Annotated in this window: 93 protein-coding genes and 1 pseudogene (2 of these 94 only partly in view); 34 read left to right on the top strand and 60 right to left on the bottom strand. The window is 41.8% G+C overall.

From position 1 onward, the window contains the following. A protein-coding gene (locus PR766_RS14165) for a fimbrial protein (RefSeq protein WP_006663321.1) crosses the window boundary here: on the bottom strand, positions 1-7 show its 5' portion. 524 nt of this gene lie to the left of the window's left edge; only the first 7 of its 531 coding nucleotides appear in the window; it begins with the start codon at positions 5-7; its stop codon lies off the left edge, out of view. Next, positions 1-392, bottom strand: partial view of a hypothetical protein gene (locus PR766_RS14160; protein ID WP_006658276.1) — the 5' portion only. Its footprint begins 1 nt before the window's first position; 392 of the gene's 393 nt are visible here — the first part of the coding sequence; the start codon lies at positions 390-392; its stop codon straddles the left edge of the window (only 2 of its three bases are visible, at positions 1-2). Before PR766_RS14160 ends, PR766_RS14165 begins: the two co-directional genes overlap by 8 nt. 30 nt (positions 393-422) lie before the next feature. Further along, positions 423-1,151 (bottom strand): annotated as a pseudogene (locus PR766_RS14155) (fimbrial biogenesis chaperone). A gap of 37 nt (positions 1,152-1,188) precedes the next feature. Next, complete coding sequence (locus tag PR766_RS14150; protein ID WP_036974043.1) at positions 1,189-3,693, bottom strand: fimbria/pilus outer membrane usher protein; 2,505 nt, start codon at positions 3,691-3,693, stop codon at positions 1,189-1,191. A gap of 72 nt (positions 3,694-3,765) precedes the next feature. Continuing rightward, positions 3,766-4,347: a fimbrial protein gene (locus PR766_RS14145; protein ID WP_006663324.1), complete on the bottom strand. Its 582-nt coding sequence runs from the start codon at positions 4,345-4,347 to the stop codon at positions 3,766-3,768. Between the two features lie 61 nt (positions 4,348-4,408). After that, complete coding sequence (locus PR766_RS14140) at positions 4,409-4,960, bottom strand: fimbrial protein (RefSeq protein WP_006658272.1); 552 nt, start codon at positions 4,958-4,960, stop codon at positions 4,409-4,411. 95 nt (positions 4,961-5,055) lie between these two features. Then, positions 5,056-5,397 carry a helix-turn-helix domain-containing protein gene (locus tag PR766_RS14135; RefSeq protein ID WP_154601045.1) on the bottom strand — a complete coding sequence of 114 codons (342 nt, stop codon included), beginning with the start codon at positions 5,395-5,397 and terminating at the stop codon, positions 5,056-5,058. 698 nt (positions 5,398-6,095) lie between these two features. Here PR766_RS14135 and PR766_RS14130 point away from each other — a divergent pair. After that, positions 6,096-6,716 carry a flavin reductase family protein gene (locus tag PR766_RS14130; RefSeq protein ID WP_036959812.1) on the top strand — a complete coding sequence of 207 codons (621 nt, stop codon included), beginning with the start codon at positions 6,096-6,098 and terminating at the stop codon, positions 6,714-6,716. 47 nt (positions 6,717-6,763) lie between these two features. On the opposite strand, the gene PR766_RS14125 is transcribed toward PR766_RS14130, so the two are convergent. The 13 genes from PR766_RS14125 to PR766_RS14065 form a co-directional block, all read right to left on the bottom strand. Further along, the gene (locus PR766_RS14125; protein ID WP_006658269.1) at positions 6,764-7,321 is read right to left on the bottom strand and encodes a class I SAM-dependent methyltransferase; all 558 of its coding nucleotides are present in this window, start codon (positions 7,319-7,321) and stop codon (positions 6,764-6,766) included. Positions 7,322-7,357: 36 nt separating this feature from the next. After that, positions 7,358-7,651, bottom strand: coding sequence for a zinc ribbon domain-containing protein (locus PR766_RS14120; protein WP_036959814.1), 294 nt, complete (start codon positions 7,649-7,651; stop codon positions 7,358-7,360). Positions 7,652-7,815: 164 nt separating this feature from the next. Then, on the bottom strand, positions 7,816-8,232 hold the full coding sequence (locus PR766_RS14115) for a YybH family protein (protein WP_036959816.1): 417 nt from the start codon (positions 8,230-8,232) through the stop codon (positions 7,816-7,818). Positions 8,233-8,478: 246 nt separating this feature from the next. After that, positions 8,479-10,125: a Na+/H+ antiporter gene (locus PR766_RS14110; protein ID WP_006663330.1), complete on the bottom strand. Its 1,647-nt coding sequence runs from the start codon at positions 10,123-10,125 to the stop codon at positions 8,479-8,481. Between the two features lie 274 nt (positions 10,126-10,399). After that, positions 10,400-10,852, bottom strand: a complete 453-nt coding sequence (locus PR766_RS14105; RefSeq protein WP_006663331.1) for a MarR family winged helix-turn-helix transcriptional regulator — start codon at positions 10,850-10,852, stop codon at positions 10,400-10,402. An 85-nt stretch (positions 10,853-10,937) separates the two neighbouring features. Further along, entirely contained in the window at positions 10,938-11,693 is a 756-nt protein-coding gene (locus PR766_RS14100) for a maleate cis-trans isomerase family protein (protein WP_036959819.1), read from the bottom strand. After that, positions 11,690-12,721, bottom strand: a complete 1,032-nt coding sequence (locus PR766_RS14095; protein WP_006658263.1) for a carbon-nitrogen hydrolase family protein — start codon at positions 12,719-12,721, stop codon at positions 11,690-11,692. Before PR766_RS14095 ends, PR766_RS14100 begins: the two co-directional genes overlap by 4 nt. Positions 12,722-12,739: 18 nt before the next feature. Further along, positions 12,740-13,651 (bottom strand): fumarylacetoacetate hydrolase family protein, encoded by a 912-nt coding sequence (locus PR766_RS14090; protein ID WP_036959820.1) that lies wholly within the window; start codon positions 13,649-13,651, stop codon positions 12,740-12,742. Between the two features lie 80 nt (positions 13,652-13,731). Then, positions 13,732-14,859 (bottom strand): cupin domain-containing protein, encoded by a 1,128-nt coding sequence (locus tag PR766_RS14085; RefSeq protein WP_006658261.1) that lies wholly within the window; start codon positions 14,857-14,859, stop codon positions 13,732-13,734. A gap of 28 nt (positions 14,860-14,887) precedes the next feature. Next, complete coding sequence (locus PR766_RS14080; protein ID WP_154635932.1) at positions 14,888-17,203, bottom strand: bifunctional salicylyl-CoA 5-hydroxylase/oxidoreductase; 2,316 nt, start codon at positions 17,201-17,203, stop codon at positions 14,888-14,890. A 29-nt stretch (positions 17,204-17,232) separates the two neighbouring features. Then, entirely contained in the window at positions 17,233-17,655 is a 423-nt protein-coding gene (locus tag PR766_RS14075) for an acyl-CoA thioesterase (protein WP_154635931.1), read from the bottom strand. 10 nt (positions 17,656-17,665) lie between these two features. Further along, complete coding sequence (locus tag PR766_RS14070; RefSeq protein ID WP_154635930.1) at positions 17,666-19,174, bottom strand: indolepyruvate oxidoreductase subunit beta family protein; 1,509 nt, start codon at positions 19,172-19,174, stop codon at positions 17,666-17,668. Between the two features lie 8 nt (positions 19,175-19,182). Continuing rightward, complete coding sequence (locus tag PR766_RS14065) at positions 19,183-21,381, bottom strand: thiamine pyrophosphate-dependent enzyme (protein ID WP_006663338.1); 2,199 nt, start codon at positions 21,379-21,381, stop codon at positions 19,183-19,185. Between the two features lie 721 nt (positions 21,382-22,102). Between PR766_RS14065 and PR766_RS14060 the strand changes: the two genes are divergently transcribed. Then, entirely contained in the window at positions 22,103-23,110 is a 1,008-nt protein-coding gene (locus PR766_RS14060) for an AraC family transcriptional regulator (protein WP_006663339.1), read from the top strand. 151 nt (positions 23,111-23,261) lie between these two features. Here PR766_RS14060 and PR766_RS14055 read toward each other — a convergent pair whose 3' ends face one another. From PR766_RS14055 to soxR, 7 genes are all read right to left on the bottom strand, one after another. Beyond that, positions 23,262-24,158, bottom strand: coding sequence for a SphA family protein (locus PR766_RS14055; RefSeq protein WP_006658254.1), 897 nt, complete (start codon positions 24,156-24,158; stop codon positions 23,262-23,264). An 81-nt stretch (positions 24,159-24,239) separates the two neighbouring features. After that, positions 24,240-25,853, bottom strand: a complete 1,614-nt coding sequence (locus PR766_RS14050; RefSeq protein ID WP_154635929.1) for a phytoene desaturase family protein — start codon at positions 25,851-25,853, stop codon at positions 24,240-24,242. A 3-nt stretch (positions 25,854-25,856) separates the two neighbouring features. Next, positions 25,857-26,639, bottom strand: coding sequence for a cyclase family protein (locus PR766_RS14045; RefSeq protein WP_006663342.1), 783 nt, complete (start codon positions 26,637-26,639; stop codon positions 25,857-25,859). A 14-nt stretch (positions 26,640-26,653) separates the two neighbouring features. Next, on the bottom strand, positions 26,654-27,190 hold the full coding sequence (locus PR766_RS14040) for a flavin reductase family protein (RefSeq protein ID WP_006663343.1): 537 nt from the start codon (positions 27,188-27,190) through the stop codon (positions 26,654-26,656). An 11-nt stretch (positions 27,191-27,201) separates the two neighbouring features. After that, on the bottom strand, positions 27,202-28,449 hold the full coding sequence (locus tag PR766_RS14035; protein ID WP_154635928.1) for a styrene monooxygenase/indole monooxygenase family protein: 1,248 nt from the start codon (positions 28,447-28,449) through the stop codon (positions 27,202-27,204). Positions 28,450-28,484: 35 nt separating this feature from the next. Continuing rightward, on the bottom strand, positions 28,485-29,270 hold the full coding sequence (locus PR766_RS14030) for an SDR family oxidoreductase (RefSeq protein ID WP_006658249.1): 786 nt from the start codon (positions 29,268-29,270) through the stop codon (positions 28,485-28,487). Between the two features lie 237 nt (positions 29,271-29,507). Continuing rightward, complete coding sequence (gene soxR, locus PR766_RS14025) at positions 29,508-30,005, bottom strand: redox-sensitive transcriptional activator SoxR (RefSeq protein WP_006658247.1); 498 nt, start codon at positions 30,003-30,005, stop codon at positions 29,508-29,510. A gap of 84 nt (positions 30,006-30,089) precedes the next feature. Here soxR and PR766_RS14020 point away from each other — a divergent pair, with 84 nt between their 5' ends. Genes PR766_RS14020 through PR766_RS14010 form a run of 3 tightly spaced genes read left to right on the top strand, consistent with a single transcriptional unit; the run spans position 30,090 to position 34,487 of the window. Beyond that, the gene (locus PR766_RS14020) at positions 30,090-31,187 is read left to right on the top strand and encodes an efflux RND transporter periplasmic adaptor subunit (RefSeq protein WP_036974059.1); all 1,098 of its coding nucleotides are present in this window, start codon (positions 30,090-30,092) and stop codon (positions 31,185-31,187) included. A 10-nt stretch (positions 31,188-31,197) separates the two neighbouring features. After that, entirely contained in the window at positions 31,198-34,302 is a 3,105-nt protein-coding gene (locus PR766_RS14015) for a MexW/MexI family multidrug efflux RND transporter permease subunit (RefSeq protein WP_154635927.1), read from the top strand. Further along, positions 34,299-34,487, top strand: coding sequence for a hypothetical protein (locus PR766_RS14010; RefSeq protein ID WP_006658244.1), 189 nt, complete (start codon positions 34,299-34,301; stop codon positions 34,485-34,487). The genes PR766_RS14015 and PR766_RS14010 overlap by 4 nt, the downstream gene beginning before the upstream one ends. An 81-nt stretch (positions 34,488-34,568) precedes the next feature. Here the strand turns inward: PR766_RS14010 and arnT are convergent, their stop codons facing one another. The 6 genes from arnT to PR766_RS13980 all read right to left on the bottom strand — a co-directional run bounded on the left by arnT (position 34,569) and on the right by PR766_RS13980 (position 43,303). Continuing rightward, complete coding sequence (gene arnT, locus PR766_RS14005) at positions 34,569-36,215, bottom strand: lipid IV(A) 4-amino-4-deoxy-L-arabinosyltransferase (RefSeq protein ID WP_036959837.1); 1,647 nt, start codon at positions 36,213-36,215, stop codon at positions 34,569-34,571. Positions 36,216-36,643: 428 nt separating this feature from the next. Continuing rightward, positions 36,644-37,918, bottom strand: coding sequence for a bifunctional O-acetylhomoserine aminocarboxypropyltransferase/cysteine synthase (locus PR766_RS14000; protein ID WP_036974066.1), 1,275 nt, complete (start codon positions 37,916-37,918; stop codon positions 36,644-36,646). A 217-nt stretch (positions 37,919-38,135) separates the two neighbouring features. Further along, complete coding sequence (locus PR766_RS13995; protein WP_006658241.1) at positions 38,136-39,395, bottom strand: aromatic amino acid transport family protein; 1,260 nt, start codon at positions 39,393-39,395, stop codon at positions 38,136-38,138. A gap of 311 nt (positions 39,396-39,706) precedes the next feature. Then, positions 39,707-41,065, bottom strand: coding sequence for an anaerobic C4-dicarboxylate transporter DcuC (dcuC, locus tag PR766_RS13990; RefSeq protein WP_006658239.1), 1,359 nt, complete (start codon positions 41,063-41,065; stop codon positions 39,707-39,709). Between the two features lie 279 nt (positions 41,066-41,344). Beyond that, the gene (locus tag PR766_RS13985; RefSeq protein ID WP_154635926.1) at positions 41,345-41,803 is read right to left on the bottom strand and encodes a regulatory protein RecX; all 459 of its coding nucleotides are present in this window, start codon (positions 41,801-41,803) and stop codon (positions 41,345-41,347) included. 51 nt (positions 41,804-41,854) lie between these two features. Further along, positions 41,855-43,303: a DUF4026 domain-containing protein gene (locus PR766_RS13980; RefSeq protein WP_230086744.1), complete on the bottom strand. Its 1,449-nt coding sequence runs from the start codon at positions 43,301-43,303 to the stop codon at positions 41,855-41,857. Between the two features lie 252 nt (positions 43,304-43,555). On the opposite strand from PR766_RS13980, the gene PR766_RS13975 reads away from it, so the two are divergent. The 9 genes from PR766_RS13975 to PR766_RS13935 all read left to right on the top strand — a co-directional run bounded on the left by PR766_RS13975 (position 43,556) and on the right by PR766_RS13935 (position 53,949). Next, positions 43,556-43,738 carry a hypothetical protein gene (locus tag PR766_RS13975; protein WP_006663351.1) on the top strand — a complete coding sequence of 61 codons (183 nt, stop codon included), beginning with the start codon at positions 43,556-43,558 and terminating at the stop codon, positions 43,736-43,738. A gap of 257 nt (positions 43,739-43,995) precedes the next feature. Continuing rightward, positions 43,996-45,018 (top strand): hypothetical protein, encoded by a 1,023-nt coding sequence (locus PR766_RS13970; protein ID WP_006663352.1) that lies wholly within the window; start codon positions 43,996-43,998, stop codon positions 45,016-45,018. Next, complete coding sequence (locus PR766_RS13965; RefSeq protein ID WP_006663353.1) at positions 45,018-46,163, top strand: BamA/TamA family outer membrane protein; 1,146 nt, start codon at positions 45,018-45,020, stop codon at positions 46,161-46,163. Before PR766_RS13970 ends, PR766_RS13965 begins: the two co-directional genes overlap by 1 nt. Next, the gene (locus PR766_RS13960) at positions 46,163-47,314 is read left to right on the top strand and encodes a DUF4056 domain-containing protein (protein ID WP_154635925.1); all 1,152 of its coding nucleotides are present in this window, start codon (positions 46,163-46,165) and stop codon (positions 47,312-47,314) included. Before PR766_RS13965 ends, PR766_RS13960 begins: the two co-directional genes overlap by 1 nt. A gap of 469 nt (positions 47,315-47,783) precedes the next feature. After that, complete coding sequence (locus PR766_RS13955; protein WP_006663355.1) at positions 47,784-48,590, top strand: protein bax; 807 nt, start codon at positions 47,784-47,786, stop codon at positions 48,588-48,590. Positions 48,591-48,949: 359 nt separating this feature from the next. Further along, positions 48,950-50,368, top strand: a complete 1,419-nt coding sequence (locus PR766_RS13950) for an MBOAT family O-acyltransferase (protein WP_006658230.1) — start codon at positions 48,950-48,952, stop codon at positions 50,366-50,368. Beyond that, on the top strand, positions 50,355-51,539 hold the full coding sequence (locus tag PR766_RS13945) for an SGNH/GDSL hydrolase family protein (RefSeq protein ID WP_036973094.1): 1,185 nt from the start codon (positions 50,355-50,357) through the stop codon (positions 51,537-51,539). The genes PR766_RS13950 and PR766_RS13945 overlap by 14 nt, the downstream gene beginning before the upstream one ends. Next, a complete protein-coding gene (locus PR766_RS13940; RefSeq protein WP_036968471.1) occupies positions 51,490-52,716 on the top strand; it encodes an SGNH/GDSL hydrolase family protein in 1,227 nt (408 codons plus the stop codon). Before PR766_RS13945 ends, PR766_RS13940 begins: the two co-directional genes overlap by 50 nt. Positions 52,717-53,100: 384 nt before the next feature. Then, the gene (locus PR766_RS13935; protein WP_036959847.1) at positions 53,101-53,949 is read left to right on the top strand and encodes a helix-turn-helix domain-containing protein; all 849 of its coding nucleotides are present in this window, start codon (positions 53,101-53,103) and stop codon (positions 53,947-53,949) included. A gap of 150 nt (positions 53,950-54,099) precedes the next feature. On the opposite strand, the gene PR766_RS13930 is transcribed toward PR766_RS13935, so the two are convergent. Beyond that, positions 54,100-59,577, bottom strand: a complete 5,478-nt coding sequence (locus tag PR766_RS13930; protein WP_195848310.1) for an Ig-like domain-containing protein — start codon at positions 59,575-59,577, stop codon at positions 54,100-54,102. Between the two features lie 209 nt (positions 59,578-59,786). Between PR766_RS13930 and PR766_RS13925 the strand changes: the two genes are divergently transcribed. The 6 genes from PR766_RS13925 (at position 59,787) to PR766_RS13900 (ending at position 66,009) form a co-directional block, all read left to right on the top strand. Next, positions 59,787-60,242, top strand: a complete 456-nt coding sequence (locus tag PR766_RS13925; protein ID WP_006658551.1) for a hypothetical protein — start codon at positions 59,787-59,789, stop codon at positions 60,240-60,242. 72 nt (positions 60,243-60,314) lie between these two features. Next, positions 60,315-61,100, top strand: coding sequence for a hypothetical protein (locus PR766_RS13920; protein ID WP_224120489.1), 786 nt, complete (start codon positions 60,315-60,317; stop codon positions 61,098-61,100). Positions 61,101-61,104: 4 nt separating this feature from the next. Further along, positions 61,105-62,337: a TolC family protein gene (locus PR766_RS13915; protein WP_154600855.1), complete on the top strand. Its 1,233-nt coding sequence runs from the start codon at positions 61,105-61,107 to the stop codon at positions 62,335-62,337. After that, complete coding sequence (locus PR766_RS13910; protein ID WP_036959855.1) at positions 62,321-63,571, top strand: HlyD family efflux transporter periplasmic adaptor subunit; 1,251 nt, start codon at positions 62,321-62,323, stop codon at positions 63,569-63,571. The genes PR766_RS13915 and PR766_RS13910 overlap by 17 nt, the downstream gene beginning before the upstream one ends. A 4-nt stretch (positions 63,572-63,575) precedes the next feature. Beyond that, on the top strand, positions 63,576-64,016 hold the full coding sequence (locus tag PR766_RS13905) for a hypothetical protein (RefSeq protein ID WP_036959857.1): 441 nt from the start codon (positions 63,576-63,578) through the stop codon (positions 64,014-64,016). Continuing rightward, positions 64,003-66,009 (top strand): ATP-binding cassette domain-containing protein, encoded by a 2,007-nt coding sequence (locus tag PR766_RS13900; protein ID WP_230086742.1) that lies wholly within the window; start codon positions 64,003-64,005, stop codon positions 66,007-66,009. The genes PR766_RS13905 and PR766_RS13900 overlap by 14 nt, the downstream gene beginning before the upstream one ends. A gap of 61 nt (positions 66,010-66,070) precedes the next feature. Here PR766_RS13900 and gntU read toward each other — a convergent pair whose 3' ends face one another. The 3 genes from gntU to gntR form a co-directional block, all read right to left on the bottom strand. Beyond that, the gene (gene gntU, locus PR766_RS13895; RefSeq protein ID WP_006663367.1) at positions 66,071-67,429 is read right to left on the bottom strand and encodes a gluconate transporter; all 1,359 of its coding nucleotides are present in this window, start codon (positions 67,427-67,429) and stop codon (positions 66,071-66,073) included. Continuing rightward, on the bottom strand, positions 67,426-67,968 hold the full coding sequence (gene gntK, locus PR766_RS13890; protein WP_006658558.1) for a gluconokinase: 543 nt from the start codon (positions 67,966-67,968) through the stop codon (positions 67,426-67,428). Before gntK ends, gntU begins: the two co-directional genes overlap by 4 nt. A gap of 214 nt (positions 67,969-68,182) precedes the next feature. Continuing rightward, positions 68,183-69,178 carry a gluconate operon transcriptional repressor GntR gene (gene gntR / locus PR766_RS13885; protein WP_006663368.1) on the bottom strand — a complete coding sequence of 332 codons (996 nt, stop codon included), beginning with the start codon at positions 69,176-69,178 and terminating at the stop codon, positions 68,183-68,185. A 193-nt stretch (positions 69,179-69,371) separates the two neighbouring features. Between gntR and PR766_RS13880 the strand changes: the two genes are divergently transcribed. From PR766_RS13880 to PR766_RS13845, 8 genes are all read left to right on the top strand, one after another. After that, positions 69,372-70,403, top strand: a complete 1,032-nt coding sequence (locus tag PR766_RS13880) for an ABC transporter substrate-binding protein (RefSeq protein ID WP_036959862.1) — start codon at positions 69,372-69,374, stop codon at positions 70,401-70,403. Continuing rightward, complete coding sequence (locus PR766_RS13875; RefSeq protein ID WP_154635923.1) at positions 70,400-71,404, top strand: FecCD family ABC transporter permease; 1,005 nt, start codon at positions 70,400-70,402, stop codon at positions 71,402-71,404. Before PR766_RS13880 ends, PR766_RS13875 begins: the two co-directional genes overlap by 4 nt. Next, a complete protein-coding gene (locus PR766_RS13870) occupies positions 71,401-72,168 on the top strand; it encodes an ABC transporter ATP-binding protein (protein ID WP_006658562.1) in 768 nt (255 codons plus the stop codon). The genes PR766_RS13875 and PR766_RS13870 overlap by 4 nt, the downstream gene beginning before the upstream one ends. A gap of 11 nt (positions 72,169-72,179) precedes the next feature. Further along, positions 72,180-72,998, top strand: a complete 819-nt coding sequence (locus PR766_RS13865) for a class I SAM-dependent methyltransferase (RefSeq protein WP_036968451.1) — start codon at positions 72,180-72,182, stop codon at positions 72,996-72,998. Next, positions 72,995-73,840 (top strand): ModD protein, encoded by an 846-nt coding sequence (gene modD / locus PR766_RS13860; RefSeq protein ID WP_036968448.1) that lies wholly within the window; start codon positions 72,995-72,997, stop codon positions 73,838-73,840. The genes PR766_RS13865 and modD overlap by 4 nt, the downstream gene beginning before the upstream one ends. 138 nt (positions 73,841-73,978) lie before the next feature. Beyond that, positions 73,979-76,015, top strand: a complete 2,037-nt coding sequence (locus PR766_RS13855; protein ID WP_154635922.1) for a TonB-dependent receptor plug domain-containing protein — start codon at positions 73,979-73,981, stop codon at positions 76,013-76,015. A 453-nt stretch (positions 76,016-76,468) separates the two neighbouring features. Then, positions 76,469-77,428, top strand: a complete 960-nt coding sequence (locus PR766_RS13850) for a winged helix-turn-helix domain-containing protein (protein ID WP_036979043.1) — start codon at positions 76,469-76,471, stop codon at positions 77,426-77,428. After that, a complete protein-coding gene (locus tag PR766_RS13845) occupies positions 77,429-77,905 on the top strand; it encodes a FidL-like protein (RefSeq protein ID WP_006663376.1) in 477 nt (158 codons plus the stop codon). A 164-nt stretch (positions 77,906-78,069) separates the two neighbouring features. Here the strand turns inward: PR766_RS13845 and PR766_RS13840 are convergent, their stop codons facing one another. The 7 genes from PR766_RS13840 to PR766_RS13810 all read right to left on the bottom strand — a co-directional run bounded on the left by PR766_RS13840 (position 78,070) and on the right by PR766_RS13810 (position 84,483). Next, the gene (locus tag PR766_RS13840; protein ID WP_036979045.1) at positions 78,070-78,924 is read right to left on the bottom strand and encodes an MrpH family fimbial adhesin; all 855 of its coding nucleotides are present in this window, start codon (positions 78,922-78,924) and stop codon (positions 78,070-78,072) included. Positions 78,925-78,989: 65 nt separating this feature from the next. Beyond that, positions 78,990-79,541: a fimbrial protein gene (locus PR766_RS13835; protein WP_006658570.1), complete on the bottom strand. Its 552-nt coding sequence runs from the start codon at positions 79,539-79,541 to the stop codon at positions 78,990-78,992. Next, a complete protein-coding gene (locus PR766_RS13830; RefSeq protein ID WP_006658571.1) occupies positions 79,541-80,035 on the bottom strand; it encodes a fimbrial protein in 495 nt (164 codons plus the stop codon). The genes PR766_RS13835 and PR766_RS13830 overlap by 1 nt, the downstream gene beginning before the upstream one ends. 11 nt (positions 80,036-80,046) lie before the next feature. Further along, complete coding sequence (locus tag PR766_RS13825; RefSeq protein WP_154635921.1) at positions 80,047-80,538, bottom strand: fimbrial protein; 492 nt, start codon at positions 80,536-80,538, stop codon at positions 80,047-80,049. An 11-nt stretch (positions 80,539-80,549) separates the two neighbouring features. Beyond that, complete coding sequence (locus PR766_RS13820; protein WP_154635920.1) at positions 80,550-81,287, bottom strand: fimbria/pilus periplasmic chaperone; 738 nt, start codon at positions 81,285-81,287, stop codon at positions 80,550-80,552. A 34-nt stretch (positions 81,288-81,321) separates the two neighbouring features. Beyond that, complete coding sequence (locus PR766_RS13815; RefSeq protein ID WP_154635919.1) at positions 81,322-83,811, bottom strand: fimbria/pilus outer membrane usher protein; 2,490 nt, start codon at positions 83,809-83,811, stop codon at positions 81,322-81,324. Positions 83,812-83,904: 93 nt separating this feature from the next. Further along, positions 83,905-84,483: a fimbrial protein gene (locus tag PR766_RS13810; RefSeq protein WP_006658575.1), complete on the bottom strand. Its 579-nt coding sequence runs from the start codon at positions 84,481-84,483 to the stop codon at positions 83,905-83,907. A 956-nt stretch (positions 84,484-85,439) separates the two neighbouring features. Here PR766_RS13810 and zur point away from each other — a divergent pair. Further along, positions 85,440-85,958 (top strand): zinc uptake transcriptional repressor Zur, encoded by a 519-nt coding sequence (zur, locus tag PR766_RS13805; protein WP_006663380.1) that lies wholly within the window; start codon positions 85,440-85,442, stop codon positions 85,956-85,958. Between the two features lie 225 nt (positions 85,959-86,183). On the opposite strand, the gene lexA is transcribed toward zur, so the two are convergent. Next, the gene (gene lexA, locus PR766_RS13800) at positions 86,184-86,801 is read right to left on the bottom strand and encodes a transcriptional repressor LexA (RefSeq protein ID WP_006658577.1); all 618 of its coding nucleotides are present in this window, start codon (positions 86,799-86,801) and stop codon (positions 86,184-86,186) included. 138 nt (positions 86,802-86,939) lie between these two features. Next, positions 86,940-87,314 (bottom strand): diacylglycerol kinase, encoded by a 375-nt coding sequence (locus PR766_RS13795; protein ID WP_006658578.1) that lies wholly within the window; start codon positions 87,312-87,314, stop codon positions 86,940-86,942. A gap of 124 nt (positions 87,315-87,438) precedes the next feature. On the opposite strand from PR766_RS13795, the gene plsB reads away from it, so the two are divergent. Continuing rightward, positions 87,439-89,943 (top strand): glycerol-3-phosphate 1-O-acyltransferase PlsB, encoded by a 2,505-nt coding sequence (plsB, locus tag PR766_RS13790; protein WP_006663382.1) that lies wholly within the window; start codon positions 87,439-87,441, stop codon positions 89,941-89,943. Between the two features lie 76 nt (positions 89,944-90,019). Here plsB and ubiA read toward each other — a convergent pair whose 3' ends face one another. The 3 genes from ubiA to pgi form a co-directional block, all read right to left on the bottom strand. Then, the gene (gene ubiA / locus PR766_RS13785; protein ID WP_036968431.1) at positions 90,020-90,874 is read right to left on the bottom strand and encodes a 4-hydroxybenzoate octaprenyltransferase; all 855 of its coding nucleotides are present in this window, start codon (positions 90,872-90,874) and stop codon (positions 90,020-90,022) included. Between the two features lie 74 nt (positions 90,875-90,948). Continuing rightward, positions 90,949-91,452 carry a chorismate lyase gene (gene ubiC / locus PR766_RS13780; RefSeq protein ID WP_006658581.1) on the bottom strand — a complete coding sequence of 168 codons (504 nt, stop codon included), beginning with the start codon at positions 91,450-91,452 and terminating at the stop codon, positions 90,949-90,951. A gap of 290 nt (positions 91,453-91,742) precedes the next feature. Beyond that, entirely contained in the window at positions 91,743-93,389 is a 1,647-nt protein-coding gene (gene pgi / locus PR766_RS13775) for a glucose-6-phosphate isomerase (RefSeq protein ID WP_006663384.1), read from the bottom strand. Positions 93,390-93,749: 360 nt separating this feature from the next. Here pgi and lysC point away from each other — a divergent pair, with 360 nt between their 5' ends. Then, a complete protein-coding gene (gene lysC / locus PR766_RS13770) occupies positions 93,750-95,117 on the top strand; it encodes a lysine-sensitive aspartokinase 3 (protein WP_036968598.1) in 1,368 nt (455 codons plus the stop codon). 84 nt (positions 95,118-95,201) lie between these two features. Here the strand turns inward: lysC and PR766_RS13765 are convergent, their stop codons facing one another. The 4 genes from PR766_RS13765 to metH form a co-directional block, all read right to left on the bottom strand. Continuing rightward, positions 95,202-95,447 (bottom strand): hypothetical protein, encoded by a 246-nt coding sequence (locus PR766_RS13765; RefSeq protein WP_006658584.1) that lies wholly within the window; start codon positions 95,445-95,447, stop codon positions 95,202-95,204. 354 nt (positions 95,448-95,801) lie between these two features. Continuing rightward, complete coding sequence (locus PR766_RS13760) at positions 95,802-97,361, bottom strand: tetratricopeptide repeat protein (RefSeq protein WP_036962916.1); 1,560 nt, start codon at positions 97,359-97,361, stop codon at positions 95,802-95,804. A 194-nt stretch (positions 97,362-97,555) separates the two neighbouring features. Further along, positions 97,556-98,143, bottom strand: coding sequence for a hypothetical protein (locus PR766_RS13755; protein WP_006663385.1), 588 nt, complete (start codon positions 98,141-98,143; stop codon positions 97,556-97,558). A gap of 54 nt (positions 98,144-98,197) precedes the next feature. Then, positions 98,198-101,881, bottom strand: coding sequence for a methionine synthase (gene metH / locus PR766_RS13750; RefSeq protein WP_036968428.1), 3,684 nt, complete (start codon positions 101,879-101,881; stop codon positions 98,198-98,200). A 256-nt stretch (positions 101,882-102,137) separates the two neighbouring features. On the opposite strand from metH, the gene iclR reads away from it, so the two are divergent. Then, complete coding sequence (iclR, locus tag PR766_RS13745) at positions 102,138-102,968, top strand: glyoxylate bypass operon transcriptional repressor IclR (RefSeq protein WP_006658589.1); 831 nt, start codon at positions 102,138-102,140, stop codon at positions 102,966-102,968. A 36-nt stretch (positions 102,969-103,004) separates the two neighbouring features. Here the strand turns inward: iclR and PR766_RS13740 are convergent, their stop codons facing one another. From PR766_RS13740 to PR766_RS13730, 3 genes are all read right to left on the bottom strand, one after another. Beyond that, complete coding sequence (locus PR766_RS13740; protein ID WP_036968425.1) at positions 103,005-103,892, bottom strand: N-acetylmuramoyl-L-alanine amidase; 888 nt, start codon at positions 103,890-103,892, stop codon at positions 103,005-103,007. Positions 103,893-104,218: 326 nt separating this feature from the next. After that, a complete protein-coding gene (locus PR766_RS13735) occupies positions 104,219-104,497 on the bottom strand; it encodes a helix-turn-helix domain-containing protein (protein ID WP_006658591.1) in 279 nt (92 codons plus the stop codon). Between the two features lie 417 nt (positions 104,498-104,914). After that, positions 104,915-105,571, bottom strand: a complete 657-nt coding sequence (locus PR766_RS13730; RefSeq protein WP_228075622.1) for an N-acetylmuramoyl-L-alanine amidase-like domain-containing protein — start codon at positions 105,569-105,571, stop codon at positions 104,915-104,917. Between the two features lie 372 nt (positions 105,572-105,943). Between PR766_RS13730 and edd the strand changes: the two genes are divergently transcribed. After that, complete coding sequence (edd, locus tag PR766_RS13725) at positions 105,944-107,794, top strand: phosphogluconate dehydratase (protein WP_051420198.1); 1,851 nt, start codon at positions 105,944-105,946, stop codon at positions 107,792-107,794. 25 nt (positions 107,795-107,819) lie between these two features. Then, complete coding sequence (locus PR766_RS13720) at positions 107,820-108,458, top strand: bifunctional 4-hydroxy-2-oxoglutarate aldolase/2-dehydro-3-deoxy-phosphogluconate aldolase (RefSeq protein WP_006663390.1); 639 nt, start codon at positions 107,820-107,822, stop codon at positions 108,456-108,458. A gap of 44 nt (positions 108,459-108,502) precedes the next feature. Here the strand turns inward: PR766_RS13720 and aceK are convergent, their stop codons facing one another. The 4 genes from aceK to metA all read right to left on the bottom strand — a co-directional run bounded on the left by aceK (position 108,503) and on the right by metA (position 114,621). Then, a complete protein-coding gene (aceK, locus tag PR766_RS13715; RefSeq protein ID WP_154635918.1) occupies positions 108,503-110,245 on the bottom strand; it encodes a bifunctional isocitrate dehydrogenase kinase/phosphatase in 1,743 nt (580 codons plus the stop codon). A gap of 105 nt (positions 110,246-110,350) precedes the next feature. Further along, entirely contained in the window at positions 110,351-111,658 is a 1,308-nt protein-coding gene (gene aceA / locus PR766_RS13710) for an isocitrate lyase (RefSeq protein ID WP_006658596.1), read from the bottom strand. Between the two features lie 68 nt (positions 111,659-111,726). Then, complete coding sequence (gene aceB, locus PR766_RS13705; RefSeq protein ID WP_154635917.1) at positions 111,727-113,325, bottom strand: malate synthase A; 1,599 nt, start codon at positions 113,323-113,325, stop codon at positions 111,727-111,729. Positions 113,326-113,691: 366 nt separating this feature from the next. Continuing rightward, on the bottom strand, positions 113,692-114,621 hold the full coding sequence (metA, locus tag PR766_RS13700; protein ID WP_006663394.1) for a homoserine O-acetyltransferase MetA: 930 nt from the start codon (positions 114,619-114,621) through the stop codon (positions 113,692-113,694). Positions 114,622-115,343: the final 722 nt, after the last annotated feature.

Below are 115,343 nucleotides of genomic sequence, written 5' to 3'. Positions count from 1 at the left end.
TATTCATAGCTCACCTCCAATCTCAGTAAATGAGCTGGATCGATGGTATTCGGTAGCTGCACTGTATTATTCCCATTCACCAAGTTAACAGAGGAATGAACCACTCTTTTCCCTGTCGCAGCATCCACCACTAACAACATTGCGGGTGTTTTTGCTCCACTGTCGCTTTCACTGAATGCTGAGCCAGCACCGCATTGAGTCAATACGGGCTTCTCCTTTACTGCTAAGCTGCATGGCGCATTAAATAACGTGGCATTAACCAAAAACCACCCCATGTGGGGGGATTCATAATGTGATTCAGTGGGTGGCACACTGCCTAAAAATTTATCGCCTAGCGCCCCCGTCGTCATTGCCATGGTGATAATTGCGCATCCTAGCCGGATCATTTTCATCCGATTTTCCCCCTCAATGTCTTCGTAAAATTACTGTTCTCCAGAGACGGTGCAGGTGTCTCCTTTGCAACGAAATGCCAATGTTGGCTTACCACTATAGTCATTGATGTAGGTCAGATACGGTGTTGTGAGTGAATGCGTGGTGATATCAAAAGTGGATTTTGGTGCCACCATGACTACTTCGAATGAGCTCTCTTCCGACTGTTTTTTACTATTACCAATGCCAATCACCGTTAAATTAAAGGGGGTGGTGTTATTCAAACGGTAGCCTTTCGCCGTTTTCAGTAAAGTGATGTTATGAGCCCATTTCGTCTGGGACATCTCTAGAATTTTTTCAGGGCGATAGAACAATTTCACCCGTGACTAGAGCGCAATTTGCAGAGTATTTTCTTCGGTAGATTTTGGTGGGACTTCCCGCAGATTAAAATAGAAAACCGATTCTCTATCATCAGGTAGCTGGCTCAATAAAGGTGTTTTACTCAAGCGTACCAAACTGTGGCTATTGGCTTCCACACGTTGTAATGGTGGAGTCGCAAGAATAGCGCCTTGGGTGAGTTTCTTGCCTTGTAAATCTTCAATCCAACTTTGCGCTAAATACGCCTCCTCAGGGTTATCATTGGAAATACGCACATTAATCGATTTTTCATTTCCCGGAAAAACAATGCGCGTTCGATCCAGTGTCACTGCACCGTAGGAAGCCTGTGACATAATCATTAGCAAGCTTATCAATGCAGCATAAATTGATTTAAAATTAAACATAATCAACCTCATAAGATAGGTACGATGAAATATTCCGTTATTTTTCACATGGCAATAACAGCATTGACGACGTGGTGTTTAACGAGTCAGGCAAAGTTAACTGGCACTGTTTTTGGCTGTGCCAATAGACCCATAAAGGCTCTTGTCTTACGACGCCAGCCAGCCACGTCACGCCATCCTCCCCCACAATTCCTAGCTCTTGATTTGCCTCATTACGTACACTGGCACCAAAAGGTGGCTTTTTGCCATTTTGTAACGTAATCACTGAGAACAATTTTTCGCCTTTCATAACAGGGAAGCTGCGATAGCCAATAGCACCTTTCGTCAATGTGATATCGCTGGTTGCATTCAATGCTTCAATGTCATCGGGTAATTTACTGGTGTTGATGGAAGCCGTAGATTTACGGTAACTATTCATATTTGGGAGTACCGCTAAGCCAAAACGGTTCGTTTTCGTCACCCCTTGATTCAGAGGAACACCACTTATGTCCGAGGTTTCGACCATAAGACGTGTATCTCCATGCGCAGAACGGTGTAACGCAATTCCTTTACCCGTTACCGTTATCCCACTCTTAATGGAGGCGCCAACACTACGATATTGATGCGGTACATAGCTGCCATTAACCGAGACGTTGGCATCTGAGAGGTCACGAGAATAAAAACCACTAAAACTCGTTTGGCTATCCATATCTTGACCATGGTTATATCCCATCGTCAGGCTATAGTTATCCCGCTCCCCATAACCGCTATACCCCACATTATGGTTATATTGGTTCTGTTTATTTGAGCGAGAATACAGCTCGGAGAACGTGAGGCTATGCCCACTGTATAGCGGGATGGTCAAATACAGGTTAATCGCATCATCTTCATAGCCATTACTTCGCTCGGTTCGCGTCGCAGAAAGTGCAATATTGCCGTTGTATTGAGAAAGAGATGGAAAACTGAGGCTGGTATTGGCATATAAACCATATTGAGTTTGAGGATCATCCTGCCAATAAGTGCTGTACTGATAATTTAATGACAGATTAAAATCATCAAAATATTTATTTAAATAAACTTGGTAGTTTTCCTTGGTTGCGCGAGGTGTCTGCCCCGTTCGATCCTCATCCATATACTGCATTAACGTGCGATATTCTTTGTCTGCAAAACGATAACCTGCAAAGGTAATATCTGTTCGTAAATCATCGAATGACTTTGCATAATTAAAACGATAAGAGCGCCCCTGTAAGTGCCCCTTGTCATCATCAGAATAATCAGCAAAGGATTGCGTAATATCTACAGCAACAGCCCCGAAAGAAAACAGATCTCGACCAATCCCTAATGCCGCGCTTTGATAATACGCATTAAGCTGAGTACCACCATAAAGCGACCACGCATTTGATACACCGTATGACAATTCACCACTAATGACGGGATCTCCCGTTAAATGTCGATTGTCATAACGTGTTTTCCCCACCGCAGCTTTATAATTTATCCGTCCAGGACGCGTTAAATAAGGTAATGAAGCCGTACTAAGGCTAAATTTATTCTCTTCCCCATTTTCTTCACGCACCGTCACATCTAACACACCACGGATCCCACTATCTAAGGTTTGAATACGAAATGGACCCGGTGGTACTGAAGTTTCTGAAATAATTCGGTCCTGACTACGCACAATAACAATGGCATTCGTTTTTGCGACTCCGATAATTTCAGGCGCATACCCCACCAGTTTTGGCGGCAACATGCGATCATCACTTTCAACAGCAATCCCCGTATACTGCCAAGAATCAAATACATCCGAATAAAAATTGTTCTCCCCTAAGGTGAGCAGTGCCGCGGAGTCCTTCAATGAACGAAATGCATATAACCGACTGAAATCAAAATTATGTTTCTCTTGCGAATAGACTCCACCATGCTGTTCTTGATAAGTCCCGCTAAAGTCTCCACGTAAACGCCAAGCACCAATATTGATCCCAGATGTCCCATTGCCAGATAAATAAATACGCTTATCCCCTTCGGTTTCTTTTGTTGCAGACACATTCGCGCTGTAATCCACAAACGCACCATTGATCCCTTCTTCCCAATATTTAGGCGGGATCCAATAAGGATCTCGATACTCCATCCACATCTGCGGGATCGTCATTTTCAGAGACATTGTGGGTAAATCGACTTTAGTTTGAACGCCCGAAAGTGCAGAAAAATTCAAACATTGGTCATCGCGAAACAGTGTGACTTTTTCCTCTGCTGATTTTTTGAGTCCCATTAATCCCAGCAACTGAGGTGCAAGACACACCTGTTGAGATAACGTTTTCTGTGTATTTTTCTCATCAAAAACAGCGATATCTCGAGGTTCCCCTAAGCGTTGACCATTCACAAAGACGGTCAAGATATAGTCACCTGGTGGAACATATCCAGCGACCGAGAATTGGCTCATATCAATGTTACTAATATCTTCAGCATCTAATACATCTGTATTAAATTCAGCAGCATGCGCATTTCCGATCCCCATACTTAACGCTAATAAAATCGCCAGTCTTAGTTTGCTATGTTTGAACATCATGCCCTATACCACCCCAAATGCGACGAGTGTGCCCCTCTCGAAAGGAATTTCGAGATTATGTTTATTTGCAATTTATTGATAATCGATGAAAAAGCGGATTAATCCTTGATAGTTACCCGCTTGGATCGGTTCTCCTGTCAGCTCCAAACGTAAAAAGTACTGTAAAAAGAGCGTTTTCTCTGATTTATCATGCAGTAACACATTGTCTGACAAAGAATAATATTGACCCGGCACCAATGCATTTAAACGATTATCCAGTACCGAAACCCCAAGACCTCGTGAAGCTCCTTGCAAGACAAACCCATTAATGTGTTCCGCGGTTTGTCCCATAAAGCGAATAGACCACGTTTTAACATCAAGCGAAGAATAAAGACTTCCACAATCTCTTAACTCAAGAATGAAAGGTTGGTTATGCTGTTCACGTTGCAATTTAGTCCCGAGCATCGTGATAGCTAGCGGCGAGAAATCAATCGTTTGGAACCTATTTTGCATCACAACCGAACACGGTGTCGCAATCACAATACCTTTGAGAGTTGCGCTTCCATTAAGCTCAATTTTTTTCTTGCTTTCAGCCCCTGAAATGACTGGGTATACCAGAATACTGACCATTATCAATTGTGCTAATTGGCGAGTGACCCATCGATAAACAATCACAGTTTCCTCCCTCAACTCAGTCGTAATACCGCCAGCGAATGCCAGCGGTAGACTCAGATGTTTACTGGTAAGTAATGCGGAAGTTAGTTACGGCACTAAATTTACCTTCAGCGACATCTTTATTCGTATCAATGGCTTTAGCTAATGCTTTGAACGTTAAAGTGTTATCACCCTTCTTATTGATAATACGGGAAAAAATATCTTTGGCTTTACCAAACTCAAAACCATCAATACCAATCCCCACGTTATTTGCATTGCCAGCAGACGTTGAGAGCAAGGTATTACCCGCATCCGCGTAATTTTGCCCTGTAAAAACCAGCTCCATACTTTTCACTACCGCAGGTGTTCCTGCGGCATCTTTGGTGTAATCTGAAAAATCACATCCCGTTAATTCAATATTAAAATCCACCTCCGCATTGCGACCATTCTCTAAGCCTCGACGAGAAAGCTGTCCAAAATCAATGGTTTGCTTCAAAGAAGACTGAGCAATATTGCAGGGCGAAGTCACAACTGTACCGATAAAATTCACCGTACCGGTATTCTCCGCCATAACACCAAAAGAAGTCGCCGATGCTGCCAGCAGCGTCATGGTTGCTAACTGATTAAGTTTCATAGAATGACTTTCCTTTCGTTTAAAGATGAGAGAAATACAAAACACCATTAAATAATTAATGGAGATAACAACATGTTAAATATCATTATTGGGTATTAAAGCTCATGTAATGCCCTGAACTTCAATTTATCGTAATATGAATATTTTGATTTTTTATCTTGAAATAAAAAATTATCTTGTAGTTTTATTTCTGCTACTTCATCTGAATAATTGGCTATAACTTTAAAAAAAAAGTCAGACCAATCTTTGCCTAATTTATTTAATATGGCATCAAGAGTTTCAATGCTCACACTCGTAATACCACGTTCATATCGGGATATTTGTTGTTGACTAATATGGAGCATCCTACCTAATTCTTCACCAGTCAGTGAACAATTAAGCCTAGCCTCCCTAATAAATGAACCAACCTCTTCACGTAGTCGATATTTGTTTTTCATAATATTAAAACCAAATTTAAATAGCTTTAATTTTATTTACTCAAAGGTAGCCATATCATTGAGTAAATAGTTAAATAAAAAATGGATATATCCAAAGTGCAGGAAATTAATTTATTAAAATATAGATACAAGAAATAAATCTGTAAATACGTTTATATCGATCGAAATTATATTATTTAATAGTTAATATCTATCAAATTAAGTTTATTGATCACCTTTAACCTAGGTAAAATTAAATACACTAATATTTATCAAATAGTTACATAATTACATATGTATTATATAATTATGTAACCATTTAAATACCCAATAATTAAACATACTAAAACCTGTAAAAAAATATCAATTACCTTTAATAAAAAGAAACTATTTTCATTTTTGAAAATGACACTAAAAAAACGCCAAAAAAAGAACTTTCGTTTTAATTAAAAATATCAAAATTAAAAATACAATATTTAATTAAAAATAAAAAACAACCTAAAATTACACATTATATGCGTTACATAAATTCAACCCATAAGATTTAAAATATAATTTAAAAAAGAGCACTAAAAGGAAATCGAAACCTATCAATCAATCAATAATAAAAACCTATTTTATCCATATCATGCTAAAACTATACAAATGATGCATTTTTCATTTTTAAATATTAACTGAAATAAATTAATCCGTTAGGATAATGAAAAAAGGAGCCAATAATGCAAACTCAATTTTACAGCTACCAACCACAACAAGGTCATGGTCTTCCCCACGATCCTATTCCCTCATTGATCGCTCCTCGCCCTATAGGTTGGATTTCCACATGTGATAAGCAAGGTAGAACGAATCTTGCACCTTATAGTTTTTTCAATATCTTTAATTATTCTCCGCCTATTTTGGTCTTTTCCAGTGTTGGAAAAAAAGATTCTGTCACTAATGCAATCGAAACGGGAGAGTTTGTTTATAATCTTGCGACCCTCGAATTAGCTCAGCAGATCAACCTAAGCAGCGCCATGCTACCTCATGGAGAAAGTGAATTTGACCTCACGCAGCTTTCTACTTTGCCATCCACATTGGTGACTCCTCCACGTATTGCCCAAACACCCGTCTCTCTAGAATGTGTTGTCACCGAATATCAGCAATTAAAACGAGCAGATGGTAGCTTACTGGATACATGGATGGTCATGGGGGAAGTGGTCATGGTGCATATTGATAAAGCGACCTTGGAGCAAGGCCTGTATAACAGCGCACGCCAAAAACCGCTGATGCGTGCAGGAGGACCCGCTGATTATTATTGGATTGAAGAACAACAAAAGCTCGAAATGTATCGCCCTAAATAATCAATAGAGGCTAAGACCAGCACATATTACGCTGGTCTTAAAACCCATTATTTGGGTACGCAGGTATACACCCAAGCAGGTGGGAAATTTCGATATACCCGCTCTTTTGTAAATGAAAAATAACGAGAAAATAACCGCTCGCAACCTTGGGTATACTGAAATAGCACCAGCCTACCGTGATTCTTGAGCAAGCTTTGGCGTACCTTTTTCAAGATTCGCATACTAGTTTTTTTATGTAGAGACAAGAAAGGGAGCCCTGAAATAATCAGATCATAATCGCCACGTAAATATTCAGCTGAGCAAGGTTTAACTGTTACTCTAGGATCTTCAATTTGATTTAAAATAGCAATAAAATCACGATTAATTTCATAGAGCTCCAAACTCGATTTCTCAGGAATTTCATTTGCAATGTAACGCGTCATTACACCATTACCCGCACCGATCTCTGCAATTTTTATGCAATTTCTCCAATCTATATTGCTAACTATTGCATAGCATAACCAGCGAGATGATGGCATCACTGTTCCCATCGAGGCGGGTGATGCAATAAAATTTTTAATATAGAGTTGGTAATGATTTTTTTGAGAAAAAAACGATGCAATCATGCTTCCTCCTGAACTCGGAATACCTTTTCTATTTTCCTAAGTTGCCGTTCCACACTCGCTGCAAAATTTCGCATTTAGGCTGACGATACTGCGGCATTGTCGGCAGATTATTCCTTCCGCGTTTTGGCGGTCACCGTATTGATAACCCTCCCCCAGTTTTGCACCATACCCGTGCTTATCTTGGTAATTGTGTTTATCACGGTAATTGTGCTTATCACCGTTATTGTGCTTAGAATCTCTACCATGCCTTGAATTATTTTGATATTGGCCACCGTGTTTAGCGCCGCTGCGATGTTTACTGAGATTAAATAACCAGCTGAAAATTGACATAAAAGATATCCTCTACAGTTATTCTTCACACGAGTATAAACCTTAGAGCTAACTTCAAACACAACAGCAAAACTCAATAATTACAATAAAAAACCATTGATTACGTAAACTGAATTTCGCTGTTCTATACCAACAAAAATAGACTCAGCAGCCATGATTGAGCTTTACGATTTTAGCAATGATGTGCCATAGGAATTATCAATCACGCATAACCACTTGCCTTCAATCAGTTTAAAAACGTAGGTGGCTTCTCGCGCCGTATTAAATTCGGTGCCATCCTGCATTTGTGCACTTAAAAGAGTCTCAGCGAGCACTAAGGCGCAGTCTTCACCAAAAATGACTTTCACCGCACCTTGGGAAACTTGCAGAGTATGATTAAAAAATTCTGCAATAGCAGAAAAGGCTTTCTGGAGGTCCTCTTTTCCATGGACATGTAAGCCATCTTTCACCACTAATGCGCCATTTTCAGAATAGAAATTCATTAAATAACTGAAATTTTCTTCTGTGATTGCACGATCTGCGCTGGCAATTAAGGCTTCAAGATCTTGGGTATGTTTTTGAGTATTATCGAGAAGATTCATTGATAGTTCCTTGTGGAGAGTTAACCAGACAAGGACAAAAAACCCGCCTTATCTGGCGGGTTGAGGATGTCACAGACTCCCACCAGTTAAGTGATGGTCATCATAATCATTAAATGAGCGGCATGCTGCGACATAGTTTTTTCCTCAATAGAATTAGAAAATACATTATCAGTAATAAAATATATTTCAATGATGATGTAAAAACGGCTTAAGTATCTTAAGCCGTTAGGGTCAACATTTCATGAATCAGTGTTTTGAACTTTTATGGTGATTTAATGTTTCTTCTTTTAAATCAAGTTCGTCACGTAAGCGATGATACACTCGTTCGTTGATGTTTTTTCCTTTACGCATTTGGTATAAGGCTTCACGCTTCGCCTTAAGAGCGGAATTAGACATCGAGCGTTCCATTTCGATCATACGGTGTAAGTCAAAGACATCCGATTCAGTTTCATCGGAGTTATCTAAACGACGACCATAGATTTCGAGCAACTGAGCCCCGACTTCGGTACGCATCGCAATCTCATCCACATCTTCGGAAGGGTGATTCATTAACTCACGAATATGTGCCATTGCCGCTTCGTTTAGCGCCAAGCGGGCACGAATTTCGTCGTTATCGTAGGGTAAATCTTGGACTAACCCTTTGGTTAAAATAGGTAAAGCAATACTCGCAATTAACAGGGAACATAAAATGACCCCCATCGCGAGAAAGATTGCCACATCACGGTTAGGGAATAACGAACCATCTGGCATCAACAGTGGTAAGGTCAAAATACCCGCTAATGTAATTGCACCGCGCACACCCGCTGTTGCCATCACCGCCATCATACGAATACGCACTTCATCCGCTTGTTTTCCACGACGTCGATGATGAAACACCGTCAATGTCATTGATATCCATACCCAAGCAAAACGCAATGCACCTAATGCAATGGTAATCACTGCCACATACACAAATAGCATCCACGGGTGGCTAGCACCTGCTGCTTCAGCGACCTGTGGCATATTCGTCCACATTCCCGGTAACTGCTCACCCAGTAGGATAAAGATCATGCCGTTAAGGCCCGTTTGCACTGTATCCCAAACTGCCTTACTTTGCATGCGTGTTGCGGCTTGCATACGCCCAGCAATTTTTTCATAGTGCATCGCAATACCTGCAACGACCGCGGCAAGTATCCCAGAAACATGCAAATGCTCAGCAAGTAAATAGGCTGTAAATGGCATTAATAAGCTAATCATGATTTGGATGGCAGGTTCTTCACCAGTACGCTTAACCAAGAATTGGTTTAACCAACCTATAGCCCATGCCACTAATAAACCAATCGCAATACCGCCAAATGCCACCAGTACAAATTGCCCTGCGGCAGAAGTCAGAGAAAACTCACCTGTCAGTGCCGCGACAACCGCAAAGCTAAAGCATACTAAGCCTGTTGCATCGTTGAGTAAGGACTCCCCTTCTAAAATGTGCGCCATACGCGAAGGTAATGGTGAATTCACTGTCATTGCGGATACAGATACAGGGTCAGTCGGCGAAAGAATCGCCGCCAGCGCAAATGCAACCGCCAGAGAAATCGTTGGAATCAACCAATGAATAAAGAAGCCCATTCCAATCACTGTGACAACAACCAGACCGATCGCCAGAGATATAATTGGTTTAATTTCTTGAAATAACGCCTCTTTTGGAATGCGCCAGCCATCAAGAAACAGTAATGGAGGAATAAATAAAAATAGAAACAGATGAGGTTCAAATTCCACTGTAAACCCATAAAACGATAAGGCAGCACCTAACGCGATTTGGATAATAGGTAATGGAATAATGTCTTTAAGTAATCGTGAAACGAACACGCTCACGACGACTGCAAGTAAAAAAACGAGTACAAGTGTCACTACCGACATTGAGTGCTCCATAATGGTTTATCTTAGTTATCTGATTTGCAGTAAATAGATAAATCAAATCAATGTAAAGTGACAATTTATGCTCTAGAAAAAAAATAAAATAAATCAAAAACTACGATAGCAATCATTGTGTTACAGAATATTACTTAATTTCCAACACATTACATTTATGATGAATATGTTAGTGTTTTATAAGGGTTTAATAATTATTCGTCCTATAAAATTCTCATACTCATCAAAAACAGATGAATCCTAGTATTTCGATGGAGTTTATCTATTTGATTTCTGGGCTATGTCTATCAATTAATTCTTGTAAAACTTGTTTGAGCATTTTGCTTTTACGAGCGCCTAATGGTGCTAAAACCTGCCTTTCATGCTCTTCTGCGGCAACCAATAATCCTTCCACTAACTCCACTCCACTCGAAGTCACACTGACTAATGTCACGCGTCGGTCACTCCCTGAATGATTATTATGGCGGATTACATGCCCTTGTTGCTCCAATCGCTGTAAAACCCGCGTAATAGTCGGTTGCTTGCTGACTGTTTTTTGCGATAACTCGGTGATCCCCATCGAACCATTATTCGCCAATGTAGAAAGCACTCGCCATTCCAACACGGATAACCCGTTAGCTTCCACAACCGCATGAAATTCAGAAGAAACCAACATCCATGCCTGCCCCAGCAGAGCGGGCAGGTAATTATCAACGAAGACTTTCGATTTAGGCATCAATTCCTCTTTTTTAGCTTCTGGTTTTATCACATTAGAAGCTAGCAGAGTAGCAGAAGGAAACCGAACTCTTAACATAATTTAACTAAAATCTGCCACTAAGCAGTGAGCCAAAGCCATCAACTCGAGTATCTAATCCCAATTTTTTTAGCATCATATATGTCGTTGCCACGGATGATGACAAGACAGGCAAGCCCACTCTATTTTCTATCAATTGAATTGAAGGCAGCGAAGGCATCTGTACACAAGCAGATGCAACAATGACGTCCACATTGGTATTCAGTTTTTTGGTAATTTCAACAGGGGCTAATGGATTTTGTCTACCAACTTCAAGGTTATCAGGTATTTCTAGAGAGATACTGTCTACCACCTCAATACCTTCATGTTCGATGTAATCGATAACCAGCTGTGTTAATGGTTTCATGTATGGGGTCAGAATTGACACTTTTTTGGCACCCATTGCATGTAAACCATCAACTAAAGCCCCTGCACTTGTCACGACCGGCGCTGGATGCCCGTTATCTATCGTGCATTGATGAAGACGTTTTTGCGAAATGCGGTGATAGCCTTTACCCATGCTCATAATGGCAACTAAGCAGGCATACCCCAATACATCTACATCAGCATCGGACAACTCAATAGCACAGCGATCACTGTCAGAATCCATTTTAGCTAATTCGTCTTTGGTCACTTTTTGCATACGCATACGGCTAGAGTGAAATGTAAAGCGTTCGGCAAACATGGCTTCACGGGCACGTAAAATAGCCGGAATTTCAGTTTCCATGGTGGTATTAGACGAAGGCACAATCTGCCCAATACGAAATGTACGCGCTAAGCTCATAGTCCTTTCTCCAAAGAAGAGTCATCCGATTCAGCAAATTGATTAAGTTCATCAATATCTTGCCCACTATGATGGAAACGGGCAGCCGTTAAAGGACGTCGATTAACCTGTAAATCAAAGATATCAAAGCGATTATAATGCCCAGTAATATCATGCATCTGACGAGGTTGAATGCAGCGATTCAAATCAATTTCACCATAAACAATACCTTCTTTATCAATCAAAGGTTCCCCAATAACGCGCCCATCGGGACCGATAATGCCGGAAAATGCACTATTTGGGCGAGCCAGTAATTCACGAGACTCAGGATGGGATGTTGCCATGGCGTCAACGATTTCTTCAGAGACCGTTGAACAAGAAATGATAGTAAATACCTTACCTTCAAAGCAGTGCGCTGAAGCTCGTAAGCGAATGGCATCAGCCATATCGTAATCTTTCGGTGCAACTGGCAGAGCAATATAGCTGGCAATGTGTACCAGCTCACCCTGAGCTAATAATGAGAAACGCGCCAATGTATTGGTATTTTCCCCACATGCCAGTGCGCCTAGAGGACCAATGCTCGTTTGGTGCACTTTTAGAGAAGATGCATCACCGTTCGCCCACGTCAGCTTTTCCGCCCATGTCGGCACTAATTTACGGTGCCGCCCTAAAATTTTGCCTTCATCAGAAATAGTCACCAGCGTGTTATACAGCGTCGCTATGCCGTTCGGATTACGTTCATTCACCCCAACAACAACATTGATATGGTGACGAGCTGCCGCTTGCGCAATTTTTTTAATTTCGGGTCCCGGTACTTCAATCGCTGACTTACACAGTTTTTCAAACCATGGGCTGCCATCAATCGGATTCATCACCCAGCTCCAATACGGGTAGCCAGAAACAAACACTTCAGGGAATGCGACTAATTTAGCGCCATTATCAGCCGCCTCTTCAATAAGCCGACACACTTTGTCCACAGTGGCATCAGTATCAAGAAATACAGGGGCGGCCTGCACTGCCGCCGCCTTAAATTGAGGTAGATTCAACATGTAGTTATCCCCCTTAAGTTATACTGCAACCACTGGATGACGTAACTCACCGATTTTTTCTACATAAGCTTCAATCACATCGCCTGGCCACACCCACTCTTGAGGAGAACGTCCGGCTCCCACCCCTTCAGGCGTTCCTGTCGCGATAATATCCCCGGGTTCTAACGTAATGCCCTTGCTGATGTCTGCAATCAATGCATTCACGTTAAACAACATATGACGCGTATTGGAGTCTTGCTTAGTCACACCATTGACTTTCAGACTCAGATTCAATGAATGTGGATCAGGAATTTCATCCGCAGTGACGATACAAGGACCAAATGGCGCATAGGTGTCTTGTCCTTTCGAGTAAATCCATTGACCAGCTCGACGACAATCACGAGCGCTCATGTCGATCATCAAGCTATAACCGAACACATAATCCAGTGCATCTTCTTGCGCTACACCTTTAGCTCGAGTTCCCATAATGACCGCCAATTCGACCTCCCAGTCTAACTGCTGAGTAATTTGGGCATTATGTTCAATGGCATCACCCGGTCCAATCACGGTTGTCGGCGGCTTAGAAAAAATCACTGGTTCTTTTGGTAATTCTTTAGATGTATCCAACGTACGGCTAGACTCTGCAACGTGCTCAACATAGTTCAAGCCAATACCAAAAATGTTTTTTCTTGGGCGCGGAATTGGCGCTAATATTTTCACATTTTGTACAGGCCACGCCGTTCCTGCTGGGAATTGCCCTTGATAACCATTTAATAACGCCGTTCCCGCACGCACGCCTTGAGGACCTAAATCAATAAATTCCAGCATGTTATCAGGAAGATATTGACCATTTTCCTCTGCCAATCTCGCTAAATCCACAACTTGCTCATCCACAATCGCGCCTAAGCGAGCTGCTGCGGTAACATCTGAACGGTAAGTAATAAGACGCATAATTTTTCTCCTTGAGTCAGGTCTCAAGACCTCACTGAAATCTTCACGTAATAGTTAGAATCAATAATTAGATCAAATAGTTAACCAATCACTTTTTGGTGACCGTCATTTTCCACCAAAGCCTCTTCATAATAGAGACCAAGGGAGTGCATCACTGGCAAGTCGCTAAAACAGAACAGACAAGCATCTTCACTTTGGGATGTATTAATATGTTCGTGGAACATCCATGACGGTACACAGAAAATGTCGCGCTCTTGCCAATCAAAACGCTGCCCGTTAATAATCGAGTAACCTGACCCTTTCGCCACTTGGTAAATAAAGCTACCCGTATGACGATGAGCTTTACCAACAAAGCCAGGACGTAATAACTGCATGCTTGCCCCAATGGTTGGCATGACAGGACCGCCAGTTAATGGGTTGGTGTAATTCATTAAGACATCATCAAACGGTGATCCTTCCGTCACTTTTGCGGCTCGCTGTAACGCTTCGTAAGTGGGCCCCCACTGGTATTTAAACAATGGCGAATAAGGCTTATCCCATCCCACATGGTGCGGACGTAATGCCGTTGCCCCCCACATCCCAACGGGATAATCAACTGGGCGGGTTTGTGCTTGATGTAAATCTGGGTGAACTTTATAAAAACCAGCCTCCATGGCATTGACGAGTGGAATATCTAATCCGTCCTGCCAAATACACGGTAGCCCACCTTCTTCAACACCATGCTCATGCCAAGTACCATTTGGCGTCAGCACAAAGTCATTGGCTTCTAAAATCATTTTTTGCCCTTCCACGATGGTGTAAGCTCCACGCCCTTCCATAATGAAACGCAAGGCAGATGATGAATGCGCATGAGCGGAAGCCGCTTCTCCGGGATGCATCACCTGTAAACCTGAATACAACCATCCCACCGCAGCAGCAACATCTTGGCGACCTGGGTTATTTAAATAAATCACGCGACGACCCGCCTTTTCTGGCGTCACTAAATCCACTGAACGTAAAACATGCTCGCGTAAATCTTGGTAACGCCATAGCACTGGCACTGACTGAGATTTTGGCTGCCATGGCTCAATTTTATTGGCAACAGTCCAGAGCGCACCTGTTTTTAATTCATCTAACTGCTTGTAATACGCCAACAATTCCGGTGTATCTGCTACATCTGCGCGTCCTGCGATATTCTCTCTGTATTGTTCATGGGACTGAGTAGTCATGGTTTTTCCCCCTTTCGCATTGACGCCATTAGCGGTTTTTCGATTGTTGGACTAATTGTTGGCGACCATATTCATAAGGTGCTGGCCAAGTTACGCTGTTCCACCCAAAGCGCGCACATTCATGTAATAACCACGCAGGATCAGAAAGCAGCGGGCGAGATAATGCACAGAGATCGGCTCGCCCTGATGCGATAATGCTATTAACTTGATCTGCATCGGTGATTGCCCCAACGGCAATCACCGGAACCGATCCTTCATTACGAATTCGATCCGCCATTGGCGTTTGATACATACGCCCATAAACAGGCTGCTGAAGAGGGGAAACCTCACCGGATGAGCAATCGATAATATCGGCTCCAGCTTGATGCAGAGCCTGTCCAATCAGCACTGCTTCATCAACTGTCGTTCCTCCTTCCACCCAATCTGTCGCAGATATTCGCACCGAGAGCGGTTTGTCTTCAGGCCACACTTTCCTCACCGCGCTAACCACTGCTAGCGGGAAACGTAGACGGTTTTCTAATGACCCACCAAATGTATCAGTGCGCTGGTTAGTCAGTGGAGAGATAAAGCTCGATAACAGATAACCATGCCCAGCTTGCAGTTCTAGCCAGTCAAAACCCGCTTGATCTGCACGTTTTGTTGCCGCCACAAATTGGTCAATAATGCTTGCCATCTGAGCTTCGGTCAGCGCAGATGGTGTCTGTGATAGAGACGGTAAATAAGGTAATGGGGAAGCTGAAACTAACGGCCAGTTGCCTTGTTTCAATGGATGGTTTTCTTGTTCCCAACCGCGCTGCGTAGAGCCTCGACGTCCAGCATGCCCCAATTGCATCCCAATTTTCGCATCTGTTTTCTGGTGTACAAATTGCGTCACATTTTTCCATGCCGCCACTTGCGCATCATTCCAAATACCTGGGCAGCCCGTCGTCACTCGCGCTTCTGGAGAAATGGCGGTCATTTCCGTCATAATTAAGCTGGCACCACCTAACGCACGGCTACCGATATGCACGAGGTGAAAGTCACCTACCAGCCCATCTGTTGAGCAATACAACAGTGTTGGAGAAGCAATAACACGGTTCTTCAACTCGACATTACGCAAACGAAATGGCGTCAACATCGGGGCAATTTTCTGACTAGCGAGATCGCTTGGTAAACCTGATTTCTCTGCAAACCAATTTTCATAGTGGGTTAACCAGTGATCATCACGCACACGCAAATTTTCATGGGAAATGCGCTGAGAACGGGTTAATAGAGAGTAAGCAAACTGTTCAGGGTCGAGATTTTCGTAACGTTGAACATTCTCAAACCACTCGGTCGAGTTACGTGCTGCATTTTGGATTTTCAGCACTTCAACACTACGTACTTTTTGATAGTGCTCTAATCCTTTGCGCAAATCACCTTGGGTGGCTTTCAAGCTTTCACATAATTCGATGGCATCTTCCAAAGCCAGCTTGGTGCCCGACCCAATAGAAAAATGCGCGGTGTGCGCTGCATCACCCATCAGAACCACGGGAACATCTTTACCGCTTGTTGGATGTGTCCAATGTACCCAGTTATCACAAATAACTCTCGGGAAGCGGATCCAAATCGCCGCACCGCGTAAGTGAGCAGCATTCGCAATCAACTTTTCACCATCTAACCATGGCGCAAACAGCTTTTCACAGTAAGCTATTCCATCTTCTTGAGACATTTGGTCGATGCCTGCTTTGAGCCATGTCTCTTCCGTCGTTTCAACAATAAATGTAGATAAGCCTTCTTGGAATTGATACGCATGAACTTGGAACCAACCGTGCTCATTTTCAGCAAATATGAAGGTAAATGCGTCGAAAATCTTTTTCGTGCCTAACCAAACAAAGCGGCAACGACGTTGATCGATATCCGGTTTAAAGACGTTTTCATAGCGAGTACGGACTGCGCTGTTGATCCCATCAGATGCAATCACCAGATCTGCATCATATTGGCGTGCGATTTCCTGATCATCGACAACTTGAGTTTCAAAAACCAATTCGACACCGACTTCAAGACAACGATCTTGCAAAATATTCAGTAATTTCTTACGTCCTATACCGATGAAACCATGACCGCCGCTACGGTTACAGCTACCTTTGAAATGAATGTCGATATCATCCCAATGGCTAAATTCGGCGCTGATGGTCACTGCGGATACAGGGTCAGCTTTGCGCAAATTACTTAATGTGGCATCAGAAAATACGACACCCCAGCCAAAGGTGTCATAAGGACGGTTACGTTCAACCACCACCACCCGATTTTGTGGATTTTGCAGTTTCATCAGCAACCCGAAATAAAGCCCTGCGGGACCGCCGCCGATACAAACGATATTCATGGAATTTCTCCTTTAATTACGTTGTGCCATTACACCGGTTGCTGCTGGGTTAAGGCGCTATACAGTGCTTCAGGGATAGGAATTGCCTGATGCGTGATAAGTGATGTCGTGACATAAGTTTGTGTCACTTCCATACGCAACTTGCCATCAAGGCTGATGCAACGTTGGTGTAAAGTCAGAGACTTGCCGCCAATGCGTTTAACGTGCAGCTCAAGCTGAACATCATCCCCCATCCGACTAATTGCTTTGAAATCTGCTTCTAAATGCACCGTGGGTAAACCAAAGCGCTGCTCAAGGATGTACCCTGCGAATCCTTCGGGAATCAGCTCATCAAACCAACGTTCAATGAGATTGTTAAACATCACAAAATATTGCGGATAAAATACAATTCCTGCGGGATCGCACTCTGAAAAGTGGATCCGATGGTGTTGAGAAAAGGTCAATAAACTCATGATGCGGTCCTTATTCCATCGCCAAACGCTGACGGCATTTTTTCAATTCATTACCGTGTTCATCTGCCAAAGCCGCTTCACGCAGTTCACGTAAATTAATGGGGGCTAACTGGCTACCATGACGCTCAACGATTTCCATCAATATTTGGAAATTGCGCAAACCACGGGCATGAGTATCGCTATATCCCTTCACCACTCTCTGACATTGCGCAATCTCAGTGGCTAGCGCAGGGTTGCTTTTCGCCGCTTGCGTCACCGCATCTAACCATTTTTCAATACGATTATTTTCAAGTTGATAACGCAATGTTGAGCGCCGCCCTCTTCGCCACGCGGCGAGTGCATATAACTGTAAAAAGCCCCAAAGCGAACTGGTAGTGATCGTGCGTCCCTTTTGCGTTAATTTGCGAACGGCTTTGTGAATCCAATGTGGTCTCATTAGCCAGTTTCCTAAACTTTTGGGAAGCGTTTCGCAAATTTCTTCAATTCTTGGATGCATAAATTCATTGATATCAAGCAATTGGTTATCTTGTGCTTGGACTTCACTACGGACTCGCGCAAAACGGCTATCACGAATTTTTAAGTCAGCCACACGGATGGTGTCCTCATAAGACATCCACAACGCTAAATGACGAACTAAAGCACGTTGTAAGCGCGGATCATCGCCGCCTTTTTGCGCAAATAACGCTTGAAGTCGATTGAGGTACGACTCTGCATAAGCAGGATCTTGGTAATCAATCAAGCGACGAACGCCTTCAATGGCAAGGTAGTGAACATGGTCAGGGAATTGGCTCTCAACACGCGCAAGGAGAACGGCAACATGTTTATTTTTTGGTGTTTTTTCAATCAATTGCGAAGATTCCACTTGATACGTTTCTTCTGGTTGCGCCGCTTTTTCAGCACCCAACGTAAACGCACGCAAACTGGGTTTCACCCCAACACCACCACGAACAATGGTTTCTTCAAACTGTTCACGGCTAAATGGCAAAACCCCCGAACCAAACAACGCACCAAACAGAACGGCACTGATGACACTGCCACTCTCTTGCGCAGCTTGTGCCATATCAAAATGAATAAATTGACGGGCAGCTTGTCCTGCATGACGAATCAACGCTTGGCTATCTACGCGCCCATCCCCCATAGCCGACTTTTCTGCAATCGAATACACCCGATGAGTCGAGCTTATCAACGTAGTACGTTCCGAAGTCACAAAACCACGCTGTACGGCACGTCCTGCCTCCATTAGCTCGGAAGCTAAAACCACATCCACATCTCCCGGCATTGGCATTAGGGCTAATACTGGTGAAGGGGTGTCTGGGTTGTCAGCCCCAGGGAATAATTCAACATAATAAATTGTTGCCCCCGTCCGCTGAGCCACACCCGGTACTGACGTGGTTTGCGCAAAATACCCATTCTCTTCGCCAAGATTAACAATCCAATCGGCGAGAACGCCGCCGCCTTCCCCACCCATTGCAAGGATGGCTATTTTGATAGGCTGTAAGGTCATTAAAGGTTGTGTCATATGCCCCCCTAAAAACTCAGTTGTTCACGGCGGCGTGCATCACGACGCTGCAAGAAGCCAATAAACCAGCCGCGAACACGGTGGCGCAATTTGTCCCAACCATTTGGATTGGTGATAATTTGTGCTTTAAAGAAGGAAGGACACAGCACGGCGGCATGGGAGACTTCACCGCACAGCCCACAGCCTACGCAACTATCCATCACTGTCGCAACTGGGTCTGTCCGTAAAGGATCTGGGTTAGGCTTGATTGATAACGATGGGCAACCCGATAAACGAATACAGGAGTGGTCTCCCGTGCAAGTGTCTGAATCAACACCAAAACGCTCACGGATAACTCGCTTGCCTGCTGAAACGTCCTCACGAACTTTTTTCTTTTCACGACGCTGTTTGTTCAACATACATTCGCTTTGGGCAATCAATACTTTAGGACCACTTTCTGTCGTCGTCAGAGCTTCACGTAATGTATTTGTCATGGCTTTTAGGTCATAGGTACGGGTGATGGTTTTCACCCAGTTCACCCCAACACCTTTAACGGCTTTTTCAATCTCATGGCCAGTGCTACGTGTTGGATTCAAAGCGGTTGACGATAAAATATCTTGTCCACCCGTTGCCGAGGTATAGCTGTTATCAACTACGATAGTGAGATTATCACTGCGGTTAAACACGCTATTGGCAATTCCACTCGTTAAGCCGTTATGCCAAAAACCACCATCCCCCATTACCGAAATAGCGCGCTTACTGGCTTTCGCGTTCAACGCCGCAGCACCCGCACCACCAAGCCCGTAACCCATGGTGGTATTGCCAAGATTAAATGGCGGTAAAATCGAGAATAAATGACAGCCAATATCGGCACTCACATGGTGCTCACCCAACTCACGCTCAACCAACTTCATTGCAGTAAAAATTGGGCGTTCTGGACAGCCGGTACAAAATCCTGGCGGGCGCGCATGTACAGTGTCATTTAGGGTAGGCTCTGCCGCATTAACGTAATCCGGCAAGTCATCATCCGCTTTCACTGCCGTGACATTAATGGCTGGGATGCGGATCTGCTTAGCAGCCGCTTTCACTTGAGGTTCGATTTTGCCGTAACGTTCGAAGAATGAACGCAGTCCTGCCAATACAGTTGCCGTATTGTATTCACCTGCCATCGGCAACATGTCTTTACCGTGAAGTGCTATCTCGATATTGCGTTGGCGTAAAATATTCGCCACATTTTGCTCAACGAAGTTCGGCTGCCCTTCTTCCAATACCAAAATCGCTTTTTTGTTGCGACAAAAACGTTCAAATTCATCATCAATTAAGGGGTATGCCACATTCATGACATACAGTGGAATTTTGCTATTACCGAAGACATCGGCTAAGCCAATTTGGTTTAATGCACGAATCAAGGTGTTGTAGCAACCGCCCTGTAAAGCAATTCCCACATCCTCTGAATCTTCCGCAAAAAATTCATTCAGTTCACGCTGTTGAATAAATTTGATAGCCGCGGGCCAACGCGCTTCTATTTTTTCTTTTTCATGTAAAAAACTTGCCGGCGGTAAAACGATACGGCTGACATCACGGGTTGGGTTCTCTAATGCGTCTTTTACCGTGAATTTCGGATGTTGGTTATCTGAACAGGTAAATTGTCCATGAACATGGCAAGAACGAATACGCATTTGCAGCATAACTGGCGTATTACTAGCTTCGGAGAGATCAAAACCATCTTTGACTGCCTGTACAATGGAAGGCAAGTTAGGACGTGGGTCAAGTAGCCACATTTGGGATTTCATCGCAAAGGCGTGGCTACGCTCTTGCATAATTGAAGAGCCTTCGCCGTAATCCTCACCCACAATGATCAACGCCCCACCCAATACACCACCAGAGGCTAAATTGGCTAATGCATCAGACGCCACGTTGGTTCCCACTGTCGCTTTAAATGTCACGGCACCGCGTAAAGGGTAGTTCACCGATGCCGCAAGCGTTGCGGCTGCGGTTGCTTCGCTGGCACTGTTTTCAAAACGGATACCATATTCCGATAAAATATCCTGTGCATCCGCCAGTACATCCATCAGGTGGGAAATCGGTGCACCTTGATAGCCTGCGACATAAGAAACTCCCGATTCCAGTAATGCTTTTGTTACCGCAAGGATCCCTTCACCGCTGAAAACTTCACCTTCACCCTGCCGTAATTTTTGAACTTCTTGGACAAACGAACGCTCAGCCATTTTAACCTCACCAGTCAACGTCGGCACGTTATTATCTTTTTTGTGTTTCCTTCTTGTATCTCATTTGTTAATAAATGGTCAATCCATGATTAATCATGCATATTAGATTCTTGCAGAGAGTGGATAAGAGGTGCATAGAGCGGACAAAATCATTGTAAAACAATGAAAAAATGCTGATGAACAGGCTCAAAGGTAAATATTTCAGTCTAGTAAACTATTGGCTAATTACTTTCACTAATCAATCATTAACTCCAATTAATCCTTACTCATAGAAAGGAATTAGAGTATTCATCTGATTAAAATCAATATGGCAATATAGATAACTTTTTGATTAACTAGTAGGCAGCAAAATATAAATAACTATATGAATAATCATATATTTAAAACTAAGAATTAATAAAAATAACTTTATTTTTTAGTTTGTTACCGAAATCACAATCAGCACATTCTTTGCACTTTTTTGCAGTATTTGGATAGTTTTTGCACAAATATAGCTAGGTAAGCAAATTCCTTTATGCTATGTTCGAAGCACAATTGGTTAAAAATTGTTTAATAAAATGTTAACAAAATCGATTCCTGTGATGGGTCGAAAGTCGTCAAAAAATAACAATAAGATATCTAAATATCCCAACAAAGACCCTCAAAGGACCCACTAGCCAGTGACTTCTATCTGCTAGGAAGCCAATCAGGGTTACAGTGTTTACTTTGGAGGCACCTCCTTATGTTGAGCAACTCATGGCCTTACGCACCTGCACCTCAAATAGAGAATCAACTCTGTTCTTCTGAACGATTGTTGTTCAGTTCAGCCGATCCTGAAGAGATCAAATCCATGGTGGGGCGCGTTATGAAACCTCATCAATTTCAATTACTTAATCAACATCAGCGCCTTGATGCTCGCATGCATTACATCCCAATGGGCGACATTTCCCTTAGTCGGCTACGTTATGGTGCTGATGTGGCTATCACGCCAGGACAACTCGAAGATTTTTTTCTGGTGCAGATGCCGCTATCAGGCAGTGCCATCATTGAAAGTGGCGGAAAAACTGTAGAATCGACACCATTGATGGCCTCATTATTGAGTCCTGAAGAGTCTACGGTGATGCGTTGGAACAGTGATAATGACCAATTTATGCTACGCATCTCCCGTTCTTTATTAGAACGTACTTTGGTCGGGCAGCTTGGACACACTTTAGATAAACCATTAGTTTTTGAATTAGGGTTTGCTTGGCAATCATGTATTGCATGGCGTACGTTGATGAACTATCTGATTGAATGCGCTACACGTACGCCAGATTTGCTGCAACATAAGCTTATTACCACTCAAGTAGAACAATTGGTTTCTGTCACACTCTTATCCACACACCAGCATAATTATTTGGAAGATTCCGGTATGCGCCGTGCCACTATTCGTCCGCGCCATGTGCGCCGCGTTCAAGAGTATCTTGAAGCCCATGCCCACGAACCCATTACGGTAGAACAACTGGCTCACATTGCCGGAGTCAGTTTACGCAGCCTATATGCCGGTTTTAAAGAGTTTTTGGACATTAGCCCGATGCAGTATTTACGTGATTTGCGTATGGAACGCGTGCGAGCCGAATTGATGTCAGGGGAAGCCACCAGCGTCACGGGGGTCGCCTTACGTTGGGGATTTGCTCATATGGGACGTTTTAGCGCCGAATATAAACAACGCTATGGTGAAAGCCCAAGCCAAAGTATGAAAAAAGCGTAACGCGTAACTTAAAGCAGTCCTTGATTAAAATGACCGTATAGCGAAAAAGCCATGCGGTTATTTTTTTCATCGATAATGCTCTCAACCATCACTTGGAAATGAGTCGTCAATAGGGATATCAGCAGCCTTTCGGCTGCCAATATTAATAGGATTAAAACGGAATGGACGCTTTGAGATAAATTTGGGAACCTTCAGGGCGATTTTTCACCGAGAAATCTTTCTCCCATTTTGCCGTAAATAACCAGCCTTGTGGGTTAGCATAGCGGATTGACGGACCTACTGCGAAAGCTTGAGCCTTACCTTGTGCGGAGTTTGGACCACTGTCATTCGTGGTTTGCATAAACCCATATCCACCAATACCCGCAACCCAACCATTGCCAAAGCCCCAACCGACCGCATAATCGGCGTGGAATGCCTGACCTGAACGCGTGTCCGTATCATTGTTGCGGAAATTAAAGTCATACATCATTTTTAAATCCGCATTAACGCCCACTGGGGGGATATAGCTGATTGCCCAAACTGGCTGTAATACCCAGTAATTCTTCCCTAAGCTTGAGGGGTCAGTTTTACTGTATTTTCCGGTTGGGGCATAAGCATCCAAGCCCAGCACATAATGTAAATCTGCTGAAGGATGGAAGCCTAATGCGGGACCAAAAGTGATATCCCCCAATCCACGGCTAGTTTCCTTATTCCCCGCCGCTTTTGCAGTCACATCAAGCAGTGGAAGAATGGTATGGAATGCCAAATCACCACCGAACACTTTTTGATCGGTAACCCAGATAAAACGCGGTGCGAGCACATTCACATTGACACTAAAGCCAGGAATAGGGATTTTATCGCCTTTATCATCACGAACACTGTCATAATGCGCATTACCGCCATATACCAACACATGCACACCTTGCGGTGGCAATGCGCCAGACATAAAGTTTTCGAGCCCATCAGGGTAGATCCCAAGACCTCCCCCCTCGGTTGCAACGGCACCGAACGACAATGCCCCCAAGCATGAACCGACGATTAGCTTATTGACCATTTCTTTATTCATCATTTACCTGCCGCTATAGTTGTTTTTATGGTGGTGATTTTTATATTTGCTGTGTTTATCTTGCCTACGATTTGGTAAAGCCCATTACCGCTTTTTCTTCGCTGCTAATTGCTCAGCAACTAAATACCCAGAGCCCCCGCCAAGACCAGGACCCGGATGTGTTGATGCCCCAATGTGGAACAGATTTTTGACTGCCATTTGATGTGCCTTAGTTTTTCCTGAAGCGGCAAACGGTCGTAGCCAAAAGAATTGATCTGGAGAACAAGTTCCTGAATAAGGATCTCCCCCCACCAAATTGCAGTTGTAGTTTTCAAGATCTGCCGGAGAAATTGCTTTACGACCAATGATCAGGTTAGTCACTCCTGGCATCACCATTTCCAAACGCTGTTGAATACGATCGGCTACAGCTTCACGCACCGTTTCATTCCAGCAACCATCTTCAGGTACCGTGATTTCGCCCGCCGCGTCCCCTTTCAAATGGCGAGGTAATTCCTGCATTTGGATCCATAAGATCCAGCCACCATCAGGTGCTCGACTTGGATCTAACGCTGTTGGCTGACCAATACCAAAGGTGGGTCTATCTGGTAAATATCCGTTATTCGCCTGCGTGACAGACAAACACACTTGCTCCATACTTTCTGTAAAATGCACCAATGGCACATGGCGTAACTCTGGATTACACCACGGTGGCGGCGCACTGAGCGCAAAGTGAATTTGCATGCCCCCGCGACCATAACGGTATCCCTTAGCATGTTGCTTCACTTGAGGGGAAACCTCATCAAGTAGGCTGCCATACAGCTGAGTTGGTGTCACATTACACACCACACTTTCACTCGCGGGGATAAACTGCCCATCGACCCGAACACCTATCGCACGGCTCGCTTTACCACTGCCTTTCGTGATGATTTTTTCCACATGAGCATGGGTACGCAGCTCACCGCCATGTTGCTCAATGACTTTGGTAAATGCTTCAACAATCCGATAACTTCCCCCTTTCACGACCGGCATTCCCCCCGCCACTACCGCCGCAAAAGTCAGCTTTCCTATCAGCGCTGAGCTGGCTTCATCAGGCCCTAGCCCTGTATGCAGCACCCACGGTGCCATCAGTGCTCGGCTAAAGTCATGCTGCAATTCCCGCTCAGACCAGCGCCGAAAACTCTCCACGCCAGACTTGGCAAAATCCAGTAGACCGTCAACGCCACGTTTACGCCATTCCGAAAACAGCAGTTTGAACATGCCGCCGCTGTAGGGGTTCTGCCCCAACAAACCAAAGGTCAGAGCGGCATCTTCACTGAACAATTTTTCTGCCATTTGGCGAAATGCAAAGCCATCACCGGGTGCGATTTCATCCAGCTGTTTGGCGGCAGCACCAATATCTCGTTTTAATGCCACCGATTTACCATTGGGTTGCACCAAACCAGTGGAATAATCGCACTGAGCAAATTCCAAGCCATGCTGTTGCAGTAAAGGAGCGAGTTCTTGATAACCGGGACTGCCCACAAACAGGGAATACCAGCAAGAAAGTAGGTCGTGAGTGTATCCGTCAAATAGCGCTTCAGTACGAATACAACCACCAAGGCGGTCGTTGCGTTCTAATACCAATACGGATTTTCCGCGCACCGCCAATAACGCCGCGCACATCAGCGAGTTCATCCCACTGCCGACCACAATCACTTGAGGATTTGATAAGGTCGCCATACCTCACCCCACCAGCGCAAGCACACGCAGTGGGCTACCTGAACCACCCTCAATTTTCAGTGGTGCCGCCACAATGACCACGCCAGTTGCGGGTAATTGATCGAGGTTTTTTAAGCATTGCAGACCATACTTATTATTGCCATGCATTAAGGTATGGCAGGGATAGGGCACTGGCCAGCTATAAGATTGCCCAGCATCGGTATTGATAGTTTCAACCCCGAATCCTTTCACATCACGTTGATGAATAAGCCATTCTACGGCTTCCTGAGAAGGACCAGGGGTATGAGCGCCATCTTCTCGCATATTCACATACGCTTCTGGGTTATCCGATTTTTTTGACCAATCTGTACGCAGTAAGACCCACGCTGCTTTTGGGATTTTGCCGTATTTTTCTTCCCACTTTTGTAGGAAATCCACGGTTAAGATCCAATCTGGATTTTTCGCTACTTCTTTGCTGGCATCAACCACCACCGCAGGGGCAATAAAGTGGTGAAGCGGGATAGTATCAACGGTATTTTTCGGCTGATCTTTACCACTTATCCAATGGATAGGTGCATCAAAGTGGGTTCCGGTGTGTTCACCACAGCTAAAATTATTCCAATACCACGCGGGACCATTTTCATCATAACGGGAGATTTGTTCCATTTTAAATGACCAGACTTGCCCAAATTCAGCGGGTAGCTGTAATGCAGGAAATGAAGGCGATAAGGTTTGCGTCAGGTCGATAATCTGAATATTGCCTTTTTGTAACTCGCTGGCGAATGACATCAAAGTTTGCTGTTCCATACTATCTCCTGCGCCTATTGCGCTTCATGTAAGGCTGTAAATGTGCCACTGTGGAAAACTAACGGCTTACCGGTTTCGCTACCAATGCGACGCACATGCCCCACCATCAGTAAATGATCCCCAATATGATCTTGTTTGTGGTTTTCACACACCAACGTCACGATCGCCCCATGTAAGGCAGGGATCCCTTCAGGTGTCATATGTACCGCTACATCTTCAAACTTGTTTTCAACACGTGGATTGGCAAAACGCATAGCTAGCTCTTGGTGATCTTTTCCCAAGATGTTGATCGTGAAATGCTGGCAATCACGAAACACCGCAAGATTAGGGGAATGATTCACTAGGCTCCACAACACTAAAGGAGGATCCAATGAGAGTGATGCAAATGAGTTGATCGTCAGACCAACATCACGTCCATCAGGCGTTCGCGTGGTGACAACTGCGACCCCTGTGGGGTAGCAGCCTAGTAAATTGCGTAAGGTTTTCGATTCAAACTCGGTATGACCCCATTCGCTCTCGCACATAAGTGTGTCCTCTGCAATCATCGACATACTGATCTCTCCTACGAAGCGCGAACTTCTTCTTGCATCAACGATTGAATATACGTATCGCAGGCATGGGCATCGTGCCACCACGGAGCAAGTACCGGTGGGTAGTTAAAAGCATTCGCGACAGTATGAGCAAGGGTTGGCAACTGCTGAGCAGCGCCTAATACATTCAGGACATGTGGCTCTGGTGGCGCTAACAAGGCGTTAGTCCATTCCACGACATGGCGACCATATTTCCAAAACTGTTCAAAAGTGTCATTCATCCACTCGGCGGTATATGGCTTATCACCACGCGCTAAAATAGCGTCATAGTAAACTTTGCTGGCTTTTGTGGCATTGTTAGAACCTTGCCCGGTCAGTGGGTCATTCGTGACTAATGCATCACCTAAACCAAAGACAATTTTCCCTGACGGCAGGGTGAGTACGGGTTTACGGACCGTTGGAGCAAAGCGCCCAGCCAGAATGCCATTTTCATCGGTCAACTCGATATGACGGCAGCGTTCAGCTTCCCAAGGTAAGTAGGTATCGATGATTTTTTTGCTATAAGCCAGATGCTCTTGCGGCGTGCGGGCTTCTCCCCATTGGTCCATCGGTCCACCGGGTACACCTTCAAATACCATAATGTGGCAATCACCGCTGTTAGTTAGCGATGGGAACACAAAGTACTCCCCCACTCCTGGGATCAGGTTGAAGGAAACTTGTGAAAATTCAGGGGTTGGCAGCATTCCGTGAACATAAGTCAGTGCTAATGCACGTTGTGGTTTGTCATACGGCGAGCGGGATGCATCGCGTTCTAACAGCTTCACAATTTCGCCTTTTCCTCCTGCGAGGATCACTAAATCATTAGTTTCTGCTAAGCGTTCAAGTTCAGCGACACCCACATCTTCAATCAGTAAGTTACCGCCACGAGCAGCAAACAACTCCAGCCAATAGGGCATTTTGATACGCTGATCAACCGCTTGAGCGTAATTATCTAAGCGAGAACGCCAAGTAATAGCTTTCTCTCCCGCTTTTTCTGGGTGTGGCACAGTAAAGCCGATTCCTTCAACGGGTGGGCATTTGTCTTCCCAGAAATTAATGCCAAGATCGCGTTCAAATTGCAGCGAAATATCAAACATACATTGGCTAGACATAACTCTGCCATTTTTCACATCATCTGGGGTACGGTTGGTGGCAACCGTCACATCATAACCTTTGTCTAGCAGCCCTAATGCCAATGGCATACCCGCCTGACCACCACCTACGATTGCGATACGACGCATAGTGAATTCCTCGATAAAATTAAAATAAGGGTGTCTTATTCAGCAAGACGGGGAATGGCGGGTTTCGCCTGTTCAGGTCCCATGGCAGAGTATCCACCATCGACCGAGTAATCTGAGCCAGTCACAAAACTCGCCAGATCAGAAAGTAGGAATGCCACGACCTGAGCCACTTCTTCTGGGTCGCCAACACGTTGTAAAAGATGATAATCCGCAGCGACGCGGTCGGTTTTTTGACGATCGCCGCCAGTCAGTTCATCCATGACCCGTGACCATGTCCAACCAGGGGAAACAGAGTTGACGCGAATACCGTCGGGAGCATAGTCCATTGCTTGACTGCGCGTGACTTCAAGCATGGCAGCTTTGGACGCGGGATAGAGCCAACGACCTGTTTGCGCGACCGAAGAGGAAATACTGGTAAAATTAACAATTGCCCCTTTGTCTGCTTTCGCTAAATAAGGTTTGGCAAATTGCGCTGCCATCACCGCACTCACGACATTGATATTGAGTGCCGTGAGCCAATCTTGGCGAGAAGACGCTTGACCGTCATCCAAATAGGTTGCGGCCAGATTAACCAAAAAATCGAGTTGACCGTACTTTTGCGCAACACGGTCAATACCGTGTTTTAGTTGTTGGTCATCGGTGATATCGATAGGTAGAAAGTCAATATTGGGCTCCGATTGCGCCACACTTTCTCCATTGGTTTTATCAATATCAAAAATGGTCACTTTCACCCCATAAGAACATAAGATTTTCGCCACCGTTGCGCCGATTTTTGTTGCACCACCTGTCACAATGGCAATTTTGTTGTTCAGACCTTTCATCGCTGTGCCCTCTTTGCTCTCATTCGCTCACCATAGGTTCACAAAAGAATATGTTCACAAAATAATGCGTTCACAAAAAATTAACATGACGCATCATTACGCAAAAAAGGCAAAACGCTGTAGCCTATATGCGCAAAGATTATCCGCACAGCGCGGCTATTTGATTAATAACTTAATGATTATATTGAATAAATAGCCACATTTTGCAGTGACTATCCAGATAGTGAAAAGTGTGATTTATGGGCGTTCTAGAATTTGAGCACCCGGACCCTGATTCCCTAAAATATCTTCAGGGTTGCGCAATGGGCAGTCACGCAGTGATAAACAACCGCAACCTATACAATGGTCTAATTCATTACGTAATCGAGTTAACTGCTTGATTCGTCTGTCTAAAGAACTTTTCCACTCTGTGGACATGCTCTTCCATTCTTCTGCGGTCAACGTGCTATTGGCAGGAAATTTACCTAGCGCATCTTGGATCTCTTTTAACGGAATTCCTGTGCTTTGAGCCACTTTAATGATGGCAATATAGCGTAAAACGACAGGTGGAAAACGTCGTTGGTTTCCTTGGGTTCGAGCGCTTTGAATTAACCCTTTTGCTTCATAAAAATGCACGGTTGATACGGGTACACCCGCGCGCTTTGCCACTTCTCCCACGGTAAGTGCTCGTGAAAAATCCCCCTTTTCGGCCGCAATTTCCCGCGTTTTTATCGTCTTCATGGTTTTGCCCACCATTTTTGCCCCCCCTATTGACCTCAACTTAACTTAAGGTTTTATAGTGCCAGCCTCTTTAATTGTCAATTTAAGATGCCAATGATAATGAATAAAAAAACGCTAACTTTGCTATGCACTGTACTTATCACCGCAGGTGGGGGAACAGTGATTTACTCGACATACGCCAATTCAAACGATAAACCACAAGCGGCTTATCAGTATCCTCCTGTAAAAGTCGCTTTGGCGCCGGTGACGCTCGCTAATGCCCCCCGAACCTTCTACGGCGTGGGAGAATTAGAAGCCGGCAGCCAAGTATTGGTGGCTGCTGAGACCAGTGGACGCATTACTAAAATCGGTTTTGAATCCGGACAGCCAGTGAAAAAAGGGCAACTGCTAGTCCAACTCAATGATGCCGTAGAAAGAGCCGATTTGGCTCGCTATCAAGCGCAATATCGTAATGCAGCTCGTTTATATGAGAGAACGCGGACTTTATCTGCTCAACATTTGGTGGCCGAAGCTCAAGTAGATAGTACGCGTGCTGAGCGAGATATGGCGCAAGGGTTAATTCAACAAACCCAAGCCTTAATTGCACAAAAAGCCATTCATGCCCCCTTTGATGGCATCATCGGTATCCGGCAAGTTCATGAGGGTCAATACCTTAGCCCTGGGGAAACCATTGCTAGCCTGGTGGATACGCAAACTTTGAAGCTAAATTTCTCATTAGATGAACAAGCCTCCCCTGAATTGCATCAAGGGCAAGTGGTGGATCTTGCTGTTGATGCTTACCCAAACACGCCGTTTCCCGCGAAGATAACCGCCATTGATCCGCTGATAGGTAAATCCCGTACGATTGCATTGCAAGCCACATTGGATAACAGCAATGGCAAACTCAAAGCCGGTATGTACGCTAATGTCACGGTAGTTCGCCAAGCCAATAATGCGGTACTAACTGTCCCTGAAACTGCGGTCACTTATACCGCTTATGGGGATACGGTGTTTATCGCTGAAGGTTCAGCTGATGCCATGACCGTTAAACGTGTTTCTGTAAAAACAGGACAGCGTTTTGATGGCAATATCGAAATTGAGCACGGGCTCATGGAAGGTGACCAAGTCGTGAGGTCGGGGCAATTACGCCTGAATAATGGCTCAGCGATTATTCCTGTGGCACAAGATACATTATCTGAAACGCCTCAAGGCTCATAAGGACAGCATCATGAAATTCACGGATTTGTTTGTTCGCCGCCCTGTTTTAGCCTTAGTGGTGAGTGCCTTGATTGTACTTATTGGGCTCTTCGCACTGAGCAAGTTACCCATTCGCCAATACCCACAGCTAGAAAGTTCGACGATCACCATTACAACTCAGTACCCCGGTGCATCGGCAAAACTCATGCAGGGATTTGTTACCCAGCCCATTGCACAAGCCGTCTCTTCCGTAGAGGGGGTCGATTACTTATCATCATCATCCGTTCAAGGCAGTAGCCTCGTTACCGTACGTATGGAGCTTAATCGCGATTCCACTCAAGCGCTCACCCAAGTGATGGCAAAGGTGAATCAAGTTCGTTATAAGTTACCCAAAGAAGCTTATGACCCCGTTATTGAACTCTCTTCTGGGGAATCTACCGCTGTAGCTTATATTGGTTTTTCCAGTACCGAACTCGCTATCCCTGCTCTGACAGATTATCTTTCCCGCGTGGTGGAACCCATGTATTCGGCGATTGATGGGGTGGCAAAAGTGCAAGTATTTGGCGGGCAGCAGCTCGCAATGCGCCTATGGCTAGACGCGGATAAACTCGCCGGTCGAGGTATTTCTGCGGCTGAAGTTGCGCAAGCCGTACGCCAAAATAACTACCAAGCGGCGCCCGGAAAGGTCAAAGGAGAATTTGTTATCTCCAACGTGTATGTGAACACCGATTTGACCAATGTGGATGAATTTCGAGACTTAGTGATCCGCAATGATGGCAACGGGCTTGTGCGCTTAAAAGATGTGGGCACCATTGAGCTTGGGGCCGCCTCCACGGAAACCAGCGGATTAATGAATGGCGAGCCCGCTATTTATTTAGGTTTATTTGCCACCCCAACGGGTAACCCGCTAGTCATTGTGGATGGCATGAATAAACTCATGCCTGATATCACGAAAACACTGCCGCCAGATGTGAAGGTGGAAATGGCCTTCGAGACGTCACGGTTTATTAAGGCCTCTATCAACCAAGTGGTCAGTACCTTAGTTGAAGCCCTGCTAATCGTTATTGCGGTGATTTACCTGTGTCTTGGGTCTATTCGCAGTGTCATTATCCCTATCCTAGCAATTCCGCTGTCCATGTTGGGTGCCGCTGCATTAATGATGGCGTTCGGTTTTAGTATTAACCTGCTTACCCTGCTAGCGATGGTGTTGGCGATTGGGTTGGTGGTGGACGATGCCATTGTGGTCGTGGAAAACGTCCATCGGCATATTGAAGAGGGGAAATCCCCCGTTCTCGCGGCCTTAATTGGTGCCCGTGAGGTGGCAGGTCCTGTTATCGCCATGACCATTACACTCGCAGCGGTCTATGCGCCTATTGGTTTGATGTCAGGGTTAACTGGTGCGCTATTTAAAGAATTCGCACTCACCTTAGCCGGTGCAGTGATTGTTTCAGGTATCGTGGCATTAACGCTTTCTCCTGTAATGAGCTCATTTATGCTGAATTCAAAACAGAATGAAGGACGTATGGCGAGAATGGCAGAAACCTTCTTCGAAACGCTTGCCCATTATTACACTACCATTTTGAATTTCTCGTTGAAAAATCGTTGGATGACAGGAATCTTAGCGTTAGGTGTCGTGGTCAGCTTGCCAATGCTGTATCACGCCGCGCCGCGAGAGCTCGCCCCTGTTGAAGACCAATCGAGTGTATTAACCGCGATTAAGTCCCCACAGCATGCCAACCTTGAATATGTGGAGCGATTCTCACGTAAGTTACATGATGTCTTTACGGCGCTTCCCGAAACGGAAAGTACGTGGATTATCAACGGTACTGATGGCCCGTCCGCCAGCTTTGGGGGAACTAACCTCACTAGCTGGGAACAGCGTGAGCGCCCTGCTTCAGCCATTCAATCTGATTTACAAGGACGAGTTGGTGATGTGGAGGGTAACAGTATCTTTGTTTTTCAATTACCTGCACTACCCGGCTCAACAGGCGGATTGCCAATCCAAATGGTGTTAAAAAGCCCGCAGGATTATCCGGTACTGTATCGTACGATGGAAGAAATTAAACAACGCGCTCGTGAAAGCGGCCTGTTTATGGTGGTAGATAGCGATCTCGACTACAACAATCCTGTCGTTGAGGTGCGTATTAACCGCTCAAAAGCCAATAGCCTTGGCATTCGCATGCAGGATATTGGTGAATCTCTCACACTGCTCGTCGGCGAGAACTATATCAACCGCTTTGGCATGGATGGTCGCTCCTATGACGTGATCCCGCAGAGCTTACGTAGCCAAAGACTCACACCTGAAGCTTTGTCTCACCATTATGTGAAATCCGAGGATGGCAGCATGATCCCGCTGTCAACCGTCGTGGATATTTCTACGCAAGTTGAACCAAATAAGCTGACCCAATTCAACCAACAGAATGCCGCTATTTTTCAAGCTATCCCCGCTCCCGGAGTAACATTGGGGCAGGCGGTAGCGTATTTAGATGAGATGACCAGCGAACTACCTGCCGGTTTTAGCCATGATTGGCAATCTGATTCTCGCCAATATAAACAAGAAGGAAACACCCTCGCCTTTGCCTTTATGGCGGCGCTGATTATTATCTATTTAGTGCTCGCCGCGCAGTATGAAAGCCTTGTCGATCCTTTGATTATCTTAATTACTGTTCCACTTTCAATCTGTGGCGCCTTGATCCCACTCGCCCTCGGCTATGCCACCCTCAATATTTATACCCAAATTGGGTTAGTCACCTTAATTGGGTTGATCAGTAAACATGGGATCTTAATGGTGGAGTTTGCCAACGAGCTCCAAGCCAATGAAGGCTTAGATAAGCGGCACGCCATTTTAAAAGCTGCACAAATTCGTTTACGCCCTATTTTAATGACAACGGCAGCAATGGTTATTGGTTTAGTACCTCTGCTGTTTGCCACAGGAGCAGGTGCAAATAGTCGATTTGGTCTGGGTTTAGTGATTGTCACAGGCATGCTGGTTGGCACGCTATTTACCCTGTTTGTGCTACCGACCATCTATTCCGTACTCGCTCGAAATCATAATGCGACGACATTAACCCCAAGACGTTATGAGCTTGCTGAAGCTAACCGCCTAATTAAACATTCTGAGGAGACGGCGCCATGAATTACTCATCGTTAAACCATCTTTCACTGGTGCCTACACGCAAGGAAAAACGGGCAGCTCATGACAATAAATCAACTGATTTTTCTGCCAACCCGATGAGTAATAGCATCGCGATGATGATGATTTATCATCCTTATCCATTAAGTACCTCACATTCGGACGTCACAGATCCACAGCGTAAATAACCTCTAGATTTAAATAATAAAAAAGAGCCGCATGCATTCGCTTTGCGGCTCTTCTTCAACAGACTATAAGTCGATTTTTATTTACTGACCTTCATAGAAAGCCATCACCAACTTACCTTCTTTAATGATGATAGGCGTCCCCGGTAACGCATCGATGACCTCATTTTGAGAGGCATCTACTACGACCGCAACATTACGGTTATTTTGGCTCGCCAGTAAGCTTGGCAACTGTTCTAAACGATAAAAGCGGTTTTCAGCATCCGGATAATTCAGCCCATAACCTAACTCACCAGTTTGATATAACATCGTAATATCATCGCGTTTCAGTACCCAAGCTAATGCGGTACCCAATCCCACATTATTGGTTAATAACACCGCGCGATTTTGCAGTTGATCTTGGTATTTTGCCAGCACGCCTTGCGGCGTATTATTGCTCTCGATGTATTTAGGGATCACATGCCCAATACTGAGGCTTAACACTAAAGTACATGCCGCCGCCCACGACCAATACTTACGGTTGAATGACACGATCCCCATTGCTGCCCAGAAAAGGAATGCACCTGCGGCAATCCACATTTTGTAGCTTTCATCCCCTTGATATAAATTCATTTTAGGGAAGTAAGGTGATGCAATAAATGCCCCTGCCGCCACGACACCCAGTGTTATGTTTATCAGCGCATTCAGGCGAATGGTAGCCACTTTATTCTGGGTTAAAACCTGCTGCAAATAGGATGCCATCAAAATCGCGATAGGTGCGATGCACGGCAAAATATACGTGAGTAACTTTCCTTTGGTGATACTAAAAAATAGGAAAGGCAGCACCGCCCACAACAAGAAATAAAGGTTTATACCTTTAGCTCGAATAGCATAGGCAATCGACGAAACTAAGTAGCCTAACCACGGAAGAACCGCCGCCACTAAAATGGGTACATAGAACCAAAATGGGGATTTATTTTGTGCGTTATCTGCCATAAAGCGCTGAATATGCTCAACCCAGAAAAAATAACTCCAAAAATCGGGTTCAAGGCTAGCAATCGTTAATGCCCACGGCAGACAAACTAAAATAGCGACAAGAATAGAGACCAGCGCATACAAACAGATTTCTTTTAATTTTTTAAAATAAATCGCGCTGACTGAGCAGACTAATACTGGCAAGACCAAAACTAAAAAGCCTTTGGTCATTACCCCTAACCCACATGCAACACCTATCAGAATATATGCATACAATTTGTGGGCGCGTTGTGTCGTGGTTATCCCCCATTGGAAAAAGAAGATAATCATCGTAATAAAAGCGGTAACAATTGGGTCCAAAATATTATAAGTCCCAATCGTTAAAATCATAAACATCGAGAGGTAGATAAGTACCGCATTAAAGGCAAGGTCTTTATTCTTCCATGCCATCTTAGCGCTCAAATAAACAAATAGTCCGCTAATTAAGGTGCTAAAAACGACACCTAAGCGAACAGAAACATTGTTTTCGCCAAATAGCATCTGGAAGAAAGAACCCACCCAATAGCCGAAAATAGGTTTTTCAAAATAACGGATGCCTAACAGTTCAGGTACGCTCCAATGGCTACTCAGTATCAGTTCTCGACTGATTTCGGCATAACGTAATTCATCAGGTTGCCATAACATGCGCCCATTCAGTGGCAGAAAATAGGTTATGAGTACAAAACCGAATAATAGGCACCACTTTAAGTAGGCTTTTTTATTATTTGCCATCATCATTTAATCTCAACCATTCTTGTCATAAATATTTAATAATTATTATTTGTGCTACTGCATCAAACGCTTTTTATTAATCAAAACAGAGTACTATTATCTTCGAATTGACTAAACCCAGTATAAACCAATAAACATTTTCGTATTCCATTTAACATATTAGCTAAACAATCAATAAATGAATCGTGCATTTAAATGTTAAGATAAAAATGAGCTGCTTGTTCAGACTCGATTAAAAAACAATAGTTCAGCAATTACCATTTATTTTTAACAGAATGATAAATAAATTAAAAAAGGCTTTTTTTACAAATAGTTTTTTATGCTACAAAGGCAGTAACAGCGTGATAATTAATAACGTCAGTAACAGCAAAGACAGTTATTGCATTATATATTTAACAATAACCGCCTTTATTTATGGGGAGTGTTTTAATTGCTTACTTAGCCGCATCCAGCGCTTGAGTTAAGTCCGCAAGGATATCATCAATATGCTCGATTCCTATTGATAAGCGGATCATATCTCGTGATACACCTGCGCGCGCTAGCTCGGCATCATTTAATTGGCGATGCGTTGTGGAGGCAGGATGACACGCTAACGATTTAGCATCACCAATATTGACTAAGCGAACAATCAGGTTCAGAGCATCAATGAAACGAGCCCCAGCTTCCTGTCCCCCCTTGATCCCGAAAGACATAATACTGGCAGGCTTACCTTGCATGTATTTTTGCGCAAGTGCATGTTCCGGATTACTTGGTAACCCCGCATATTTTACCCATGCCACTTGCGGATGATTTTCTAAATATTGTGCGACTTTCAGCGCATTTTCAGTGTGGCGCTCCATTCTTAAGGCTAAGGTTTCCAGACCTTGAAGAATTAAAAAGGCATTAAAGGGTGATAATGCTGCACCCGTTCCACGCAACGGAGCTACACGGCAACGGGCAATAAAGGCAGCAGCCCCAAAATGTTCGGTATAACTCACGCCGTGATAAGCAATATCCGGCTCAACTAATAGAGAGAAGCGCTCAGCATGATCAGCCCACGGAAATTTTCCAGAATCAATCACCATGCCGCCAATTGAAGTACCGTGACCGCCGATATATTTTGTCAGCGAGTGAACCACAATGTCAGCACCATATTCGAACGGACGACATAAATATGGCGTTGCAACCGTGTTATCAACAATAAGTGGAACACCGTGGCGATGAGCAACATCGGCTAGTGCGGCGAGATCTACAATGAAACCAGCAGGGTTTGAGATAGATTCGCAGAAAACAGCCTTGGTTTTATCATCAATTAAAGCTTCCAGCGCCGCTAAATCATCATGTTCTGCAAAACGAGTTTCAATACCTAGGCGAGGTAAAGTATGTGCGAGTAAGTTATACGTTCCGCCGTACAATTTTGCGACAGAAACAATGTTATCGCCAACTTGGGCGACAGTTTGGATGGCATAAGTGATAGCAGCCATTCCCGAGGCAACTGCCAGTCCTGCAATGCCACCTTCAAGAGCAGCAACGCGCTTTTCTAGCACATCGTTGGTCGGGTTCATAATGCGGGTATAGATATTACCTGCAACTTTTAAATCGAATAGATCTGCGCCATGCTGTGTGTCGTCAAATGCATAAGAGGTGGTTTGATAAATAGGCACCGCGACAGACTTGGTTGTAGGGTCTGGAGAATAGCCTGCGTGGATTGATAATGTTTCTAATTTCATTGCGTTATCCTTGTTATACCCGCACTGCCAATTGAATGGGTTCTTGTTTTTATTTCACGGTAATCCTTTCCAATATCCCCCAAGTAGATCCCTCACACAACCATCTAGACTTGAAATAATTTCATCTATAGTTATTCACAAAATAAATAAGCCCACTTTAGAAACAAAAAAACCCATATTGCCAAAGCAATATGGGTCTCGGTACAACTGAATTTAATTACGCGAACGCGCCATAAATCACAGAGGTAATTGATGCTAAACCGCATAGCAGCGTAAAGATTTGCGCTGGCTTAGAGGTACTGAACGGTTTCATTGCAGGAATGATACGCATCGCCACAACTGGTAGGATGAACAGGATTGCCGCAATCATTGGAGCACCCATGGTTTCAATCATACCTAAGATACTTGGGTTGATAATCGCGACGATCCACGTGGTGATCACGATGAACAGTAAAGAGATTAATTCAATTTTCTTCACAGAAACTGAAGAGCGTGATTTGACTAACCCAACCAGACCTTCGTGCGCACCTAAGAAGTGACCAAAATAGCTAGAAACGATAGCGGCGAATGCCACGATAGGACCTAAGTAAGACAAAATTGGAGATGGGTTAATGTTGGCAATGTGAGATAACACGCTGATGTTTTCTTTCTTCGCAATTTCTAATTCAGCTGGGCTCAATGACAGCACAACAGAGAATACGAAAAACATCACGAAGCCTGTCAGCATAAATGCTGCCCCGCCCGTGATCATGTCTGTTTTAATCACAGCTTTGTCACCAAACTGTTGGCGCTGATCTTTCGCAAACTGGCTGATAATTGGGCTGTGGTTAAAAGAAAACACGATGATAGGAATCGCCATCCATACCACGATAGGCATTGCGCTCCAGTCTGGCGCTACTTCTAGCATCGATGTGTTCCACTCAGGGATCAGGTACAGTGATAATGCTAATAAAATGAAGACTAATGGGTAAACCATCATGGAGGTTAATTTCAGCATTAAATCACGACCAAAAATAACACCGGCGGTCATTGCTGCAATTAACACACCTGACAACAACCAACGTGGTAATGGGTCCATACCAATTTGGTTAATTAAAAATGAGTCGACTGTGTTTGTAATACCGACACCGTAAATTAATACGATAGGATAAATGGCAAAGAAATAAGCAAACGTGATGATGTTAGCACCCGTTTTACCAAAATGTTCTTCCACTGTATCCGTAATATCCGCGTCAGGTTTCTTTGCCGATAATACAAAGCGTGCTAACCCTTTATGTGCCAACCAAATCATTGGCGTAGCAATTAATGCAAGAACAACTAGAGGCCAAAACCCCCCCGCTCCCGCTTTAATTGGCAGAAAAAGGACACCCGCACCAACCGCGGTACCGAAAAGGGATAATACCCAAGTGAAGTCTTTGTAAGTCCATTTACTGGCAGGTTTGTCTATTGTGTTTACTGCTGTTTTTATTGTGCTCATAGCGCCACTTAATTTTGATAAAAGGGATAAAAAAAGATGGGCGAATTCTGCATTAAATGCGTAGGAGCAACTAGCTTATTTTGATTAATCTTTCTGGCTTTTTGGTGTAGATCTCATAACTGAGTTTTAAAAAATGACAATTTGTTAATAATCGCAAATAAATTTTATCGTTTGATTGAAAACACCCAAACAATACCCACCAAAATATCGTGTTTTTTTTCTTTTCAACATACGTTTTATCGAAATAAATATCGATAATAATATGGCCAGAATAATTTCTAGCCATATTATTTGATAATGCCCCTATTTTATTACAAATAAACCGGCACTAGGATCTCAGTGGCAATCACAACAACAATAAGCCCAACTAACACAGGAACTGACGTTCTTTTCACCACTTCAAATGGTGAGATTTTTGCCATCCCCGATACCGCAACCACCACACCAGAAACAGGAGACAATGTACGACCTAAGTTAGACGCCTGTAACATTGGAATCACTAAGTAAGCTGGGTTAACCCCCATTTGTTTCGCTAAGTGCGGGATCAATTCAACGAATGCGTAGAATGGCGCATTCCCTGAACCTGTTGTCATCGCCGCTAACATCGTGATAACCACCAGCGCAATCATCATGACAATGGCGCCAGAGCCAAAAGATTGAGCTAAGTCGATCAATCCTTTAATAAAGCCGATAGTGCTTAAGCCTTGCGCGAAGACACCCGCGGCAACCAACAGCATCACAACGGTAGCAAATGCATCCGCCATCCCTCTATAGCAAACTTCTAAGCCGCCATAGACATGTTTTGCACTAAAACTGCGAATGAATTCAATGACTGCCGCCATAATAATACAGCCAACAATAATCGTGACGATATGCAGCTCTGGAGCCCATTTACCATCAAACACCAAAACACCAATGATTGGGGTGAATGGTAAGATGGCGTAGAAACCTGGGGCATGAGTTTTAATTTCGTTCACATCCAACATTTCTGTTTTAACATGTTCTTTTCTATCAAGAAAACGCTGCCAGAAGAAGTGAGCTACCGACATCGCAATAATCGCTGCGATGGAGATAGGTAGTGTGGTTTTGAAGGCAAAATCAATCAGTGGCATTTCAGCGGCTTTTGCCGCGAGGATAACGTCCCCTGAAGTTGGAGCCAAAATAATTGCTGCAGGTGACGCACAAATAGCCGCCGCTGCACCGCGGCTGATTCCGACATTCACCATCACTGGGAATAGGGTCGCCATTAATAACACCCCTAAGCCCGTTGCAGAAGATACCGCCAGTGACATCAAACACGCCACAATATAAGCTGCAACCATCAGTAAGTAAGGCGAGTTGATCATTTTTAATGGCTTAGAGGCAATTTTAACCACTACGTCATTTGCGCCAATGTGCGTCATATAAGAAGCAAACCCACATAGCACCATGATCATCATACCGAGGTCACCACCTCGGCTCATTAATAAGAATTTAATGTATTCCAGAATATCAGTAACACGCCATCCCGTTGCTTTCACTGATTCTGGTAAAATGCTTTTACCCATCAAAGCGGTAATAATCAGGAGTAAAATACCCCCTGTCATTAATACCCCTGTTGCTGAGTAGCCCTTTATTATATAGCGCCCGACTCCAACGGCGACTATTACGCCTATTAAGAGCTCAATCATGTGTTTCTCCTGCCTGTCTCATTTTGTAATTATTGGTGGTACTCTGCCTAAAAAAAAAGCGAAATACACTGATAATGATCATATTGGGCAATATTTTTAATCTAGAAATAGATAAAAAAACAAGTTAAAAAAATAATATTTTTTTATTCTAAGAAAGAAATGAAACTCAGAAGCCTTTATTATTTAAACTAAAGTCAAATAATAGAAATCCAAGTTATATTACAGGGGGTTATTATCAAGAGAATAACAATCTAAACAGAATGGGATTAACTGCAAAAATTAACGCGAAAATAGCTCAAAAATCATGTCACCAAAAAAACCACGGTATTGCAGATAACGAATTTGCTTACTTTTCTCTTTGAAATCCGTTGGAATGTCATCCCCAAATTTTTTACAACGAACGTCTGCGGCTTTTTCGAACCAATCCACATCAAGCTCAGAAAGATGGTGTTCGACCAACGATGCAGTAAATCCTTTTTGGCGCATCTCTTGTTTAATACGCAAAGGTCCGTACCCTTTGCGCGCATACCCTTGCAATAACAATGACACAACACGGTTATCATCCAGAAAATGCTGTTCGCTGAGTTTGTCTACCACCCCTTCAATCAATTGCTCATCAATAATACCGTCATTTTTTTCATACATACGGCGTTTCATGCGAGCAAATAATTCCGCTTTACCATAATCGCGTCGAGAAAGTAGAAATAGGGCGTATTGGTACAGTTCAGGTTGGGTCATTATCACACTTAGCTCATAAAAAAGGGCACTAAATTCAGTGCCCAATCCGCATTAATGAACTTGGGCACCACTAAGAAGTTTGTAGATTGTATCAGGAGTATAGCTGCCGTCCTGATAATATAGGGTCCAATCCGTGATATCTTGGCGAGTCAGAGGGTAAACACCCCCTTCTTCCATGGTTTTTACGTAAAACGGCTGGTTAATTAAACGACCTTCAAATTGGTCGCCTTTCCATGTCAGTGGCTCAAACCACATATGTTCATGACCTTCATCACCCTCTTCATCTTGGTAACTAATGCCACATTTGACTAAGAAGCGCCATTCTGACTCTTTCTCTTCTTCCGATTTTCCGAGCAGCTTCGCAAACAAACCTTTTTTCGGTACAACCGGCTTTGGACCATAATTATCTAGCATGTGCGTGAAATATTCCCAACGTAGTCTCGCCTTGCTAGACATATCCGCGGTCTCTTCATCAGTGCGCATAAACATCATCGCGCGCTGATCTTCATACCCTTCAAAGAAACTTTCCAAGGTTGGATTTTCTTGGGTTACGCGGAATAACATCACCGAAGGGTGTTGATGAGATTCGTCACGATCGTGCCAGTCCCCCATAAAACGCTCAGAGTCGGCATCACCGAATTCAAAATTCATCTCTTCCAGTGGTTTTAAATTATCAATCGGTGTGGATTCACCCACATGTCGCAGCCCCTCTTCAAAAGGTACCGCCACGAGATATTCATAACCCGTTTGCGTTTGCCCAATAAAGATTGGCTCATTAAAGTCGATTTTTCCGTTGGTAATACTGTTATTGACAAAGCTCCAGAATAACTCAGGGATCCCGTAATAGGATGCAATAGGGTGCGGAATAATGATTTCAGCTTCTGATAAACCACAACGTGCTAAACCATGTGTATGGAACCAATATTTGGTTGGTGCTGAATCTTCTGAGTTTTCATCATGATCGTAAATTGCGTGTACCACATATAAAGAATCAATACTCGGCATCAAATCATCAACTAATTGAAAATTAAGCCATTCGCGAGTAAAAACTTTACCTGCTGCGGAGATATCCAAGCCCAATAATAAATCCGGTACTAAAATTTGGATAATTTTCAGTTGTTGGAGGTAGCTCACTAAGGGTTTTTCTTGGAATAAGCATTCAACCACCACCGCCTGTGGTGCAGAACTCGCTTGCGCATACAGCTCTTGGCTAATAGGATCTGTCGCAAAATAAGGGTTAATGGTGTATTCCGGATCACTTTCGACTAAAGAGATATAAAAGCGTAAATCCTCTTCTCCACGTTTACAGGTAAAGAAAAAGCCGCCGCCGTCTTCATCAGGAAGATAATCAATTTCACCGTCAGTAAAATAAGTTTGTTCTTCAAGACGCTGTTCAATGTGTAGGGAGGTTAACTCTGACGCAGGAATAGCCACCATCATCGAGGCTTCTTTTTCTCCATTGCCAGCAGCAATATCAAGGTATTGTTGTTTATTGTTCACTATTTTTTCCCTATTATTTATTATCTCACCGGAGGATATCAGCTTATATTATATAAGAATATTGTGATTATTCTTAACCCAATCAGATAGGTATTTAATTTCTTATATTTGAACTAAACACACCAATCATCATTATTTGATGCCACGTAATTCCACTTTTCATCCTGTATTCACTGAGGCACAATGAGAATCAACATAGCCAACATCGTTGGTCCCTTTCTTATATAGGTTTTGAAACTAGAGGTTTTAAGCATGGCTGATTTATCTGAGAAACAAAAAGAATATATTGATGACCTCGCAATGAAGCGCGTTTTTGATATGAACAATGATGATGTTTTAATTAATGCGCTGGAACAAAAAATTCACAGCATGGAAGCGCATTTAAAAGAATACTTCCACGAACGTGTTCAATTCCATCAGAAAAACAGCAAATAATACCTTTCTTTCATGGTGCTGAAGTACACTCAATTTCGGCACCATCACTAGCGCCTCAGTCACATTTACCCACTATTTCAATCACACCTAGCGTATTGATAATCTCCATTTTTGGCAGCAAAATATCATAAAAAAAGCACCATGAGCCATATGATCAATTGCCATATATGCTAAACTTTTGTCGATAACTGTAAATTAATTAACTTAAGATAATTTTTTATTTTCTTCATTCTATTCTACTAATCATTGAGTCCATTATGACACGCATTCAATACAGCGTAGCGCTGCTTTTTTCATCTTGTCTGGCAATTCCTGCCAGTTTTGCCGATAGTGACACACCACTATTTTCATTAAGTATGAGTGAATCCGGTGTCCCTAAAAATAATAGCGAAGGTGGTATTACTCGTTCGTCAACAACTGAGTCCCGCATTTTACCATTTTGGGGAGATGAGGCACGCGCTCGTGGTTATGATTTGCCACAACCTTTTGGTGCTAGCTATGGGTATATGAATCTGCGCCAAGATGTCGTAGTGGACAAAATTGGTTTCAAATCTGATTCAATAATAAAGTTTGGAAAGCTTGTCGAGTTTGATATCAATAAAGATTTAGATATCAAAACAGGGCACACTCGCAGTAAAAGCGAATCCCAAATGTTGAAATTAGACGCCTGGGTATTGCCATTTATGAATGTCTACGGTGTTTACGGGAAAACCAAAGGTACTTCCAAGACTAATTTAACCAATATTGATGCAAACGTAAAAATACTGGGTAAATACCAAAAAATGCATATTGGTAGCAACCTGCCTTTTGAGCTCAAATATGACGGGAAGTCTTATGGTGGTGGTGTCACTTTTGCTGGGGCTTATAACCAATTTTTCTCAACATTAGATCTTAACTACACCAGAACCAATTTAGATATTATTGACGGTGATATAAAAGCATTAGTCATTACTCCTCGCATTGGTTATGAATTTGTTTTTGAGCCGCTCATTTCTGGTCAAGGTAATACTAAAGTGCAAATCTGGACGGGTGCCATGTACCAAGATATTACCCAACGCTTTAAGGGTAATATTAGTAATTTGGACTTACCACCAGAGCTACAAGGTATGATGGCTTTAGCGCCTGCCGATACTAAATTCGATGTTGAACAGCACCTCGCGCATAAATGGAACAATACCGTCGGGGCTCGCGTTGAGTTAACCCGTAACTTTAACGTTCTGACCGAAGTGGGCTTTAACAACCGTAATAGCTTCTTTATTTCAGGCGAGTTCCGTTTTTAATGTTGCCACAGAAACACGGGTATAGGCTGACACTGCTCAGCCTTCTTGTTGCGTTCTCCTCACAAGCTCAAATACTGCCTGAACGGGAACAAATTGATGGCTGGCTCAGTGAGCTTGGGGGAGAAAATAGCTTTGATGAGTCCAAAACCATCGATTGGGGCGTTTTACCCGGTCCCTTTTATACTCCTGAAATGGGATTAGGCGTCGGCACAGCCTTGGTTGGACTTTATCGTCTCGATAAACAAGATACTGAAACTCAGCCCTCCTCTATCGGTTTAAGTGGTTTTGCCTCATCCACCGGCGCATTTGGTTTGAACTTCACCAACTATAACTTTGTGGATCACGACCAGTGGCGACTATTTTTGTCTGGTACCATCAACAATGTTCCAACTTATTACTGGGGCAAAGGTTACGCGGCGGGTAAAAATGACGGTAATAAAGAAAAATATCACTCTCAAGAGTTTAAAATCACCCCAAGAGCTTTATATAAGCTAACTGATGCTACCTATATCGGGTTGGGTTGGAATTTTTCGTCAATCAATGCCAGTGATCCGGACGCAGGCGCGAAAACCTATTTTTCACAATCTGTAGGGGGGCGCTCGGTGATTAGTTCAGGGGTCAGCGCTTATTACAGCTACGATACCCGTGATTTTTTACCCAATGCGCACCATGGGCAAACACTCGAAGTCATCTATACCTATTTTTCACCGAACCTTGGCAGTGATACCCGTTTTCAAGCCACTCAATTACAGTATGCCTATTACCATGAGCTCACAGAGAAAACTGTCGTCGCTATGGATAACTATGCCCGTTTTACGACTGGTGATGTTCCATGGAACCAGCTTTCTTTATTAGGTAACAGTAATCGTATGCGGGGCTACTATGAAGGTCGCTATCGGGACAATAATATTTTTACCAGCCAAGTAGAGTTACGCCATAAATTGGACTGGCGGCATGGAATTGTGGGTTGGTTAGGTACGGGAACGATGAGCGATTCCCCTTCTGAATTAGGTTCAGGTCACTGGTTACCAAGCGCAGGTGTAGGTTATCGTTTTGAATTTAAACCACGAATGAATGTTCGGCTGGATTTTGGTGTCGGTCGTAACAGTACTGGGGTCTATTTCCAAGTCGGTGAGTCTTTCTAATGATTAAGCTGCTAATCACTTCATCTATATTATTGATGCTCGTCGCGTGTCAAACTCGCGAAGAGCTGAACTTGCCTGCCGCTCGTATTAATCTAGAGACAGTTTCCCATGAGGAAGCCGAGCAAGCTTGGCAAGTACTACAAAACTTAGACGCGCCTCAAGGACTGCGAGCCTGTTGCGCATTTGGTTATGATCTGCAAGCTGAAGTGGCTGGCATTCCTGTTCCTTTCTATACCATTGATAATGTGGTTGAAGCCGATAATCTGGGTCAACATCATTATAATGATAGCTATTTTTCTGCCGCCGCTGATTTATTAGGGATCAGTAAAGAAAAAGTGGGATTGATTTATACCACTGAAGGTGGATTTATTGATATTGCCCATGTCAGAGATACCGCCGATTATACGCTCTATCTCTTTAGCCAAATTTACCCAAAGCTGGGGGAGGAATGGACGCTAACGCTGAATCATGAGCTCGCGAGCCGGCAGATTCATTTCTCAGCCTTTACACCACCCGCCTCACCCGCTGAACGCTACACGTTAAGTACTTACTTAGCCGCAAAGCTTGCTTTCCAGTTAGCGGCTTGGCATGAGATTGCACAATGGTATGGGTATCAGTCAGTCCCCGGATTTTCCGAAGGCATCTCTGCGTTTTCACCTGAAGACTTATATTCAAACCTAGTAGGAGCAAGGCTGGCAAGCTCACTGATTTTACAAGGTCGTGCTGAATCGCTTGCGATATTCTCACAATCTTTAGAATCTCTCATTCCTATCGCCTTGAAGCAACTCGGCGCTCAAGAGCGATCTCAAACTCGCCATGCATTCGATAAAGTCGATGGACTTTGGTGGAATAGTGCAAAGCGCGTTCCAGATAAGTTTTTAGTGCTCACTCGTAATTATGACGTCACGGACAGCCGATATCCCTTTTTACCCACTCAAGCGATACCAAGCTTAGGGTTAAAACTCAGCTTACCATCAGAATATGCAGGATTTGTATTATCAGATCTCGCGCAATTTCGCTTAGCGCCAACGACGAACATGGCTCAACTCCCTGTTCCTGAAACTTATTGGACTGTAAGTGATTTTGAGGCGCTTGCCGAGAAAGCCAAAATAGAAGATCAAAAACAACAAACGTTATTATTGAGTGAATAAAAAACAGGTAAAGCATTCTTCTTGATAGGGAGACCAATAGCCAAAAAAGGGGGCTTTTTTTGACTATTTTAGACTCTTAACTTTCATTTTGATATTGTCTTTTTAATACTCAACACTGCTCATAAAATGCGAAACAGGGCTTTTTGGTTAAAATTTAAACCACCGAATGATTATTTTTTAACCATAATAACCCTACTATATACCTGCCAATTGCTTGAATTATAATCAAATTTGACTTAAATTAGATAGTTCCCTTTTGAAATAAAAAACAAAAATTGATAAATACAGCATTGAAAATATAAATAAAGTAAATACATTAACCCTAAAATCATTGAGTTGCAATAAATCAACACTTAATGACAAATCAATACAGAAACTTTGCTAATTCGAGTCGGATAAAGGTAGCTCGTGAAAAATTATTCTGCTACCATTCGCTCGATTTTTGTTCAGAGAAACATAGGAGAAGCAAATGCCCTCTCGAACGATGAGGACAAACGCCGTCTTCGCTTTCTTATTTTTACTTTTATTTTCGGGCCTCAGTTTTGGCTCTACCAGTACCAGTACGATGCTTAAAAAAGACTTCACTCTGAAGTCGGCACAAAACTCAAATCAAGCAGAAACACCTCTGCCTGATATGCGTAAATACCCGTCTGGTACTCCACGTAAGAAAGCGTTTTTGAAAACGATTGTCCCTGTGATTGAAAAAGTCAATCAACAGATTATGGAAGAGCGTAACTGGCTGCTTTCCGTGCGCGCAAACACCAAATGGAGCGCCCAAGAGCTACGTCGCCTAACCCAGATCTGCGATAGTTATGGCATCAGTTGCAGCAACCCAAAACGTATTAATTGGGATAAGCTGTTAAGCCGTGTAGACATCATGCCAACGCATTTAGTTGCGACACAAGCGGCAACAGAGTCCGGTTGGGGTACTTCTCAACTTGCTCTAAAAAACGGAAATTTATTTGGTATGCGCTGTGGTAGCGGCTGCCAAGTTAACAAAGGAAAGATCAAAGGCTACTCAACGTATGCTTCTGTTGAAGCAACAGTGACAGCCTATATGAAGAACATGAATACCCATAACGCGTATGAGTCTTTACGTCACTCGCGTGCAAAACAGCGTCAATCACAAGATGAATTAGACTCCATCAAACTGATTAACGATATGAAAGGGTACTCAGAGTTAGGTTCATCATATAACCGCTATTTGAAAGAGATGTACGCGAGCAACGAAGAACTGATTACACAAGCTCAACAAAGAGCAGCGACTCGCAGTTAATTTTTAGTATCTACACACCGGGTACACGATATAAAAATCCACTTTTTCGAAAGTGGATTTTTTTTGCATTTATTCCCATCCGCTCGAAATATGACAACCCACCCCTCCGCGGCTATACTTCTTGCTTCTTGAATCAGTCATTTTTTCTTTTTTGTTTTCTATCTATTTGAATTTCTAAATAGTTCGCGTTGTCGCTAGGCGTCGAGGATTGATATCCCTAGGAGCATACACAAGTATGTGACTAGGATGGCAATACTGTGACAACACCGCGACGGCGCGAAATATGACGAAATTCCGATTGCATAGGGAAAAAGAATAAATATTATGGTCACCCATAACAAATAACACTTGAGTCTAATATGAATTTCTTCTCATTTGAGTTTCTTGGCTCTTTCTTAGTTTTCTTTCTTATTTATTGGGGCTGCCAACCCAGCTCAAAATTACAGAATGGGTTGCTCATTACAGCAAGTTATTTCTTCGTCTATTCTTTTAGTCCTGATTTTGCTTATATTCTGTTCGGCTACACTCTATTTATTTATCTCCTCACCAACTGGGCAACGGTATGGTTATCTAACCGATGGATTTATACGTTATTAGCCGCTGGGATCATTGGGTGCTTCACCGCATTTAAGTACTATTCCTTCTTCCAAGAAACTATCCAGCAAACATTGGATAAATTTGGATTCAGTGTGGGGCTTCCTATATTGGAACTCCTTGCACCTTTAGGGCTCTCGTTCTATGCCTTCCATTCCGTCAGTTATACTGTCTCGGTCTGTCGCAAGGAAATTGAAAAAGCGGACTTTTTTGACGTCGTATTATATTTGGCTTTTTTCCCAAGTATTGTGGCAGGTCCAATTAACCGCGCGAAAAACTTTTTACCGCAAATCCAAGCAGAAAGCCGTGTAATTCTCGATTCACGACGCGCCCTATTACTCATTAGCTTAGCACTGGTAAAACTGTTTCTCTTCAGCTCTTATCTTGCTGAAAACTATGTTAATCCCGTGTTTGATGCACCTGCTGGCTACAGTGCAGGCGAAATTTTAATTGCCACCTATGCTTATGCGTGGAATATCTATTTTAACTTCTCCGGTTATACCAACTTAGTCACGGGGATTGCGCTACTTTTAGGATTTAGAGTTCCTGTAAACTTTAATGCGCCGTATTTAGCCACTAACTTACAAGACTTTTGGAAACGCTGGCATATCAGCTTATCCACTTTCATCATGGACTATATCTACATTCCATTAGGTGGCAGTAGAAAAGGTTTTGTCCGCAAGAATATCAACGTTCTCACCGCGATGCTGATATCAGGTCTATGGCATGGCGCCGCGATGACGTTTGTGATTTGGGGCGCAATTCATGGTCTCGGTACGGTGATTTTCAATATCAAAACCGAGCTGATGAAAAAAATGGGTAGAACCCACTTAATTCCGAATGCGCATATTTCTAAATTACTTGCACGTATTCTGACTTTCCATTTTGTCTGCTTTGCTTGGATTTTCTTCCGTAGCTCTTCGTTTGATGATGCACTGGTGATGCTCAATCAATTTATTGAACCTGGGTTTATTGCATCGATTAGCGCTAACCTCGGCTTGTTGATTGCATTCTGGCTCTTGTTCCTTGCTTATCCTTATTTTGTTCAAGGCTATCAATACATCGCCAAGAAATATCAGGATATCGCTTGGTACTACTACCCTATTCCATTAGCCATTGTATTAACGATTATGTTTATGCTTTCACCTTCGGGAATGCCAGGATTTATCTATGCTAACTTCTGAGTTTAAAAAGAACCTGAAAAAAACCGGGCAAGTGCTGTTAATCGTCATCATTACCGGATTATTACTGATTTGGTTAAACCAAAGCTCCTTAGAACGATTCTGGCAACAAAAATATCACCAAGATACGCCATGGGCGAAAATAAGCGGAAACCCTGTGTGGGATTACGGAAGCGCGTTACATGATGGCGTCCAAGAAGCGGGCTCAACGTTTGTCTATCATGCTTCGGGGCAAAAAGCGGCGGAGGATAAACTCGCTGCTCAACTGGCTAACAATCAAGAAAAACGCGTATTTCCACAAGATTTCCGTGTCGGGCTACACTTTATCAATGGGTATATTTACCCTGCTGAAAGTTTGTCGGTCACTTTCCCTGAGTTATTAAAGCGCCCGCAAGCCCGCTCAAAAATGCAGGGGCGTACCTTTGCGGGTGTGACGATTGCAGAACCGGAAGGACCAGTTGTTCAAAAACAGGTCGCGAATATCGCCGCAGGGGATCAGGTTCTGTTTGCAGGGGACTCCATGATGCAAGGCGTCGCTCCCCATGTTAAAAACATGCTGTTGAAAAAGTATAATATTGAGAGTATTAACTTAAGTAAGCAGAGCACTGGGCTTGCATACCCTAAGTTTTTTAACTGGCCAGATACCATTGCCAAAGCACTGAATGATAACCCTAATATCAAAGTATTAGTGGTGTTTTTAGGTCCAAATGATCCGTGGGATATGCCACCACAATCCGGCTATAAGTATGTGAAATTTAAGAGTGAAGAATGGGAACAAACCTATCGCTCGCGTATCAGTGAAATTCTTACCACCGCGCGCCAACATCATGTGGATGTGATTTGGGTGGGTCCACCGAATATGCGCAAGAATACCCTTTCTGATGGTATGAAATTCCTACGTGGTCTCTACCAAACCGAAGTGGCAAAGTATGGCGAGATGTACATCTCTGCCAATGACGTCTTTAAATATAAAAATGACGACTATTCCGACTATATTGGTGATGGTAGCAATGCTATAAAATTGCGCAGTGGTGATGGGATCCATTTCAGTGGTAAAGGGCAACAAATGATTGCCGAAAGCGTATTTTCACTGATCCATTTCGAAGAGGAAGACAAGGAGCCTCATGAAGCTGAACAACCAGAATCAGGTCAAGAGCAAGCTACTCACAGCTAGTGTTATAACACTGCTGTCATTCAGCTTAGTCTCTTGTCAGACACCGGATACTAAACGCGGTAAAACATCGCAACCCAACTGGTCTGCACCGACAGAGCAAGGGCAGTTGGTCAATAACAGTGAACCCAATTTAAGTCAGTTCGCCACTAAGTTGCGTCAAGGCAACCAACAAGTCCATATCGTCCAGATAGGGGACTCTCATACGGCTGCCGATTTTTTTACTGGTGAGCTGAGAAACTTATTCCAAAAACGTTATGGCGATGCAGGACCAGGGTTTGTACCGCCAATTTCGGTACCAGGTCAACGCACTGCTACGATTAATCGCATGAGCGATAAATCCGACTGGTCTCTCTCCAGTAGCCGCAAAGATGAGCGTATTGATTACCCATTAGGTGGATTGATCGCCGAGCCACAAAGCGGGAAAAGCAGTGTATTACTGAAACCGTTACAACCCGTCCAAAATGGTTACCGCTTACAAGCGTTATACCAAAGTTCAACGGGTAGCCAGATGCAAGTTTCACCATCATCTTCTCCAACGGTTGCACTCCCAGCAACGGGAAATAGCTGGCAATTCTCTGCCCCTGTGGATACTCAATTGCCGTCAACCGTCTCTGTGGGGTCAACAAGTCGTCTAAAAGTGGGTGGCTGGTTAGTCCGTTCAAATAAACCTGGTGTCATGTTATCTGCAATCGGTTTGAACGGGGCAACGATCAATATGTTGGATAAATGGCAGCCTCAATGGAGCGCGACGTTAGCTCAGATGTCACCGGATATGGTTATTTTAGCTTTTGGGACCAACGAAGCCTTTAATGACACATTGAACCTCGCGGCATATGAGCAAAATCTGCGAGATAAAATTCAGCAAATTCGTCAGCAATCCCCTAATGCTGTCATTATGTTAGTGGGACCAAGCGATTCCATTAAATTCAGTAACGCTGCTGGGTGTCATGCTCAAATGCCCGTCAATTTGATGGATGTGATCCGTATTCAAAAGAATATTGCCGCTCAAGAGCACACCTTATTTTGGGATTGGCAAGCGAATATGGGAGGGCCCTGCTCTATCCGTGCTTGGGCATCTCAAGGCTTAGCTCGCCCAGACAATGTTCACTTCTCTGCGGATGGTTATAAGAAAAGCGCTCAAGCCCTGTATAGCCAATTTAATCAAATGCTGAAATAAGTGTATCGCGATGAGGGGCATTTTTCCCTCATCGCGAGTCTCGTTAATTTCCCTATCCGCTTTTAATGAAAAATCGTATTTCTAAATATATTTATCATCATTTTTGATATTCTATAATACTGACTTTAAAATATAAAAAATAACGCCAATAATTAACACACCTTTCTCTCAAAAAAAATCTTTAATAACATATCATTACCTCACCTCAACACAAAAATTAAATCATCGCTTATAAAAATAAAAATTTACGACCACCAGTTAAATATACAAAAAAAATTCCAATTAAGATGTCCCTATCAATAAAAACGTTTATTTTAAATACTCTCGCAATATATGGTTTTATTTAAAATAAGTTACTATGCCCATACTCTTTAGGTTTGACTTATGTCGATTGTTTTTTGCGAAGAAACATTAATTAATTACATCAAAAAAACACCCAGTGAAATAAAAAATCATTTTTACCTCTCTAATGCGATTTTATTAAAAGTAAAGCAAGGTGGTATCTGTTTGCGGATTGAGAATGGGGAGTGGTGTAACCTATCGACCAACAACATCTGTTTTTTGCCTAAAGGTAAGGTCATTGAATTCATCAAAAAAGCCGCCTCTGAAAAGATAGCGCTCGATATTATGCCTGTATCCGCTGAAATGCTAAATTATTTTTATAAACAAAATAGCGCATTATTTATAGAAAAGAAAAAAACACATTATCACAGCCAAGTTTGTACTACTGATATTTCGAATACCCCAATATTAGGGGAAGTTTTTTATTCAGCAATCCAAGAGATTCGCCATTTAGAAATGAATACAGATACAAAAATAAAGAATGTAGACAATAAAATGGCGATTCATTTGAATTTTGTTTTGTCCTTTTTCTTACTTGAAAATACGTTTTATCCTACCTTACAAACTTCCATGAATGTTTTAACTAAAGACAAAGTTTATGATTATATTTATCACAACTCAGGAAAACAAAATTGTACTTTAGAGCTCATCGCTAAACAGCTACACATGAGCACATCAACATTAAAACGTCGTTTAGCAAGTGAAGACACTAATTTCTCAACCATCAGCCTAACATCGCGGATGAATAAAGCGATGATGCTGTCAAAAGTCGACAATATGCCAATGCCTCGTATTGCACAAGAAGTAGGTTATGACGATATTCCGCATTTTATTCAAGCCTTTAAGAATTTCTATCAACAAAGTCAACCTCTCAATGTAACGATAAGTTGATTTTGCCCTTAATACACCCTCCATTGTTTTACGTGTATAAAGTTGTCCATCATTTTAGCTTGTTGGTGGACAATTTTTTTCCTACATACACACTATTATCAATAATGCCTAATCATTAAATTAGGCATTATCCTGAGGGTAAACTGGTAATTAAAAATAATTGTCTTGCTCTTCAGGCATACTCACCATATCTAATGGGATAGCATCCATTACATGGTCCTTTGCCGGAGGCTGATTGACTCCGGAGGGGGTTTTCTGGGTATCAACCGTCAATAAGCCGCGCTGCTCAGTGTGATTCCCCGCCGCATCCGCCACCGTTAATTTATAATCGTGCTTCCCGTCGCTGAGCGCGTCTCCCACGTGAATTTGCCATTTACCGTGCTGATCGGCAGTGCTGTGGTACTGTTTGCCCTCAATCTCCAGCGTCACCGTCAACCCTGCTTCGGTCTCGCCGCTGAACCTTGGCTGAGCCAGATTAGTGAGTGTCAGTGGGGTGTCTGCCGTTAAAGCCGGTGCTTGGGTATCAACGGTGATAACACCAGTTTGTTCGGTATTCGCTTCCCCTAAATTACCCGCGCTATCCTCCACTGCTACACGATAAACATATTGTCCATCCTCTAATGCGCTAGAAATAGGTAGTGTCAAAACCCAGCTACCATTCTCATCCGTTCTTACGGTTTGGCTTATATCTATCGTGTGAGATCCTACCTTGCTAATACTTAATAATACCAATGCAAAAGGTTCGCTTTGACCTTTAAAAGTGGGTGTCGCAGAGTTTGTTAATACCGTATTTTTAATGACTTGTTCTGATTCATGCCAAACACCTGCCGTCAGCTCAGTTGGTGCCGTTAAATCAATTGTGAACTCACCAGCCATCTCACCACGAATACCTTGCTTAACGTCATTCACTGTAACAATATAGTCATGATGCCCCTCTGCCAGTTCGGAAGTAACCTCGATAAACCAATGACCATTTTGGTCTGATTTTGTTTGGTAGGGTTGAGCCAATTGGTTATCAAAAATTACCCGCACATCCGCATTTGGCTCAGTCATCCCTCTTAATTTGGGTTTCTGAGTATTGGTAATATTGTCATTTTGCACTCCGGAGTCCGAGTCACTATCCAACCCAACTTCAACTAAAGGTGCAGTTTTGATCTGAACACTGCCGCTGAGACTTTGTGTACTCACCTGCCCTAAAATATCAGTCGCTGTTATCTGATAATCGTAATGGCCATCTTTCAACGCATTGTCATCCGGCAGTGTAAATAACCAATGACCGGCTGTATCTGCGGTCACTTGGTGTGTTTTCCCATCGATGATGATCGTCACAGTGGCATTCGCTTTCGTTTGTCCACTCAAGGTCGGTGTATTATCATTCGTTTGATGACCTAAAGATAAAACGTCTTCTAATTCAGCCGTTATCTCTGGGGGTTGGATATCGTAAACCAAATTGAAGTTCAGGTGAGTTTCTCGACCGATGAGGTCTTGTGCTGTCACCGTGAATTTAATTTCTTCATCTTGTTTAAGATTAAACGGAATACTTGTTTTAGGCAGTGAAATACGCCAGTTACCGCCATTATCTGCTTGAGTTGAACCAATCACTTTTCCATTGGCGTCTTTGATTTCAATGTGACTGGCAGATGTCGTTTTCCCCGTCAAGCTGAGAGCATCGCTATTAAACATTAGCTTACTGTTTTCTGCGGAGGTGAACTGTTTTCCATTGAGTTCAAATTCAACCTTAGGCGGAATATCTCGCTCTGCACCACTGAGCACTTTCAGTTCTAATTCATGTTCCGTCTTATTTCCTGCCATATCAAAAGCCGTAATTTTCGCGGGATAGATACCATTCGGTAAACGGATACTTTCCCCAATCATGGTCTCTTTACCATTAAATTCTTTTAGCTTTGTCGTATGTTTATAAATTTTTCCATTCACTTCGATCATGTAATAATCAATATTACCCGTGTACGTAATACGCAATCCGGCATTACTGTTATTGGCAACCTTCGTGCCACTATGTAATTCACTGGATTTTATATAAAAATCATCGAATTTCGGTGCTGTTGTTAAGATATTTAGCGTGACCTGCCCAATGGTTAACCCACTGTTCTCTTCCATAAATGCCACAGGATAAGCACCTTCACCATGAATCGGGACTTCAAAGCGCCATTCGCCATTAGCATTCATATCAACAGGATAAGATTTCCCATCTATTTTTGCGTACAGCATTGCCCCTGGCTCAACTTTACCTTTATAAGCGGGTTTTTGATGGCTCGTGTAATGATTACCGGTAGTACCAGTATCAGTATCCGGGTCTAACCAAATTTTAAAGTCTGATACCGTAACATAAGAAGAATACGTTCGAGTGGAACCGTAAACATCAGTAAATTCAAGGGTAAATGGAGTATCCCCTTTTGGTAATTGAAGTGTATCAGGTAGCTGCACCTCCCAATTTTTACGCCCATTTGACAGTGTTAATCCATAACTTTTACCCGCTATTTTAATCACGCCTCTTAGTTCATCGCGGTCAGCACTTCCCGAAATTGTTCCTTTTAATTTAGGGGAGCGAGAGACACTGAGATAGTTATCATCCATGCCAGTGGAACTCGATATGGCAGCAACTTGGCTAGTAACATGCAATACGCTGTCTTTAACCTGCATACCCACCTTATCAAATACTTTTTGTGAAACGTGACCTGCTGGCGATGTTGCAATGACGGTAATATTGTTGAGAAGGTAGCCTGAGTCCTTCAGGAGCGTTCCTTCTGGAATACTAAAAGTCCAATGACCTTTCTCATCAATGTTAGTGATTGGAAAGGAAAACTTATGACTCTTTCCGCCGTGTACCCGTTCGAATTCAAATTTTAACGTTGAGTTTGGGGAAGCTTCACCTGAGAAATCGGGGGTTAAGTCATTGGTTGATTTCGCACCATCAAACTTACCCGCTTTCCAAGGTACGTCTAAGCTAATCTCTGATAAATAAGGCGCGTGGCTTTCAATCACTAATTGTGATGTTTTTTCATAAACATTCCCTGCGGCATCCGTAATAATGATTTGATAATTTCCAATAAAATCCTTTGGCAATTCTTTGGATAGCTGTAGTGACCATTGACCATGCTTATCCGTTGTGGTTTTTATGGTTTCATTATTCAATGTCAGTGTGACTTGGCAGCCCACTTCACCTTGTCCAGTAAAGACGGGTTTATGGTGGCTCGTAATGAAATTACCTTTCGTGCCAGTGTCAGTTTCTGAAGTGAGCTCAATCGTTGATATTGGCAGCATAGAGTCAATGAAAACACTGCCTTGTACATCCAAGCTTCTCCCATTGATAGGATGGGTTGCGGTCACGATATAGCGATTATTTCCATCCTGTAGTGTTTCGGTCTTGATTTCCCACTTTCCAGTAGTGTGGTCGGCTGTGGTTTCATACCGTTTCCCTCCAATATCAAAACTGACTTTCGCCCCTTTAGTCGCCAGCCCTTTAAAACTCAAGATGTTAATGTTCGTAATGTAATCTTCTTTTACGCCACTATCACTACGTTCATCTAACATCACTGATAATGTAGGAAGTGGCGCTTCTGATGCACCGTTTCCTAGTGGAACGAAGGTAAACTGTTGTTCGATTGTCGTTTTATTTCCGGCAAGATCCTCAGCAATAATCCGATAATTATTCTCTTTCCCGACAGCTGCGTTGGTGTCAAAGGTCAAGGACCAATGTCCATTTTCATCGGTATAGGCTGTTTTTGTGGTTCCTTTAAATTCAGCCGTTATTTTACTTTTTGGTTCAGAGGTGCCGCTGATTTGGGGGCGGATTAAATTTGTTGTTATGCCATCAACCGCATGTTCACTTTGGCTCGTCGTATCTAGCTTCGCCGTTAACTCAACTTGGGTATCAACGGTCAATGATCCTTTATCTGTCGATGTATTTCCCGCCAGATCGTTAACTGTAATCTGATAATCATAAATACCATTGGCTAATACCTGTGGTATCGACCATGTCCACTCACCTGCGGTATCTGCGGTTACTGGATAATCTTGATTTTCAAAGTGAATTGTTACCGTTGCATGAGGCTTGGTTTTTCCTATTAGAGTCGGTTTCGTATGATTCGTTAGCTGATCGCCTATTAGCCCACTATCTGTATCAGTACTGAGCGTTGCATGGCTAGAAGGGTGCGCAGTATCAATATGCATGTTTTCAGTGAATGAAGCTTGATTGCCGGCAATATCCGTTACCGTAACCAAGAATAAATGGTGCCCATCATGTAATGCTTCAGGCACCGCAAATGACCAATGACCTTGATCATCCGCTTTTGTCGTATAAATTTGCCCAGCAAGATTAATGGTGACAACGGCTTGTGCGTCTGTTTGCCCTAACAGCACAGGCATAGCCTTATTAGTGATAAAATTATCCGTATTTTCTAAATATGTTGTGGCATCTGGTAACGTCGTTTTGATCGTAACCACGCCATGGATTGTTTGGCTGTTATCGGCTTTATCTACCGCAGTCACTTGATAGGTTAACTCGCCTTCAGGCAATGCTTGCGCTACCGTAATCCGCCATTCCCCCTGCTCGTTCGCGGCTGTAGATAAATGTTGTCCGGCGATCACTAATGTAATCACACTCTTGGGCTCAGTTTTCCCCATGAATGTGGGCAGTGTTTGATGAGTGATAGCATCATTATCCACCCCACTATCTGAATAGCTTGCTAAATGAACAGTCACCTCAGGTAGCGTGGTATCAATGATTATATTTCCTTCCACAATCACAGGCTTATCGTCAGCACGAGATGCCACTAACTGATACTCATAAGCATCATCGGGTAATGCCGTATTGATTGATAACGACCAATTCCCTTCTTGATCTGCGTTAATCGGATATTTTTTGCCTGCAATTTCTAGATATGCCGTTGCATCAAGTGACACTTTCCCAATAAACGTCGGGGTATTTACTTTGGTTATCTGAACGCTCGAAATATCAGAATTCGTTGTGTCATCGAGCCGACCTTGAATAAAGATATTGGTTTTTAAAGGCATAACCACATCCTTAGCCTTATTGACGGATGATGGTGTTGATGATAGTGGTGTTGACGGTGAGGGAATGATTGAAGAGGCTGGAGAGGACAAATCATTTTTTGTGATATCTATTTTAGTATCTTCAGCTTTAGTTTTTTGATTTAATTCTTTTTTTGCTTGATTTAACTTTGTTAACGATGAACTTAATTGCTCTTTTTTTTCTTCATTTGACGATTCTAACGTGCGAACAGTTTCAGAGAGAGCCTTATTTTTTTGTTGTAATTCGGCAAGTGTCTCTTCGAATCGCAGCTCGGCATCGCCTTCTTCATTGTTCTGTTTTTTTTGTTCTACCGCGTCGACCTCCACCGTGTCGCTGACAAATTGTTCCTTAATATAAACAGCATCGGCTCCGACATTCATCGATATTGATGACAAAATCTCATCTTGGGTAAGCACAACCCCCTGCTCTGTGGATAAAACTACATCACCTAAAATGATATCTGATAAACCATTTTTTAATATTTCTGTTTTTCCATCGGGGGTTGTAATAATAAGGTCTAATCCTTGAACCTTAAAGTTTTTTACTTGAATTGTATTTATGTTATTTGAATTCATTGAGCTAGCCATTTAAAAGATATTAATGTGATTAATTAGATGCCAATTAGCAATTTTCATAAATCGCATTATATCTATTTTAAATCTAATTAAATCATGAAAAGCATATCGTGAACTCATAACCTATATTTATGAACTTAAAACCAGATGTGTCAAAATTAATTATAATTATAATACCTGACATGAATTTATTTTAAAGAAAACAAAAAATGGAAGAAGACTATGATGGCTCAGATGAAGAGCTAGCACCTATGGTGGATGGATTAAGCGGAACACTTTGTATTATTATCTTAGTATCAATGGTATTTATTTTCAGTGGTTTAAAAACTGCAAGCACGTATATTAATTATGGGGAGTTGAAGTTTGAACATGTAGAGATCGATATATCAAACCGAGTTCTTTATTTCAAAGGCGGAATAAACCTTTCTGATGAAAAGATCGATTTATTAGCAAAAGAATTCAATGAGAATGATAAAAACAGCATCATTTTACATGGTTATATAGATAAAAACATCAAGAACAGTCAAGAAAAAAACACCTATAACTTACTTTATGTAGCATCAATCATTAAAAATCTTGGTCGCAATAAAAAAGTCATTCTAAAAAAAGGAACGAATGAAATTTGCCCAGGATGGAATTCATGTATCTATTGGGAATACAAATAAATGTACTATATCGGACTATTTCTTTACCTTATTACCTTTCTTGCATGCTGGCTAATCACTGGAATAAAAGACATGATACAGCAATGTATCCTACTTGCTCCTGAAATAAGCTATACCATGATTGGTATTTATATTTATCCATTGGCTATTTTCTTATGCCACAAGATCCTTAAAAAGAAATCACAAAAAAATTATATTTTTCTCGCTAATCAAACAAAATTATCAGCCTCGGTAACCGTATCCTTAGGTTTAGTCGGAACATTTATTGGTTTAACTGGAATGATAACAGCAATATCGGCATCTCTTGCTGGAGAAGGTGATGTAGCAGAAAAAATGAATGCGATGATTTCATCAATTTCCATGGCTTTAGACTCTATGTCATTTGCCTTTTTGACCTCTATTTTAGGTGTCTCAATTTCTGTTTTACTGTTAGTTAGCTTAAATTTCTTCCAATTCTTTTACATTAAAGATCAAAGCAAAAATTCACAGCCTAATTTTGAAGAACTCAATGATATTCATAAAACCCTGTTTGCTCTGCAAGCCGTAAATGTAGGCATTGCCCAAAAGTTCGTATCAGTCTCAGAAGATAACCAATTAGCGACAGAAATTTCTAATACACTCAAAGAACTAACAAAAATAACAACAGCGAACTTACAAACATTGGTTACGATGAAAGATGCACAAAATGATTGGTATATAAAATATGACATGCATTTATTAGAAGAGAAAAAAAGCAGACTGTTGAATAATGAAAAAATAGAGAAAGAAATTTTAGAAGTAAAAAATTCTATTCAATGGATAAAATCCAAAGCCTTAGAAAGCAAGAAAAAATTAATATCATTATTATCAGTGGAATAGTTACATGCGTATATCTTATATTGTCTTAGGCTTATCACTTGGATTGATTTTAATCAACACCTGTTTAGCGAATAAAAAAGAAGATGGTTTCGAATCATTTATGAATCGAGTACTAGATAATTCTAATCCTATTAAAATAAAAATGTTAGAACTAGAATCTGAAGGGTATAAAGCAAAGCAGACCGATTACTTTTATTTACCTAAAGTGAGTGCGACAAGCAAGTTGAAACATGGCGATGCTAATGTAAACAGTAGCTTGACGGCAACATCTCTTATTTATGATAGTGCGTTAAATCATCGATTTAATGAAAAAGAGCTGAAACTAAAAGTTTCACAATTGAATTTAAATAAAGAGAAAGACGATTTATATGCATCGATTACAAATAATCTTCTTAGCATTCATTTTCTTAACGAATTAACTAAAAAAACGGCTAATTTAAACAAAAACTCAAAAGAAATTTTTGATTTAATTGATCGTCGTTACAAAAATGGTGTTGCTAAATCCAGTGACTTAGAGCAAGCAATGCTACTAATGCAACGCATAGATATTGAGCAAAAAAATATTGAAAAAGAGATAATGCAATATAAATCAAATATTGAACTCATTTCCGGATTAGATTATCCAGTCAATGGCGTTAGCTTACCCAAAAATTTTATTAAAAATATACATAACATTAAAATTCAAAATGACCAAAGTATTCAAAATAACATTGAATATAATATATTGAAAATACAAGCAAATGTAATCAAGGAAAACGCTCAACAGCAAGATCCTTTTTTTAATGTGAATTTAATAGCTGAAGAACGATATTTAAATCAAAGTAGAAACCATAGCGAATCATATGTCGGCGTCGAGCTAAAGTTAAATATTTTTGATATTGATAAAAAATTGAATGAGTTATCCCAATTGAAACTCTATGAGGCCGCAAAGGGGAAAGTCGATTATAAACACAGTGAAATGACAGCCAAAGTCAAAAATTTAAACATCATTGCGACGTCGAATGAAATTGAGATAAATAACTTAAAAAATCAGAGAGATACATTATCTTCTATGATAAAAAGTCAAGAACGTGAGTATGATATCTCTCAATCTTCATTCTATGAAATGGTTAACACTTTATTTGACATGTTGACCATTGAAAGAAGAATCACTGAATCAATGATCGCTGATATGAAAAATAAAATGGAATACATCCAATTAACAGGGAAGCTCGCTGAAATTGAAAATCCATCTTAACTATCTGAAAAAAATTCCTAAAAAGATAAAAATTGTCTTTACCCTTACCATCATTTTTTGGGGATATATTTTTCTTGCTGAAATTGATGTTTCATCCCCAGGTGATGGCGTCATTTCAGGCTTATCTAACAAGCTAGAGATAATCAGTCCAGCATCAGGATTTATCAACCAATTTAAGATTAAAACCGGTGACCATATAGAAAAAAATCAAATTCTATTTTCTTATACAAACTTAGATGTTTTTCATCAAGAAAAAACGCTGTCTAACTTAGTCAATTTTGCTAATGAACGCATTGATGATTTAGAGGAGAACAAAAAGTTATTAAATGGGCTTATTAATGGTCTAATCAATAATGAAGATGAATTTCAGTCTACGGCAAAAAATGACAGAAGCAAGACCCTCAGCGCGTATAAAGAGTTATCTGAGCATATGCTTTTAATCATGGAAACCAATAACTTACAAGCACAATATTTAGCGCAGAACAAAGAGCTTACTGAGCTTCAAAATCAAATAAAAATTCTAAAAAGAAAGGAGGTGCTTTTAAATAATGCGAGAGCACCCGAGCTTGAAAAATTGAATAACAATACGGAAGTTAGCCGGACATTAGCACTGATCAATTCAGGTGAATTAACCGCTCAAAAATTAATACGTGAAATTTCTTTATTGGAAAAAAAGCACAAAACACGATTAATTAGTGAAATACAAGAAAATGAAGAGCAACTCAATCGCTTGAAAAAAGAAAAATTAGAAAATAGTGGTCAAATTGAATTACTAAGAAATAAAATCAGGGCAAACAGTGTTGTTTCACCCACTGATGGCATTATTCTGAGTATAGAAAAAGAGTTAGAACAAGGTTCATACGTTGAAGCTTCTAACCTAGTTATGGTCATAAAAAAACAACAAGATACGCGGGTTATCGACGCTAAAGTATATGCAAAATATCGCCCTTTTATTGCGGTTGAATTACCGGTAAAAATTGTCGTTAACTCTCCTGGATTTAAAAAAATAATCCATGGGAAAGTGTCAAAAATTAGTGCCGACTCATTTTCTGATAAAGATAGAATGACTCAAGAGCGCTTTTATTCTGTACAAATCACGCCAAATCAAGATTCGGTCATTGAACCGGAACATGATGGGTTACCCGTAATGATATATATTTCTAGTAAGAAAATTTCAGTATTAAATTATCTAACGGCACTCATTGGCGATAATATTTCATTTAACGTTTGGTAACGATATGTTAGGTTTTGTCTCCGCGCTTTCCGCGTCAGTTTCCGTCATGATTTTATTAATGGCTGTTCTTTTAGCGAATGTCATGTCTAGTGCTATGGATATGGAAGAAAATAAACATAAAGCAAAAATATTGGGCATTGAAGATAATGGTGGTGAAATAAAAGATAAAAATAAAAACATTCACAACACAATGAAATCATTAACTTTCAATTACGAAATACTCAATACGATTGATTATAATAAAATTAAAAGCATTGAAATTTATTGTAGCTATGGGAATAACCTAACACTTGATACTGCACTAACTTATACGGTTTACAATACTGTTTATCTAAAAAAGAACATTCCTCAAGTAAGCATAAAGGCACTCAAGCCCGCTGAAGATAAAAATGGATTAAACAGTTGTTTCCTCAAGGGAAAAGAGAAAGAAAGTGAAAAAAAATAATCTAAACAATATCATTTTTATATACTTCAATGAACTTGGAGAAAAAATAAATTTAAAAAATAAACCTTATGAGCAATCCAATATTCTAAAGAATATTAACAGCTTTATTGATAATGATTTTTTTACTTATCAGTATTCATCCATTATTTACTCAAAAAATGAAAATTTACCTCAGCTTTTCATCATGGAGCTAAAAGATAGCGAGTACATTCTCATTAAGAATCAGGTTGGAATACTCTCTAACCTAACCAACAATGTCATTGTCACGAAAGAATTACTTGAAAGTAAAAACTTATTTTTCTTTCGCGGTATACCAAAAGACTTAGCTGAAGATTCAATGTTTAATTCATTAGTTAAGCTCACACCAAAATCTGCCCTATTTTCTTTACCTTTAATTTTATTCGCTTTACTACTCCCTTTATATTCAAACTTATTTAATTCTCGATTAGTTTATAGCGAATCCATTAGCTCATTATTATATATTAGCTTTATTTTTGTTTTTATTATTGGAATTGAGTTTTTCATTAAACATTTCATTCATGAACAAAATCTCCAAGAAATAAAAATTAATATTGGTATTTTCAATCGCTATTTTCTGGATTTGCTGCAGCGTTCTAATTGCAAAAGTGCTTCAATTAAAGTCAGAACAGCGGAATCTTCTATTCTACAAGTCTGGGAGCTTAAGCCACAAATTGTCTATGATATTGGATTAACGATTTTATTTTCATTATGCATTATCAGTATGCTAGGTTTTTATTCTATTTTGTTATTTTTATATTATGCTGCCCTTGCGTTTATCTGTGTGCAGGTTCGCTTCCGCTCTTATCAAAACATGTTGCGAACCAATAGCATTAACTATGAAAAATCAGCTCTGTACTACTCATTAGAGCAAAAAAAGCAGGAGCTTCGCTTCCTTGATGAAAATAATTTTCATCAATATGTCGATACCAAGAACCATGAAGATGAGAACGTTAAATTAAAATTAAATGATGCGAATCATCATTGGGCAGAGATCATCAGAACCAATTCATTTCTGTCTATGATGGTCATGTATATCACTTGCTACCTAGCCGTAGGAAATGGAATGCTCAGCTTGGCGTCCATTATCGCCGTTTTAATTATCAATGGACGACTTTCAGCAGCCATCACAGGCGCAATTAACCGCAGTTTTGTTGTTAAAACACATTTATTTCACATCAGATCCAGTATTAATCAACTCATCAATAACCTAACACCTAGGTTTAAAGAAAATGGTTTGAAAATCAGTAAGTCACATATTTTTCAAACAACAAATTTAACACTCAATATTGATGAAAAAAAACGAGTTGATAATCTCAACATGACAGTTAAAGCAGGGGAGTTTATTGGCATTACTGGTATATCGGGGTCTGGGAAAACATCTCTGATAAACGTGCTTTGTGGTATTTCTCAAAATTACTCTGGCGATATCTCGATTAACAATATTAAATTGAATGAAATTTCCGGACCCTATTTTCAACAAAAAATCGCATACTACTCGGGTGTTGCTGCCTATTTTAATGGTTCCTTGAGAGATAATTTTAATCTTAATGGAATTTTCGATGATGCAACTATGGCTCGCCTCATTATGCTTTGCTGCCCCCAATTAAAAATCAGCCAAGAAACCCTAGAAGATATACTTATCGCAGATCTTCCTATTTCTACAGGGGAAAAACAGAAACTCATGTTAGTGAGTTCCTTATTCAAGCAACCAGAGATCATATTTTTAGATGAAGCTACGGCTTTTATGGCATCAAAAGATGCACTCAACTTTATACATCTCATTAGAAAAGAACTGAAGTTAGAAGATTCAATTGTTTTCTGTGCAACCCATGATTTAGGTCTCTCTTCACTGTTTACTCAGCATATTTCCTTAACGACTCAAGCCTCTCAGGCTCATAGAATAACGGTACCCTCAAGTAAAATGAACGACGTCATTTTGCCTAAAATATCATTAAATAAAACAGTGCTATAACGTAAAAAAGCCCACTTCAGAATCTGAAGTGGGCTTTCCATCTTGTCTACCAAAAAGAGTCTTACAAGAACGTGAAGAAAATCATTCCAACAACGGCCCCTGTGGTACCCAGAATAGTTTCCATCAGAGTCCACGTTTTCAAGGTTTGTGCTTCAGTCGCTCCCGTAAATTTACCGAATAACCAGAAACCAGAGTCGTTCACATGGCTCAGAATTAATGAACCACCTGAGATACAAATTGCTAGTGCAGCAAGTTGAGCACCGGAATAACCTAACTCACCGATAACCGGTAATACCAAACCTACGGTCGTTAAACACGCGACTGTCGCAGAACCTTGGATAACACGCACGGCGCCCGCTAACACGAAACACGCAACAGCAATAGGTAAGCCAGCACCAATCAGTGAATCACCGAGAGCTGGACCCACACCAGAATCCACCAGCACTTGTTTAAATACGCCACCAGCACCTGTGACTAACAGAATGATACCTGCAGGTTGAATTGCCGCAGAACACACTGCCATCACACGCTCTTTGTCCATACCGTAACGGAAACCCAGACCATAGATTGCCAATAAGCACGCCAGTAATAAGGCAGTAAATGGGTGACCAATAAACTCTAACCAGTTTTCTAAGTTAGATCCTTTTTCAACAAAGTGCGTACCAATCGTTTTTAATCCAACCAGTAACAGTGGGAACAACACGAGGCTTAAGCTGAATCCAAAGCTTGGCATTTTACCGTCAACTGCTTTTGGTGCTTGGTAATCAGCAGGAATATCAATGTGAACAAACTTGCTAATAAAACTTCCGAACAGTGGACCGGCTAAAATCATGCTAGGGATAGCAGCACATAAACCGATTAAGATCATCCAACCGTAATCCGCACCCATTTGCGAAGCCACCAGCATAGGAGTAGGTCCCGGTAACAAGAAGGCGGCCGCAGCGGCAACCCCTGCAAACAGAGGAATGGCTAAGCGCACAACGTTATGGCCTGTGCGGTTTGCGACGGCAAATACCACACCGATTAATAAAACGATCGCAACATCAAAAAATAGCGGTAATGCACAAATTAATCCGGCAATCCCAACAGCATAGTGCGCGCGTTTTTCACCGAATAAATCCAGCAGCTTATGAGCAACTTGGTCTAATGCCCCAGTTTCATGCAGAATTTTTCCGAACATAGCGCCCAGAGCAACCACTATTGCGAGAAATCCAAGCGTTCCTGCCATTCCTTTTTGCATGGTTGCGGTAATATCTTGAACTGGCATTCCAGAGAATAACCCTGCGCCAATCGAGACAATCATCAAAGCAACAAATGCATGTAAACGCGCGTACATGACTAAAAATAGCAATAACACCACCGAGCCAACGGCAGTCAGTACCAATGTTAAGGTACTTAATGTTTCTACAGGTGCGTTCATGCTTTATCTCCCGTCATAATTTGACGAATAGTGGCACAGGTATTATCGATAACCACATCGAGGGCAGGACGAATATCGACAGCATAAGCATCAGTTTCTTGCGCGTCAGGTTCTTGTAACGTTTCAAATTGTGATTTCAACATTTCAGGTTTAAAGAAATGACCACGACGTGCTTTTAAACGTTCTTCAATAACGACTGCATCTCCTTTTAGATAAATAAAATATAGATTTTTATTATCTTGGCGCAGAATATCGCGATAACTTTTTTTCAATGCTGAGCAAACAACTAACGAGACTTGATTCGTTCTTTGCATTGCAAAAATAGCACTGTTAAGAGCTTCTAACCAAGGACGACGGTCATCATCATTCAAAGCCTGTCCTGATGCCATTTTCATGATATTGGATTTCGGGTGCAAAAAGTCCCCGTCTAAAAAAGCCGCGTTTAACTGCTGAGCAACGCCACTCGCTACTGCTGATTTGCCGCTACCCGATACCCCCATTAAGACAAATGAGTAGTTTTGATTTTGGGTATCACTCATAGGAAACTCCTCGGGTGTTGAAAAAAGGTGACTTAATTCTAGATTTTAAATTTGATTTAGGCTCTTAGCCTTGAGCTACCAAAGATGTTACCGGTAACAGGTTACGGGTAACATTATTGCCAGTGGATATTTATTTAGCAATTAGATAGGCGAAGAAAACGACGGAACTGTGATGATAATCGCAATAATATTTTGCTGACTCGATGCAACCTTACTAGATACTTTCACCAGTTAGTAACTTAAAACCAACATCGAATTTTTTCTGCGGTAATTTCTCTCCACGCATTCTGGATAACAACACTTCCGCAGCCTTGCGCCCCATCAGGTCTCGGGGTGTTAAAATACTCGCCAGTTTAGGGGTCATCACCTGCCCCACATCATGTCCGTGGAAACCCGATATTGCTAAATCGGTAGGAACGTTGATCCCTAAACGCTGGCATTCAAAAATGGCACCGATCGCTAAGTCATCATTGGTACAGAATAAGCCATCCGCATCAGGATATTTCACGCGGCACTCTTGAAGCAATTGTGCACCAAGGGAATATGAGGAGCTTTCTTGGGTCATCAAATTACGCGGGGTAAGCTTGGCATCAAGCATCGCTTTTTCATAGCCTTGCAAACGGATAATTGTTCGCTCATCCTGCCGAGCGCCTAAATAAACGACTTTACGGCAACCGCGTGCAATCATTGCTTCGGTCATTTGACGAGAAGCTTCAAAGTTGTCGATTCCCACCGCAATATCAAAACAAGGCGAAATACTGTCCATGATTTCAACAACGGGGATACCTGCTGTTTTTAGCATGCGTTGAGTACGGGCAGTATGAGTACGTTCGGCAAGAATAACGCCGTCAATATTATAAGAAAGTAGAGATGTTAAACGCTCTTCCTCTTTTTCCGCCCGATAGCCATAGTGCGCCAACATGGTTTGATAACCATAGCGATCCGTCACAGTTTCAATACCGCGAATCACTTCAGCAAAAACTTGGTTAGTTAAAGATGGAAGTAGGACACCAATGGCATGGCTTGTGGCGTTCGATAAAATGTCTGGTGCTTTATTTGGAATATAGCCTAACTCCTCAACTGCATTCGCAATTTTCCCACGCAACGACTCTGAAACTTGCTCAGGATTACGTAGAAAGCGACTCACCGTCATTTTCGTGATACCGACGCGGTCGGCTACATCTTGCAAAGAGGGTCTTTTATTCTTCATATATCCCATATATCTATAATACGCCTTTATATTTCATTATGTTCTGCGATCTGTCTATGGATAGCAATCCTTGTTATTGCTTTAAATCACAGAAACGTCGACTTTTCAGCCGTATCGCATTTTTACTGTTGACTCTCTTGCCTGACTTCGCTAATTTTCGCGCTATATAAATATAAGTATAACGATACTAATTATGGCAATGAATAGACGACATTTTCTCCAATCCTGCGCGGTCCTCACGGCATTCTATAGTTTACCTGCATTTAGCCGTAGCCCTGTCGCAGAGGCATTATTTGGTCATTTACCTTCCCATGAAAATATTCAAAAAGTGATCACGGCGGGACCGCCCGCAGATTTACTGATGTTTGCCCTTGCCCCTGAAAAAATGGTGGGTTTCGCCTCGATTTCGCTAAAAAAAGGCAATAGCGATTTGTTTGCGCCCCAATGGATGAACTTACCCGTTTATGGACGCCTTGCTGGGCGGGGTAGCACATTGTCCCTTGAGCAGTTATTGGCTTTTCATCCTGATTTGATCCTCGATACAGGCAATCTGGATGATACTTACCGTTCTCAAGCAGAAAAAGTCGCCAAACAAACGGGGATCCCTTATCTACTGATGGATGGCAAGCTTCTTGATGCGCCACAACAACTGCGCCAACTCGGTCGCCTATTGAATGTAAATCAACAGGCTGAAAAACTGAGTATGATCGCAGAACGCTATCTTAGCAATGCGCAACAATTTGCACTGACCCAACAACAAAACCCCCGCAGTTTTTACCTCGCAAGAGGTGCGAAAGGATTACAAACAGGTACAAAGGGCTCGATTCATACCGAAGCGATTGAAATGTTGGGTTTTCGTAATGTCGTGGATATTGAAGGATTCTACGGTTTAACCGATGTTTCCATGGAACAACTGTACCAATGGGAGCCTGACATTATCATTACCCAATATGATGAAGCCGTTGAACTCCTTACTCATTCCCCTCTGTGGGCAGGGCTCAGTGCCATAAAATCAAACAACCTATTGGTATTCACTGGCATGCCATTTGGTTGGTTAGACGGACCACCGGGCATCAATCGTTTACTGGGTATGAGACGCTTACAGAGCCACTTCGACAATGCCGTTGAAGAAACCATGACTCACGACCTCAGGCAATTTTTTGAGCTGTTTTATCATTCATCATTAACCTCACCACAGGTTGATTTGCTGATGGAAATGTCATGACTACGGGCTGGCTGAACACGAAAACTAAGCCTTTGCTGCTGCTGGTCATTTTACTGCTCTGTGCGTTGATAGCATTAACCAATGGTAAATACTCACTAACCTTGGAAGAACTGTATCGCCTATTCATTCAATCACCGGTGGATAACCCACGCAGTAGCACTGTATTTTGGCAAATTCGATTTCCTCGTGTCTTCGCAGCAATCATTATTGGTGGAGGACTTGCGATTGCAGGCGCGGCATATCAAGGCATGTTTCGTAACCCACTCGTGTCTCCTGATATTCTAGGGGTCTCAGCGGGTGCCGGTGTTGGCGCGGTTTTGGGAATTTTTTTAGGGCAATCCCTCGTTTCTATTCAGCTGTTCGCTTTCATAGGTGGGCTCATCACGGTAGCCGTGGTGTATCTGATTGCCCGTCTAGCGCGCCAGCATGACCCTATCTTGTCTCTGGTATTGGTTGGCGTCGCGATCAGCGCTATGTGTGGCTCAGCGATTTCATTAATGAAAATTTTAGCTGATCCCTACACTCAACTCCCGTCTATTACATTCTGGTTATTAGGTGGGTTATCCTCCATTACTCAACAAGATTTACGGTCCGTGCTTCCTGTCATGATGGTGGGTTTTATTCCCTTATTGATGCTGCGCTGGCGTATGAATTTGCTCAGTTTGTCCGACGAAGAAGCCAAAAGTTTAGGGGTCAACGTCACCTTAAATCGAACCATTTTAATTATCAGCGCAACACTGATCACGGCCAGTACCGTGTCAATTGCAGGGATTATTGGATGGGTAGGACTAATAGTGCCTCATATTACTCGAATGATAGTGGGTGCTAACTTTCGCTATCAACTTCCTGCGGCAATGGCAATCGGAGCGATATTACTCCTCATCACCGATACCCTCGCACGAACGATAGCAGCCATTGAGCTACCTTTGGGTATTTTAACCTCGGCGGTAGGCGCGCCATTTTTCTTAGCCATTTTGCTGCAAACAAGGCGAGTAAAATGAGTATGTTAACCCTAAATAATGTCGCGATTGGTTATCATCGCCAAGCCATCATCGAAGGTATCAATCTGCATTTACCTGAAGGGGAAATGACCTGCCTGCTTGGGGCGAATGGTTGTGGTAAAACCACCCTAATAAAAACATTATTAGGGCTGCTTCCTGCGATTCATGGAGATGTTCACTTACAAGGCAAATCTATCAGCCTGTTAAAACCACGGGATATAGCGAAAGTGATTGCTTACGTACCACAAGCACACGATACGCCATTTACATTTTCTGTTGTCGATATGGTCATGATGGGGCTTACACCGCATTTGTCCTTATTCTCAGTCCCGAGCGAGAAAGAGCAAACCGATGCTCTCGAGCAATTACAAAAATTGGGTATCGCCCACCTTGCCACTCGCTTGTACAGCACGCTCAGTGGCGGAGAAAAACAGCTCGTGCTCATTGCCAGAGCCTTAATCCAAAAACCGCAGTTATTGATTATGGATGAACCCGCCGCTAGTCTCGATTTTGGTAACCAAATCCGCTTGTTACAGCATGTCCAAGGGTTGAAGCAGCATGGCATCACCGTATTGATGTCCACCCACCATCCCCAGCATGCGGCTGCCATTGCCGACCATGTCATTTTGTTAGATAAGCACCATCAAGCGCGGCAAGGCTCTACTCAAAGTATGTTAACGCTCACTAACTTGGCAGAACTCTATAATATTGATGCGCCGAGCATTACGGCTCATTTTCAGCTTCCACTCAATTTTACTTGTTAAGGTCAGGGATTATGCTTATTCACCAACTCGATTTTGCACAGATGTACCAGCAGCACATGCAACAGGCTCAACGTTCACGTAAAGAACCTGAACATTGGGATAAAAAAGCCCAACAAATGGCACAAAACTGTGCCAACCCGAATGATCCATACTTAATTCGCTTTCGCCAATTAATGGATTTTACGGGCGCCAATACATTGCTGGATGTCGGGTGTGGACCGGGTTCCATTAGCCTATATCTCGCAAACCAATTTCAATCCGTTACAGGTATCGATTACAGTTCCGGCATGCTAGAGATGGCGAATATCCGAGCCAAAGAAATGAACATCACCAATGCCCAATTTAAACCACTAGCATGGGAGGATAGCTGGGACGAATTACCAAAAGCCGATATCTCCGTCGCATCCCGTTCTACCCTTGTAGATGATTTAAAAGCGGCGCTCTTAAAGCTGAATCGCCAGACTAACTTACGCGTCTATACCACTCATACCGTAAACCCAACCTTTATAGATGAAAAAATTATCCGTGAAATTGGGCGTGAGGTTGTTAGCCTGCCAACGTATATCTATGCGGTCAATATCCTTCATCAAATGGGAATTCATGCTCGTGTCGACTTTATTAACAGTCATAATGCTGGCGGATTTGACAGCGCAGAAGCATTCATTGATAGCATAAACTGGTCACTCAAAGATCTCACTGCCGAAGAAAAAGAAAAACTGCACGCCTATTACAATAAACAAACCGCAGAGGGCAAAACACTGCCATTCCCATCCCGAAGCTGGGCAATGGTGTCATGGGATGTCGTGGATGAAGCGGACCTCACATTATGATCTATATACCTGATGCCCTTATTGACCAGCTGCTCCTCGATGATATTCAGTACGGGGATTTAACCAGCCGTGCTCTCGGACTTGATCATCAGCAAGGTTCCATGACATTCACCTCCAAATTAGGAGGCTGTATCAGTGGATTGACTATCGCTCAACGCATGCTAAGTAAATTAGGCATTACCAGCGAATGTCACTGTCGTGATGGAGATATCGTGGAGCCACAAAGCTGCGTAATCAGCGCCTCAGGCTCAGTAGAGGCATTGCATCAAGGCTGGAAAGCTGTACAGAATGTGTTGGAATGGTGTGGCGGTGTCAGTCACTACACCTACCAGATGGTTACCCTATTAAAAAAATATCAGCCCAATGGGCAACTGGCTTGCACGCGGAAAACTATTCCCAATACGAAGCCACTCGCTCTGACGGCCATTCTTGCTGGTGGCGGGATCATCCATCGTGCAGGAAGCGCTGAAACTGTTTTACTGTTCACCAACCATCGCAATTGCTTAGCTGATCCTCATGATTGGCAAGCTCATATTCATACACTGCGAACCGCTGCACCTGAAAAACAGATTATCGTCGAAGCCGATGACTATGACCAAGCCTTACTCGCCATTGATGCCAAAGCCGATATTGTGCAGCTTGATAAGCTACCGGTAGAACAGATACAGCAATTACAGCGCAAAGTGGTTGATACCCAATCCCATAGCCGCTTATCCATTGCCGGAGGCGTTAACCTACAAACTATCGAGCGTTTTGCCCAAACAGGTGTCCCTTTATTAGTCACCTCAGCGCCCTACTACGCAAACCCGAGAGATATCAAAGTACAGATATTTAAATCTTAAACGTACTGAATAACAGATTTAAAACCTTGTCCTGCGGTTAGCCGCGGGATGCTGTTTTATGGCAAATGCGACGCCTATCGCTATATATATTTATATATATCGAAATTCATCGCAATAAAAACTAACTGGAAACCAATAATGAAAATAAAACAAATTACCTATTTAATAGGAATGGCATTATTCGCAGCACACGGGCAAGCAGCAGTAAACAACACCGAAAGTGCACCTAAAAAATCGCAAACTGAAACCAGCCATGACGTTATGTCAGTGTGGAGTACCCCACTTGCCGCAGATGCTAATGTGATCACTGAATCACAAATGAAGCAGCTTAATAAAACTAACGTCGCACAAGCACTCAGTACGCTCCCTGGTGTAGCCATTCAAAAATCCGGTAACCGTAATGAAACCCAAGTGAATGTACGCGGTTTTGACAGCCGCCAAGTCCCCGTTTTCTTCGATGGTATTCCAACCTATGTGCCTTATGATGGTACGCTCGATCTTGGGCGCTTTATGACCAGCGAACTCGCCAGTGTAGAACTCTCTACTGGCTATACATCCCTACTGCAAGGTCCTAACTTAATGGGCGGCGCAATCAACTTAACGACCGCAACTCCGAAAAAGCCGTTTGAAGCTAACTTAAGCTTTAATCAAGGTTTTGCTCGAGGTGCGGACAATGCTCATAACGTCAGTGCTCGTCTTGGTGCTCGTAATGACTTAGGCTTTATTCAAGTTAGTGGTAGTCAATATAAGCAACGCTTTATGGGGTTACCAAGTTCTGATGATAATAACCCTTATGCCGGTACTCATGGGCGCCGTACTAACTCGGCTACTGATGATAAGCGTTTAATGCTGAAAATGGGTTGGACACCACGCGAAGCCGATGAGTATGTCGTCACTTACATTAAACAAGATGGCGACAAAAATAGCGCGCCAAATGCCAACTCAGATAAACAACAAATCTGGCAATGGCCAGCCTATGATAAAGAGAGCATCTACTTTAATGGCACCACACAGGTCACCGATAATATTGCACTACAAAGCCGTATTTACCACGACTCATTCAAAAATACACTGCACCAATATAAATCCGTAAAAGATTATCAAAAAGGCAATTACAACTATAGCCGCTATGATGACTACAGCAATGGTGCCGATTTACGCGCTGACTTTACTGTACGCGAATTAGATATGCTGTCATTTGCCGCTCACTGGAAAGAAGATGTTCACCGCTCTCGTAGCAATAAAACCAATCCTTTTGACCGTTATAAAGACCAAACTTGGTCAGTTTCTACCGAATATCAATGGGTTGCTACGGATAAGCTCGATATTATCGGTGGTATTGGTTATGACTGGCGTGATAGTGATGATGGTAAGCGCTACATCTACAACAAAAAAACAGGGGCAATGGAAGGTGTTCAGCGCTATGACAATAATAACCAGCATGCCTTTAATTGGGAAATGATGGCGCGTTACCATCTCGAAAATGAAGATACCGTTCAGTTCTCCGTATCAGAACGAAGTCGTTTCCCGACACAAAAAGAACGCTACACCGAAAACAAAATGAAGAATGACGATTCATTCCTCATTAACCCACATTTGGATGCAGAGCGCGCACTCACCTTTGATTTAACCTATAAAGGGCATTTCACTCCTGTGTGGAGCTACACGGCGAGTACCTACTATAACCACGTTTCGGATGCCATTATGGCGCACCATGTGGGCGAGAATAAAAAAGGCGGCACACTGCTGCAAAACCGTAACAGCGGTAAAGTGAATTATGTCGGCGCAGATATAGGCACTACTGGGCAAATTACGGATTGGATGGAGGCGGGCATAAACTACAGTTACATCCATGCTGATCCTCAGCATTACAGCGTCCGCCATGTGGCTGAATTGCCAACCCATAAAGCCTTTGCATGGGTAAAATTTACACCTTATCAACCAATAAGCATCACCATTACAGAAGAAGCTAGAAGCTGGGCATTCAACTATGTAGATAGTGAAGACAAAGTGCGCGGGTTTGCCAAAACAGATCTACGCGTAGACTATGACTTAGGGCATGGGCTCTCAGTGAATAGCTCAATCAACAATCTGTTCGACAAATCCTATGAATATACCGATGGCTATATAGAGGAAGGTCGTAACTATTGGTTAGGAATTGAATACAAATACTAGTACTTAATTATATAAGGCAAGAATTTACTTTCTTGCCTTATAATCAAAAAAATAAATTGTTTTATTCATTAAACTAATTTATAAATAAAATTAAGCGAAATCACTTAGGATTATTCTTATAAATTACCCTGCCTAACTTTCTAAAAAATTTAGTTTTATCTGTCGATGTAACACAAAAAATGAATTTATTTATAATAATAATCTAGGATTATTGTTTAATTTAGTTAATAGCTCCATCTTCATATTCAAATCAATATTTTTGCTAATTTATTGCAAAAAAGCTCATCACCGAATACTTGAAGTTATTCAAATCCCTATTTAGACTATACTCATAATTAAATTAATAAAATCTATAAATCCCCAATATAAATTTCACTTAAATTACATTAAGCTAATAATTAATGAGTGGCTTAGCTATTGAATTATTTGAATTTCAGAGAGCTGATGGTAACTATGATTGAAAAACATGATTATACAATCGATAACAAATTTATTTTTGAGCAAAGAACAAGCCGTATTTTTCTAAAAGATGATCCAGATCAACATATTGAATTATCTAAACCCGCTGCTCGTTTATTTGGTGAAATCCTTTTATTAAATCTAAAAAAAGGAATTGCAACTCGTGATGAACTTCTTACAAATGTTTGGGAAGAATATGGTCTTGTTGGCTCTAATAATAATTTAAATACTTATATCAGTGAAATCAGAAAAAAGCTTGAGCTGGTTGGTATTGATCCAAAAACAATTGTAACAGTTCCCAAAAAAGGATTTAGAATTGATAGCCACCTTTCCAGTATTGCAATGGATAATGACAATAAGCTAATTGTATCTAATGAAATTATCACCTCCGATAATTATCAGATTACAGAAATGCTCACTACACCATCTAAGAAATTATTAGCCCATCAACCCGATGAAGCTATAGATATTCCTATTTCTGATAATATTCATGGAACAATGTCATTTCAAACTCCATTCAGTAATATTACTAATGATTTAAATATAAAACCTATTGATTCTTTAGAAGAGAATACTGTAAAAAACAGTCATAAAAAGAAAAAAATATTATTTTTTATGATATTACCACTAGTGGTGATATTATTATTTTATTTATTTATCAATAAGTTAACCAACCAAGGAGCAGTTAAAAATAGTTATACAACTTTCGGAGTTCGAGATAGCTGTGTATTTCAATCACCTATAAACCTGAATGAACAAGCTATTAAAACTAATCTAGAGTTTATTAATAAAAAGCTAGATAAATATAATATCTCTTGTGATGAGCCCAAAAGAATTATTGTTCTATCTGACGTAAATGCATCTTATTCATTTGATAAGAATGCAGCAATAAGTATCTGCAAAGAAAAAAATAATCATTTTGACTGTGTTTCTATTAACGATCAGAGAATTTAAATGAAAAAGTATCTTATTACTGCGGCTTTAGCTGCAGTTATTGCCCCTATCTCATATTTAACATTCGAAAAAGAGAAAGAAGATATAAAACTTTGCCATTCTGAAATAGTATGGATAAAAGAAAATAGTACTCCTGAAGGTATTATTCTCAAATCTAAAATGTCTCTACAGATTTCAGACAATCATAATGGGAGAATGAATTTTTATGGTTATATAAAAAATCAAGAAACTATTTATCGACTAGATCGTGCTGTTTATTTCTCTTATACCCCTGTAGATAAAAAGGGTAATTATGCAGTGATAATGAATTCCTCATCTGTTACAAATTCTGATAACACCCCTAATGACGTATTTTCTAATTTTATACAATTAGAAAAAGACAAAATAAAATATTATGTAAATGTTAATAAAATGGAAGATAATATTTATATTTTAAAAGATGAAGCTTATTCCGCTTTTACTTGCTCTGCAGAGTAAGAATAGAATTAGACAATCAAAATACCTAATAAGTATTATATTGAATAACCACTATTTCTAATAAATAAAAAATAGAATAAAAAAAGCCTACCAACAATTACGTTTAAGTAGGCAAAACCGTCAACATGGGAAAATGACGAATACAAAATTCTTGTTTCTTTACATCATGGAATAGTCATAACCAGAGTCAATACACCACTAAAATTCCCTGGTGCAACCGTACCATTTGTTTTCAACACTGATTCCACAGTTACAAGTTCATTCGTGTTTGCTCTTGCATTGATAATAGTACCAAGCCATGCAGGCTGATCGTTCAATGTCACTCGCGACATTAATTCGCCATTCGAACGTAAAGGCACATATTCCTGCAACATATTTGAAGACACTTTTACTCGCATGTTTTGGTTGCAAACAATAGAGAAGAACCCGCGTTGAGTATTCCCATTCAGATCACCTGCATTTAACGATCCATGGTCTAATTCGAGCCGGTTATTGGCAACATAGTTGAAATAACATTTACCTGCTGGTGGCGGTGCAATGCCACAAATTCCGCCGGGTAACATTTTTGCTGAGCTACTGGTGCGGTTTGTGTCTAAAAAGATCCCAACACACTCATCTGCGGTAATAGAACCTGAGTGACGGGTTTCTCCTTTTTTAGGAAAACTCAGACCACATTGGTTTTGCGCAGCATCGATAATCGATGCCATCGTCGGGTAAGTCGCAAAATTTATAGCGCATTCCCAGTCCTTACGAGACCCAGCCCCCCCAATATTCGGTGCTTTATGTAGATGGTTAATCGTAAAATAACAATTTCGAGAACCCGCGGAGCCTAAAACAGCAACACAAGGATTTGGTTCCGTAGGAGAATTCGCTTTCCAATAATCAAATTGGTAATAATAAGTGTGGCTACTACCTGAATTAACAATATCTTCAACATACGAAAAATAAGTCGATCCATAGCCAAGCGAACTTATAAAAAGCAACGGTATTAATAATAACCTTTGAATTCGTTTTCCCATTTCAGCTCTCTTTATATATTTAATAAAACCAAAACAAATCAAAGCAATACACTTTCATAATAAAATTATTCGTATTCAAATATAAATGTTGCAGTGGCGGAGATTTTACCCACCTTCACTTGCTTATTATTCACAACATCAGATGTTGCTTTAATAAATGAATTAAACTGTAATTCATTTTTACCCGCTTTACTGATTGGCATTAGCGATGAAAATTGGTTAATTTTCATCGGAGTGCCATCCGATAGCTCGATAAAAATCCCTAAGCCTGGATTTAAATCACTGCCTGTCAACGCGAGAGAACCGGGTAACTGTAAGTTTTCAGTTCCTGAAAATTTCACTTTCATTTTTTGTGCAATCGTCAGATCACAATCAGACAGTACTAACGTGAATTGCTCATTGGGAAATTGAAATCCAGGCTCGTAGATGTCCAAAAGTCGGATATCCCCATAGTCGACTTCAACCTTTGAATTTTCAGGTAAGACTACGCAAGGAGAATTCACTAACGTCCCTTTAATTTTCATATTATTCTGTGCAGCCTGCACAGGATACGTTCCCATCGCAACAAGGTTTCCCAGTAAGACAAATAAAATTCCAAAACGTATTTTTTTATTCATTATTGGTACTCCACAAGCAAGGTTCCGTTTGCAATAAAGTCACCTGTTTTGAGTTCCTTATTGCCATCTCGGACCAATACCGCCCAAAGTACACCAGGGTTACTTGGGTTGATTAAATATTTTTTACCTAAATCTAATGTTTGATCGCCCAGCTGAAACTTAACAGCAAGGTTAGGAATTCCTGCATTTAATCCATTGATATCAAATGTACTTTTGGCGCCATTCAACATTAAATACATGGCCCAGTTATTCTTATTTTCTTCACATTGAATTTGGTAATTTACTTGCCTTTTTTGAGCATTACCTTGAATAGACTTAATGGAGACGTTACCAAAATCCACTTCAATATCTTTGCCGTTATCAATATGGCACGGTGGAGGGGTAACTAAATTACCTTTAATCAGAATGTCTGTTTCATTGTCTTTCGCCACTGAAGAGAAAGGGAAGATGATAAACAGTAAAAACATCCCAATGAGCTTATAAATGTCCCGCATGTTTATCACCCTTATTGATATTCGACTTTGAGTGTTGCGTTGGCGGTAAAGGCTTTCGCTGGGAGATCTGCACCACTTTTCTTCACTAATACCGCAAATAATTTAGTGGGTGATGCAAAATTAACCGTGCGCTTACTTTTTAATGGGAAATCACTGGTATCCGCTTTAAAAAGTACTCCAAGATTATCAACACTCGTTTTAAGCGCCCGTTGGTCAAACACCGCGGGCACGCCGTCAATATACATATTCAATTTTGGCTGAACACCGTCTTTGCAAGTAATCGTGTAGTCCATTGGCTGCTTATACACTTCACCTTCAACACGCGTAGTCATGACATCGCCAAAATCGACTTCTATGGCTTGTCCATTATTAATCTGGCAGGGCTTGGATAAGACGACACCTTTAATTTCCACATACAGGTAACCTGAGAATCCAAAGGTACCTGACGTATAAAGAATCGATGATATCAATAATACCTTGGCTAAATTTTTAATAGACATCATAGCGGCAGACCTTATTTTCTAGGTACGACAGAACACTCAACCGCGCTGCAGTTAAATTTCAAGTCAATCGTACCGCCAAAATCGTTGAGATAAACTAAGGTTGGTGATGCCCCGATATCTCCTGTGTTTTTGCCTAAACCAGCTTCACCACGCGGTGGAACCATAATTGGCTCAAAATTACTAACGTCCGTATTGCCTTTTTTCAATTGAGTTATGGATAAGAAATAAGGGCTTGGATTTTTAACGATATATCCACTACCCTGCTTGACCAGTTTGATATCATTTTCCTGAGGAATTGAATCCATTCTTTCTTTAGTTGCAATTACAGCAGGACGATAGAACAATTTAATTTTTGTCTGTAATGCAATTTGTAATACGTTGGCTTTTTCGCTACGAGGTGGAATTTCTCTCACGTTCAGGTAATAAACACTTTCCTGATCTTTAGGTAATTTAGCGATAGCCGGAACCGATTGAATTTTGATTTGGCTTTTTGTATCCGCTTCAAGTCGCTGCACTGGCGGAGTCACAATAAACGGTGAATTGACTTTTTCATCTTTATCGTTTTCTATCCATGCTTGTGCCAAATATGGGCTGGTTTTATGTTCATTACTTAAACCTACGCTCACCGACTTATCGCCCTCGTTATAAATGACACGAGTTCTATCAATTGCAATTGCCGCATAGGCTGACTGAGCGAGTAATGAGGCACTTAACACTGCTACCGCATTACGTTTATTTAATAAATTCATATTTTCACCGTTGACGTTAAAAATTTATTTATAATTATTTACATGGTAATAAAACATTATGTTCCATGTTGTTATCTAATTTTTCAGGCAATTGAATATGACATGAAGCATCATCACCCCATACCACATCAAGAGACTCTGATGGATTAACACCCGCTAAATAAACAAAACCTTTATCAGAAATAATTCCCACTTCTATTTTTTTCGCATTTTTGACTGAAGCCCCAAACGGTGGGTAGTCCCCATCAGCTAAGCTGATAATTCCCATTACTTTTTGCCCCGTAATGACATTAAACTTACGATATCCAATCGCACCTTCAGTCAACGTTGCATATTGTGTCGATTGCAATGCTTCGGCATTATCTGGCACATTTTTCAGATCGATATTTAAGTTATTACGGTTATAGTCCATCACACTCGTGATCACCGCTTTACCGTAGCGGTTAGTCCCGACGGGTGTAACACCATTTAAGATGGGTACATCCGCGACACCATTAGTATCGACTAATATTCTTGATCCGCCTTTAATTGAATTATTACGGTGTAATGCCCCGCCTTCGCCTGTCATGGTCATTCCGCCTTTTAACTGCATCGAGACGGTTGTTTGATTATCTTGAATATAAGTTCCGCTGAGGTTTAATTGGCTTCTATCACCATCATAACTATAGGTACCAGCTGTCGTTAACTTGTCTTTATCCCAGTTACCCGCAGAAACCGAGTAAGAAGAGCGATTATCAATTCGACTATAGTAGTTAACGTTATTGGTATTATTACCCCCTGCATACGAGCCGGAATAGCTAATACTTGATTCATTTTTATCCAATGGGATCATCAGATTTAAATAAATACCGTCATCATCGCTATCGCGTGATTTCGTTTTATATGCCGTCACACTCAGACTGACATTTTTAATTTTGCCAATATCAAAATAGTTCGATAGCGTAAAGTTGTACTGGTTTGTAGACGCTCTATTCCAATAAGTTTGGTGTGAATAGTTCAAATACATATTCGCGTTGTAATCAGGGAATGCGGTACCAAAAATAATGGTATAAAGCTCTTTACCGCTATCGACCTTATCCCCTCTATAACGACGGTCAACAAATTGACTCATCGACATATAGTTTCTTTCAGAGAATCGATAACCCGCGAAGGTAATCTGACTATTAATTTCGTCGAATTGTTTTGAATACGTCAGGTTATAGGAATTCCCCGTCAACGTTTCATTGTCATCCAATCGACCCATTTGCGCGTGTGAAATATTGATGTTTCCAGATAACACACCAAATGGCGCAAAGTCACGTCCCAAACCAAATGCGACGTTTTGATATTCGGATGATGCCAACAAACCGCCATAAACAGTGGTGTTATTCGTCGCACCCCAAGACAGCGACCCCATACTGAATGCAGGGCCTTGAGTGTTATGGTCATCTTTCGTTGGTTTACCCATCACAAATTGGTAAATCAACTGTCCCGGACGAGTTAACGTACCCAGTCGAGAAGTTTCAACACGGTAATTTGTTGTCGTGCCATCTTGTTCTTGGATAGACACGTCCAGTGTACCGCCACCGAATGAGTTCACATCTTGAATACGGAATGGACCAGGACTGACTTCTGTTTGATAAATAATACGACCATCCTGTTTAACTATGACTGTCGCATTCGTTTTTGCAACACCAGAAATTTCAGGAGCATAGCCTTGTAAACGAGGTGGTAGCATAGCTTCATTGGTTTCGAGAGTTGCACCAATAAAACGAATACTATCAAACAGATTTGATGTTAAATATTGTTCACCTAATGTCAGGCGAGCACTCATCGAGCGAATGGCTCTATACGCATATAACTGGTTCCAAGACCATGATTTACTGCCTTTATTCAGCTCACCATTTTGTGTTTGCCAGTCAGCACGCAAACGCCATGCTCCGATGTTTGCCCCCATAGTCCCCGTGGCCGTCAGACCTGATTTCGTTCCTTTATCGCCGGTTTGTTTATTAACAACGCGTCCTGTCGCGTTATAGTCAATAAATGCGCCCATAATCCCGTCATCCCAACGTGATGGTGGGTCCCAATCAGGGTCTGAATACTCCATGTAGGCCTGAGGAATATTGAACTCTACAACGTTCTTCGCCAAATCCCCTTGAATTGTCATATCGGGAACAGAACGAATATCCAAACATTTTCCATCATCTAGCCATTTGACTTGGCTATCCCATTCCTTTTTTAATCCCAATAGCGCATAAATTTCAGGGGTAACACATGCCAATGAAATTTTATCGTCGTAATTAGGATTAAAAAATGTGATAGGTTGTTCCATAGAAACCTTAGCGCGGTTGACTTCAATCGCTAAAGAGTAGTCTCCAGGTGGGACATAATTGGCGTGAGAAAATTTACTGAAATCGACGTTTTCTTTACCGTCAGAATCAATGAAGTCGGTGTTAAAATCAACGGCTTCTTCAGAGAGTGCAACCATTGGCGTTAACATTAAAAGCATTAATTTTGTAATTAGATTTAGTTTCATGCTTTTCATTAACTGCGCACCTATAAAAACAAAGACAATGAAAATAGTTTGAAAAATATGGCGTATGACTACGCCATATTTATTCTCTATAGAAACTTACTGTTATTGGTAAACAATTTTGAAGTTAGCGACAGTGTCAAAACGACCTGTTGTTGCTTTCTTAGTTGGGTCTTCGTTACCTTTAACGTATGCAGCGAAGTGCAGAGTAGTTTCTGAACCGTCACCATTGTTTAACGCATAACCGTCACCAGTACCTGGGAATGCTTTACCAAATTCAACAACTTTGTCAGCACCGTTAGTGATTACGATACCTGCGTTTTGAACTTTACCGCCTAAGCCCAGTAAGTCACCAGTGAAGCCTTGGAAACCGTTTACTGTTGAACCAGTAAAGGTGATTTTTGCGTTTTTATAAGTTTCAGTTGAGCAGTTTTTCAGAACGATATCGAACGTTTTGCTATCTGAACGGAATTGGTTTGAAGTCAGTTCGTGCAATGCGATTTCGCCGAATTCAACTAATTGCTTCAGGTTGTCAGCGTCGATTGAACATGGAACATCATTGATGAAACCAGTAAAACGAATTTCACCTTGTGAACTTTCTACTGGGTCAGCAGCTAAAGCAGCACCAGAAACGCCAACACCTAAACCTAAAGCTAGAGTTAATGCTAATTTATTCAGTTTCATAAAAGTTTTCCTTTGAATGAGTAGGAACTGCTATTTCTCTTTCCTGTTTCTACGATGCAGAATTAAGTTTCTTTACTTAAGTAGTGCGCCCTTGAAGATTCCTCTAGCTTTCCTACTTGATGAATTTCATTCAGGTTAGAGATTTTTTTATATAAACAAGATCCATCTCATCTATGTGATTTAAAAAACAGAAATCATTGAGCCAACATTCTCACTTCCAAATTAATTATTGATTCATTCATTAATTAATTAAAATTGATATAGAACACTAAATGAATTCTGATGACTACCTTGTGATATTTTCTGATGTCAATTCTACATATGTGATATATGTTGTCAAAAAACACCCAAATAGAGAGTTAGCTTGGTTTTTTATATCGAAAAACCGACATAAACAAGCTTTAAACATTAAATGAGTAAGCAAACTTGAAGAAATAATAAATTACTTAGAAAGATTTATATGAAGACTTCATTTTGTATTTATAAAAATTTCAAAATATTGCAAAAACCTTATAATTATAAAAATCTATATTTATATTTATTTACAAACTAATAACCCAATAAAAGGAAAATTTATTAGATTTAACACCCAAGAATAGTCACCTTTACACAAGTAATTGCTATATAAAAAACAGACGGTAAGATAAGTCTTAATTAAAATATGCATCAAGCAGTAACCATAAATTTCAATATTTGTTTTTATTTGGTTAAATAGATCGTCAATTTATTAACCAAAATGTAGCAATTAGAGTTTTATTTAAAATAAAAAAGCTGACCATTTAAATAAGGTATCTGTTATTTATTAACCATACGTTTATTAAAGTTAAAACTCTGTATTAATTGTAGGGAAAATTGTTTATTCCATAAACATCATTTCAAACGCAACAGGAGCCGAAGTTATGATAAACTAAACAGTAATAAACATTTGAAGCGCTATTTAGGTGGGGCCAGACAAGATGACAATAATCAGTGAAGATATGCTGCTTACGACGGCCGAACGTATTTGCCAGTCTCGAGGTGTTCGTTTAACTCCACAAAGAGAAACGGTTTTACGACTAATTGCACAGCAACATGGGGCGATTAGTGCCTACGACCTTCTTGATTTGCTGCGTGAAATAGAACCTCAAGCTAAACCCCCTACTGTTTACCGCGGCTTAGAGTTCCTAATGGAACAAGGGTTTATCCATAAAATTGAATCCACAAACAGTTATGTGGTCTGCCACCATGTGGATAATCCAAGCCATATCTCAGTGATGTTGATTTGTGATAATTGTGGGAATGTGACGGAAAGTGATTGTACAACCATAGAAAAGGCTATTAGTACGCTTGCTGAAGAAAATCATTTTCATCTCAGGCATACCGTTGTAGAAAACCATGGTTTATGTCAAAAATGCGTTGAAATCACCAGTTGCCAAGATCATGAACATTGCGATCATGACCATCAGCCCCCATCTAATCCAAAGAAAAAACCGTAAAAAACCTATCAGCAAAGGTTAATAAGATTAACGTCTCGCGCCATAGCTATAATAGATAACAACCTAATGGCAGAGGCAATAGATAGATAGATAGATAGAGCGAAGTGAATAAGAGTTATATGGCTATATAAAAAGAAAAGCCTATATAAACGGAAGAACAATATAAAGAAAAAACACCCGATAAAAAGAGATATTGAGTCTGCTACCAGACTCAATCACTCATCATCAATGCCAATCGCTATTACGGATAACCCCAACAGCTAACCCTTCAATAGTAAAATTCTGTTCGCGTAAATCAACAACGATTGGCGCAAACTCAGGGTTTTCAGCAATCAATTCAACGCGATTGCCTTGTTGTTTAAAGCGCTTAACGGTGACTTCATCCTCGATACGAGCCACAACTATTTGTCCATTATGGACATTCTGAGTTTTATGCACCGCGAGTAAATCACCATCCATGATGCCGATATCCTTCATCGACATACCATTCACACGCAATAAAAAATCCGCATGAGGTTTAAATAACTCTGGGTCAACTTGGTAGTGACTTTCAATATGTTCTTGTGCAAGCAATGGTTCGCCGGCGGCGACACGCCCAATCAGAGGAAGCCCTAAATCTTCGGTTTCTTCTTCTAACAACAGACGAATGCCTCTGGAAGCTCCAGAAACAATTTCAATAACCCCTTTACGAGCTAAGGCTTTTAAATGTTCTTCTGCCGCATTAGGCGAACGAAATCCCAAACTTGCTGCTATTTCAGCGCGTGTTGGTGGCATGCCCGTCTGCGAAATGTGGTCACGCACCAGATCGTAAACTTGCTGCTGTCGAGCTGTCAGTGCTTTCATCCCGTTCCCCTGTTTGTTTATACAGTCAAACTGTGAGTATATACAGGTAAATGGGGATTGGGAACTGTTAAATTAGCCAAAATCTGTAATTTATTGCTGAATTCTTTGCTTTTTCTCTCTTTTGTTATTTTTAGACTATTAAAGTGCGAAATAACGTTCCCAGAGAACGGTAGCCCAAATAAATAACGCCAATCCAATGGTGACAAAGACCGCAGCGGAGCCAATATCTTTTGCTCGGCCCGATAATTCATGATATTCCGTGCCAACACGGTCAACAACGGCTTCAATAGCGCTGTTTATTAACTCGACGATCGCGACTAAAACCACTGAACCTATCAGTAAAATTCTATCAATTTGGCTAATGTCCAAGTAAAAAGCTATAATTATCGCAATGATAGCAGCAACCGCTTCCTGCCTAAATGCGGCTTCATTCACCCATGCTGCCTTTAAACCCTTAAGGGAGTACCCAGCTGCTTTGATAACTCGCGTGAGTCCCTTAGTTTGACTTGCCATATTTTTTCCTTAATTTTTAAACAATAATCAACTTTTGCAGTCAAAGTGAATTATCGATAACAGATCTAAACACTGCTTTCTGATATGATTGCGCAGCATTACTAACAAGAGGCTATAATCGTTTATGTCACTATGGCGTAAAATATATTACAACACGTTGAATTTACCACTGAAATTATTGGTAAAAAGTAAACTAATTCCAACGGACCCGATAACAGAGTTGCAGCTTGATCCAAACAAGCCAACGCTGTACGTTTTGCCATATCACTCAAAGTCCGACCTTCTCACGCTTCGCCAACAATGCTTAGCGATTGGTTTACCTGATCCTCTCGTGGATAACGACATCAATGGCACCCAGCTCCCTGCCTATGTGTTCATTGATGATGGTCCGCGTGTATTCCGTTACTACTCTCCAGATCCACGTAAAGAGTCAGTAAAAATATTCCATGCGTATCTTGATTTGCATAAAAATAATCCAAATCTAGATATTCAAATGCTGCCAGCATCGGTCATGTTCGGGCGAGCGCCTGGACGCGAAGGCCATAAGCCTGCACCCCTGAAATTACTAAACGGTGTGCAAAAATTCTTCGCCGTCCTTTGGTTAGGGCGCGATAGCTTTGTGCGTTTTTCACCCAGTATTTCACTGGGTCAAATGGCGCAAGAGCATGGTACCGACACGATTATTGCCAATAAACTCGCTCGTGTGGCGCGTATTCATTACTCTCGCCAACGTTTGGCGGCTGTCGGTCCAAAACTGCCTGCACGTTATGAGCTTTTTAATAAATTGCTTTCTTCTAAAGCGATTGAAAAAGCCGTCGAAGATGAAGCTCGCAGCAAAAAAATTCCATTACAAAAAGCCCAGCAAAATGCCGTGGCGATGATGGAAGAGATCGCCGCTAACTTCTCATATGAAGCAGTACGACTCACTGACCGAGTTTTAGGTTGGACATGGAACCGCTTGTATCAAGGGATTAACGTTCAGCATGCTGAACGTGTTCGTCAATTGGCTCAAGATGGTCATGAAATTGTCTATGTGCCGTCCCATCGTAGCCACATGGACTACTTGCTGCTTTCATATGTTCTCTATCATCAAGGGCTGGTACCACCGCACATTGCAGCTGGTATTAACCTCAATTTCTGGCCAGCAGGTCCCATTTTCCGCCGTTTAGGGGCATTCTTTATTCGTCGTACGTTTAAAGGCAATAAACTCTATTCTACCGTATTCCGCGAATACCTCAGTGAGCTCTTTGCTCGCGGCTATTCGATTGAGTACTTTGTGGAAGGTGGACGCTCACGTACAGGTCGCTTGCTGGAACCTAAAACCGGTACCTTGTCGATGACCTTGCAGGCCATGTTACGTGGAGACTCTCGCCCTATCACTATCGTCCCTATCTATATTGGATACGAGCATGTGATGGAAGTGGGAACTTACGCGAAAGAATTACGTGGCGCGGAAAAAGAGAAAGAAGGCTTCTTCTCGATGGTACGTGGTTTACGTAAGTTACGTAATTTAGGTCAGGGCTATGTGAATTTTGGTCAGCCAATTTCGCTCACCCAATACTTAAATAATCGCGTACCTAATTGGCGTGAATCCATTGACCCTATTGAGCCTCAGCGCCCAACTTGGTTGAACCCAACGGTCAGTAGTCTGGCTGATAACATTATGGTGAATATCAATAATGCGGCAGCCGCTAACGCGATTAACTTATGTTCAACAGCACTGTTAGCGTCGCGTCAACGTTCACTGACCCGCGAACAACTGATTGAGCAAATCGAATGCTATCTGCAACTACTGCGTAATGTACCTTATACCGCAGATGCAACGACGCCGAACAAAACGGCAGAAGAGCTTCTCGAACACGCATTGCAGATGAATAAGTTTGAAGTCGAAAAAGATAGCATGGGGGATATCATTATCCTGCCTCGCGAAAATGCCGTCTTAATGACTTACTACCGTAACAATATCCATCATTTACTGGTTCTGCCATCATTGATAGCCAGCATGGTGCTACACCATGAACGTATTAGTCGTGAAGAAATCCACCAGCAAGTTGGTCTGATTTACCCATTCCTGAAAGCTGAACTCTTTATGCGTTATGACACTAACGCACTCGTCAGCACTGTGGATACATTGATTGATGAGCTGAACAGCCAAAAGTTGATCTGCCTGAAAGACGATAATATGGTGGTATTAAATCCTCGCCGTATTCGTCCTTTACAGCTGCTGGCAGCAGGTGTTCGTGAAACACTGCAACGTTATGCCATCACGCTATCATTACTCAATGCAAGCCCAGAAGTCAGCCGCAATACATTGGAAAAAGAAAGCCGCATGCTCGCGCAGCGTCTGTCCGTTCTACACGGTATTAATGCCCCTGAATTCTTTGATAAGGCCGTGTTCTCGACATTGGTCGATACACTCAAAGATGAAGGGTACATCGATAATAACGAGAACGATATTTTCTCTACCAATGCGAAAAAACTGTATGCAGTGCTTGCCCGCTTAATGTCACCGGAAATCCGTTTGACCATTGAAAGCGTGAGCCAAACTGAAGAGCTTTCAGCACCGAAACCGGCACCAATAAGCACACCGGAAACGACCGAATCAAGCTCAGAAGTACCGAAAGAGTAATCTCACAAGTCAGCGAGACGCACCAACAAAAAAGGGTAATGCATTTGCATTACCCTTTTTTTATCCATTTCACTGATTAGAAATAGCTGACAACCATACCGAAAAACAGAATTAAACCGACATAGTTATTATTCATAAACGCTTTAAAGCACGGCGCTCGTTCCCGGTTCACCATCAATTGCTGCTGATAAACAAACAGCGCAGCGGCTAGCACTAACGAACCATAATAAACCATGCCTAAGTTAGCCAATGAGCCAATCACCACCAGCAAGCCAACCATGACAATTTGTAGTAAACCAATAATCAGCTTGTCATATTGACCGAACAAAATCGCCGTCGATTTCACGCCAATTTTTAAATCATCGTTGCGGTCAACCATCGCATACTGGGTGTCATAAATCACTGACCAGATAATATTCACTAAAAACAGTAACCAACAAACTAATGGTAAGGACTCACTAACGGCTGAGAATCCCATCGGGATTGACCAGCCAAATGCAGCCCCCAATACGACTTGAGGTAAATGGCTCACGCGTTTTACAAACGGGTAGATCCACGCTAGCGCTAAGCCTGCGACCGATAACCAGATAGTCATGGTATTCAAACTCAATACCAATAAGAAAGAGAGCCCCACCAGCGCAGCAAATAGGATTTTTGCTTCTTTTTCCGTGACATCACCGCTAGGCAGTGGTCGGTGTTTGGTTCTTTCTACGTGCCCATCGAAATTACGATCAGCAAAATCATTGATAACACAGCCTGCGGCACGCATTAAAAATACACCTGCCGTAAAGACAATCAGGATATGCAAACTTGGCGAGCCTTGGGCCGCAATCCACAGCGCCCAATAGGTTGGCCACAGCAATAAGAGTGAACCAATAGGTCTATCAATACGCATTAAACGGCTGTATGCATGCCATTTACTTAGCGCCATACTTCCCTCCACGTTGTCGTGCTCCTTTATGCTTCTATTTTACCCATAAACGTCATTTGAATTATGTTAGATAGTTATCTATATGCAGGTGATTCAGGTAAAAATATTTCGGTTAATAATAATGGTTTTTGGGACAGTCTAAGTAAGGAACGGCGAACCCAGCGGTCAGCACTGGTGCCCATTTCAATATAATCTCGGGTTAGGTGTTCATGACTAAAGAGATAGCGCCCTAATGGGACTCGCCCAAGCTCGACTAATTTTTTGTCATTATCGGTGAGCGTCTCTTCTGGGATCAGCGTTCTGCCAATCAACCAAGGGATATTATCCCCATACATAATCACTTCCCGTAGCCAATAACGCTCACTAATTGGTAAGCATTTTTGTTCGTCGGTGGTGAGCATATCCAGTGAGATATAGCGTTCTAAATAAGGTATCACCGTCACTTTCTGACAATGCTGCTCAAACCGTTTGGTCATCGACCTTTGCTCTTGCAACCAACCTAATACATTTTCAGGAACACTCTCTTCGCCTTCTACGAACCAGCTTATAGGATGAGAGGTAAAAATCGTTTCATGCATTCAATCAAATTCCACCATAGAAATTATGGTTATCCCCTGATTGCTACTCTAGCGTGTTAAAGCCACAACCAGCATCGTTCATCTAAATTATTGGGCGATAGAATAGCACGTTGTGATAGTGCAAGGTTAAAGATAGATAACAATTTATATAAAAAGTCACTAATTCAACACAAATTGTGAAAATTTTGTAAAAAATATTTGATTTATAATGAGTTAGCTCAGATACCATATTTTATTAGGATACTAATAGCCTGCCAATTACAGGCTATTAGTCGCTTAAAAAAACGTCATTAACGCCAGTTTTTATAGCAATTAATCAAGCCATTCGTTGAGCTGTCATGGCTGGCAACAGCCTGACTATTTTCCAACTCTGGTAGAATTCGGCTCGCCAGTTGCTTACCTAATTCCACACCCCATTGGTCAAAGGTGAAAATATTCAAAATTGCGCCTTGGGTGAAAATTTTATGCTCATACATCGCAATCAGCGCACCTAATGAGTACGGGGTAATCTCTTTCAGCAAAATAGAGTTAGTTGGGCGGTTACCTTCAAATACTTTGTAAGGTGCAACATACTCCATCTCTGCTACCGTTTTACCTTGTGCTGCAAATTCCGCATCAACCACTTCGCGGGTTTTACCGAATGCTAACGCTTCAGTTTGTGCAAAGAAATTAGAAAGCAGTTTATCGTGATGATCGCCTAATGGGTTGTGAGTCACCGCTGGTGCAATAAAATCACATGGGATCATTTTAGTTCCTTGGTGGATCAGCTGGTAGAATGCGTGCTGACCATTAGTCCCTGGCTCACCCCAAATAATCGGACCCGTTTGGTAGGATACGGCATGACCATTTCGGTCGATGTATTTCCCATTCGACTCCATATTGCCTTGTTGGAAATAAGCAGCGAAACGATGCATGTATTGATCGTATGGAAGAATCGCTTCAGTTTCTGAACCAAAAAAGTTGTTATACCAGATGCCGATCAGCGCTAACAATACGGGGATATTACTTTCTAGAGGGGTTTGCGTGAAGTGTTTATCCATCGCATGAGCGCCGCTCAATAATTGAACGAAATTATCATATCCCACGGATAAAACAATTGATAAACCAATCGCTGACCACAGAGAGTAACGACCACCAACCCAATCCCAAAATTCGAACATGTTATTGGTATCAATACCAAATTTTGCAACTTGTTCACTGTTGGTTGATAACGCAACAAAATGCTTCGCAATATGCTTTTCATCTTTAGCGAACGTCAATAACCACTCACGAGCAGAGTGCGCATTGGTCATGGTTTCTTGAGTCGTAAAGGTTTTGGATGCGATGAGGAAGAGCGTCGTTTCTGGATTGAGGTCTTTCAGCGTTTCCGCAATTTGAGTGCCATCGACGTTAGAAACAAAATGCATATTCAAATGGTTTTTATAAGGGCGTAGCGCCTCAGTCACCATGAATGGCCCCAGATCTGAGCCACCAATACCAATGTTCACAACATCCGTAATTGCTTTACCAGTGTACCCTTTCCACTCACCACTAATAATACGCGCACTGAACTGTTGCATCTTTTCCAGTACGGCATTCACGTCTGGCATAACATCTTTGCCATCCACCAGCACCGGTGTATTGTCGCGATTACGCAATGCCGTGTGCAGTACCGCACGGTCTTCGGTGCGGTTGATTTTTTCACCACTAAACATACTTTTGATAGCATCTTCCAGTTGCGTCTCTTTGGCTAATGCCAAAAGTTTGTCTAATGTGTCTTGCGTAATACGGTTTTTGGAGAAATCCACTAAGATTTGATCATCAAAAGTGGCAGAAAACTTCGTAAAGCGCTGTGCATCTTGTGCAAATAAGTCACGCATATGCACATTTTTCATTTCTGCATAATGCTGCTCTAGCGCTCGCCATGCCGCCGTTTGGCTTGGATTGATACTTTTCATGGATAACACTCCCAAAACAATTTCAAATAAAAATAGATTGTAACTCGCAGAGAACACGAAGCTTATCGGTTTTCTGCGTTCTCATAATTTGCTGTCATTAAGTCTATTCTCCCAAACCTAACACCAACTGTCATCTCATACCCGAAAAGGTATTGAGAAAACCGATAATCTTTTATCCATCATTAGAATTACTGATTTACCTTGATTCATCATTGACGATACGTGCCAAAGTCGATAAATCTATTACTCCAACGTATTTCAAGCTGTTGATGTCTTACCTGATTCAGCCAGCACCACACGAATTATTTTGGATTTATGCACTATTTAAAGATAGGCGGTTTAATTAAAGGGATTGAAAAAATGAATACAGTAGCTGGCAGTAATCAGTTTGTTATCGCAAAATTCGGCGGCACTAGCGTCGCTAACTTCGATGCCATGAATAAAAGTGCGGATATCGTACTGGCAAATAACCATGTGCGAGTGGTTGTACTCTCTGCTAGTGCGGGGATCACCAATTTGCTCATTGAACTTGCCGAAGGTTGTGACACTGATAAACGTAACGAGCTACTGCAACAAGTTAAACAGACTCAATATGACATTATTGAACATCTGCAAACGGCGGATGTCATTCGCGAAGAAATTGACCGCTTACTTGAAAATATTGCCCATTTAGCTGATTCAGCCTCACTTGCCACCTCCGATGCCTTAACGGATGAAATGGTCAGCCACGGCGAAATTATGTCGACCTTATTGTTTGTCGAAGTATTACGCCAACGTGGGGCATCTTCGCAGTGGTTCGATGTCCGAAAAGTTATGAGAACCAACGAACAATTTGGTCGTGCTGAACCGGATCTTGAGCAGCTACACGTGCTTGCTCAGCAGCACTTGCTACCCCGTTTAGACAATTCCATTATTATCACCCAAGGATTTATTGGTCGTGATGCCAAAGGACGCACAACTACATTAGGTCGCGGAGGCAGTGATTACACCGCGGCGCTTCTCGCTGAAGTATTGAATCTGTCTCGTGTGGATATTTGGACTGACGTTCCGGGAATTTACACGACCGATCCTCGCGTAGTCCCAAATGCTCAGAAAATCGATGAAATCGCTTTTGATGAAGCCGCCGAAATGGCAACTTTCGGGGCAAAAATTCTGCACCCAGCGACATTATTGCCAGCCGTACGTGCGGGGATCCCTGTTTTTGTCGGATCAAGTAAAGCGCCAGAAGCTGGCGGCACCATTGTGAGCGATAAAACGGAAAACCCACCACAATTTAGGGCGTTAGCACTACGTCGCAAACAAACATTACTGACATTGCACAGTTTGAAAATGCTGCATGCTCGCGGTTTTCTTGCTGAAATATTTACTATCTTACTGCGCCATAATATTTCAGTCGATTTGATAACCACCTCGGAAGTCAGTGTGGCGCTCACTTTAGATACAACGGGCTCCACCGGCACGAATGGCAGTTTACTGACCAATGCCTTAATGACGGAGTTATCGGCTCTGTGTCGTGTGGAGGTTGAAGAAGACCTTGCGCTCGTCGCAATCATCGGTAACCAGCTGTCACAAGTCAACGGGCTCGGTAAACAAATTTTTGGGGTGCTGGAGTCATTCAACATTCGCATGATCAGTTACGGTGCGAGCAGCCATAATATCTGCTTGCTTGTCCCCGGTAACGATGTGGAAGAAATTGTGCGTACTTTGCACAGCAATCTTTTTGAGTAAGCGTCTGTTTGAATCACAGTGAGATAAAAACGATAACGGGCAATCTTTTGATTGCCCGTTTGACTTGATGATAAAGAAATAAAGCTAGCGGCTAAGGAAAGACGTAATTAGCCCGCTAAAAGTTGACTCTCCCGCAAAAGCATAGGTACTTTTCAACTCTTCTCCACGAATATCAGCAAAGCGTGCTAGCGCTAATTCTTTGGTATTCGCATCTATCTCTTCAAACTGCTTTTGGTAACCCGCATTCAGCAACTCTGCCGCTGCTTGGCTTTCCGTCATCTCCAACGCAACCACTTCGTCGGATTTAATAAAAAAACAATAAGTGCTCATTTGACACCTCATTTTTTCATACTCAAAAAACAACTAAACTCGTTCTACTCTAATAGAGATATTCACAACAAATACTCAACAAAGAACCAGTTAATAAAACTATACTTCATTATTTAGGTAAATAAAAATACCATCCTAATTCACAAAGATTGATAATTTTTATGGTGTTGTAAATCGGTAATGTCTTTTAAAAAAGACATCAGAAAAAGTGCAGTTAAAATAATTATCAATAATATCAGAATGATATTTTGAAAATATGGTAATACAGTAAAATGTATATTAATGATTAAGAAGCCAATAACATCAATAAAGCGATTGGCTTACAGAAATCAATGGATCAAGGATGTTGTTCATTCATTTTTTAGAAGGTAATGAATTATTTACACTTTCCGTGTATTCCAGCATGTTGGCTTTCGCATCTTGGTTTTTTTCCAATAATGCTAAGTTATTTTTTGCGGTCACATTCCCTAATTTATCTGCTCGCTCAAACCACATAATGGCACGAAAGATATTCTTGCTCCCGCCTTCCCCTCTCGCATACATCACACCGAGGTTATTTTGCGCATCACTGTTTTCATTGAAAGCGGCAGACTCTAAGAGCGATCGTGCTTTTTGGCTATCTTGTTGAACGCCAGTTCCTGTCAGGTAAAAAATTGCTAACTGGTTTTTGGCATCCATATTGTCTTTCTCAGTGGCTTGCAGCCACTTAACAATTTGCTGGATATCGACGTCCTTAATCTGACCGGCTAGGTATAAATTGGCGAGTTTTAATTGAGCTTCAACAATGTCTGAATCCGCAAGCTCCATATACCATTGAATCGCTTTGACCATATCGGGCTTAATACCACCCAGTCCTTTTTCATAATACTCCGCCACTTTCATGGCACCTTCAGCGGATTCATTATCTGCCGCCATTTGATACCATTTGAATGCTTCACTCAAATCTTGCCCAACGCCGTCACCTTGTTCATAGGCTTGCGCTAACGCATATTGCGCAGCTAATTCACCTTGCGTCGCGGCACGTTTATACCAATAAACGGCTTGGTAGCTATTTTGTTCAACTAACGGCGGATGACCTTTATGATAAAAATCACCCATATTTTTTTGTGCAACTGGTGAGCCCATATTCGCTGCTTGGCGATACAGATAAATTGCCGTACTTTCATCCTTTTCCATCCCTTCGCCGTTTTCATACATTACGGCTAAGTTATTGACTGCGGAAGCCACACCATTACTTGCACTGCGCTCATACCATGTCAGCGCTTTATCATAATCAATATCACCACCGAGCCCATCGTGGTAAAAAAGACCAATCGCAAACTGTGCATATTCTTGCTCTTGCTCAGCCGCTTCATAATACCAAGCACGGGCTTGTTTATAGTCTTTTTCGACGCCTAAGCCGCGCTCAAATAAATAGCCCATGGCGTATTGGCAATATGCATCACCTTTTTCGGCACACTTGCGATACCAGCTCTCCGCTTGCACATAATCGTTTTTCCGCTGTGCCAGCATACCAATATAATAATCGCCATCATTACTATTTAAATCAGAGGCTTTTTTAAACCAGTAATACGCTTTATTTTCATCAGCATCGAGAAAATCAGTACCATCTAAATAAGCAACGCCAACATCAATCATGGCATCTACTTTGCCCGCATTTGCGTCTTTAATACGACTTTGAAAATCAGTTGGCAGATGGGTTGGCTCAGTCACTTCAAGCGCTTTAGGAAAAGGTTCCACTAATGCTGAATCCGCCTGAGGCGCTAAAACCACAGGGGTAATATTCGGGGTTGAAGACGGGTTATCGACCACTTTTGAAGATTGATGATGAAATTCACCCGACTCTATTGGCTCTGCTTGCACATAAGGGGCACAGATAATGCAGAAACTAAATAAGAGAGAGGGTAATTTCATGACATATACTCACAGCTTGGCATTGACCACTGCTATATAAGATATCATTCCCATACAAAAATCATAAGGACTATAAGTCGAAAATAAGCAAATGAAGTGAATATTTAAGAAAATAATTTGGGTGATTATCGTAATTGGTCACAAAACGAGCTAATCACCCTCTTATTATTCATTGAAGGGTTTAATGATGGGAATTAATTAACGCGATACCCGCCATGTTTACTCGCAAATAAATTAAATTTACCCCATTCAATTAAAATCAATTCCAATTGTTGGTGGCTAATTTTACATAGCGTCGATATTTGAGAAACCACAAAATGGTTTTCACTCACTAATTCTGCAGAAAATACCTCAGCAATTAATTCGCTTTCTTTTGCTGTAATTAACCAGCCATCATTAGTCGCGAATTTATGAACCGGAACCATACCTTCTTTTGGGCTTTCTTTAGAGAGTAACTTCTCTTCCGCTTGCTGAGCTTGATAGAATGCATCAATCTCCTCTTGCGAAGGAAGCGGCTCAACTCGCTCTTGGTTTTCTAAGAACAGATAAATTTCTTCCGCTCTCGCTGGCGTTAACTCACTTCTTAACCAAATTTGGTTAAAGCAATGTTCCGTCAATGAATCTTCAGTATCCAGCTTATCCATAATTTGCAAAATGCTCATCATGGCACTCACCGCACTTTCACTCATGAAAAATGTGTCTGGTGCTGCACTATTTTGGATCTGATAAGGATAAACTGCCGAAGACGGCAATTTTCCTTCAATTATAAATTCATAGCTCATCATTTGCTCCCAATAGATTTCTTACCTATAAGATGGAGGCGAATAACTGAAAAATCAATCCTCTGGATCATACCCTAAGTTCGGGGCTAACCAGCGCTCTAATTCCGCTACGGTCATGCCTTTACGTTTGGCATAATCTTCAATCTGATCTTTTTGCACCTGCGCCACTGCAAAATACTTACTGTCAGGATGACTAAAGTACCAACCTGATACGGATGCCCCCGGCCACATTGCATATGAGCTAGTTAATTGCATTCCAATTTTGTCTTCGACATTCAGAAGCTGCCAGATTTTTTCTTTTTCCGTGTGTTCAGGACAAGCTGCATAGCCAGGAGCAGGACGGATCCCTTGATAATTTTCACGGATGAGTTCTTCGTTACTCAGGCTTTCATCGGGTGCATAACCCCAATATTGCGTTCTCACCTGTTGGTGCAAATACTCAGCAAAGGCTTCTGCTAAGCGATCTGCCAATGCTTTAACCATAATTTTATTATAATCATCGTGGGCATTTTCATATTGTTCCGCTAGCGTATCTTCCTCTAACCCGCCTGTGACGGCAAACGCACCAATATAATCCGCTTTACCGCTCTCTTTCGGCGCCACAAAATCAGATAAACAGTAATTTGGAAAATCCGTTTTCAGTGTCTGTTGGCGTAAATTAAGTGACACCGCTTGCACCTGATCCCGTTCGGAAGAGCGATAGATCTCCACATCATCAACAACACGATTTGCAGGAAAAATCCCGAAAATTCCTTTGGGTGTGAGTAAATTTTGGCTATCTAGCTTATCGAGCATCGCATTCGCATCCGCCAATAATTTACGCGCCTCTTCCCCTACAACTTCATCTTCTAAAATACGAGGGTATTTGCCTGCCAATGACCACGTCATAAAGAATGGCGTCCAATCGATATAATCACGCAATATCTTAATCGATGCAGTCACTTCCTGAACGCCTAAGAATTTAGGGACCGGCGGCTGATAATGTTGCCAATCAATCTTCACTGCATTTGCACGCGCAACCTCTAATGGAACGGGCGGTGTTCTTGGCTTTTTGCGTCCATGTTGCTGACGTACGGTGTCATATTCACGGCGCGTTCGTGCAACAAAGTCATTCTTTTGAGTGTCTGAAAGTAACGCGGCGACAACACCGACTGTGCGAGACGCATTTTGCACGTACACAGTTGGTCCGGAATAGTTTTGTTCAATTTTCACCGCGGTATGTGCTTTCGAGGTTGTCGCCCCACCAATCAGCAGTGGCAATGTAAATCCTTGACGTTCCATTTCTTTTGCCACATGCACCATCTCATCCAACGATGGCGTGATGAGTCCCGATAACCCAATCACATCCACGTTTTTCTCACGAGCCGTTTTCAGGATAGTTTCACATGAAACCATGACACCTAAATCAATGATTTCATAGTTATTACATTGTAAAACGACTCCCACGATATTTTTCCCTATATCGTGTACATCACCTTTAACGGTGGCTAATAAAATTTTACCTGCGCTACTTCCAGACTGTTTTAATTCTTGAATATACGGCTCTAAATACGCGACAGCTTGTTTCATCACACGGGCTGATTTTACCACCTGTGGCAGGAACATTTTGCCTTCACCAAAGAGATCCCCGACCACGTTCATCCCATTCATCAAGGGACCTTCAATCACTTCAATCGGGCTTGCGGCTCGCTGCCGCGTCTCTTCCGTATCTTGAATAATAAATTCGGTAATTCCTTTAACTAACGAATACTCAAGACGCTTTTCAACTTCCCAACTACGCCACTCCGCTTGTTGAATTTGCTGCTCTTGTCCACCGCTCCCACGGTATTTTTCCGCCAGCTCTAACAGCCTTTCAGTCCCATCGTCGCGACGATTCAGAATCACATCTTCCACAGCATCTTTGAGCTCAATAGGAAGATCATCATAAATCGCCAATTGCCCCGCATTGACGATCCCCATATCCATACCGTTTCGGATTGCGTGATACAAAAATACAGCGTGGATCGCCTCACGCACAGGATCATTACCGCGGAATGAAAAAGAGACGTTTGAGACCCCACCAGAGATCAAAGCATGAGGTAATTGATCTTTAATATCTTTGCAGACTTCAATAAAATCAACCGCATAGTTATTATGCTCTTCGATTCCTGTTGCTACTGCAAAAATATTCGGGTCGAAAATAATATCTTCCGGTGGAAAGCCGACGGTTTCGGTTAAAATTTGGTAGGCGCGCCGGCAAATCTCAATTTTACGTGCTCGCGTATCTGCTTGCCCCACTTCATCGAACGCCATGACAACCATAGCAGCGCCGTATTTACGAACGAGTTTTGCATGATCAATAAATGCATCGATTCCCTCTTTCATCGAAATAGAGTTCACAATCCCTTTGCCTTGAATGCATTTGAGCCCTTTTTCGATCACATCCCATTTCGAGGAGTCGATCATAATTGGCACACGAGCAATATCCGGTTCACCCGCAATCAAATTCAGAAAACGTACCATCGCAGCATGGGAATCTAGCATTCCCTCATCCATATTAATGTCGATAATCTGCGCGCCGTTTTCCACTTGTTGGCGGGCGATATCAAGCGCTTCTTGGTAATTTTCTTCTTTAATTAAGCGCTTAAATTTCGCTGAGCCGGTAACGTTAGTTCGTTCCCCTACGTTCACAAACAAAGACTGTGCACCGATATTCAACGGTTCTAGACCGGATAACCGACATTCCACAGGAAGCGTTGGCAACTGCCGAGGTTTTACTCCCTCAACAGCTTGTGCCATTTTTTGAATATGAAGCGGCGTTGTTCCGCAACATCCACCAACAATATTTAAAAATCCGGCCTCTGCCCATTCACGGATTTGCTGAGCCATATTTTGGGCATCAAGATCATATTCACCAAACGCGTTTGGCAATCCCGCATTTGGATGGGCGCTTACATAGCATTCTGAAATACGAGATAATTCAGCGATATATTGACGAAGTTCATCAGGACCTAATGCACAATTAAGCCCAAAAGAAATAGGCTGAGAATGGCGCAGAGAATTATAAAATGCTTCCGTCGTTTGCCCTGATAACGTCCGCCCCGAGGCATCCGTAATTGTGCCAGAGATCATCACCGGCAAATGGATCCCTAACGCTTCAAACTCCGTTTCAACTGCAAAAATCGCGGCCTTGGCATTCAACGTATCAAAAATAGTTTCGATCATGATCAGATCTGCACCACCTTTAATCAGCGATCGCGTGGACTCCCGATAAGCTTCCACCAGCTGATCAAACGTGACATTACGAAATGCCGGATCATTCACATCCGGAGAAATCGAGGCAGTGCGGTTTGTGGGTCCAAGAACGCCAGCAACATAACGCGGTTTTTCCGGCGTTTTACGTGTCCATTCATCAGCACATTCACGAGCAAGACGAGCTGCGGTCTCGTTAATTTCAGCAGAAAGGGCTTCCATTTTATAATCCGCCATCGCGATGATGGTGGAGTTAAACGTATTGGTTTCAATAATATCCGCCCCTGCGGCGAAATATTGGTTATGAATATCACGAATAATGTCAGGCTGAGTGAGGACAAGCAGATCGTTGTTGCCTTTAAGATCACTGGACCAATCGGCAAAGCGCTCTCCTCGGAACTGCTCTTCGGAGAGTTTATGGCGCTGGATCATCGTTCCCATCGCACCATCAAGGACTAAAATTCTATTTTTTAATTGTTGTTCTAATTGGTTTTTCTTACTGGACACTGCACTGTCCTCCTGAAAATGATAATCCTTCGGCCCCATCAGCCCCACATAACGATATTGCTAAATCATCAATAAATTGAAAATAAACTAAATTTGTATAAATCACATCCTATCACAACTTAAGATTGGAAAATTATTCGTCATGATGAGAGTTTCTCAGGTTGCCAAAGATCGACTTTTTGCTGATCCGATGAGTATTTTTGGGTGAAATCATTCATAATAGAAACGAATATTCATTCCTGTCAGGAGACACTTGATGGCGGCTTCACCAATTACTAAAAAAATAAAGAAGGCAAAGGGACCTGCAAGTGGGGCAACTGCTGCCGGACAAGTTCAATCCTTAAGTCGTGGACTGACGCTTTTGGAATACATTTCCGAATCAACCGGTGGGATCGCTCTCACTGATTTAGCCCTTCAAGCAGGTTTACCTAATTCCACCACCCACCGTTTATTAATGACCCTCGAACAACATGGTTTCGTGCGTCAAACAGGGGATCTCGGATTATGGGTGATAGCTTCTCATGCCTTTATCATCGGCAGTAGCTTCCTTGAAAGTCGTAATTTATTAGCCCTTGTGCATCCTATATTACGTCGTTTGATGGAAGAATCTGGTGAAACGGTCAATTTAGCGATTTTGGATCACACTGAGTATGACGCGGTGATTGTTGACCAAGTGCAATGTAACGCATTAATGCGCATGTCAGCCCCTATTGGCGGAAAGCTGCCTCTACATGCCTCCGGCGCGGGAAAAGCCTTCATTGCCAACTTACCCGAAGAGCAGTTGATTCCTTTACTCAGTAAAAAAGGCTTACATGCCTATACACCACATACTTTGACTAACCCATCAGCATTGAAAGACAATCTACAACAGGCTAAAAAACAAGGATTTTCTTATGATGATGAGGAGCATGCTCTCGGATTAAGGTGCATAGGTGCTTGTATTTATGATGAACATAAAGAGGCATTTGCGGCGATCTCTATTTCAGGTCCACTTTCGCGGATCACGGATGATCGTGTGACTGAGCTTGGCGCGATGGTGATCAAAGCTGCTAAAGAGATCAGCCATGAATATGGTGCCAATCGCTAAAACGCAAAAGTGCGGGAAAATCCCGCACTTGCTTATCTAATCACCCTGCTGATTAGACGAGGCTTCTGGCTTGTTCGATTTCAAAGATTGTTTAAATTTCGGCATATTACGATATTTTTCAATCAATGCTAAAGCGATGGCTTCTGTTTCAGCATCAGGTCGCCCATCAATATCCCGCGGGCGGTAATGCATTTGGAACGCCCGAAGTGTCTGCTTAGTTTCTTTATCCAGCTTACCTGTCTGTGGGATCCCCGCATAACCATAAAATTTCAAGGCTTTTTGTAGATTTAGCACATTCACAGGCGCATTAACTTGCCGGTCCGCCAAATATTTAGTGACTGTTTGAGGATCTGGCCAAGCTCCTATTCCATGTAGCGCTAATGATTGCCACGGAAATGCGCGACCAGGGTCTTGCTTACGTAATGGTGCAATATCACTGTGACCAATGACATTTTCAGGTGGGATATCATAGCGTTGCATAATATCTTTCAGTAATGGAATTAATGCATCAATCTGTGAATCATTAAAAGGTGGCCATATATCTTGACCATTTTTTCTCACAAAACCTTCATTAACAATCTCAATACCTATCGAGCTATCATTAAGACCATGATGATACTGCCAACGGCTATCGCCTGCATGCCACGCTTTTAAACGTTCAGGAACAAGCTGCAAAATTACCAGTTGACCATTTTTTTGCGCAGGTTGGCTCGGAATGAGGTAGTGAGAGCTTACCTTTCCTTTCGTCAAAGTTTTGATTGAATGAGCATCATCAGAAACAGTGTAATGTAGAACAATGAACTGAATACGTTCGCTGGTATTCTGTGACGGGTAACTCTGGTCGAGATAGTAACCCGTTTTTGAAGGTGTCGTTGAACAACCGACGAGTAGGAATATGACAAATATCCATATTGCCCTAACCATTTAAAACAGCCCTTTTTCCATGTTGAATTGCCGCACATTTAAGCACACCGCCCTCGATAAAACCATGAGAACTTTTCACTAAATTTAGCTTAAATATGAACTAACATGGTGGAAAAAACGAATTAAATGTATCAATAAAGGCAAAGTAAGAATATCTTTATAAAAAATACCATTCTAATTTTATCGTTATCTGCTTTTATCATTTAAAAACAGAATCGTCAGAATGTGATAATTCATTACTTAATAATAATAAAGAATTAATAATTAAAATCATTTAATCATTATAGTTTTTTTAAACTATCGGATATTCGTCCCATTTAAATAAATTAAAAACTTGCTAACATGACTTCTTCAGAATTATTTTTTTCTTTTTCAAATTGCCGAGCTATCATCGTTGTAATTTCATGAATATCCATTTCGAGTAAAATAGCAATCTCGATTAATTTATCTAAACTAAGCTTATTAACGCCAAGTTCATATCGAGATACTTGTTGCTGGCTAAGTTGGATAATAGTCGCTAATTCCTGCCCTGATAATCCCTTACGAACCCTTGCCTTACGAAGATGATTGCCAAGTAAAGCATAAATATTTTGTTTTTCTGACATGTACACACTCACCTCACTCTAAATAAAACTCCATCAAACATTAACGGGCATTATAAAAACAATCTATTTTTTTTAAAATAGATATAAACAATTGAATTAATGCTAATTGATAGGAATTCGGATGGGGTAGTCTGTAATTAAATCTATCATTTTACAACTCTAGGTTGTAATTCATTGCTTTATAAAATATTTTTCAACTTAGCTATATTATTTATATTATTCAAAAAAATTATTAAAATGCCTTTATTTTCATAATATTTTACAATTTAAATAGTTATGGCAATAATTGGTAACTAAAAATCACTTGTCTTTACGATTACATTTTATTTTAAAAATTAAACTTTATTTAAAATAATAATCATCTAAAACTAAATAGCGATAATCGATAATTACATTACTTAGCTTTTCGTGCTGATTTTATCTAAATACTATCATCCCGCTTTTCCCCTGAAGATAAGAAAATAACTCCACATCCATGACACGTAAATTTTTTCGTTGTGAAGAAGCATGACGAAATATAACCTTATCTCCACTTCTAATAACAATGCCTACATGGCTAACATCTAATCCTGATGTGGGAGAATAAATACCTACGTAATCCCCTGTTTTTAATAGTTGCAGCACATTTTTATCAATAAATTGAGTCGGAATATATCGAATAACTCTCGGCTTTATTTTAATTGTCGGAATAATCAGTTCACCGTTACTTTTTTTATTGAGCTGTTTATTTACCGAAATTGTATGAGGGCTCAGCTGTGTCGTAATATCAGTGGCAATTTTAGAATCACCTTGTGCCCAATCCGAAAAGAAATGGCGACGCTGATTAAATGCCACATGAGCATCCACATAACGAATTTTTTCTAAATTGGATACAAACTGTTCAGCATCATCTGCATGCTTAAAAGCTTCGCTATACTCGATGAATGTCATGCAATCCACCGCAGTTAAATCAATAATCAGTCGTTCAGTAGAGAGTGCATTCATATTAAGAGTTTGATTGTTATAGGGTGTTCCTAATAAAGTGGTGGTCGCATTGACTATTTTTTGCTCTTCATGCCCCTGTTGGCTGGACAAAATGGCCTTCTCTAAGACGCTATAAGATCCTATGGTTAATACCACGTCTGGCACTTCCGTGGCGTGAACAACGTGGGTATACGACCACAATACGCCCAACAGCCACCCAAGTTTCTTCAGCCTTCTCAACCCCGCCATATTTTCCCACTTTATGTTTATATAACCGCTATTAACCAACTCATTATAGTTATTATTTATCATTCTGTTAGGCTGAAAAAGCCACGATTATTCCCAAAATATCGATAACCCTCTTATTGATTCAGATCACAGATATGTCGAAATCTTCATTTTGATCATTGCAACCATTGTGTTTTCATTGAACAATGTTACCGGTAACATAAAGAGTACTGTTTGTATAATGGAGCCATTATCATGAGCAAAAATATTTCTGGAGTCACTTCTTCAACAAAGGTTAATGACACCCTTTTACAGATCACCAAACGCATTATTGCGCGCTCTAAAGACACCCGAGAAGCCTATCTCGCCAAAATTGAACGTGCCCGTAGCAATACGGTACATCGCGCTGAATTAGCGTGTGGAAATCTGGCTCATGGTTTTGCGGCTTGCCAAAATGAAGAAAAAAGTATTCTCAAAAGCATGACCCGCTCTGATATTGCCATCATCAATTCCTATAACGATATGCTTTCAGCACATCGTCCCTATGACCGATATCCTGATCAACTTAAGCAGGCTCTCTTGGAAAATGGCGCAATTGGCCAAGTCGCCGCAGGAGTTCCTGCCATGTGCGATGGCGTCACTCAGGGTCAAGATGGCATGGAGCTTTCCTTACTGAGTCGTGATGTTATTGCAATGTCCACTGCCATCGGGCTTTCACATAATATGTTTGATGGTGCACTCTACTTAGGTATCTGCGATAAAATCGTTCCGGGATTAATGATGGGAGCCCTCTCCTTTGGGCATTTACCCGCTGTTTTTGTGCCAGCAGGTCCTATGAGTACGGGCTTACCGAACAAAGAAAAAGTCAAAGTTCGCCAGCTATATGTCGAAGGAAAAGTCGATCGTAACGCGTTATTAGAGGCTGAGGCGGCTTCATATCACAGCATTGGTACCTGCACATTTTACGGTACCGCCAACTCTAATCAGATGGTCATGGAGGTCATGGGGCTGCATTTACCGGGCGCTTCTTTTGTTCCCCCTGATTCACCATTGCGTGATGAACTGACTCGCGCCGCCGCGCGTCAAATTACGCGGTTGACCGAACAATCTGGAAACTATTTACCCATTGGTAAGCTCGTCGATGAAAAAGTGATTGTAAATGGTATTGTGGCTCTACTGGCGACAGGAGGCTCCACTAATCTCACAATGCACCTTGTGGCAATTGCCCGTGCAGCGGGGATCATTATCAATTGGGATGATTTTTCTGATCTTTCTGCAATTGTTCCCCTTATTTGCCGAATTTACCCTAATGGTCAAGCGGATATAAACCAATTCCAAGCCGCTGGCGGCGTTTCGTTATTGATCCGACAATTACTTGCCAAGGGCTTACTCCATGATGATGTTCACACCATCGCAGGATTCGGGTTATCACGCTATACTCTCGAACCTTGGTTAGATAACGGTCAATTAGCATGGCGGGAAGGCACAAAAAGCTCTTATGATCTTGAAGTGATCGCTGACATTGAACACCCTTTTTCTCATCACGGTGGGACGAAGCTATTGTCTGGCAATTTAGGGCGTGCAGTGATGAAAACCTCTGCCGTTCCTGTTGAAAATCAAGTCATTGAAGCACCCGCTATCGTATTCAATAACCAAAACGACATAGCACCGCGTTTCGAAGCAGGAGAGCTAGATCGGGATTGTGTGATTGTGGTTCGCTTCCAAGGACCTTCTGCGAATGGTATGCCAGAATTACATAAATTAATGCCACCGCTCGGGGTATTATTAGATAAAGGCTATAAAGTCGCATTAGTCACTGATGGTCGATTATCAGGGGCATCTGGTAAAGTCCCTTCTGCTATTCATGTGACGCCAGAAGCCTACAATGGCGGGTTGCTTGCTAAAGTTCAAGATGGCGACTTAATTCGCGTGAATGCATTGACCGGAGAAATCGAGCTCCTTGTCGATAAAGCAACACTATCCGCTCGCCAACCTTACCAAGCCGACCTATGTGCAGAACGAATTGGCTGTGGCAGAGAGCTATTTGGTGCATTAAGACAACATTTATCCGGTGCCGAAGAAGGCGCTTGTAGTATTAATTTTTAGCTTATACCGCTTAATAGGATTAATTATGAATAATTGGAAAATGACCGCTGAACAAGTTCTAAAACAAGGTCCCGTCGTTCCTGTCATCGTGATCAAAAAACTTGAGCAAGCCGTTCCTTTAGCAAAAGCGTTACTAAAAGGCGGTATCAATGTATTGGAAGTCACCCTGAGAACAGAGTGTGCTATGGAAGCTATCCGATTAATTGCAGAAGAAGTCCCTGAAGCCATTGTGGGTGCAGGAACAGTCATTAATGCAAAACAACTCGCTGAAGTCACCCAAGCAGGTGCTCAATTTGCTATCAGCCCAGGATTAACCGATGAGTTACTAATGGCTGCGAGCCAAGGTAGCATTCCATTAATTCCCGGTATTTCAACCGTATCTGAATTGATGGCAGGTATGAACTACGGGCTCAAAGAATTCAAATTTTTCCCAGCTGAAGCCAACGGTGGTGTAAAAGCCTTGAAAGCTATTGCGGGTCCATTCTCTCAAGTTCGCTTCTGCCCAACAGGCGGCATTTCTCTTGCTAATTACCGCGACTATCTGGCACTAGAAAGTGTGCTGTGCATTGGAGGTTCGTGGTTGGTTCCTGAAGATGCACTTGAGAGTGGTAACTACGAGAAAATTACCGAACTGGCACAACAAGCTGTCCAAGGTGCTCAATAAATTGCTCGCCATACAGTGGGTCATTGTGGCCCACTTTCTATCTACTAAGCTGCTGAAATAGTTTGCTTAAATCGACGGCAAAAACGTTTCTCTTCTGAGTAAGCAAAAACATCTTCTACATACCCATCCAGAATACGCTGTTGTAATTTTTGCCAATAATCCGCGCTAAACAGATCCCGATGATGTTCCAGCAAATAATCCCGAATTTTTGGATCTTGGCATAAGAATTGAGCAAACTCTTCTGGAAAAACATCCTGCTCTCGTATGCTATACCAAGGCTCGCCAGATAGCTCTTGTTCAGGGTAAAGCGGTTCAGGGATACGACGAAAATTAACCTCGGTCATATAGCAAATTTCATCATAATCATAAAACACCACGCGACCATGGCGTGTCACACCAAAATTTTTAAATAACATGTCGCCAGGAAAAATATTGGCAGCAGCTAATTGCTTGATAGCACAGCCATACTCTTCAATAGCGTGATACAGCTGCTCATCCGAAGCTTCATCCATAAAAATATTCAATGGGATCATCTTACGCTCCATGTATAAATGGCGAATTAAGATTTTATCTCCCAAATCTTCAACTTGGGATGGTGCTTCTACCAATAATTCCGTCATCAGCTCATCGCTCACAAAACGCTTTTCGATGATAAAATTCTCAAACTCTTGCGTATCTGCCATCCTGCCCACTCGGTCATGCTCTTTGACCATCCGATAACACTCAAGCACCCGTGCTTTAGTGACTTCTTTTTGTGGCGCAAATTGATCTTTAATGATCTTAAATACGCGATCAAATGAGGGAGCCGTAAACACGAGCATGACCATCCCTTTCACCCCTGGCGCTAAAGTAAATTGCTCTTTTGAGAAATTTAAATAAGCCAAATACTCTCGGTAATATTCAGTTTTTCCATGCTTTTGACAACCAATCGCCATATACAGCTCAGCAATAGACTTACTGGGTAAAATCTCACGTAACCAGAACACTAATCCAGCCGGAAATGGCGCATACACCATAAAATAAGAACGTGCAAAACCAAACACAATGCTCGCGTCATCAAACCCTGTTAAACAGGTATCTATGTACATTAACCCTTGCTCATCATGATGAATTGGCAACAAAAATGGGTGTACCTGCTGATTGATATACAGTTTTCCAACTAACCATGCGGCTTTATTACGATAAAACAGTTCATTGGCAACATGCAGCTGAGCGCCTTGTTCGACAATTTCAGGGAAACGTAACCTCAATATTTTTATAATACATTGAATATAAAAGGTTAAATCTCTCCACATTAAGCGAAGAGGTAAGCCACTTAGTATTCCTCGTAAAACATTTTCCATATTTCCATCAAGGTTATACTCACGCGCTAATGGTCTCGGTAAGATACAAAAGCGCCTCGCGGGTTGCGAAGTGAAGATGAACAGGTTTTCCTGAGTGAGTTGTCGATGCTGAAACAACCGACAATAAACGGAATTAAAAAAGCTTTCTGCAATTTCAAAACGAGGGTATTCCGGCAATAATGTTGCGTAAACCTGTTTGATCCGAGCCAAATTATGTGGACTCAGCGTTTGTATTAGCCCCATACATTGCAGTTGAGCAACAACGAGCCCCACATGGTGGTCATACAGTTTGATCCTTTGTTTCATGGCATGTTGAACAGCATGCCAGTCGCCACGCTCAAAGCGTTCCTGTGCACCGGAGGTAATTTCAAGGAATCGCCCATATTGTGCATCAAAGCCTTGTAAAATGGTTTGGGCAATGATCTGTTCATTTTCGAAGGTCATCTTTACTCTCCCAATAAAAAACAGGCACTTGCGTGCCTGAAAAGTAGATAGATACACCAATGTCAACAACACACCGACCAATAGGAACCGTCTGTCTCTCCCTGTTTAAAATTGCTCTTCTTCAGTTGACCCCGTTAACGCCGTGACTGAAGAACTTCCCCCCTGAATAACTGTGGTCACTTTATCAAAGTAGCCCGTTCCCACCTCTTGCTGATGCGAAGAGAAGGTATAACCTTTATTAATCGCGGCAAATTCACACTCTTGAACCTTATCAACATAGTGTTTCATGCCTTCACCTTGAGCATAGGCATGAGCAAGGTCAAACATGTTGAACCACATGCTGTGGATCCCAGCTAGAGTAATAAACTGGAAGCGATACCCCATATCTGAGAGTTCTTGTTGAAAACGTGCAATCGTGCTGTCGTCTAAATTTTTCTTCCAATTAAATGATGGTGAACAGTTATATGCCAGCAATTTACCTGGAAACTTGGCATGAATGGCATCCGCAAATTGACGCGCGGCTTCCAAGTCCGGTTTAGACGTTTCACACCACACTAAATCTGCATAAGGGGCATAAGCGAGACCACGACTGATTGCTTGCTCAATTCCTGCCGTTGTGCGGAAGAAGCCTTCAGCAGTGCGCTCACCAGTAATAAAAGGCTCATCATAAGGATCGCAATCTGAAGTTAATAAATCGGCTGCATCCGCATCTGTTCTCGCGATTAAGATGGTTGGTACGCCAGATACATCCGCCGCCAAACGAGCTGCAACTAACTTCTGAATAGCTTCTTGAGTCGGAACCAAAACTTTTCCACCCATATGGCCGCATTTTTTCACTGCCGCCAATTGATCCTCAAAGTGCACTGCGGCTGCTCCCGCTTCAATCATATGTTTCATTAATTCAAAGGCATTCAAGACTCCACCGAAACCCGCTTCCGCATCCGCCACGATAGGTAAAAAGAAATCGATATATTCTTGGTTATCAGGACCGATGCCATTCGCCCATTGAATTTGGTCAGCTCGGCGAAATGTGTTGTTGATTCGCTGAACCACATTAGGGACTGAATCCACAGGGTATAACGACTGGTCTGGATACATACTAGAGGCGGAGTTTGCATCCGCAGCGACCTGCCAACCCGATAAATAAACTGCTTCAATGCCGGCTTTCGCTTGTTGCAAGGCTTGACCACCTGTTAATGCGCCCAATGCATTCACATAACCTTTTTTCGCGCCACCGTTCAGTTGCGCCCAAAAGCGCTCTGCACCTTTACGAGCCAATGTATGTTCTGGATTAACCGAGCCGCGTAGCTTAATCACTTCCTCAGCAGCATAAGGACGAGTGATGCCTTTCCAGCGCGGTTTTTTCCATTCATTTTCTAATTGAGCAATCTGTTCTAAGCGCGATGTTGTCATGATTTACTTCCTTTATTGTTGTCAGTCTTTGTAGGGTAATGAAATATTGTGTTTATTTTTAAATCTTATTAATCAAGTAGTTGGTAACCAGGGATGGTTAAAAACTCGATTAGATCATCTTGGGTCGTGATCCGTCGCATCAGCTCACTTGCTTCACGGAAACGCCCGCTTTGAAAGCGATGATCGCCAAGCTCTTTTTGAATCACTTGTAGCTCTTCATCCAGCATCTCTTCGAACAGAGCTTTCGTCACCTTCATGCCGTTTGATAACGATTTGCCATGACGAATCCATTGCCAAATTGAAGTACGCGAAATTTCAGCTGTAGCGGCATCTTCCATTAATCCATAGATAGGTACGCAACCATTTCCTGAAATCCACGCTTCGATGTATTGCACAGCTACACGAATATTGGCACGCATTCCCGCCTCAGTTCTTTCACCTTCACAAGGCTGTAATAGCTGATTTGCAGTGATTTCATCATCATTTTCACGGCGGATATTCAGCTGATTTTTACGTTCGCCTAAAGCTGCGTTAAACACCTCCATGACGGTATCAGCTAAACCAGGATGCGCTATCCATGAACCATCATGACCATTGCGTGCTTCCAACTCTTTATCTGCTTTCACTTTGGCAAGAATGGCTTGGTTTTCCTGTGCATCTTTACTTGGGATAAAAGCGGACATTCCCCCCATTGCAAACGCACCGCGACGATGACAGGTTTTGATCAACAACCGTGAATAGGCACTTAAAAATTCCTGTGTCATTGTGACGACTTGTCTATCTGGCAAGACACGGTCAGCATGCTCTTTTAGTGTTTTGATATAACTGAAGATATAATCCCAACGACCGCAATTTAGCCCCACAATGTGGTGACGCATGTGGTATAAAATTTCATCCATTTGGAAAACAGCAGGTAATGTTTCAATTAATACGGTTGCTTTGATAGTGCCCCGAGAAAGGCCAACAAAATCCTCTGCCGCACTAAATACATCACTCCACCACTGAGCTTCCTGCCAAGACTCGAGTTTTGGAATATAGAAATAAGGTCCACTTCCCTTCGCTAGTAAGGCCTGATAGTTATTAAAAAAGTAAAGTGCGAAATCAAACAATCCCCCGGGAATTGGTTTTCCGCCAACCAGTACATGCTTTTCATCTAAATGAAGACCTCGAACACGAGCAATCAACACCGCTGGATTTGATTTCAGTTGATAGACTTTGCCATTTTCATTGGTATAAGAGATTTCCCCTGTAATCGCATCGCGCAAATTGATTTGCCCATCAATCAGTCTTTCCCACGATGGAGATAAAGAGTCTTCGAAATCTGCCATGAACACTTTTACGTTAGCATTCAGAGCATTGATCACCATTTTTCGATCAACAGGTCCCGTAATTTCAATTCGGCGATCTTGTAAATCATCAGGAATATTTTGAATCTTCCAGTCCGAATTTTTAATGGAATCAGATTCCATAATAAAATCAGGCAGCCCACCTGAATCAATTGATTTTTGGCGTAGCACTCGATCTTTGAGCAATTGCTCTCTTCGTGGTAAAAACTCATCGACAAGAAAAGACAAAAAACCAATAGAATCAGTATCTAATATTTTTTTAGCTTGCTGTGAAAATGCTTTTGTGAATGTTAAATCTGAAATAGATAATTGCTGATTCATTGTTCTACCCTCATTCATGGCTGGCTATGAATTAAGAGTAAACTCAAAAAACAAATAAATCAAAAACGGTTTCCATTTTATTATAAAGTACACATATCACCATGATTATAAACAATTTATTTATAAAAATGGTTTTGCTATTAATTTCTATAGATAGAATTATTTTGTTAATATTTAGTTAAATCATAGTGTTATATCTATTCGGATATTTTATTTTTTAATAACAGAAAATGAGTTAACCAAATTATTTTAGTTATCGATCCATCTATAAATGAGGGGATATTTTTGATTTAAAGGCTAAATAGTTTTGATTATTTAGCCTTATATTCTGAGATATGACCAGTTAACTGGAATTAAGTCGCTTTTTTAATCTAATGTTGGTTCCATATGACTAAGATCGAACGGTGTGATCTGATACACATAATAGTTGAGCCAATTAGAGAATAAGAGATGACCATGACTACGCCAACGAACTTCTGGTGAGTTACTCGGATCATCATTTTTAAAATAATTACACGGTAGATCGGGCGTGATCCCCGCATCAACATCGCGCCAATACTCTTGAGATAATGTTTCTGCATCATACTCTGGATGCCCAGTGACAAAAGCAAGACGTTTATCTTTTGATGCAAATAAGTAAGCTCCCGCTTCAGGGGAACTGGCCAAAATATCCAGATCTGTATGCTGGCGAATATACTCTTCAGGAAAATCAGCATAGCGAGAATGTGGAGCATAAAAAGATGCATCAAACCCTCGAGTCAATAAAGCATAGGGCTCTAATGTTTCATGGGAATAGACACCTGAAAGTTTTTCTTTACGAGTTAATTTAGGTAGACCATACAGTACGTTAAGTGCAGCTTGAACAGCCCAACAAACAAACAGCGTCGATGTTACATGCGATTTTGCCCATGCAATAACACGCTCTATTTGTTCCCAATAGCAAACATCAGCGAATTCCACCAAACCAAGGGGAGCCCCTGTGACAATTAACCCATCAAAATTTTGATGTTGGATATCTTCAAAATCACAATAAAAATTGTTCAAATGCTCCGTAGGCGTATTTTTAGATTCTCTCTGATCGATGCGTAACAGCTGAATATCAACCTGTAATGGAGTATTTGATAGCAGCCGTAAAAACTGGTTTTCAGTTTCAATTTTCTTCGGCATCAGATTCAATATCAGTACTTTCAAGGGACGTATCTCCTGAAGGCTAGCTCTTGTCGTGGTCATGACAAAAACATTTTCTTCACGCAAGAAATTAACCGCTGGTAGCTCATCAGGCAGGCGAATTGGCATCGTTCATCCCCTTAAAAATATACTTTATACGTTTAGACTTCTAGAATGCTAAATAATCTAACCAATGTGGACCTTATTGTCGAGCGTTTAAGGACAAGTTGAAATAATTTCAAGCGATAGACGTTGTCATGGGAATACCTACAGTCTAACAAATTGGTAACCTAATGATATCCAGACTTTTTATTACAGCGTAATACCTAAAATGGCTTAGATTTTTTTGTACTTAAATAGAGAAAGTGTTTGAGTACATTAGAACGTTCAAAGGAGAATTTTATGTTATTTACGAGGTAGGAAGTGACTACAGAGATTATTTTACATTGATAATCTTCTAACGGTCAGAGCAGACAGGAACCAAACTGTCTCCCCCCACTCGCGTACCACACTAAATTGCAAGTAACCGTTATGATGAGAGCTGGTGAATCCCTCTTTTCAGGGGGTGAGATAGGAAATACCTGAAAAAATACACACTGGTTATCTGTGTTCCATCGTGATGCAGACTCACTCAAAAGCCATTTCGTTCAAATAAATCAAGGGAATCCGGGATAAATCGGCATCACTAACATCTCCACTTAGCCTCTCATCGCATACAGTATAAGTTACACGCTCTAAATTCCGCTGGTATGCCACGCTAAATAAGGAATCGTGGCTATGATGCGATATCGGTGAATACGACCTTTCAAGGGGTGATGAGAAGCTGCTGAGAAATAGGCAAATTTTCTCCC

It is taken from the genome of Providencia sp. PROV208 (assembly GCF_028479465.1).
GTDB classification, from domain to species: Bacteria; Pseudomonadota; Gammaproteobacteria; order Enterobacterales; family Enterobacteriaceae; genus Providencia; species Providencia alcalifaciens.
Note: the sequence above shows the minus strand (reverse complement) of the source record. Positions and strands in the feature narration are given on the sequence as shown.

Excerpts from the sequence above, each read along its gene's own strand:
- PR766_RS14070 (WP_154635930.1), bottom strand. The coding sequence starts at position 19,174 with ATGACACAACCTTTAATGACCTTACAGCCTATCAAAATAGCCATCCTT.
- PR766_RS13995 (WP_006658241.1), bottom strand. The coding sequence starts at position 39,395 with ATGAGCACAATAAAAACAGCAGTAAACACAATAGACAAACCTGCCAGT.
- ubiA (WP_036968431.1), bottom strand. The coding sequence starts at position 90,874 with ATGGCGCTAAGTAAATGGCATGCATACAGCCGTTTAATGCGTATTGAT.
- PR766_RS14090 (WP_036959820.1), bottom strand. The coding sequence starts at position 13,651 with ATGCGTCTTATTACTTACCGTTCAGATGTTACCGCAGCAGCTCGCTTA.
- PR766_RS13920 (WP_224120489.1), top strand. The coding sequence starts at position 60,315 with ATGATACAGCAATGTATCCTACTTGCTCCTGAAATAAGCTATACCATG.
- dcuC (WP_006658239.1), bottom strand. The coding sequence starts at position 41,065 with ATGATTGAGCTCTTAATAGGCGTAATAGTCGCCGTTGGAGTCGGGCGC.
- PR766_RS13825 (WP_154635921.1), bottom strand. The coding sequence starts at position 80,538 with ATGATGTCTATTAAAAATTTAGCCAAGGTATTATTGATATCATCGATT.
- ubiC (WP_006658581.1), bottom strand. The coding sequence starts at position 91,452 with ATGCATGAAACGATTTTTACCTCTCATCCTATAAGCTGGTTCGTAGAA.
- aceK (WP_154635918.1), bottom strand. The coding sequence starts at position 110,245 with ATGACCTTCGAAAATGAACAGATCATTGCCCAAACCATTTTACAAGGC.
- PR766_RS13845 (WP_006663376.1), top strand. The coding sequence starts at position 77,429 with ATGAAAAAGTATCTTATTACTGCGGCTTTAGCTGCAGTTATTGCCCCT.
- plsB (WP_006663382.1), top strand. The coding sequence starts at position 87,439 with ATGTCACTATGGCGTAAAATATATTACAACACGTTGAATTTACCACTG.
- PR766_RS14020 (WP_036974059.1), top strand. The coding sequence starts at position 30,090 with ATGAATAAAAAAACGCTAACTTTGCTATGCACTGTACTTATCACCGCA.
- PR766_RS14105 (WP_006663331.1), bottom strand. The coding sequence starts at position 10,852 with ATGCCTAAATCGAAAGTCTTCGTTGATAATTACCTGCCCGCTCTGCTG.
- soxR (WP_006658247.1), bottom strand. The coding sequence starts at position 30,005 with ATGGTGGGCAAAACCATGAAGACGATAAAAACGCGGGAAATTGCGGCC.
- PR766_RS13740 (WP_036968425.1), bottom strand. The coding sequence starts at position 103,892 with ATGGTTAGGGCAATATGGATATTTGTCATATTCCTACTCGTCGGTTGT.
- PR766_RS13880 (WP_036959862.1), top strand. The coding sequence starts at position 69,372 with ATGGCAATGAATAGACGACATTTTCTCCAATCCTGCGCGGTCCTCACG.
- modD (WP_036968448.1), top strand. The coding sequence starts at position 72,995 with ATGATCTATATACCTGATGCCCTTATTGACCAGCTGCTCCTCGATGAT.
- PR766_RS14085 (WP_006658261.1), bottom strand. The coding sequence starts at position 14,859 with ATGACTACTCAGTCCCATGAACAATACAGAGAGAATATCGCAGGACGC.
- PR766_RS14125 (WP_006658269.1), bottom strand. The coding sequence starts at position 7,321 with ATGATTGCATCGTTTTTTTCTCAAAAAAATCATTACCAACTCTATATT.
- lysC (WP_036968598.1), top strand. The coding sequence starts at position 93,750 with ATGAATACAGTAGCTGGCAGTAATCAGTTTGTTATCGCAAAATTCGGC.
- PR766_RS13975 (WP_006663351.1), top strand. The coding sequence starts at position 43,556 with ATGGCTGATTTATCTGAGAAACAAAAAGAATATATTGATGACCTCGCA.
- PR766_RS13985 (WP_154635926.1), bottom strand. The coding sequence starts at position 41,803 with ATGACCCAACCTGAACTGTACCAATACGCCCTATTTCTACTTTCTCGA.
- PR766_RS14035 (WP_154635928.1), bottom strand. The coding sequence starts at position 28,449 with ATGCGTCGTATCGCAATCGTAGGTGGTGGTCAGGCGGGTATGCCATTG.
- gntK (WP_006658558.1), bottom strand. The coding sequence starts at position 67,968 with ATGAGTGATACCCAAAATCAAAACTACTCATTTGTCTTAATGGGGGTA.
- PR766_RS14065 (WP_006663338.1), bottom strand. The coding sequence starts at position 21,381 with ATGGCTGAGCGTTCGTTTGTCCAAGAAGTTCAAAAATTACGGCAGGGT.
- PR766_RS14095 (WP_006658263.1), bottom strand. The coding sequence starts at position 12,721 with ATGTTGAATCTACCTCAATTTAAGGCGGCGGCAGTGCAGGCCGCCCCT.
- PR766_RS14015 (WP_154635927.1), top strand. The coding sequence starts at position 31,198 with ATGAAATTCACGGATTTGTTTGTTCGCCGCCCTGTTTTAGCCTTAGTG.
- PR766_RS13930 (WP_195848310.1), bottom strand. The coding sequence starts at position 59,577 with ATGAATTCAAATAACATAAATACAATTCAAGTAAAAAACTTTAAGGTT.
- metA (WP_006663394.1), bottom strand. The coding sequence starts at position 114,621 with ATGCCAATTCGCCTGCCTGATGAGCTACCAGCGGTTAATTTCTTGCGT.
- zur (WP_006663380.1), top strand. The coding sequence starts at position 85,440 with ATGACAATAATCAGTGAAGATATGCTGCTTACGACGGCCGAACGTATT.
- PR766_RS14050 (WP_154635929.1), bottom strand. The coding sequence starts at position 25,853 with ATGGCGACCTTATCAAATCCTCAAGTGATTGTGGTCGGCAGTGGGATG.
- PR766_RS13820 (WP_154635920.1), bottom strand. The coding sequence starts at position 81,287 with ATGAATTTATTAAATAAACGTAATGCGGTAGCAGTGTTAAGTGCCTCA.
- lexA (WP_006658577.1), bottom strand. The coding sequence starts at position 86,801 with ATGAAAGCACTGACAGCTCGACAGCAGCAAGTTTACGATCTGGTGCGT.
- PR766_RS13935 (WP_036959847.1), top strand. The coding sequence starts at position 53,101 with ATGTCGATTGTTTTTTGCGAAGAAACATTAATTAATTACATCAAAAAA.
- PR766_RS14110 (WP_006663330.1), bottom strand. The coding sequence starts at position 10,125 with ATGTCGGTAGTGACACTTGTACTCGTTTTTTTACTTGCAGTCGTCGTG.
- PR766_RS13835 (WP_006658570.1), bottom strand. The coding sequence starts at position 79,541 with ATGAATAAAAAAATACGTTTTGGAATTTTATTTGTCTTACTGGGAAAC.
- PR766_RS13875 (WP_154635923.1), top strand. The coding sequence starts at position 70,400 with ATGACTACGGGCTGGCTGAACACGAAAACTAAGCCTTTGCTGCTGCTG.
- PR766_RS13945 (WP_036973094.1), top strand. The coding sequence starts at position 50,355 with ATGCTAACTTCTGAGTTTAAAAAGAACCTGAAAAAAACCGGGCAAGTG.
- PR766_RS14010 (WP_006658244.1), top strand. The coding sequence starts at position 34,299 with ATGAATTACTCATCGTTAAACCATCTTTCACTGGTGCCTACACGCAAG.
- PR766_RS13840 (WP_036979045.1), bottom strand. The coding sequence starts at position 78,924 with ATGGGAAAACGAATTCAAAGGTTATTATTAATACCGTTGCTTTTTATA.
- gntU (WP_006663367.1), bottom strand. The coding sequence starts at position 67,429 with ATGAACGCACCTGTAGAAACATTAAGTACCTTAACATTGGTACTGACT.
- PR766_RS14060 (WP_006663339.1), top strand. The coding sequence starts at position 22,103 with ATGTTGAGCAACTCATGGCCTTACGCACCTGCACCTCAAATAGAGAAT.
- PR766_RS13765 (WP_006658584.1), bottom strand. The coding sequence starts at position 95,447 with ATGAGCACTTATTGTTTTTTTATTAAATCCGACGAAGTGGTTGCGTTG.
- PR766_RS14100 (WP_036959819.1), bottom strand. The coding sequence starts at position 11,693 with ATGAGCTTAGCGCGTACATTTCGTATTGGGCAGATTGTGCCTTCGTCT.
- PR766_RS14055 (WP_006658254.1), bottom strand. The coding sequence starts at position 24,158 with ATGATGAATAAAGAAATGGTCAATAAGCTAATCGTCGGTTCATGCTTG.
- aceB (WP_154635917.1), bottom strand. The coding sequence starts at position 113,325 with ATGAATCAGCAATTATCTATTTCAGATTTAACATTCACAAAAGCATTT.
- PR766_RS14000 (WP_036974066.1), bottom strand. The coding sequence starts at position 37,918 with ATGAAATTAGAAACATTATCAATCCACGCAGGCTATTCTCCAGACCCT.
- PR766_RS13865 (WP_036968451.1), top strand. The coding sequence starts at position 72,180 with ATGCTTATTCACCAACTCGATTTTGCACAGATGTACCAGCAGCACATG.
- PR766_RS13940 (WP_036968471.1), top strand. The coding sequence starts at position 51,490 with ATGAAGCTGAACAACCAGAATCAGGTCAAGAGCAAGCTACTCACAGCT.
- PR766_RS13850 (WP_036979043.1), top strand. The coding sequence starts at position 76,469 with ATGATTGAAAAACATGATTATACAATCGATAACAAATTTATTTTTGAG.
- arnT (WP_036959837.1), bottom strand. The coding sequence starts at position 36,215 with ATGATGATGGCAAATAATAAAAAAGCCTACTTAAAGTGGTGCCTATTA.
- PR766_RS13760 (WP_036962916.1), bottom strand. The coding sequence starts at position 97,361 with ATGAAATTACCCTCTCTCTTATTTAGTTTCTGCATTATCTGTGCCCCT.
- PR766_RS13955 (WP_006663355.1), top strand. The coding sequence starts at position 47,784 with ATGCCCTCTCGAACGATGAGGACAAACGCCGTCTTCGCTTTCTTATTT.
- PR766_RS13720 (WP_006663390.1), top strand. The coding sequence starts at position 107,820 with ATGAATAATTGGAAAATGACCGCTGAACAAGTTCTAAAACAAGGTCCC.
- PR766_RS14120 (WP_036959814.1), bottom strand. The coding sequence starts at position 7,651 with ATGTCAATTTTCAGCTGGTTATTTAATCTCAGTAAACATCGCAGCGGC.
- PR766_RS14130 (WP_036959812.1), top strand. The coding sequence starts at position 6,096 with ATGCAAACTCAATTTTACAGCTACCAACCACAACAAGGTCATGGTCTT.
- edd (WP_051420198.1), top strand. The coding sequence starts at position 105,944 with ATGAGCAAAAATATTTCTGGAGTCACTTCTTCAACAAAGGTTAATGAC.
- PR766_RS13905 (WP_036959857.1), top strand. The coding sequence starts at position 63,576 with ATGTTAGGTTTTGTCTCCGCGCTTTCCGCGTCAGTTTCCGTCATGATT.
- PR766_RS13735 (WP_006658591.1), bottom strand. The coding sequence starts at position 104,497 with ATGTCAGAAAAACAAAATATTTATGCTTTACTTGGCAATCATCTTCGT.
- PR766_RS14150 (WP_036974043.1), bottom strand. The coding sequence starts at position 3,693 with ATGATGTTCAAACATAGCAAACTAAGACTGGCGATTTTATTAGCGTTA.
- PR766_RS13810 (WP_006658575.1), bottom strand. The coding sequence starts at position 84,483 with ATGAAACTGAATAAATTAGCATTAACTCTAGCTTTAGGTTTAGGTGTT.
- PR766_RS13855 (WP_154635922.1), top strand. The coding sequence starts at position 73,979 with ATGAAAATAAAACAAATTACCTATTTAATAGGAATGGCATTATTCGCA.
- PR766_RS13970 (WP_006663352.1), top strand. The coding sequence starts at position 43,996 with ATGACACGCATTCAATACAGCGTAGCGCTGCTTTTTTCATCTTGTCTG.
- PR766_RS14045 (WP_006663342.1), bottom strand. The coding sequence starts at position 26,639 with ATGGAACAGCAAACTTTGATGTCATTCGCCAGCGAGTTACAAAAAGGC.
- PR766_RS13925 (WP_006658551.1), top strand. The coding sequence starts at position 59,787 with ATGGAAGAAGACTATGATGGCTCAGATGAAGAGCTAGCACCTATGGTG.
- PR766_RS14030 (WP_006658249.1), bottom strand. The coding sequence starts at position 29,270 with ATGAAAGGTCTGAACAACAAAATTGCCATTGTGACAGGTGGTGCAACA.
- PR766_RS14140 (WP_006658272.1), bottom strand. The coding sequence starts at position 4,960 with ATGAAACTTAATCAGTTAGCAACCATGACGCTGCTGGCAGCATCGGCG.
- PR766_RS13830 (WP_006658571.1), bottom strand. The coding sequence starts at position 80,035 with ATGCGGGACATTTATAAGCTCATTGGGATGTTTTTACTGTTTATCATC.
- PR766_RS13815 (WP_154635919.1), bottom strand. The coding sequence starts at position 83,811 with ATGAAAAGCATGAAACTAAATCTAATTACAAAATTAATGCTTTTAATG.
- PR766_RS14135 (WP_154601045.1), bottom strand. The coding sequence starts at position 5,397 with ATGAAAAACAAATATCGACTACGTGAAGAGGTTGGTTCATTTATTAGG.
- PR766_RS13870 (WP_006658562.1), top strand. The coding sequence starts at position 71,401 with ATGAGTATGTTAACCCTAAATAATGTCGCGATTGGTTATCATCGCCAA.
- aceA (WP_006658596.1), bottom strand. The coding sequence starts at position 111,658 with ATGACAACATCGCGCTTAGAACAGATTGCTCAATTAGAAAATGAATGG.
- PR766_RS13950 (WP_006658230.1), top strand. The coding sequence starts at position 48,950 with ATGAATTTCTTCTCATTTGAGTTTCTTGGCTCTTTCTTAGTTTTCTTT.
- PR766_RS14115 (WP_036959816.1), bottom strand. The coding sequence starts at position 8,232 with ATGAATCTTCTCGATAATACTCAAAAACATACCCAAGATCTTGAAGCC.
- gntR (WP_006663368.1), bottom strand. The coding sequence starts at position 69,178 with ATGAAGAATAAAAGACCCTCTTTGCAAGATGTAGCCGACCGCGTCGGT.
- PR766_RS14040 (WP_006663343.1), bottom strand. The coding sequence starts at position 27,190 with ATGTCGATGATTGCAGAGGACACACTTATGTGCGAGAGCGAATGGGGT.
- PR766_RS13755 (WP_006663385.1), bottom strand. The coding sequence starts at position 98,143 with ATGAGCTATGAATTTATAATTGAAGGAAAATTGCCGTCTTCGGCAGTT.
- PR766_RS14080 (WP_154635932.1), bottom strand. The coding sequence starts at position 17,203 with ATGAATATCGTTTGTATCGGCGGCGGTCCCGCAGGGCTTTATTTCGGG.
- pgi (WP_006663384.1), bottom strand. The coding sequence starts at position 93,389 with ATGAAAAGTATCAATCCAAGCCAAACGGCGGCATGGCGAGCGCTAGAG.
- PR766_RS13965 (WP_006663353.1), top strand. The coding sequence starts at position 45,018 with ATGTTGCCACAGAAACACGGGTATAGGCTGACACTGCTCAGCCTTCTT.
- PR766_RS14075 (WP_154635931.1), bottom strand. The coding sequence starts at position 17,655 with ATGAGTTTATTGACCTTTTCTCAACACCATCGGATCCACTTTTCAGAG.
- PR766_RS13915 (WP_154600855.1), top strand. The coding sequence starts at position 61,105 with ATGCGTATATCTTATATTGTCTTAGGCTTATCACTTGGATTGATTTTA.
- iclR (WP_006658589.1), top strand. The coding sequence starts at position 102,138 with ATGGCGGCTTCACCAATTACTAAAAAAATAAAGAAGGCAAAGGGACCT.
- PR766_RS13960 (WP_154635925.1), top strand. The coding sequence starts at position 46,163 with ATGATTAAGCTGCTAATCACTTCATCTATATTATTGATGCTCGTCGCG.
- PR766_RS13795 (WP_006658578.1), bottom strand. The coding sequence starts at position 87,314 with ATGGCAAGTCAAACTAAGGGACTCACGCGAGTTATCAAAGCAGCTGGG.